The sequence below is a fragment of the Pseudomonas sp. S3_C06 genome (assembly GCF_054667675.1).
Map to the genome: position 1 here is coordinate 2,257,501 of NZ_CP162747.1, position 113,503 is coordinate 2,371,003.

Below are 113,503 nucleotides of genomic sequence, written 5' to 3' on the forward strand. Positions count from 1 at the left end.
CACTTTTCTATCGAAAACACCCGAAAGCCCTTCTATCTATATAGAAGGCGCTACCGCATTGAGAGAAAACAGCTATCGGTAGCCGAAAACCCTATAGATGAGATCGCCCCGTCCACACAACGGATTATCAGGCGGCACAAAATGATCGCGTTATAGAGCGGCTGGAGGCCGGTGAAATCTGGTAACAGAGGGAAGTTCAAACAATAGATGGTGTCCCAGGGCAGGTTCGAACTGCCAACCTTCCCCTTAGGAGGGGGATGCTCTATCCAATTGAGCTACTGAGACACGGGGTTGTCACGAGCAGACGCTGTGTGACGGACGGCCTGCATGTTAACGGCCAAGTCCTGATTTGTCATGTCATCCGTAGCCATATTAAGTGTAGGCATGCACACCGCAATGCTGCGGGAAGTTTTACCGTGCATTTTGCACGCCCTTAAGACGCCACCAATGCAGATTGCAAGCCCTGCAAGCCCAAAAAACCTCTCAAATCCTTGTTTTTAAAGGACTAAACAGCGGTTAGACTGTTGGCACGACGACTGCTTTGCCTGTTCCATAGAAGAACAATCGGAGCGCCGCTCATGAATACCACCCTCTTACTTGCAAACGCCGCTGCATTGGCGATTTTGGCCAGCTTTCACTTTATGCCTGAAAGCGCCACCCAGAAATCGGTAGCCCAACGTATGCCGCATTACCTGCAAGTGCAGAGGCAACCCCAATTGGCAGTTCTAACCGGTAAAGACAGCTTTGCTCCAAGAGCTGTCAGCGCCCGAGAGCAAGCCCTGCCACCCCAAATGATCAACCGTCTGGTTTTTTGAAATATCTTCAGGAGTACAGCATGTCAAAGTCAGCCGCAGGATTTCTGATTCTCGCCGTTATGAGTGGTGTCATGCATTTTTCGCTGTTCGAGGACACCGTTGTCACCCTGCCACTGATTGTTTGCGGCGTGTTTTCGGTATTGTTTGTCCTGGCACTGATCGCCGGTCGAAAAATCAAGTTCGATCCGGTACTGCGTTAAACCGGATCACATCCAGCAATTGACTCACCGCGCCCGCCAAGTCGCCCGAATTGTCGATTACATGTACCGACTCATCGCTTGATCTTCTGTCCTTGAACAGGGTATTGCGGCCAAGTCGAGCCTCTATCTGTTCAAGTGTCTCCCGACCGCGTCGAAGAAGACGCTCTCGCAAAACCTCGTCATCTACCGTCAATAGAACAGGTACCAACGTCGGGTAGCGCTCCAACGCTTGGCGCAGGTTTGCGCGAGAGCCGTTGACCAGCACATGCCGCCCCGCTGCCAACAAATGATTCATTTCAATCGGTATTCCATACGCAAGACCGTTAGCATGCCAAGCCAGCGAAAAATCGCCAGCGAGCTGACGATTCTCGAATTCCTCGGGCGTCACACCCACCGCATCCTCGCCCATCGACTCGGCTGATCGAGTAATAACCCGCCGGATGATCTCGCAGTTCATTGCCTGCAGTGGTTCACGTGCAGCCTCAATCAAACTGTCCTTGCCCGAACCGGACGGCCCCATCAAATAAATAAGCTTGCCATCCATCCTGAAAACGCCCTCCGGCAGGTGTCTGCCACTAGTAAATCGGCAATTTGCCACTATCCTGTACAGATAAGGAGCAAGGATGCAGAACCCGCATAGCATGCACGTTCTGATGCTTGCGGACATCAATTGATGTACCGCCGGAAGCGGCAAAGGATGTGGACAGAGGCGAAGATTTCCAACCAGTCCGCATTTCTGATAATTGGTGCTGGCATTACGCCTTTACCCAGCTCAATATTTGTCACAGAATTGACGCCAATGATCTGGCAATTTTGAGGCATGATGCGGGCCTCTTAACAATTCAGGTTGAACCATTTGGCGCGGATGCTTGTCCTACCACACATCCTGCGGCCAATCCCGAGAACCGCTCCCCTGAACTAACCGGTTAAATATATGCGCCCATTGAAACAGGCAATTTATTCCAGCCGTACGGCTGACAAGTTCGTCGTACGTCTGCCAGACGGAATGCGTGAACGCATTGCCGAGGTGGCTCGCAATCATCATCGCAGCATGAACTCCGAGATCATTGCGCGCCTTGAGCAGAGTCTTATTCAGGAAGGTGCACTGGGCGAAGAGCTGAGCATGCGCCTGGACAGCCCGGAGCTGTCGTTGCACGAGCGCGAGCTGTTGCAACGTTTCCGCCAGCTATCTCATCGTCAGCAAAACGCTTTGGTGTCCTTGATTGCCCATGACGCCGAAATGGCAGCAGACGCGTCCTGAGCCATACCGAACATCTCAAGCCAGCTTAACTGCTGGCTTTTTTTTGCGCGGAATTCGAGATTTCGCAGACAAGAAAAAGCCCGCCAATAGGCGGGCTGTTTCGATGCAACTGATCAGAGCAGGAAGATTGTCGCCAGCCCGAGGAAGATGAAGAAACCACCACTGTCCGTCATCGCAGTGATCATCACGCTCGCCCCCATCGCCGGATCTCGCCCCATCTTCGCCAGGGTCATCGGGATCAATACTCCCATCAACGCCGCCAACAGCAAGTTGAGCGTCATAGCCGCTGTCATCACCACGCCCAACGACCAACTGCCGTAGAGAAGATAAGCAACCACACCAATCACACCGCCCCAGACCAGGCCATTGATCAGGCCTACCGCCAGCTCTTTGCGCATCAGGCGCGAAGTATTGCCGGTGCTTACCTGGTCGAGCGCCATGGCGCGAACGATCATGGTGATCGTCTGGTTACCGGAGTTGCCACCAATACCGGCCACAATCGGCATCAGCGCTGCGAGCGCTACCAGCTTCTCGATCGAGCCTTCGAACAGGCCGATCACTCGAGAGGCGACAAACGCAGTGATCAAGTTGATCGCCAGCCATGCCCAACGGTTGCGTAAAGACTTCCAGACCGAAGCGAAAATGTCTTCCTCTTCACGCAGACCGGCCATGTTGAGAACTTCGTTCTCACTTTCTTCACGAATCAGGTCAACCATTTCGTCAATGGTCAGACGACCAATCAGCTTGCCGTTCTTATCGACCACCGGAGCCGAGATCAAGTCGTAACGTTCGAACGCCTGAGCAGCGTCGTAGGCATCTTCGTCCGGATGGAAACTCACCGGATCGCTGGCCATCACCTCGGCAACCTGCTTGTCCGGATCATTGACCAGCAGGCGCTTGATCGGCAGCACACCTTTGAGCACCCCGTCGTAGTCGACGACGAACAGCTTGTCGGTATGACCCGGCAGCTCTTTGAGGCGACGCAGATAACGCAGAACAACTTCGAGGCTGACATCCTCACGGATGGTTACCATCTCGAAGTCCATCAACGCGCCGACCTGCTCCTCGTCGTAAGACAGGGCCGAACGGACGCGTTCACGTTGCTGGTTATCCAGGCTCTCCATCAACTCATGAACGACGTCTCGCGGCAGCTCGGAAGCCAGGTCAGCAAGTTCGTCGGCGTCCATGTCCTTGGCAGCAGCCAGGAGTTCGTGATCGTCCATGTCGGCGATCAGCGTTTCACGAACGGAGTCGGATACTTCGAGAAGAATGTCGCCGTCGCGATCAGCCTTGACCAATTGCCAGAGCGTCAGACGGTCGTCCAGCGGCAAGGCTTCAAGAATGTAGGCGACGTCGGCGGAGTGCAGATCATCGAGTTTGCGCTGCAGCTCGACTAGATTTTGCCGGTGAACCAGATTTTCGACACGGTCGTGATGCGCGCCTTCCTGGCGATGAGTCAGGTCTTCGACGACCCGCTGACGCTGCAGCAGCTCGACGACCTGAGCCAGGCGATCCTGCAGGCTTTCTTGTGTTTTCTTTACTTCGATTTCAGACATAGGCGAACTCCACTCCCAGCAGCGGGGCACGCCGGAAGGATCAATCAGTCAATTCATGATTGGTGAAACGGGGTACTGAGTAACTACTGGGTAAGTCCATGGAGGTTTTCCATAAGCCCCGGCGGGGCTGACGGGCGCAATGATACACCGCCTGACGGTTTAAAACGTTAAAAAATCACGGTCGAAACAAGCGCTTGCGAAACAAACCTGAGCACTGTCCTGATCCCTGCACATGCGACGACTCATCCTGAAAAGAAAACACACCAACACTCGAAAATGTAGCGTCTACCCTTGAGCGTAGATCGTCATGGAGGACGCCGAATGCCATTGAAACCATCCCACCTCGTACTCACCAGCCTGCTCTGCCTGCCGCCCACCGGGGCCGCCCTCACCCTCCATCGCTGCGAAGCCGCCGATGGCAGCATCACGTTCACCTCGATGAGCTGTGCACAAGGTGAGCAGCGCTCAGCACAGGAAGTCCACCCCTACTCACCCGGATCAGTTGTGGCAGTGATGCCGGAACACAACCATGAAGAAACATCCGGCATGACAACCAAAGGCCGCGAACCGGGCATCATTGGCCACACCGAAGACAAATGCGGAAATCTGATCGACGCCAGGCAACGGCGCGCAGCGATCATCAATCGACGCGTCATTGCCGGCATGAACCAACAAGACGTCGAAAGCGCGCTAGGCAAACCGGACAAGGTGAATACCCGAACATCGACGACCAGCTATCGATACGACCTCAAGCGAGGCCGTAGTGCTCAAATTGATTTTGATGAGAGGGGATGCGTGAAGGCAAAAGCCAAATCCCGGACAGCAAAAAGCCCGCGATAAACGCGGGCTTTTCGGTATATGGTGCACTCGACAGGATTCGAACCTGTGACCGCTCGGTTCGTAGCCGAGTACTCTATCCAGCTGAGCTACGAGTGCATTTTGTGTTTTTAGCCCAGACCACAACTGGATGAAGCCAAGTTACCTGCATTGCTGCAACTAACTCTTAAATGGTGCACTCGACAGGATTCGAACCTGTGACCGCTCGGTTCGTAGCCGAGTACTCTATCCAGCTGAGCTACGAGTGCATTTTGTGTTTTTAGACCAGATCACATCTGGTTGAAGCCAAGTTATTTACATCGCTGTAACTAACTCTTAAATGGTGCACTCGACAGGATTCGAACCTGTGACCGCTCGGTTCGTAGCCGAGTACTCTATCCAGCTGAGCTACGAGTGCATTTGTTGCGCCGCATTATAGCCCGTCTAATCTCTATTCCAACCACTTTTTCTATTAATTTCAACAACTTACAGAAAAAGCCAGATTACGACGTACTAAGCAAATAATGGCGGAGAACGGGGGATTCGAACCCCCGACACCCTTTTGAGGTGTACTCCCTTAGCAGGGGAGCGCCTTCGGCCACTCGGCCAGCTCTCCGCAACACGGGGCGTATCTTAACCAACCTTTTCCCCGTTTGCAAACATAAAAATCGATAAAAATTAATGGCTTGGTTCTTCGTCCTTCTCTTTCTTTATACGCAGGTAAATTTCCTCACGGTGCACAGCAACCTCTTTCGGGGCGTTGACGCCGATACGCACTTGGTTTCCTTTAACGCCGAGCACGGTCACGGTGATTTCGCCATCACCGATAATCAGGCTTTCTGCGCACCGACGAGTCAGAATCAGCATACCTTTCTCCTCACGCAATTCAGTTCAGGGACAACAGTCTGCAAAAAAAAGGCACCCGACCTACAACCGGAGCGATCGTAGCCCTACATGCCTGAGTATTGACCAGCGCGAGCAAAAGAACAGTTCAGGGCTCGCGCCATTCAAAAAATAAAGGGCGCGGTCAGACCGCGCCCTTCAAGAAACGGAATTACTCGCCTTGACGGGCCGGAGCATCCAGTTCGAAAGCCGTGTGCAGGGCGCGCACAGCCAGTTCCAGGTACTTCTCTTCAATCACCACGGAAACCTTGATTTCCGAAGTCGAGATCATCTGGATGTTGATGCTTTCCTTTGCCAGGGATTCGAACATGCGGCTGGCCACGCCTGCGTGGGAACGCATGCCGACGCCGACGATCGAGACCTTGGCAATCTTGGTGTCGCCTACGACTTCACGGGCACCGATCTCGCGAGCGGTGTTTTCCAGCACGGTCTGTGCGGCCTGGTAGTCGTTGCGGTGCACGGTGAAGGTGAAGTCGGTGGTGTTATCGTGCGCGACGTTCTGCACGATCATGTCGACTTCGATGTTCGCGGCACTGATCGGGCCGAGAATCTTGAACGCCACACCCGGGGTGTCTGGGACGCCACGGATGGTCAGCTTGGCTTCATCGCGGTTGAAAGCGATGCCGGAAATGATCGGCTGTTCCATGGTTTCCTCTTCATCAATAGTAATGAGGGTGCCCGGACCCTCCTTGAAGCTGTGCAGTACGCGCAGCGGAACGTTGTACTTGCCGGCGAATTCCACCGCACGGATCTGCAACACCTTGGAACCGAGGCTGGCCATTTCCAGCATCTCTTCGAAGGTGATCTTGTCCAGACGCTGAGCGACCGGCACAACGCGCGGATCGGTGGTGTAAACACCATCAACGTCGGTGTAGATCTGGCACTCGTCAGCCTTCAGCGCAGCAGCCAGTGCCACGCCGGTGGTGTCAGAACCGCCACGACCCAGGGTGGTAATGTTGCCGTGCTCGTCGACGCCCTGGAAACCGGCGACAACTACCACGCGACCCGCTTTCAGATCGCCACGAATCTTCTGGTCATCAATCTGCAAGATACGCGCTTTATTGTGCGCACTGTCGGTCAGGATCCGCACCTGATTACCGGTGTACGACACCGCCGGCACACCGCGCTTGATCAGCGCCATGGCCAACAGGGCAATCGTCACCTGCTCACCGGTGGAAACGATCACGTCCAGTTCACGCGGAACCGGTTGGCCGTCGCCACTGATTTGCTTGGCCAGATCGATCAGACGGTTGGTTTCGCCACTCATTGCAGACAGCACAACCACCAGGTCATCGCCGGCATCGCGGAATTTCTTAACCTTGTCGGCGACCTGCTCGATTCTCTCGACAGTACCGACCGAGGTGCCTCCAAATTTCTGTACGATCAAAGCCATTTCAAAGCCGCCTCTGCCCATGAAGGGCGCCCAATAATCACTCGAACAGCCGCCGGGCCCGCCACTAGACTGCGGGCCCGACGGGCCGTCTTATAAACCCTGCTCGACGAATGGAACGGTCAGCGCCAGTGCGCCATCCAGCGCGCCGGCATCAACACCGCCGCCCTGCGCCATGTCCGGACGACCACCGCCCTTCCCGCCCACTGCCGCAGCAGCCTGTTTCATCAAATCACCGGCTTTGAGTTGGCCAGTCAGGTCTTTGGTTACGCCTGCAACCAGAACGACCTTTTCCTCATGGACACTGCCGAGCAGGATCACTGCGCGGCCGAGTTTGTTCTTCAACTGATCAACCAGCGCCAACAGCGCCTTGGCGTCCTGACCATCCAGACGTGCGGCCAAAACCTTCACGCCTTTGACGTCCAGAGCCGAGGACGACAGATCGTCGCCCGCAGCACTGGCCGCCTTGGCTTGCAACTGCTCGAGCTGCTTCTCCAGTTGGCGATTGCGCTCCAGCACAGCCGACAGCTTGTCGATCAGGTTGTCGCGGCTGCCCTTGACCAGGCTGGCCGCTTCCTTGAGTTGTTCTTCTGCAGCATTCAAGTAGGCCAGTGCCGCAGCACCGGTCACTGCTTCGATACGACGCACGCCCGAGGCCACACCGCCTTCGCTGATGATTTTCAGCAGGCCGATGTCGCCGGTACGGTTGGCGTGGATACCGCCGCACAGCTCGACGGAGAAATCGCCGCCCATGCTCAGCACGCGCACGTTGTCGCCGTACTTCTCGCCGAACAGCGCCATCGCGCCTTTGTTCTTGGCGGTTTCGATGTCGGTTTCTTCGGTTTCAACCGCCGAGTTCTTGCGGATCTCGGCGTTGACGATGTCTTCCAGCGCTTTGATCTGCTCAGGCTTGATCGCTTCAAAGTGGCTGAAGTCGAAACGCAGACGCTGGCTATCCACCAACGAACCTTTCTGCTGAACGTGCTCGCCCAGTACCTGACGCAGTGCCGCGTGGAGCAAGTGGGTGGCCGAGTGGTTCAACGAAGTCGCGTGACGCACTTCGGCATCGACGTGGGTTTCCACTGGCGCGCCGATGGTCAGGCTGCCCGAATCCAGCACGCCGTGGTGCAGGAATGCGCCGCCAGTCTTGGTGGTGTCACGTACGTCGAAACGTGCGCTGCCCGCCTGAAGGAAACCGCAGTCGCCGATCTGGCCGCCGGATTCAGCGTAGAACGGCGTCTGGTTCAGAACGATCACCGCCTCTTCGCCTTCATTCAAGACGTCGACCGACTGGCCATCTTTATAGATAGCGACAATTTTTGCCGAACCGCTGGTGTCTTTGTAGCCGGTGAATTCGGTGGCCACATCAACCTTGACCAAGGTGTTGTAGTCCAGACCGAACGAGCTGGCCGAACGCGCGCGAACACGCTGGGCTTCCATCTCACGTTCGAAACCGGCTTCGTCGACCGTCAGGCTGCGCTCGCGGGCGATGTCGGCGGTCAGGTCCATCGGGAAACCGTAGGTGTCGTAGAGTTTGAACACCACGTCGCCCGGCACCACGGTGCCTTTGAGTTCCAGCAGGTCCTGCTCAAGAATTTTCAGGCCGTGCTCCAGGGTTTTGGAGAACTGCTCTTCTTCGGCCTTGAGCACGCGCTCGATGTTGCTTTGCTGCTTTTTCAGTTCCGGGAAGGCTTCACCCATCTCGGCAACCAGTGCAGCAACGATCTTGTAGAAGAAGCTGCCGGTGGCGCCCAGCTTGTTGCCGTGACGGCAGGCGCGACGGATGATCCGGCGCAGTACATAACCGCGACCCTCGTTGGACGGCAGTACGCCGTCGGCGATCAGGAAGCCGCACGAACGGATGTGGTCGGACACTACTTTCAGCGAAGACTGATCACCGTTTTCGCAACCGATCGCTTCGGCCGAGGCCTTCAGCAGGTTCTTGAACAGATCGATGTCGTAGTTGGAATTGACATGCTGCATCACCGCACTGATCCGCTCCAGGCCCATACCGGTATCGACCGACGGCGCTGGCAACGGATGCAACACGCCGTCGGCGGTGCGGTTGAACTGCATGAACACGTTGTTCCAGATCTCGATGTAACGATCGCCGTCTTCTTCCGGCGAGCCCGGTGGGCCGCCCCAGATGTGGTCGCCGTGATCGTAGAAAATCTCGGTGCATGGACCGCACGGGCCGGTATCGCCCATGGTCCAGAAGTTGTCGGAGGCGTACGGCGCGCCTTTGTTGTCGCCGATGCGGATCATGCGCTCGACCGGCACACCGATTTCTTTGGTCCAGATGTCATACGCTTCGTCGTCGGAGGCGTAGACGGTGACCCAGAGTTTTTCCTTCGGCAGTTGCAGAACGCCGGTCAGGAAGGTCCACGCGTAGGTAATCGCGTCCTTCTTGAAATAGTCACCGAAGCTGAAGTTACCGAGCATTTCGAAGAACGTGTGGTGACGAGCGGTATAACCGACGTTTTCCAGGTCGCTGTTCTTGCCACCGGCACGCACGCATTTCTGGCTGCTGGTCGCACGGGTGTACGCACGTTTTTCCTGGCCCAGGAAGCAGTCCTTGAACTGGTTCATCCCCGCGTTAGTGAACAGCAGGGTTGGGTCGTTGCCCGGAATCAAAGAGCTGGAGGCTACACGGGTGTGGCCTTGCTCTTCGAAGAAGCGAAGGAAGGCTTCACGGATTTCTGCGCTTTTCATTAGGTTCTTCCACGGAGGCTGCGGCCAAAGGCCTGTTCGAAACGTCAACAGACGAAGCGACGGCAAAGGGCCGCATTATATCGGCCCTGCGCGCGGGGTACAGCGTGTTTATACGATAGAAACGGTCAATTGGACGGCTAACGCTGTCACTTGCGCGAAAACTCGACGAATGTCGCGATCACTTGCTCGATTTGCGAACGATTGACGTCCATGTGCGTGACCATACGCAGACGCGCAGCAGCGCTCAATCTGATCCCGCGTTCGCTGGCAAACGCCTTGAGTGCTTCGGCTTTGTCGCACATTTGCACATAAACCATGTTGGTTTGCACGGGTTCGACGATGAAACCTGCTTCACGCAAGCCATCGGCGAGCAATTGCGCGTTGGCGTGGTCGTCGGCCAGACGCTCGACGTTGTGATCCAGCGCATACAGGCCTGCCGCTGCCAGCAGTCCGGCCTGGCGCATGCCGCCGCCGACCATTTTGCGCAAGCGACGAGCTTTGCCGATCAACTGCTCAGAGCCGCACAGCACCGACCCCACCGGGGCACCGAGGCCTTTGGACAGGCACACCGACACCGAATCAAAGTACTGAGTGATTTCCCGTGCATCCACACCAAGTTTCACCGCTGCGTTGTACAGGCGCGCGCCGTCGAGGTGCAGTTGCAAGCCTTTGTCCTGAGTAAAGCGGCGGGCGCGGGCCAGATACTCCAGCGGCAGCACTTTGCCCTGCATGGTGTTTTCCAGCGCCAGCAAACGAGTTCGAGCGAAATGGAAGTCATCCGGCTTGATCGCTGCCGCAACCTGATCGAGATCCAGCGAGCCGTCAGCCTGCACTTCCAGCGGCTGTGGCTGGATCGAACCGAGCACCGCAGCGCCACCACCTTCGTACTTGTAGGTGTGCGCCTGCTGACCAACGATGTACTCGTCGCCGCGCTCACAGTGCGCCATCAACCCCAGCAGATTACTCATGGTGCCGGTCGGCACGAACAAAGCGGCGGCAAAGCCGAGGCGCTTGGCCAGCTCGGCCTCCAGGCGATTGACCGTTGGATCTTCGCCGTAAACGTCATCACCGGTGTCCGCCGCAGTCATCGCGTCGAGCATGGCCGGAGTCGGTTGGGTGACGGTGTCGCTGCGAAGATCGATAACACTCATGAACCTGGCCTCTAATCAGCAGGGGAAATCCCTTTACGAAGTGGAATTACTGCGGTCATCGCGGGGATTAATCAACCCTTGCGCAAGGAAAAGTCATTTCGAGCCGTCAAAAAATTCGATGACAATCATCAGAAAGGCGCAATGCACAGACACACAATCTGTGTTAAAAACGCTGCGCCGCCCGAGAAAGGGCGGCAAAAACGTTCTCAGGGCGGGGTGCAATTCCCCACCGGCGGTAATTGCGCGCAATGCGCATAGCCCGCGAGCGCTTGTCGACGAACACGGCAAAGGCTGTGATCGGCGGCAAGGTCAGCAGACCCGGTGTGATTCCGGGGCCGACGGTCATAGTCCGGATGAAGAGAGAACGGGATTAACGCCAAAGGGCCGTCCGCGTGCATTCGTGCGTGCGCTCGTACCCTTGAATCCCTTTCGATTCATAACGCCCTGTTTTTCACACAAACAGGAGTCAGAACATGCAACCCACCGCTATCGACAGCAAAAGCAAACACCCTCATGGCGAGCGCGTCGCGTTCATCCAAGCCTGCTGGCACAAGGAAATCGTCGACCAGAGCCGTAAAGGCTTCGTTGCCGAAATGATTGCCCTGGGTTATCAGGAATCCGACATCGATATCTTCGAAGTCGGCGGCGCTTTTGAAATGCCGCTGCACGCCAAGTTGCTGGCCAAGACCGGTCGTTATGCCGGCATCGTCGCGGCAGCCCTGGTGGTGGACGGCGGCATCTACCGCCACGAATTCGTCGCCCAATCGGTGGTCAGCGGCCTGATGCAGGTGCAACTGGAAACCGAAGTGCCGGTGTTCTCGGTGTCGCTGACGCCGCATCACTTCCATGCCGGTGACGAGCATCAGAAGTTCTTCTTTGAGCACTTTGTACACAAGGGTCAGGAAGCGGCAAGGACTTGCGCGGATACGCTGCAGAAGGTTCGGGCATTGCGTCGTACAGAGCCGCGTGCTGTAGCCGTCTAAGCCTCGAACGATCGTTCCCACGCTCTGCGTGGGAATGCCTCAATGGACGCTCTGCGTCCGCTTTGGGACGCGGAGCGTCCCGGGCTGCATTCCCACGCGGAGCGTGGGAACGATCATCGGGTCAGGCGAGATTTTCGTCGGTGGTCGGGACGATCAGGATGCCCGCGCGCAAGCCGTTCTTGACCTTCGGATTGGGGAAGATGATCCGCGCGCCCTGCTCTTCGATGATCCAGCGGGTATTGGCCAGATCTTCGGCCAGCACATAACCCACGTCCAACTCTGAAAAGTTTTCGATGTCCTGCGGCAGGTTCAAGCGGAACGCATCACTGTGCTTGATGATTTCCCGGGCGACACTGAACAGCTGCAAACCGTCCAGCCCCTGCTCCGCCATCTCCGGCTCGGTACCTTCGATGATCTGCTTCAGACGAGTTTCCAGCAGCGAGACGTTAACCCCGTCGTTCTGCCCGAACGGCCGCGCCTTGCCCAGTTCCAGCGTGAAAGCCTCGGCACCGAGCTTGTCGTAGGTGTACGAGCTGAACACGATCGACGGTTTGTTCTGCAACAGCACCGCTTCCATGCCCGCAGCGCGCAGACGTGCCAGCTCAAGACGCGAATGCTGGCGACCTTCCTTCCACGGATACAAGGCAAACTGCTCGATCTTCGAACCGCGAATAGCGGTGTGCAGGTCGTAATGCAGACGCTGGCGATCCGGCTTGCTGAAAAAGCTTGCCGCCAAACGCTCCAGCTCACAGGCACGCAGTGCTTCGCTGCCACCGCTTTGTTCATGACGGCCGTTGAACAGCCGATTGACGTCCTGCTCGACGAAACGCTCGCCTTTGCGAATCGCTTCCGGGTTGCCAAACAGGAACAGAATGCGTGCGCGCGGCTTCAGATCGCCGCGGGCGATGTCGTGCAGCAGCCGATCAAGCAACTCGATCGGCGCTGTTTCGTTGCCATGGATGCCTGCCGACAGCAGCAGGTCCAGGCCATTGTCGCGTGCTTCGGGTGGCCGGACTTCCAGCGCACCTTCGCTCAACCAGCGCATACGCACGCCTTCGACAGTCAGTTGAGTCTTCTCCGCCGGTTCGCGGCCGGCGAGGGTCAGTTCAAGCAGTTTGCCGAGGGCGAGCATAGAGCTGTTTCCTTAGTGGTCGTGGTTGCAATCCGGGCCGTGCACGTGGTCTTCGTCGTCGCCGACGTCAGCCGGTTCCATTTCCAGTTGCAGACTTACCAGATTAGTCGCCAATGGGCGCAGCAGCAGGTTGGCGTACTCGGCGTCACCTTCTTCAACGTCCACGCCGATCAGCAGTTGGCCACGGCCGTCCTGCTGGATCCACAGCTCTTTGCCTTGCCACATGACCGCGACGCGGGTGCACGAGGTTTGCAGTTGCGTGCCGTCGGTGTCTTCAAGGATCAGCTGCAGGGAATCGCTCATGTTTTTACTCTCTTGGGGGAGACAAGCCGCGCGCCGCGTTCAGGCGACGCGCCGGCCATCAATTGATCTGGAATGGATAAACCGCGCCCAGTTTAAGGATTTGCGTCAGTTCATCCAGTGCCGTCCGGCATTCAAGCAGCAATTGCGGATCCGCCAGATCGGTTTCGCTCAGGCGGTCGCGGTAGTGCTTTTCAACCCATGCGGTCAACGAACCGTACAACGGTGGCGTCATGATAACCCCTGGGTTGACGGCTGCCAGTTCGGTTTCGTTAAGCGCGACGCGCAGTCGCAGGCACGCCGGGCCACCACCGTTCTGCATGCTTTGCTTGAGATCGAAAACTTTTACTTCGCGGATCAGACCGCCGGAGCTGGTCAGGCTTTGCAGGTAAGCCCAGACGCGCTCGTTGGCCTGGCACTCTTGCGGCACGATCAGCAACATCGAGCCATCAGGAAGCGAGAGCAATTGGCTGTTGAACAGGTACGAGCGCACCGCGTCATCCACGGTCACCGCCGAACGCGGCACGCACACGGACTGGAAGTTGCCGCCGACCTTGGCCAGTTTGCTTTGCAGTTCGGCCAGCATCTGATCGGTCTCGAGGAAGGCGTCCTCGTGATAGAACAGCACCTCGCCATTACCCACTGCGATCACGTCGTTGTGGAACACGCCCTGATCGATCACGTTCGGGTTCTGCTGGGCGTAAACCACGCCTTCGTCACGCAGACCGTGCAGACGCGCAACGGCTTGCGAGGCTTCGAGGGTCTGGCGCGCCGGATATTTCTGTGGCGCCGGGAAACGATTGTCGAAAGCACTGCGACCGAACACGAAGAATTCGACGCCCGCCTCGCCATATTCACGGCAGAAACGCGTGTGGTTGGCCGCGCCTTCGTCACCAAATTGCGCCACTGCCGGCAGAGCAGCGTGATGGGCGAAGTGCTGCTGATTGGCGAACATCGCGCCGAGCACGCGACTGGTGGTCGGATGCTCGATGCTGCGGTGGTACTTGCAGTTGAGGTTGGCGGCGGTGAAATGCACGCGGCCGTCTGCGGTGTCGGCGCTCGGGCTGACCGTGGCGGCGTTGGCCACCCACATGCTCGACGCCGAGCAACTGGCGACCAGCAGCGGCATGGCTTCTTTGGCAGCGCGCTCAATGACTTGCGCGTCAGTGCCGCTGAAGCCCAGACGGCGCAGAGCGGCCACGTCCGGACGTTCCTGCGGTGCCAGCACGCCTTGCTGAAAGCCCATTTCCATCAGCGCTTTCATCTTCGCCAGGCCTTGCAGCGCCGCTTCCTTCGGGTTCGAAGATTGCTGGCTGTTGCTCTGGGACGCAACGTTGCCGTAGGACAGACCACCGTAGTTATGGGTCGGCCCCACTAGACCGTCAAAATTGACTTCATAGGATTTCATCAGCGAGGCTCCACGAGAATCTGTTGTTATAGGCATCAGTAACTATTCTTTTAGACCGAGGCGCGGCCTTCGCGAGCAGGCTCGCTCCCACAGGATTTATGTTGGACACAACATGTGTGAACACCACTGAACCTGTAGGAGTGAGCCTGCTCGCGATGGCCGTTACGCCATTTTCACGCCTGGCGTGAGGGCCGATGGCAACACCAGGCTCGGGGTTTCCAGCGACGCCACCGGGTACGCGCAGTAATCCGCAGCGTAATAGGCGCTGGCGCGGTGGTTACCCGAGGCACCCACACCGCCGAACGGCGCGCTGCTCGCAGCACCGGTCAGTTGTTTGTTCCAGTTGACGATCCCGGCGCGGCTTTCCAGCCAGAACTGCTGATAACGCGCTTCGGAATCGGACAACAAACCAGCGGCCAAACCATAAGCGGTGTCATTGGCTTCAGCGATCGCCGCTTCGAAATCGGTGTAGCGGATCACTTGCAGCAACGGGCCGAACAATTCTTCGTCCGGACGCTCGGCAACAGCGCTCACATCGAGAATGCCCGGAGTCAGCAACGCGGCTTGTGCCTGTGGCTGAGTCATTTCCAGCAACGAAACCGCGCCGTTGGCCAACAGATGCTCTTGAGCGTCCATCAGCGCTTTCGCTGCGCCGAGGGAAATCACCGAGCCCATGAACGGCGCCGGTTGCTGATCGAACGCTCCGACTTCAATGGTCGCGCTGACCTCAACCAGGCGCTTGAGCAGGCTGTCGCCCCACGCGCCTTGCGGCACCAGCAGACGGCGTGCACAGGTGCAACGCTGGCCGGCAGAGATGAACGCCGACTGAATGATCGTGTAAACCGCTGCATCCAGATCCGCGACCTGATCGACCACCAGAGGGTTGTTGCCGCCCATTTCCAACGCGAGAATCTTGTCCGGACGCCCGGCGAATTGCTGGTGCAGATGATTGCCGGTGCGGCTGGAACCGGTGAAGAACAGACCGTCGATGCCCGGGTTCGCCGCCAGTGCGATGCCGGTTTCGCGAGCGCCTTGCAGCAGGTTCAAAACACCCGCTGGCAGACCGGCTTCGATCCAGCACTTGACCGTCAGCTCGGCGACTTTCGGGGTCAGCTCGCTTGGCTTGAACAGCACGCTGTTACCGGCCAACAGCGCCGGAACAATGTGGCCGTTTGGCAGGTGACCGGGGAAGTTGTAAGGGCCGAACACCGCGACCACGCCGTGCGGTTTGTGGCGCAAAACGGCGGTGGCGTCGCCCAACGGGCCGCTCTTCTCGCCGGTACGCTCGCGGTAACTCTGCACCGAGATGGCAATCTTGTTGACCATGCTGGTCACTTCGGTCGCGGCTTCCCACAACGGCTTGCCGGTCTCTTCACCGATGGTGCGAGCCAGTTCGTCAGCGTGGTTTTTCAGCGACGCGGCGAAAGCCTCAAGCACAGTGATACGCTCTTCCAGCGTGCGGCGCGCCCAGCCCGGAAAGGCCTGACGTGCAGCCTGCACGGCCGATTCAACCTGAGCAGCCGTGGCGCCCTCCCCCGACCACAGCACTTGCTGGGTCACCGGGTTCAGCGATTGAAAGGCCTCGCCCTGACCGGCCAGCCACTCACCTGCGATGTATAGCGAATTCATTATTTCGACTCCCGTGCAGCGGACAACGCCACGGCGCGCACTTGATCGCCAGCGTTGAGTTGAAGACGTTTGGCGGTCTGCGGATCGACCACCAGCGTGCCGGCAGCGAGACGCGCCGGCGCAGCGGTGATGCGGCAGTCTTCGCGCTTGCGGTTATGGATGATGAACGGCGTGGCGTCGTCGCCCGGAGTACCGACGGCGAGCACCAGCGCTTCGCTGTCACGCACTGCGCGGATCTTGCCGGTTTCGCATTCGATGGCCGGGCCTGCGTCGAAGATGTCGACGTAACCCTGATAGCTGAAACCTTCGCCCTTGAGCATCGCCAAGGCCGGTTCGGTGTCCGGGTGAACCTGGCCGATTACGCTACGCGCGCCTTCGGACAGGAAGCAGGTGTACAGCGGGAATTTCGGCATCAGTTCAGCGATGAACGCCTTGTTGCCGACACCGGTGAGGTAATCGGCCTGGCTGAATTCCATTTTGAAGAAGTGCCGACCCAGACTTTCCCAGAACGGCGAACGGCCGGCGTCATCGGAGACACCGCGCATCTCGGCGATGATCTTGTTGCCGAACAATTCCGGGAACTCAGCGATGAACAGCATCCGCGCCTTCGACAGCATGCGGCCGTTCAGACCGCTGCGGTAATCGGCGTGCAGGAACAGCGAGCACAGCTCGGAATTACCGGTCAGGTCGTTGGCCAGAAACAGCGTCGGAATCTCGCGATAGATGTTCAGCTCTTGCGAAGCGCTGACAGTGAGGCCGACACGGAAGTTGTACCAAGGCTCACGCATGCCGACAGCGCCAGCAATGGCGGAAATCCCCACCACGCGACCGTCGTCGTCTTCGAGCACGAACAGGTAGTCCGCATCGCCACGGCCGGCTTCACCGCGAAAGGTCTTCTCGGCCCAGCCGACCCGGTGGGCCAGACGTTCTTCGTTGGCCGGCAAAGTGGTCAGGCCGGTGCCGGTGCTGCGGGCCAGGTCGATCAGAGCGGCTAAATCGCTGCTGCGTACGGGACGAACAATCATGCTATCTCCTCAAACGGGCCGCTTTCGCCACCCGTGAAACTCGCTAAGGCGTTAAACCGCCACCAGGCGCACGCTGGCACCTTCACCGACGCCCAGGGCTTCGGCCGCTTCCAGATCCAGAGTCACCGGTTTGCCCGGCGCGTAATCCAGTTCCAGCAGCACCGCGCGGTAATCCTGCAACTGCGCGTTGGCCACCAGATACTGGCGCCCGGCACCTTTCACCGGCTCGCCGATCTTCACCGGCACCACGCGGCTCTGGGCGATCGAACGAATCCCCGAAACGCGCGCATGCAGGGTCGGGCCACCGTCGAAAATGTCGATGTAGTGATCAGTCTCGAAGCCTTCGCGCATCAGGATGTCGAAGGTGATCTGCGCACGTGGATGCACCTGGCCCATCGCCTCTTGGGCGGAATCCGGCAGCAGCGGCACGTAGATCGGATAATGCGGCATCAGCTCGGCCAGGAATGTACGGCTTTTCAGCCCGCACAGACGCTCGGCTTCGGCGTAGTTGAGGTCAAAGAAGTTGCGCCCGATTGCATCCCAGAATGGCGAGTCGCCGTTCTCGTCGCTGTAACCGACGATCTCGGTGACCACCGAATCAGCGAAACGCTCCGGGTGGCTGGCAACGAACAGCAGACGGCCACGGGAGTTGAGCTCGGACCACGGCGAACCGACCAGCTCGCGCTGCACGTAGAAACTGGTCAGCAAGCTGTTGCCGGTCAGGTCATGGCACTGCGAAAGCACGTGGATCTTGTTGTGGATCTTCAGCTCGCGCGAAGCGTGGACGAAGGTCTCGTTGCGGAAGCTGTAGAACGGCTCCGAATAACCGGCCGAGGCGACAATCGCCGAGCAACCGACCAGTTTGCCGGTGGTGGAGTCTTCGAGGACGAAGAAATAGCTCTCTTCACCGTTGAAGCTCACTTCGGCGGCGAACGAAGCTTCGCTCGCGGCGATCTTGTCGCTCAGACGTTCCACGTCATCCGGCAAGGAAGTGACACCAATCGGGCTGTCCGCAGCCAGACGCTGTACCTCGCCCAGATCAGCCATTTGCGCAGGGCGCATCACCAGCATGGTGTCACTCCTTTCTCTTATCAATTCACAGAAAAAATAACCGGGCCTACATGGAGATCAATGTAGGAGTGAGCCTGCTCGCGATTGCGGTCTGTCAGAAACCAATGAGTCGACTGACATACCGCAATCGCGAGCAGGCTCACTCCTACAGTTGATCTGGTCCGGCATAAAATTTTGATCGACGCCTGAAAAACTCCAGGCGCCGAAGGGTCTATCAGGCTTGCGTCAGTGCTGCAGCAGCGCGTTCGAAACGGTCGAGACCGGCATCGATATCGGCGTCTTCCACCACCAGGCTCGGGGCGAAACGGATCACGTCCGGGCCGGCCTGCAGAATCATCAGACCTTCTTTTTCAGCGGCGTTGAAGATGTCTTTGGCTTTGCCTTTCCAGGCATCGCTGAGCACGCAACCGATCAACAGACCGAGACCACGCACCTGTGTGAACAGGCCGTACTTCTCGCCGATCTGCTCAAGGCGCGCCTTGAACTTGTCGTGCTTGGCGTTCACACCGTTCAGCACTTCTGGCGTGTTGATCACGTCGATCACCGCTTCAGCGACCGCGCACGCCAGCGGGTTGCCGCCGTACGTGGTGCCGTGAGTGCCGACAACCAGATGTTTGGCCAGCGCTTCGGTGGTCAGCATTGCCGCGATCGGGAAACCGCCGCCCAGGCTCTTGGCGCTGGTCAGGATGTCCGGGGTCACGCCGTAATGCTGGTAGGCGAACAACTTGCCGCTGCGGCCCATGCCGGTCTGCACTTCGTCGAACACCAGCAGCGCGTTGTTCGCGTCGCACAGTTCGCGGGCACCTTGCAGGTAAGCCAGTTCGGCCGGCAGTACGCCGCCTTCGCCCTGGATCGGTTCCAGCACGACCGCGCAGGTCTTGTCGGAAACGGCAGCTTTGAGCGCTGCCAGATCGTTATAAGGCACGTGGGTGATGCCGGTGATTTTCGGGCCGAAACCGTCGGAGTACTTCGACTGGCCACCGACGTTGACGGTGAACAAAGTACGGCCGTGGAAGCTGTTCAGCGCGGCGATGATTTCGTACTTCTCAGTGCCGAAACGGTCGAACGCCACACGACGGGCCAGCTTGAACGCGGCCTCGTTGGCTTCAGCGCCGGAGTTGCAGAAGAACACGCGCTCGGCGAACGTGGCGTCGATCAGCTTGTGCGCCAGGCGCAGCGCTGGTTCGTTGGTGAACACGTTGGACACGTGCCACAGCTTGTTCGCTTGCTCGGTCAGTGCACCGACCAGCGCCGGGTGCGCGTGGCCCAATACGTTAACGGCAATCCCGCCGGCGAAGTCGATCAGCTCGCGGCCGGCCTGATCCCAGACACGGGAACCGGCGCCACGCACCGGAATAAAAGCGGCAGGCGCGTAGTTGGGAACCATTACCTGGTCGAAATCGGCGCGTTGTACCGCAGCGTGCTCAACGGACATCGGAGTCTCCTGATGAGGGCCACCCGCCTGAAACTGGCGAGCGATGGGGGGATTGTAAGGACAGTTTTCTGCCCGGCCTTGTCGCCAAGCGACAACTTCTTATAGCGCAAACCCCGGATTTTCACGGGTTTACGGCAATGCGACAAATAGCGTCGCAAAGGCGCAGTTTAACTGGCCCTGCCGATTTGCGGCAGGCTGCAGAGAATACCAACTCAACCTCGCAGCAAAGCTATAAATATGTACCGCACCTCGATCGCCATTTGCTGATTTGCTGGGCATTCCTTTCAACGCCCAAGGAATGGCCAATGAACTTGCCCGAAGGACAACAACCGGCATCCCCGCCCGACACCAACGATGCCCAACACCCTGACGATCATTACCTGCCGCTGAAGAACGCCATCCCCGATTGGCTGGGCAGTGCCTCAGTCGCTCGCCGCGAGGCACTCAAGCGTATTTCGCCGCAACGCTCGGCCCCCGTGCAATCTGCGCCCGCCACGCAACACACACAGATGAAAAGCCTCAATGCCGCCCACATGGCCGCTCAAAGTGAGGTCGATAAAAGCCTTGAACACCTGCAAGACGCCAGCGCCTTTGCCGAACCGTTGCTCCAGGCAGAGCTGAAAAAGTGTTTCGATCTGGATCTGGATGTCAGAACCACATTTGTACGCCTGTACATTCCCGCCACCACGCCGTGGTTTCCGATAAGCACAGGCGCGCGCGTCTGGTCCGTCTCGCTGCTGGATGCCGCGCTGCATAACTTCGAGGAAAAGGAAAGCTACGCGGCAGCCTTCGAAGCCGCGTCGACCTACACCACCCGCCCCTCCTCCACAGGCCAGTTCGAAGCCCTGCCGTCGATCAAAGCCAAACTGAGCATTTCGGCGTTCGTCCAGTTGTGCCGACGGCTGGATATCGGCGCGCAGTACAAGAAAAAACTCGAAGACACGCTGGGTTTTACCGATTCGACGGTGAAGTCAGCACTGCGAAAGAAAATAGACGCCAGTGCCAAAGCCTCCATGAAAGCCGCTCTGCAATGGGCGCTAATAAACCGGGACGTATCGCAAAGTTACTCTCGTCTGGTTGAAGCGATGCTTGACGGGTTGGGCGGCCTCTATGTCAAGGACGCGCCAGTACGCAGCCATGACATAACCCTGCTGGGCGCGTCGCTCACCGGAATTGTCGTGTTTGCCCCGGATCTGTACGTGTCTCGCAGCGCCGCACGGGTGGTGGCCTACGTTCCGGATGATCCCGAGCATCCCTTCAAGGAATATGCCTCAGCGGCCGAAATGGTGGTTGAACTGACACGACAACTGCGTTCGAAGGATTACCAGCAATTCTTCAGCCGATTCGTCAACCACGATCAAAGGGGGGCTTTCTTCAGCACGCTGAACAGTCGACTCACGCAGATCAAGTGGCACCCCCACGAGCCAGGCAACGCGCTGCCTACATGGCGTGAAGCGCCGGTCGAGCGCCCCGATCTGCAGTCGGGGCTCGAGCCGTTCGCCGACGATCTGTGGCAGCACCTCTACCAGACCCGACTGAACAAGATCCTCAATGACGCTCAGGTCATTGCCGTTCCCACCGCAGCGGTGGACCAGAAGGCACGCTGGGCCTTCTGGGATTCGGTGGTCAACATCATCACCACGATTGCGCAGACCGCTGCACTGGTCGTCGCGCCATTCGTGCCGGTTCTGGGCGAAGCGATGATGGCGTACATGGCCTATCAGTTTCTCGACGAAGCGTTCGAAGGCATCATCGAATGGGCGCAAGGGCGTAAAACCGAAGCGTTCGAACACCTGATGGGCACAGTCGAGTCACTGGTCCAGCTCGGCACTTTCGCCGTTGGTGGTGCGATTGGCGCTGCCGAGTTTCGCAAGATATTGCCCAAGGAAATTGTCGCGTTCATCGACCGCTTCAAACCTGTGCGACTGGCCAACGAACAAACCCGCTATTGGGACCCGAACCTCGCCCGCTATCAACACACAAGCCTTCCTGATAGCGGCTCAAAGGCCAGTGAGCTTGGCCTGCATCAACATCAGGGCAAGCAACTGCTGCCTCTCGACGACGCACACTTCGCCGTCAACGAAAGCCCGATCCCCGGCCAATACCGTATCGAACACCCGACCCGCGTCGACGCCTATCAACCCGTTGTGCGACACAACGGTGCCGGCGCCTGGCACACCGAACTCGAGCAACCACTGGAGTGGGACGGCGCCACTGCGCTGCAACGCATCGGGCCTTGCGTAGAGTCGTTTTCCCCCGCCGAGCGCGAGACGATTCTGCAAGTCAGCGGCGTCAACGAAGATGCCTTGCGCAAAATGCATGCTGATCAGCAAACCTTGCCGCCACTTCTGGCCGACAGCATCCAGCGCTTCAAGATCGATCAGGAACTGCAACGGCTGAGCGACCAACTCGATAGCAGCGATGCGCAAGAATACCTGCGCGTCGACCCCGTGACGCAGCTGCAACTGTTGACGGACCATGGTCGCTGGCCACGCAGCCAGCGCCTGCGTTTCATCGATCAACAGGGCGAGCTGATCTGGCAGTCCTCCACTGACGAAACCCTGCCACTGACCGAGTTTCACCAAGAGCCCGACGGCGATGTGCTGAAGACACTGCTTGGCGCCCTGGACGAGCAGCAAACCAAAAACCTGCTCGCAGAACCCTTCAGCGGGCCAACGCATTCCGTGCAAGTGCGCAGCCAAACGCTCCGCAAGCAATTGGCCCAGCTCAGCAGACGCCACCGCACCACGCTGTTCGAATCGCGTTATCAGGCACTGCAGCGCATTGACGATCCACTGGCACAACAACTGGATCGACATCAGCCCGGCTTGCCGGCCAGCGTCACCCGCGAACTGCTCGACACGGCCACCGGCGGTGAACTGCGTCAGATCAATGATGGGCAACTGCCGGCGCGCCAGCAGGAGCTCATGCAACTGGCCAGCCAGGAAGTGCGCGTCACCCGGGCGTACGAAGGCCTGCAATTGAAAGCCATCAACAACCCCGATTCCGACTCCCTGGCGTTGCACAGCCTCAAGCTATTGCCTGGCTGGAGCGGCGATGTGCGTATCGAGATCCGCGACGCACATTACGAAGGGGCGGCGCTCGACAGCATCGGACGCGACGCTGCCCCCGCACACAAAGTGCTGGTTCGTCAGCGCGACGGCCGCTATCAACCTTACGATGATCGCGGTCAGGAACTGCATTCGGCCACTGACTTCTACTCCAGCCTGTTGTACGCATTACCGGACGGTGAACGCCAAAACCTGAACCTGCAGATCGGCCAGGCTGATGCGCTGAAAGCGGCGATCCGCGAGCGCACACTGGAACGCAATGAGTTGCGCAGCGTGCTGTTCGATGCACCGATTCGCCAGCCTGGCGTGGACACACTGCGACTGGCCGGCTTCGCCGATCAACGGCCGACACTGCCACGGAGCCGTGACGATGCCGGCTTTTTTGAAGCCGGCGAACTCGGTGTGATCGGCATAGAAAATCAGGACAATCTGGTCACGGCAGGCCAACGAATCATCCGTCCCGAGGAGCGTGTACAGGCACTCTATCGAGGCTTCTCCAACGAAGAAGCGCGAAATTTCGTCGCTGCCTTTCAGAATGATACTGCGGCACTGAACGCGGATCTGGCCCGGCGCCACATCGAGTACAGCAAGCTCAGTGATGACCTGCGCCGATGGGAAATCGACGTACCCGCCAACCATCCGCAAAACGGTCAGCCGCTGACCTACATCGAGCGTCGGGAAGCCCTGCAGAATCGCGCCTTGCTCAGGGATGCACTGCTACGTTGCTGGCGCCGGCAAACCCGCGGCCCCGCCGGAAACATGCTGCAGATTGCGCAACCGATACTGGGCGAGTTGCCCGCACTGGAAGCGGATTTCAGTCACGTCGCCATGCTGTCGATCAATGGCAGCGTGCAAACCGGAGCAGTGGACGCGTTCCTGCAAAGTTTCCCGTCGCTGCTGTACCTGGATGCGCAAAACCTCAACCTGCCGAGCCTGCCCCAGGCTTTCACGGCCATGCCGCAATTGCGCCAGTTGATCTTGCGCAACTGCGGCATCAGCCACTCGACGGCCAACCAGGCAGTGCTTGCATCATTGTCCAACCTTTCATTGCTGGATCTGCGTGGCAATGCACTGGGGACACCTCCCGACGTCAGCGCAATACCGACGCTGCGCTACCTCAATCTATCAAACACGGGTATCGAAACCGTGCCCGCCAATCTGCTTGATCACCCGCAATTGATCACCGGCAGTTTCGATGGCAACCGGATCACGGAAATACCGGATGCCTTTTTCGACCTGGCCAGCTCCCTCAGTGACGGTTACGGTTTTGCCGACAACCCGCTGTCGGCCGCCACGCGGGAGAAAGTAAAAACATTCTATAACCACACGGGCAAGCAGTTCGGGGTACGCCAGGAGCCTGCGGATGTCTTGCGCACCACCACGTTGTTTCCTGAACTAAATGCCGACCAGGCCAGTGAGGTCCTGTACCGGCTCCCCGGCACCTGGGTTGAAGGCCGGGCCCAGCTCGCTCGCTGGGAAACCGAGCTCACCACACTGCAGACCGAACTCAGCGAATGGGTCACTCAAATACCTGCGCTCGACCCTGTGTTCAAACGGCCATTGACGCTGGAAGAACAGCTACTGGAACGCAATGCCAGAGACGCGTTCCGGCAGAGACTTGAACGGTTCTGGCGTTCCAGATCGACGACCGCCAGAGACAGCGAGCTGAGCGCAACACTGGAGTTCATTGGCGATCTGCCGGTGCTCAGCACCAACTTCGACCACGCCACCCGACTGACACTGGTGGGTAATAAAAACATCACTGCCACCCTGCCATTCATCCAGCGCTTTGATCATCTGACCACGCTGGAACTGCACGCCTTCGACCTCGAACCGATCGCGCTTGCACAGATCAGGATGCCTCACCTCAGCACACTGGAGCTCAACGATTGCGGCGTGGTGTTGACCCCGGAAAACCAGGCAACCCTGCTTTCACTCAACCACCTGCGTACGCTGGATTTGAGCAACAACCCCTTGGGCACCTTCCCCGACCTCAACCTCCTCCCGGAGCTGACTTATCTCGATCTGTCCAACTGCGGCATCAATGCAGTGCCCGACGGGGTGGCCAGCCATCTGAATCTGCGTACCGCGATTTTCAGCGATAACCGCATTAGCGAAATCCCCGATGCAGTGTTTGAGCATTCCGCCGATCAGAGTGACGGCTTCGATTTTTCCGGCAATCCCCTGTCGCTCGCCACACGCAACAAGGTCAAAAGCTATTACCGACGCATGGGCCACGACTTCAACGTACGAGCCGACGATGCTGATATTGCCCTGATGCGCCAACTGTTCCCGTCCCTGGACGAGCAAGCGGCCAGCGACGTGATCTACGATTTGCCCGGCACCCTGGCCGACAGCCGCAATCAACTGGTCGCGTGGCGGGCCGAACTCAATCAGTTGAAATCCGACCTGACCTTGTGGGCGCCACAGGTTCCGAGTGTTCACCCCGTCACAGGGCAGATCCTTACGGCGATCGAGCTGTTCGACCAGTACGCAGCCCGATCCGAGTTCGGCCAACAGCTGGAACGGTTCTGGCGCCACAGGTCAGTCGAGTCAGGCATGCGCGCGGACTATTTCGAATCCGACCTGCGATTCTTCGGTGACTTTCCCCGACTGACAGTTGATTTCACTCACGTCTCAGGCTTGAAGCTCAAAGGCAACGCCGCCATTGGTGCGCCGGAAAGGTTCTTCAATTTGTTCCTCAACACCCGTGAACTGGACCTGCAACAGTTTCCCCTGGGCGAAATCCCCCAGGCAGTGGCTCAACTGCCAGCGCTGACAGAGCTGTCGCTGAGGGACTGCGGCGTGACGCTCACCCCGGCTGACGAGCATCTGCTCGCTACGTTGAGTGACCTTGAGCTTCTCGACCTGAGCAATAACCCGCTGGCGGTGATACCCGACCTTGAGCCCCTGCCGGCCCTGCGTGACATTCTGTTGTCCAATAGCGGTATCACGGCAGTGCCCAATGGCGTCGCCAATCACCCGAGCCTGAAAAACGCCTTGTTCAACGATAACCGCATCACCGATCTGCCCGAAGCGTTTTTCAACCTCGACCTGGATCTGGCCGACGGCCTCAACCTGACCAACAACCCACTGTCTCTGGCAGCCCGCGAGCGTATCAAAACCTACTACGTCGAACATGGGCGCAACTTTGACGTTATGCCGGACATCAGCGATCTGGACTGCGCGCAAAGACTGTACCCGTGGATGGACAAGGACGATGCCAGCCACATGATCTATCACCTGCCGGGCACACTGCAGGCTGGCACTGCACAACTGCTGCGCTGGGAAGTGGAGATCAGTCAGATGATCAGCGATTTGAGTGCGTGGTCCGAACGCGCACTGACCCGTAACCCCGCGACCGGCGAGTATTGGGGCGCATCTGAACGAGCCACAGAACTGTTCAAGAAGAGACAGTTCAGTCAGCAACTGGAAGGATTCTGGCGCAGCAGGAACGTCGACAAGACAGAGCTGAGGCTGAACGCGCTTGATATCGAGGCACCTTTTGCCGATGACTTGCCAGCGCTGACGGCCGACTTCAGCCACGTTGCCCGCCTGTCCATCCAGGGCAGTAACGCCTTGAATGCCCCGGACGCCTTCCTCACCTGCTTCAGCGGATTGCAAACGCTGGAACTGCGCAATTTCGCGCTGGGTCGACTCCCTCGTGCACTGACACTTATGCCGAGCCTCGAAACGCTGACTCTGAGCAGTTGCGGGGTTGTATTCGACGCGGCGGGGCAAGCCACGCTGACCGCAATCAGCCGACTGAAGCGCCTGGACCTCTACAACAACCCTTTGGCTACAACGCCGGACGTCAGCTCGTTGCTGGCGTTGACGGAGCTGGAACTCAGCCGGACCGGCATCACCGAGGTGCCTGCCGGTGTCGGCCAATTGCCTCAGCTGCGCGGCGTCTTTCTCAACGAAAACGCCATTGTTGAGCTGCCACAAGACATGAGCGGGTTTGCCGCAAACGGCGTCGTCCTGAGGGCCAATCCGCTATCCGCTGGCGCTCGAGAACGGATAAAAACCTATTACCAGTCCAGCTATCAGAACCTTGGGGTGGCGCCGGACCAGGCGGACATCGAGCTGACTCAGAGCCTGTATCCCGGCATCAGCGAAACGGATGCCGGTCATCTGATCTATGGTCTGCCGGGGACACTGGTCGAAGGACGGACTGAATTGCTGCGTCGCCAGAGCGACCTCGCCACGCTACATGACCAACTCGATGTGTGGGCGAAGGAGGTTCCACGCGATCCGGTGACCGGTGTGAGGCTTGCGGACGAAGTGTTACGCCAGGAAAGTGCCCGGCGCACGGATTTCATGAAGCAACTGGAACAACGCTTGCGCCTGGCGCCGACGCGCATGGCCCCCATAGACGTCACAATCGAAATATCGTTTACCGGCGAGCTGCCAGCCTTAAGCGGTCGCTTCGAACAGGTCAGCAAACTGAAACTGACCAGCACAGCCCAGGTATACCCACGGGTTGAGCGTCTGCTTGAATTGTTTCCAAACCTGAGCGAACTGGCCGTCAGCGACTATCAGCTCAACGAAATTCCCCTGCCGGTGTTGCGCATGAACAACCTTACAAGCCTGACACTGCGCCGTTGCCGTATCGCTCTGACGGAGCAAGGCGCGAATGCGCTGGCCGCCATGACCAACCTTCGCGTCCTGGATTTGAAGCACAACCCGCTGGGGCGTGCGCCGGATCTGAAAAACCTGCAGGCGTGTCATTCACTGCATCTAAGCGACACCGGACTGACTGAACTGCCCACCGGCCTTTTTGATCTGCCGCAGTTGACGTACGCAGATCTTTCCGCAAACGCCATTACCGAACTGCCCGTCCCACTGCCCTTTTCCGCAGAGGGCAGAGCAGTCACCTATGACTTCAGTAACAATCCATTAAGCCCGCAAAGCCAGCAGAGTCTGACAACCTACAACGCGGCCAATGAATTGCGACTGCTCAAGGAGCGAGAAGCGCGGACCCGATTCCACCAGGAACTCGACGACTTTGAGGGTTCAAGCTTTTCCGATGGCGAAGAACAACCCTAAGCACAGTGAGCACTGGCGAGCGTTGGCTAACCAGTACTCAGCCGCGCTCGGGCGGCACTGACGACAATTCGAACGGGCTGCTGCTGCGCCGCTGGTTGCGATCTTCCCGCGGCGTGGCACCGAAGAAATTGCGGTAGGCGCTGGAGAAATGCGGCCCCGAAGAGAAGCCACACGACAGGCCGATCTGGATGATCGACTTGCTGGTCTGCATCAACATCTGCCGGGCCTTGTTCAGGCGCAGTTCCAGGTAGTACTGGCTCGGCACACGGTTGAGGTATTGCTTGAAGATGCGCTCCAGCTGACGACGGGACACGCACACGTGCTGGGCGATTTCGTCGGTGGTCAGTGGCTCTTCGATATTGGCTTCCATCAGCAACACCGCCTGGGTGAGCTTCGGATGACTGGAGCCGAGACGGTTCTGCAAGGGGATGCGCTGACGCTCACCACCCTCGCGGATGCGTTCAACCACCAGTTCTTCCGAGACGGCGCCGGCCAGTTCTGCACCGTGATCACGAGCCAGCACCGCCAGCAACAGATCGAGCACGGACATGCCGCCGCACGCGGTCAGGCGATCGCGATCCCAATCGAACAGGTGACTGGTGGCGATGACTTTCGGGAAACGCTCGGCGAAATCGTCCTGCCAGCGCCAATGCACGGCGGCGCGATAACCATCGAGCAAACCGAGTTGCGCCAACGGATAAACGCCAGCGGAAAAACCGCCGATGACGGTACCCGCACGCACCAGTTGCTTGAGCGCACTGCTGAGTGCCGGGGCCAACGTGGTCGGCGGCTCGTCGGCGAGGAGGAACAGTTTCTGGAAGTTTTCGAGCTTGCCGGTCCAGGGCTCACCGGGCAATTGCCAGGCGCCTTCGGCCCCGGCTCCTGTAACGGCTTCGGCCTGCAAGAACGACAGTTCGTAAACCACGTCCGGGTGCACACGCTGAGCAACACGCAAGGCTTCCTCCGCCAGCGCCAGCGTCAACGCTTTAGTGCTGGGCCAAATCAGGAAACCAATTCGATGGGCAGTCATGGGCGGGCAATCCGAAGCGAAGAACAGTGATGAAGGCATGGGCCAATGCTAGCCCGTAAATGAACACAAATCTTGAAACCAACCGAGATCCAGGCAGAGATCCAACTGTGGGAGCGAGCCTGCTCGCGAAAGCGGTGGATCAGTCGATATCTATGTCGGATGTCACACCGCATTCGCGAGCAGGCTCGCTCCCACAGAGATCGCAGGCCAGCCTTCTGGCTGCGAAGCATGCACTATCACGGTGCGCAACGGCAGCCCTGATTTATTTCAAACTGCCCGAGAGGAATTGCTGCAAACGTTCCGATTGCGGATTCACCAGCACTTCACGCGGGTTGCCGCTTTCTTCCACCACGCCTTTGTGCAGGAACACCAACTGGTTCGACACTTCACGGGCAAAGCCCATTTCGTGCGTGACCACAACCATGGTGCGACCTTCCTGCGCCAGCGCTTGCATCACCTTCAGCACGTCGCCCACCAGTTCCGGGTCGAGCGCCGAAGTCGGTTCGTCGAACAGCATCACTTCCGGTTCCATCGCCAGCGCACGGGCAATCGCCACACGTTGCTGCTCGCCACCGGACATGTGCCCCGGGAACGCGTCTTTACGATGGGCCACACCGACCTTGTTCAGGTAGTACTCGGCTTTTTCGCGGGCTTCGTACTTGGGTACGCCTAGTACGTGAACCGGCGCTTCCATGATGTTTTCAATAGCAGTCATGTGCGACCACAGGTTGAAATGCTGGAACACCATCGACAGGCGCGAACGCATGCGCTGCAGCTGTTTCGGATCAGCGGCTTTCAGCGCGCCGTCCTTGTTCGCTACCAGCTTCAGCTCTTCGTTGTTGAGCAGAATCTTGCCCGCGTGCGGCTGCTCGAGCAGGTTGATGCAGCGCAGGAAAGTACTTTTGCCGGAGCCACTGGAGCCGATGATGCTGATCACATCGCCGGCTGCCGCTTTCAGGGACACGCCCTTGAGCACTTCGTGACTGCCATAGCGTTTATGCAGGTCTTGGACTTCAAGTTTGTACATGCGGTCGGTTCTCACAAAAACAGTCAGTCAGTCGTTGAGCAAGCGCCCGTGACGCAGCGCTTCGCGCCCCGCCACCTTGGCCAGCCAGAAACCGGGTTGGGCATAACGCAGCCGTTCAATGGCAAACAGCACCCCGGAGGTACCAGCACACACCGTGCTGACCCGATCGGACAGAGGATCAATCACTTCAAAAATCTCGTCGCCCGCCTCGACCCATTCGCCGGGCTTGCGCAGAAAACTTACGACGCCCGGATGCGGCGCGAGCAGCAACTCGGTGCCTTCGAACGGCATGCCTTCACACGCTTCATGCGCCGGGTTCGGCCACTCACCGGTGATCAAACCTTGCTCGGCGAGGAACGCGAGAATGCCTTCAGCATACGCGCAGGCTTCGGCGCGACCGGTATCGGCCTGACCGCCCAGCTCAATGGTGGTCGCCAGACACGCCAGTGGAATCTGCGCATCAGGGAACTGCCGCGACAGGCGCAACCACGGCAACGAGCAAGCCTCGTCAAATGAACTGCCGCCGGAATCTTCCGCGAGCAATCCGACCTTCACATTCAGGTGCGCAGCCAGCGAACGCCACTGCGGCCAGTGCTGCGGCAACGCGTACATGTGCAGCGCGGCTTCGGCATCGCAATGCAGATCGAGCACTACATCGGCGGTGCAGGCATGGCTGAGCAATACGCGCTGCATGCCTTGCAACTGGCTGCTCGCCTCCGGCAATGCCGCCAGATGATCGGACATGGCCTGACGGATCAGGCGCACATTGGCGTGCGGATCATCACCGAGACGCTCGGCCAAAGCGGCCGCAACCGGCGCGCTCAGTTCGACGAAATCACGGTTGAAATTCTTGCCGCTGCCCGCCTCGAAACGGCCTTGGTGATTGCCTTGCAGCAATTGCCCGAGACCCAACGGGTTGGCGACTGGCACCAGTTCGACGACACCGTTGAGCAAGCCTTTGGCTTCGAGTTCACCGAGGCGCTTTTTCAGCTCCCAGGCGGTGCGCATGCCCGGCAATTCATCAGCGTGCAGGCTGGCCTGAATGTAGGCCTTGCGCTCGCCATGGCCGAAGCGAAAGACCGAAATCTTGCGCTCGCTGCCCAAATGGCTCCACGGCAATACGTGGTCGATGCGTTCCATATCAGTGCTTCCGCGGGGCCAGGTAGCTCAACCAGCGACGCTCGGCCAGTTTGAACAGTTTGACCAGAATGAACGTCAGGCACAGGTAGAACACGCCGGCGGTGATGTACGCCTCGAACGGCAGATAGAACTGCGCGTTGACGGTGCGCGCCGCGCCAGTGATGTCGATCAACGTCACGATGGAGGCCAGACTGGTGGTCTGCAGCATCATGATCACTTCGTTGCTGTACTGCGGCAGTGCCCGGCGCAGGGCCGATGGCAGCAGGATGCGTTTGTACAGTTTGAAGCGCGACATGCCCATGGCTTTCGCCGCTTCGATCTCACCGTTCGGCGTGGCCTTGAGGCTGCCGGCGATGATCTCGGCGGTGTAAGCGCTCGTGTTGACCGCAAAGGCCAGGCACGCGCAGAACGTTGCGCTGGACAGCCATGGCCACAAGAAGCTTTCGCGGACCGCTTCAAACTGCGCCAGTCCGTAGTAGATCAGGAACAGTTGCACCAGCATCGGCGTGCCACGGATCACGTAGGTGTACAGCCACGCGGCGCCGTTGACGACCGGGTTCTTCGAGACGCGCATCAGCCCCAGCGGCAGGGCCGCGAGCAGACCGAAAAACAGCGACAGCGCGAGCAGTTTGAGGGTGGTCAGCAGGCCGCCGAGGTACAGCGGCATGGCCTCCCAAATGACGTTGTAGTCGAAGATCATAGATCAGCCGCCCTTACGCCTACCGAGTAGCGCTTCTCAAGTTGACGCAGGATCAGCAACGAAACACTGGTAATCACCAGGTACATCGCCGCCACTGCGAGGAAGAAGGTGAAAGGCTCGCGAGTGGCATCTGCCGCCTGCTTGGCCTTGAACATCATGTCTTGCAGACCGACCACGGAAATCAGCGCGGTCGCCTTGGTCAGTACCAGCCAGTTGTTGGTGAAGCCCGGAATCGCCAGACGAATCATCTGCGGCACCATCACCCGGAAGAACACCTGAAAACTGCTCATGCCGTACGCCATGCCGGCTTCGGCCTGACCTTTGGGAATGGCCATGAACGCGCCACGGAAGGTTTCCGACAGGTACGCACCGAAGATGAAACCGAGGGTGCCGATACCGGCGGCCAGCGGATTCAAATCGATGTAGTCGTCATAACCGAGCATCGGTGCGACGCGGTTGAGCAAGTCCTGACCGCCGTAGAAGATCAGCAGGATCAGCACCAGATCGGGAATCCCGCGGATCACCGTGGAATACAGATCGCCCAGCCAGGCCAGCCAGCGCACCGGCGACAGGCGCAACGCGACACCGATCAGCCCGAGAACGATGGCCAGAGCCATGGACGACAAGGCGAGCTGAAGCGTCAGCCATGCGCCATCGAGGATGACAGCCCCGTAGCCTTTCAACATGATTCAGGTCCTCGAAAGTTGGGATGAAAAAATGGCGCAAACCGCAGAGATCCTGTTGCTTGCGCCATTTCGGACTTGTCGCAGAGACGTGTTACTTGCCGTAGATATCGAAGGCGAAGTACTTGTCCTGGATTGCTTTGTATTTGCCGTTTTCGCGGATGGCCGCGATGGCAGCGTTGATCTTGTCTTTCAGGGCGTCGCCCTTGCGCACTGCAATGCCTACGCCGTCGCCGAAGTATTTGACGTCGGTGAACGCCGGGCCTGCAAACGCGAAGCCTTTGCCGGCGTCGGTGTTGAGGAAGCCATCTTGCAGCAGGGTGGCGTCAGCCACGGTACCGTCGAGACGACCGGCGGCCACGTCGAGGTAGATTTCGTTCTGCGAGCCGTACGGCTTGATCTCGGCACCCAGTGGCGCGAGGACTTCGCGGGCGAAACGCTCGTGGATCGAACCACGTTGCACGCCGATGTTCTTGCCCTTCAGCTCAGCCAGACCTTCGCTGACCTGAGTACCGGCCTTCATGACCAGACGTGCCGGGGTGTTGTAGTACTTGTTGGTGAAGTCGACCGACTTCTTGCGGTCTTCAGTGATCGACATCGACGACAGGATCGCGTCGATCTTGCGCACTTTCAGCGCCGGAATCAGACCGTCGAACTCTTGCTCGACCCACACACACTTGACCTGCATCTGCTCGCACAGAGCGTTGCCGATGTCGTAGTCGAAACCGACGATGCTGCCATCCGGTGCTTTCGAGGCGAACGGAGGGTAAGCCGCTTCGATACCGATCTTCAGAGGTTTTTCGTCAGCGAAGGCGTTCATCGACAGCACGGACAGTGCCAGGGCGCCAAGCAGCACAAGTTTCTTCATCTTGGGACTCCATCGGTAAAGGGCAAAAACGGCAGAGTGAGCGACAGCCCAATATGCGAATGGGTGAATCGGGAAATCGGTTGCTGCATCGGTGGGAAATTTCCCATTGAAACCGAAGGAGGTTTCAACGTCAGCCACGATGAGCGAGTGATCGGCATTCTAACGACAGGCCGGAAGCCGATATTTCTTCAATGCGACAACTAATTACAGATGCACAGAGAAAGCGACTTTGGCGCATTGACAGCCCTGCAATTTCATGCAAGAGCGAAAGACAGTGAACCGATCTATGCTGCAAATTGCGGGCCTATTATTCGCAAACCCTTCTAATCCGGCAAGCGCAGCGTTGTGTCTTATTTTTCACTGGGGGTTTAGAGGCTCTAAAACGGGGCGATGCGTTTCCCTTTGCCCCGCTCCGGGGCGGGCGGTTACACATTCGGTTACGTGGAAGGTGTTGGGTAACAGCGGGAAATGTCTTACGGGGGAGATCGATAATTATTGGTTGGGTGAGTCCGCGCTCCGACAGCGGACTACACCAGCGCCTGACAAATTGCCTTCGCGAGCAAGCTCGCTCCCACAGGGATCTGCATTTTGTCTGAAGGTACTCGGTCAAACTGTGGGAGCGAGCTTGCTCGCGAAGAGGCCAGCCCGGTCACCACAAAACCTCCAGACACAAAAAAGCCCCGCCCGGCAAAACCGGACGGGGCTTTCTTCTTCTCAGACCTGCTACTTAAGCAACATTCATGGTCTTGTGCGTATCAATCAAGTGCTGCACCACACCCGGATCTGCCAGGGTCGAGATATCCCCCAACCCGTCATATTCCGCCGTGGCAATCTTGCGCAGAATCCGGCGCATGATCTTGCCCGAGCGCGTCTTAGGCAGCCCCGGTGCCCACTGGATCACGTCCGGCGACGCAATCGGCCCGATCTCCTTGCGCACCCAGTTCTTCAGCTCCAGACGCAGTTGCTCGGTCGGCTCCTCGCCATTCTTCAACGTGACATAGACATAAATGCCCTGCCCCTTGATGTCATGCGGCACACCCACCACCGCCGCCTCAGCGACTTTCGGATGCGCAACCATCGCACTCTCGATCTCGGCCGTACCCATACGGTGGCCGGACACGTTGAGCACGTCATCGACACGCCCGGTGATCCAGTAGTAACCATCGGCATCACGACGCGCGCCGTCACCGGTGAAATACATGCCACGGAAGGTCTTGAAGTAGGTATCAACGAAACGATCGTGATCGCCATACAGCGTGCGCGCCTGACCTGGCCACGAATCGAGAATCACCAGATTGCCTTCAGCCTCGCCCTCGATAATGTTACCGAGGTTGTCGACCAGCGCCGGCACCACACCAAAGAACGGACGCGCCGCCGAACCCGGCTTCAGCGCGTGCGCACCCGGCAACGGGCTCATCATGTTGCCGCCGGTTTCGGTCTGCCACCAGGTATCGACGATCGGGCAACGCGACTTGCCGACATTCTTGTAATACCAGTCCCAGGCTTCCGGGTTGATCGGCTCGCCCACGGAACCGAGCAGACGCAGGCTGCTGCCATCCGCGCCTTCAACGGCGGCCTGACCCGAGGCCATCATCGCGCGGATCGCAGTTGGCGCGGTGTAGAGGATATTGACCTTGTGCTTGTCGACAATCTTCGCCACCCGGGTGATGTCCGGATAGTTCGGCACGCCTTCAAACAGCAGCGTGGTCGCGCCATTGGCCAGCGGGCCGTAGACGATGTAGCTGTGGCCGGTGACCCAGCCGACGTCGGCGGTGCACCAGTAAACTTCGCCCGGACGGTAATCGAACACGCGCTCGTGGGTCATCGCCGCGTACAGCAGATAACCGCCAGTGGTGTGTTGCACGCCCTTCGGCTTGCCGGTCGAACCGGAGGTATAAAGGATGAACAGCGCTTCTTCCGCGCCCATCTCTTTCGGCGCGCAAACGGTGCCCGCCACTTTCATCAGGTCTTCGTACCAGATGTCGCGATGCTGGTTCCACTTGATGTCGCCACCGGTGCGCTTGCAGACGATGACTTTCTGGATGCTGCTGGTTTCCGGATTGGTCAGTGCGTCGTCGACGTTGGCCTTGAGGGAAATCTTCTTGCCGGCACGAATACCTTCGTCAGCGGTGATCACCACTTTCGATTTGCAGTCGATGATGCGACCGGCCAGGGCTTCCGGCGAGAAACCGCCGAACACCACCGAGTGAATCGCACCGATCCGGGTGCAGGCCAGCATGGCGACCACGGCTTCGGGAATCATCGGCATATAAATGGTCACCACATCGCCGCGGTGCACGTCCTGACCACGCAGGGCGTTGGCCAGTTTGCACACTTGTTCGTGCAGTTCGCGGTAGGTGATGTTGCGGCTCTCGGAAGGATCGTCGCCTTCCCAGATGATCGCGACTTGATCGCCGCGCTCGGCCAGATGACGGTCGAGGCAGTTGTAGGAAACGTTCAGGGTGCCGTCGGCAAACCACTTGATGTCGACATGGTGATCGTCGAACGACGTCTGCTTCACCGTGGTGAAAGGCTTGATCCAGTCGAGACGCTTGGCTTGCTCGCGCCAGAAGCCGTCAGGGTTGACGACCGACTGCTGGTACATGGCTTTGTAGGTCGCCTCGTCAGTCAGCGTGTTAGCCAGAACCTCGGGACGAACGGGATACAGAGAAGCCGCACTCATCTTTCCTACCTCGGTGTAATAGTTGTTTTTGTATGACCCTGTTGTAACGGGGCGGGGGCCATAGAACCATTCGACGATGGTAGTAACAAGCCCCTACAAAACATCCAGATACCCGTAACGCGGCCCTTACACCGTTCCTCCAAACATCCCCAATCCCCTGTGGGAGCTTGCCTGCAAGCGAATCAGGCACCTCGGTATCCCAGACAAATCCCCCACTCACCAATCCAGTCACCACCCCATTTCAAGGGATTGTTACCAAATCTGCCAAAGGTGTTTATCAAAACCCGCTCTGTTTACCCCCGCCCCATCTCCCTAAAATTCACCTCGCCGACAAGGCAAACGCGATTAACAACGTTACAGCCCCCACGAAGGCCGTTAATCCAGCTCTCCAAGTAATAACTGCAAACGATGAAGTTACACACGCAACCCCATAAAGGTTGCGTGACCCCACTCGACCTCAAAAAGGTAAATCTGAAATGAAAGCTTTATTGGTTCTGGCCCTCAGCAGTCTGTGCGCAACCGCCATGGCAGATGAGGTCCCGACTGATGTCGCACAGCAACAACCGGTGATCGAGGAATACACTTACTCCACCCACCTGGACATCGCCAACGTCGTATCGATGAGTGAAATCCCGAACGTTTGCGAAGTAGTACCGGCAAAAATGGAGTACGACGACTCCAAAGGTCAGCGCCACATCCTGCGTTACAGCGTCATGGGCAACGGCTGCACCAATTGATGATTCGAGACTGCACCGAATTGGATCTCTTAGCGCTTCATTGAGGGTCGATTCCAGCCCGACTTCGGTCGGGCTCAGTTGTGTTTGAAGTCATCAAAAATGCTTGCAAACCACTAGATGTAGTGAAAACCGCTGTTTTTTGTTCGTTTTTTGAGCAAATTCACAATGGCGAGATTTTTACGAAAAAAAATCTTCCCCCGGCAAAGCCCTGTAAACCCTCACTCTCGTCGAAAAACCACCCTCCTCGACCGCTCCATGCGCGGATTCGCCTCAGCACAGCCGTGTTTTTTTCCCTATAATGCCGCCCCATACGGGTCAGCAATATTCCCTTACAGGGAGCAAAAGCCATTCTGAAGCCCCGCAGCAGCGTTCAACGCTGATTGCGCCCATCAGAGGCTCTCGGAACCCGTCAAAATTTCTGTTTATTTGCCTGCGTGCATCGCTGCAAAAAACGACATCCAACGCGGTCTGTACGACCGTGTGAAAAACCAACCAATCAGGTTTCACACGGGCACAGGCCCTCACGCAGGAGACGACACGTCATGCTGAGCTGGGACGAATTCGACAAAGAAGACAGTGAAGTATCAACCGTGAAAGGCGCCAACGCCGGCCACGCTACTGAAGCCAACATGGACCGCCTCGACAACGCTGGCGGTGCCGCCGCGATCGAAGCTCGCGCCGTGACCGCCGACGACTCCGCCGCTGTCGCCCGCGCCAAGGCTGCACTGAACTCCCTCGACGTCGCCGAAGGCCTCGCCGAACTCGAAGGCGCCTCCGCCCGTGTCGCCGTTGACGAAAAGCGCATGATCAACTGCCGCGCCGACCTCAACCAACTCGTGCCATTCAAGTACGACTGGGCCTGGCAGAAATATCTGGACGGTTGCGCAAACCACTGGATGCCGCAAGAAGTCAACATGACCGCCGACATCGCCCTCTGGAAAGACCCGGAAGGCTTGACCGACGACGAGCGTCGCATCGTCATGCGCAACCTCGGCTTCTTCTCCACCGCCGACTCCCTGGTTGCCAACAACCTGGTCCTGGCCGTGTACCGCCTGATCACCAACCCGGAATGCCGCCAGTACATCCTGCGCCAGGCCTTCGAAGAGGCGATCCACACCCACGCCTACCAGTACTGCATCGAATCGCTGGCCATGGATGAAGGCGAAATCTTCAACATGTACCACGAGATTCCATCGGTCGCGAAAAAAGCCGCCTGGGGCCTGAAGTACACCCGTTCGATCTCCGATCCGAAGTTCGAAACCGGCACCCCGGACACCGACAAAGAGTTGCTGCGCAACCTGATCGCCTACTACTGCGTTCTGGAAGGCATCTTCTTCTACTGCGGCTTCACTCAAATCCTGTCCATGGGCCGCCGCAACAAAATGACCGGCGTCGCCGAGCAGTTCCAATACATCCTGCGCGACGAATCCATGCACCTGAACTTCGGCATCGACGTGATCAACCAGATCAAAATCGAAAACCCGCATTTGTGGGATGCTGAGATGAAAGAAGAAGCGACCCAGATGATTCTGCAGGGTACGCAGCTGGAGATCGAATACGCGCGCGACACCATGCCTCGCGGGGTGTTGGGTATGAACGCGGCGATGATGGAGGACTACCTGAAGTTCATCGCTAACCGTCGTTTGTCGCAGATCGGCCTAAAAGAGGAATACCCAGGGACGACTAACCCGTTCCCTTGGATGAGCGAGATTATGGACTTGAAGAAAGAGAAGAATTTCTTTGAGACTCGCGTGATCGAATACCAAACTGGTGGTGCGTTGAGCTGGGATTGAATTTCAATCCTGGTTTTTCTAGAACTAGCTACTAGAGTAATCAGAAGCCCTGACCTTTGTCAGGGCTTTTTTTATGGAGCCGGAACGTGGGACTCTAAAGCTCGTAAAGACAGGATGGAGCGCTGAGCAGAAATTTCTATCCTGTCTCAAAATTTTGCTTGATGACCAATACTTTTCCGGAAAACCCTGCTAATTTTCATGGAGATGTCGCGAAGGTCCTCTCATTTTATGAGACCTTCCATTAGACGTCTTAGAGTTCGACATCGTTAGGGGGTAGAAGGAAAAATATAGATCCGCGCATGGATTTTTCATAACGGTTTTGCCTAGCGTCCCGGGCGATATGAGGCCACGTGTTTGGATCATATAAAATTCGTGCCATTTACAACGACTTCGTCGTGATCTGAGAGTATTATCTCTTTACATCGATGGTAATTGACACTTTGGTCACCTACTTATGGAGAGCAAAAAACATATAGCATAATAGGCGATCTGTTAGATCTATTTTTCCGGGCGACGGAGAAAAAAACAAGCCGCATCTTTCCAGCGCTGACGCTGAGATCGGGGCACCGCAGTCACTGAGAAGACACATATTAGAGCGGCGCAATTATCTCCCTCCACAACGAAAGACTTGCAGTCCAAACCAAAGAAATACTAACTTTTAGCAAACTACTGAACATTACAAACCACTTACACTCAAGCGAAAAACCAAGGATGAAGCAATGAAAATAGCCTCTCATTTGTATGACTCTCGAATTGAAGCGTCAAACGTACTTGTAGAGATGTCCATCGCGGAATACGAAAACCTCACCAGAAATGTTCTAAGCAATAATATTTTCCAACGCAAACGTGTCAGATCTTCTAAAACAGTGTATGCGCTTCTAAAGCACGATCTTATGCGCGAATGCGTTATCCCCCCGGTTGTACTTGCACTTACATCTGGCGCAGAGGGATACAACAAAGACGCCGAAGAAAACTTAATCTCACAAATTAAGGAAAACTCTGAAAACCTCGTAATACTAGACGGGCTACAACGAACCCATACAATACTGGATCTTCTGGAAGAGTTACGCACAAACAAAGATGAAGCAGGAATAAAAAAACTTGAAAACGCAAAACTTCGCGTTGAAATCTATATTGGGCTAAACCGCCTGGGCATTTTGTACAGAATGCTGACACTTAATACTGGCCAAACACCCATGTCGCTACGCCAACAAATCGAGATACTTTATCTCGACTATTTAGGAACCTCGATCCAGGGAGTTGAACTTGTCAGAGAAGCTGACGGAAAGGCGGCAAACAAACCGAATCAATACAATTTCAAAGATGTCATTGAAGGTTTCAATGCATACCTCGACAGAGATGAACTTCCAATTGACAAAGCCGACATCTTAGAAAACATTAATAGCCTGGAAAAATTATCCAAAGAAAATCAATCTTCAGAACTATTTGAAAAATATCTTCATGCACTTCATCTATTCACCACAAAAGCCATTGAATTATGCGAAGGCACGGAAGTAACCGAGGAATATTTAGAAAAGAACAGTTCACCATTTGGTAAGAGCGCAATCCAGATATTCAAGAAGCCACAAGCAATGTCCGGCTTTGGAGCAGCTGTCGGCAAGCTGATTGACTTCGAAATTATATCTGACATAGATGAAGTTATCGAAGTAATTACAGAATTAGAAGTCGATGACGCCGAGGAGTTCTTGGAGGAAATAAATAACTCGTTAGACTGGCTAAAAAACAACACTAGCAAAATTGGTAACGCACAGAGAACTTTTTTTAGTTTCTATTTTAGAGACATCTTCAATGAAGACACAGACAGCTATAAAAACCTCACAGAAGCAGCCAAGAGCGCACTCAGAAAATACCAATCCCAAAACATGTAAGCGGATGGATAGTCATGACAATAAGGGCGATCAACTCGGGCGAGACCATCGATCTTAAGCTTTCAACCTATAGCGAAGACGGCTTCAAACTTATAGACGCACATGGAATTTATGATGACATCCATTTATCGACACCCTTAACGCTCGACGATTCTTTCGATGAAAAGCAGTTCGATATTTTTTTTCTTGCAAAAAGAAACATCTTAGAAAACGACATATATCAAGTCTATGACGAGATACGAAAAACCAGAATTGGATGGTGCATTCCTATAAATGCACTCGAATCCATTGAACACGATTACGCTGCAAATACTCACTTCCAAAAATATGCCTACGCAGCAATTAAAGGCGCACTGACAAACATCAACGATTCCATCTTCACAAAAACAATAAACATTGAATTAAATGTTAAAATTCGGCTATCAGACATACTCCACTCAAACACCGCCATCCTCATTATAAGTAGAGAAACTTTAGTTACAGATCAGCCATTCAAAATTGAGTGCGCCATGCCCAGTTTAATTAGACATGGTTACATAAAGCTATCCAACCTTCCCCCTGAAGAAATAACCCTGGAAGGCATAAAACCAGATAGCGGAAAAATCCGACTAAAGCTAATTTCAGAAGACCTTAACAATCATCAAGTCATAAACTCTTTGCTTCACTCAGCTTTCGCATATGAAACAAAAGCAATTTTGTGTTTTTTTTATATCTATCAGATTTTCGAATTACTGCTTGACGAAATCTATCAAAATGAGCAATCAAAAATAGTAGAGGAACTAATCGTAGCCGCTGGCGACTCATCTAAAGCTAAAGATGCGCTAGAGAAAGCGCAGAGGATCAGCTCAGAAAAAAAACGAATCGGACTTTTGGCGAAAGAGTACTCAAGCTCACAGGGCAAGCTTGCAAACCTAAGAAATTCTTGCAACACGTTATTAAAAACAATAGGACGTAACGAAGGGCAAAATTTTGAGGAATACTTTTACTCAATTCGAAATTTTATATTCCATCAATACAGAGACTTCCCCATAGACAAAGAGCAACTTTTACACGAAGTTGTCTATGATATTAGAGATTTTCTCCCAGACATGTTAAGCAGTTTTAAGAAACCTGTCACAGCGATAAATTTTGTATGAGCTTCTTGGTGAGTCTCCCCCCAAAACCCAAGCTCACCAAACAAAATCTTGCTGGGGATTTACATCAGCATGAGTAAAGTATAACGCGAACACCCAGCAACGTAATTAAACATCACACCAAACTCTTCAAACGAATATTTCATATTGTATTTTTCAAACAGTTACTCGTGCTTGACCCCGCCGTTAGAAGCTCATATTCTTCCGGCTCCGGCGCCTAAGAAACGCCTCAAGTAGCGGCCTGACCGCTCCCGAAAGATGCGGCTTTTTTGTGCCTATGGATTTCTCGTGGGCGTAAAACACCTCTGCTATGTCGGGAGTGGGCTAATACAAGACCCGAAAGGGGAATATGTCCGGCCTTCTACTTGGGGTTTCTTAACTCCCGGCGCCTTAGCCCTAAGAAAGCTATCAAGTAGAGGTAATGGATATGCCTACGTATTTTCGCTTCTGTATGAAGGAAATCGCCTACAGCTTTGCTGCTGAAATTATGCTTCCTGTTCGGGAGGCTGATCATGTTTGACGCACACACTCCCACAGTATTTACCCGCCATAGCCTTCATCTGCACGGCCTCCTTCTCGAAAACGAACCATGGTTCAGCGCCCGCGACATCGGTCGCTTGATGGGCGTCCATCTCAGTGATCGCATGGTCGCCAAGCTGGACAAAGATCAACATCGTTTTTTGTGGATTGATTATTACCGGCAGCCTGAAAAGCTGTTGATGCTCAGCGAGTCCGGCGTATATGCGCTACTTGTGTATCACTATGTCCCGGAAAATCGGTTGTTGCGTGAGTGGCTTACTCATCTGGTGGTGCCTACGTTGCGCGACGCGGAACGCTCAGTAAGTTCAGATCAGCCGATGTTGAGTTTGCTGAACTGGCCGGAAATGTCGTTGAGCCTGCTGCGTTGGCAGGATGAGAGCTGGATTAGGCTTCGGGATATGCCTTACCTGTTGAACGATCAGTCCCAACGGCGGGCTACGGTAGTGGTGCCTTGGTGGCGAAGGGTTGCGCAGGTGTTTCAGTCTTCGAAGCATTCGATGGGTTAGCGATGTGGTTGTCGGATCTCGAGAGATCCGTCGCTATTTTCTGTAGGAATTTTCCTAGACAGCCGTGATGGCCACTCAGTATCGTCCGAGGGTTTTCAACCCTCGGCGATTTTATGAGCGACAAGAAAAAAGACACTGACTGGACTGTTGCTGAGATTGAGGCAGCGGTTGACACCTATCTCACAATGCTCGATTTAGAGCTCGCGGGTCACAAATTCAACAAGGCACATGAGAATCGCGAACTACGCGCATCAGCCTTGTCGACTCGTACAAAAGGCTCTGTCGAATTCCGAATGCAGAACATTTCCAAAGTCCTGATGACGATGGATCGGAAACCCATTAAGGGTTACAAACCGGCGAAAAACGTTGGTTCGAATGTTGAGCAGTTAATTCGAACAGCTCTCACAAATCGCGGCTTCCAGCCGGGCGACCCTGCTATTCCGACAGCCGACGAAGAAACACTAGAGCGTCGCGCTGCTGCAATTCAGAAGAAGCACATAAAAGAGCCGCCGAAAGGCATAAAGAAACCAAAGAAAGCGTCAAGTACTCGTACGGTTTACGTTCGCGATCCCGTGGTTAGAGCCTGGGTTCGAAATGAAGCTGAGGGGCATTGCGAAGGCTGTGGCGACCCGGCTCCGTTTCAAATGCATGATCTGCCGTTTCTAGAAGTCCATCATGTCAAACCACTTGCAGATAAGGGTTCGGATCAAGTCTCGAACGCTGTAGCACTTTGTCCGAATTGCCATCGTCGTTGTCACCATTCGAATGATCGCGTGGCGTTTACAGCTTCGCTTTATAAAAGGGTGAAAAGGCTGATTCCAGAGGAATAAAACTCTGTGACTAGGGAGCGTTTATGCTGCTGAGTGGGTGTCTGGATTCGGTAATGAGTTGATACCACCAATTCGCCAGCAGGCTGGCTCCCACAGATTCCGCATCACCCTGAAAACAATCAGTGCAACCTACCCCGCCTCCCGCTATTAATACCCCTCCCCCCACTCAAGGATCCGAGCCCCACCATGAAATTCGATCTCGCCTACTGCCTCAGCCTCGACGACAAGTTGTCGATCTATGACGTTCGCGATCTCAATTTCGATGAGACGGTGGCATTCGACTCTGCGAAGGAACACTTCCAGTGCCCCAACGATGCTTGTCGTTCGGCGTTCGAGGCGTCCAACGAGTTGGGTACGTTCAACGCCAAGAACGTGAATTACATGCGCACACCGCACTTCAAGAATCTGCCCACGACGCAGCATGTGGCGGGTTGTCCGTATGTGAGTTTGAAGGCGTCGGCGTCTGGCGTTGAGACTGCGGATGGCGAGGTGGATGACGGGCGTGAGGAACACTTCCCATCAGAGTTGTTGCTGACCCGGCGTGAGTATGTGCGCAAGCCTGTCGCGCCAGCGGGGGCGGTGGATGTGTTGCGCGATGATCCGGTGCGGGTGGCGGCGGACAGTGGTAAAGAGTCGGCGAGTCGTGAGTCGGCGCCGGATAAGACCAGTGTGTTTGCGCATCCAGTGGAGTGTTTTGTTTCCAACTTCGCGGACAAGGAGTTGCTTAAGCGTATGCCGTTGAAGGTCGGTGAGCATACGGCGCCGTACAGTTCGTTCTTCAAGAAGATCGAGTATCTGACGGACAACAAGGGGCTGATTTACTGGGGGCGGATCAAGAAGATCGAGGACTTTCACAGCGGCGCCAGTTTTCGTATCGATTTCGTGGACAAGGTCTGGTTCAAGAAGCCCGAGGACAGCAAGAAGAAGCCGTATCCGGTCAGCGTTTATCTGAACAAGAAGCTGATCGACAACTACCGCAAGCGCAAGGCGTTTCTGGAAGAGATCAAGCACGCGGTGGATAGCGACAAGGCGTTGTTCTGTTTCTTCTATGGGGTGACGCCGGAGTTGAAGCAGGTGCCGGGCAAGAAGAACCCCGAAAAGCCTTTCGAGGTCTTCAATGCCAATATCGAGAACCTGGATCACTTCATTATTCGTGAAGCGCCGGGTCTGGAGTGACGGTTAGCCTTGGGGCAGTTGCAGGTTGACGGCGCCGGGGTGTTGTTTGACGAGTGAGTACGGCAGGATCGACCAGTCGGGTCTATCGCAAGAGCGTTGTACGCGAGCGAAGTAGGCGCCGAGGTACAAGCCCTTCTCGGTGAAGTACCAAGGTGAAGTGCCCCAGATGCTCTCATCCTGGAAGTTGCAGTCGTCATCTCCCGTCGGTTTCTTCATTTCTGTGGGGTACAGGGCGGTGAATTGCTTGATTACCCAAGGTACCAACTCTTTGCTTACGTACTGATAGCGCGCGTTACTTTCGGCCTCGCTCAGCGGTTTGTCGCCCAGGCTGTCGCGCTCGGCATGCAAAATCGGCGTGCCCTTACCTACCCAAAAGACATCTTCGAGTGACAATGGGTGGCCGGTTTTTACATCAATGTTGAGGGGTGAATCGCCAAAATCAGGATGCGCGCCGCCGCAGTAATAGCTGGTCGAGATATTCAGGCTGACCACGGCTGGCGAGATCATTTTCGGTTCTGCCTGCTGCATGAAGTCGACGTTCTCTCCGCCACTCAATTGGCAACTGTGATAACGGATCACTTCAAGCCAGAGCCGCCCCAGCAATTGTTGATTGACCCGCTGCAGATCATCTTTCGGCAAACCGGATTCCACACTGAACAGGGCAATTTTCGAGTCGGGCTCCGTCCACCATTGCAGGGTGTAGCCCATGAAGGTCTCTTTCTTCGTGGCTTTGAGATTGAGCCCCTGCACTCGCAAGTATTCGTACAACTCACCGCTCGGCAGCGCGGCGATGATTGGCAGTGTGTTAGCGGTTGGCGTTGGAGTTTTGGCCTCGGTGAGTTGCACTGACAGTTTCTTGCCCTTCGGACTTTGCCACTCGCCTTGCCAGCCGTCGCCGGTCTCTTCCAGTTTCAGCGTTGGCAGCGGCTTGTCGTCGCCGTAACGATTGTTGCCCTCGGTCAAGGTCAGTGTGCTGTCCTGCAATGCGCCGCTTAGAGGCAAATCGCGATGATACTTCTCGTAGAAGTAACGGCCAATCACTTCGCCCGGCTGCGTGGTATTGAGCTCCACGACAATCGGTGTCTTACCCAGCGTACCGGTAAATACGCGCCGACCATCTTCGGCATGGGCAGTGGAAATCAGTGAAAACAGCACAGCAGCGCAAGTTGCCAGGCGCATCAGTCCCTTGAGCATTGATCGATCCTTGAAAGAGGAGAAGGCCGCGCCTGGGGTTTACAAACCGGCCCGGAGAAAGTCGGGGCGGATTATGGCGAGGCCAAGCCAGAGAATCGAGTGCAACCGTACATTTCGGCTGCACATGGGCGCTTAATGAAAAGCCCTGATTTCTCGCCACGCCTCCAGACGTCGCTTCAAAGCACTCTCGATACCTGCCTCATCAACAACGCAATATTCACGCAACCAGTGAGCGACCATTTCGACATTCGGCCAGTAGGTATCTTTCTGGCCTTTGCTGCTTCTGGGCGTGTCATTCATTGCGGCATCGAAACCAATTTCTTCACGCTCACTCTGTGGTAAACAACCCCACTCGGCTGCATTGCCCTGGAAATACCATGCGATTTCATCAATATGTTTTTGTGCACTGCGATGGCTGCGCCGATAAAACTTATAGTCGCGACAGACTTGATCCATACGCTCCGGCATGATGCCGCCATCGACCCAATCCATAAGACCGTGATTGATCGCATCGCGGATCAATCCTTCACGCCAACGATCAGCAAACCAGGCAACGAAACCTTCTGTGTCAGCCTTTTGCGCATTGGCGAAGACCATGCAGTAACGGGTTTTCACATGGATAACCAACAAAACATGCTTGCGTTGCACAGTGATCGCATGGACTAGCCACTGCTCTACGGAACTGGAGGCTTCGTCATCTTCGATGGCCGGCGACGGCGGTTTGTTGTCCACCGGCGTGATCTTTTTGCCTTTGTGAACACGGCTGAAAAACTTGCTGGCGGCTTCGGTGCAATTGAAGATCAACATCCGGGTTCTCTCGTAGTTGCTGGAGGACGGCGCTCAATTACCGATTTTGATTTCTTCCGCTGTAGCCTGGCAATGGTTCATTTAAGCGAAATGCACAGCAGCACAATAATCAGCAACCCGATATAAACCCAGGCATGCACCCGATCCGGGATCCACCCAATCCATGTCGCAGCCAATCGAATCCCGATGAGCGAACCAACCGTCAGCACCGCAAACGCCAGCAAATCCACATACCCGACAAACCACGCCCCCAATTCAGCCTGACTGAACCCGGCCAACGCCATGTACGTCAGCGTCCCCGCTACTGCCACCGGCACGCTCAGCGGATTGGCCATGGACGTCGCTTGCAACATGCTCAATCCACAACGGCGCAACAGCGGCACGGTCATGACGCTGCCTCCTACACCCAGAAACGTCGCGATGGCGCCGATGCCTACACCGCCTGCGGAAATTTCCATAGCGCCAAGTCGGCGTGGGATGACGTCTGGGTTCTGAGTGAGAAAACCGCGTCGCAGCAGGCAATCAATGATGGTCACGCCGAGATAGCCGATGAACGCGTAGCGAATCACGTCGCCGCTGACCCACACCGCCGCTATTGCACCCACGATTGCGCCCACGCCGATAAACCCTCCCAACGGCCACAGGTAATGACGGATGAGATTGCCGGCACGACGGTGTTTGTCGGTGGCGATCAGGGCGTTGACGATCATCACGCAGGTCGAAGTGGCGACGGCGATGTGCATCGCTGACTGGCCGATCGGGTCGTCGGCGCCGTGGCTCGCGGTGAGCAGGCGATACAGCAGCGGCACCACGACGAAGCCGCCGCCGAAGCCGAACAGGACCGCGGTGATGCCGGTCAGGCAGCCGAAGAGGGTCAGCAGTAAATAGAACATGTCGAGGCGTCCGTGGTGGGAGAGCGGTCGACGATAGAGCGGCAGCGCTTGGCCTGCTTCAGCAAGTCAGCCAATAATGTTTGCGTTTACGCCAATCATCGGAAAACGCCTGATGCGCAATGTTTCGATCAATCTGCTGGATGACACGCCGCGCGCGGTGGTGGCGATCGGTACGGATTATTCCCACGGTCACTTGCTGCCTTTTCACACGCATCGGCGGGCGCAGTTGTTGTACGGCGCGACCGGGGTGATGCAGGTCAGCACCCATGACGGCAACTGGGTGGTGCCGCCGCAGCGAGCGGTGTGGATTCCGCCGGGGGTGGCGCACGAGGTGTTGATGCTTGGGGTCAGCACGCGCAGCTTGTACATCGAACCGGGTGCAGTGGATTTGGGGGAGCGCTGTCAGGTGATCAGCGTGTCGCCGTTGATGCGGCATTTGCTGATGGAGGCGGTGGAAGTACCGCTGACGTATGACCTCAGCGGGCGCGATGGTGTGTTGATTGATCTGTTGCTGCATGAATTGACGCGCAGTGCGCCGCTGCCGTTGCACATTCCGCTGCCGACTGACGGAAAGCTCCTGTCTCTGTGTCAGACCTTTCTGCATCAGCCGTACGCCCACCAATCACCACAGCAGTGGGCCGACCAATTACACATAAGCTTGCGTACCTTCAACAGACTGTTTCGCCACCAAACCGGGCTGAGCTTCAGACAATGGCGGCAGCAGGCTTGCGTGGTCTTGGCGCTGGCACGTTTGGCCTCGGGTGAAGCGGTGACGCGCATCGCGCTGGACTTCGGTTATGAAAGCCCGGCGGCGTTCTCGACGATGTTCCGGCGGATCCTCGGGCAGGCACCGTCCGTCTGGTTGGAGGCGGCGAATTAGCGCAAATCAAAAAATGCGTTTGATCCCGGCCGAAAACAACTGTACAAAAACACAGTAGATTTTCAATCAGCACTCTTGAGCCCGGAGCACACCATGGCCTCTCTTGCGATGAACCACATCCTCGAACGCATTGCCCTTTTCCAGTTCACCCCGACGCACTGCGTCCAGGCCCGAGCGATGCTGGGCTGGAGCGTGGAACAGCTATCACGGGAGGCTGAGGTTTCGGTTGAAGACATTCAACGCTTTGAAGCGCAGCAGGATGTCGCGGATGCGGCGCGACTGGCGTTGGCTTACCGGTTTGAGGCGCAGGGGCTGGTGTTCTTTCCGGGGTTTGCACCGGGGCGTAGTGCGAGTTTTCAGGGCGTGTCGTCGGAAGCGGTGGGACGTGGGGATTTTGCGATGGCTGAGTAAGGATAAAAACATGAGCGAGATCGAAGAAAGCACAGGCAATGTTTATCAAGATTTAGGGCTTGAGCATACAGGCGAGATGCTGCTCAAGTCCGAGTACGTGACAAAATTGATCTCGCTCATCGAGTCCACCGACATAAGCGAATCTGAAGCCGCACAAAGACTGGGAATACCTCTGGAGAATCTCCAGCAAATCCTTCGTGGAAAATTCCGGGAGGTACCCGTTACTACGATGGCCGAATACAACATCAAGATTTCAGGGCTTGGTTCTGGAGCAACCGGTTCGCCCCCTTAGACGCGAACCGTCTCCAACTCATCAGGCGCTCTGCACCACCGCCTCACTCTCCCCTTCAACCGCCAACCACCACGCCTCCCCGCGTTGCGGTTGAGCGATGTTAAACGCCTCGCCCATCTGCGGCGTGGTAATGGAAATACTGCGTTCCCACGCCAATGCCAGGATCCGGTCGAACGGTTCGTGCCAGGCGTGCATGGCCAGGTCGAAGGTGCCGTTGTGGATCGGGAAGAGCCAGCGGCCCTTGAGATCGATGTGCGCTTGCAGGGTTTCTTCGGGCTGCATGTGCACGTGTGGCCATTCGACGTTGTAGGCGCCGGTTTCCATCAGGGTCAGGTCGAACGGGCCGTATTGTTCGCCGATGCGTTTGAAGCCGTCGAAGTAGCCGCTGTCGCCGCTGAAGAAGATCCGCGTGTCGCCGTCGATCATCACCCAGGACGCCCACAGGGAGCTGTTGCCATCGAACAGGCCACGGCCGGAAAAGTGCTGGGACGGTGTGGCGACGAAACGGATGCCGGCAATCTCTGCGCCCTGCCACCAATCGTACTGGCGGACTTTGCTGGCTTCGATGCCCCATTTGATCAGGGTGTCGCCGACGCCCAGCGGAGTCAGGAACAGGTTGGTCTTGGCAGCCAGTCTGAGCACGGCCTGATAATCGAGGTGGTCATAATGGTTGTGCGACAGGATCACCGCTTCGATCGGCGGCAACTGGTCGATGCTGATCGGCGGCTGGTGGAAGCGTTTCGGCCCGGCCCACTGCACCGGCGATGCGCGCTCGGCAAAGACCGGGTCGGTGATGAAGAATTTGTCGCGCAGCTTCAGCAACAGGGTCGAGTGACCGAGGCGATAGACGCTGTGATTGGGCGCTGCCAGCAGTTCTTCCCGGGTCAACGCTTGCACCGGAATCGGCGCGGCGGGTCGGGTGTTGCGCGGTTTGTGGAAAATCATGTTCCACATGATCCGCAGCATTTTGCGTACGCCTTCGCGTTGCACAGGTGCGTGGTTGCGAAACAGCCCCTGATGCTGCCGCGAGGCTTCAGGCGTGGATGTGTTATCCGGGATCGAAACTGGATTGGCCATGACTGAATGACTCCAGAAAAACCGCGCAATTCACGGTTTTTCCACGGTGGGACGATAAATGGCCAAAGCTGCACGCATAGGCCGAACTTCTGTTTTTTAGATTGCGAGGATTAACGCAACATTACACTGCTCGGTGTAGTTTCTAGGTTGCATCAAAGCGGATGACAAGTAAACTGCCAAGTGTAATTTCATCTTTTCTCTGCCGAAGCGTACTTATGACAGCTCCACAGCGCCTCACCGACCGTAAACGCGAAGCCATTATTCAGGCGGCGATTGCCGAATTCCGTGCCCACGGTTTCGAGATCACCAGCATGGACAAAATCGCGGCCACCGCCGGTGTGTCGAAGCGCACGGTGTACAACCATTTCCCCAGCAAAGAGGAGTTGTTCGCGGAAATTCTCAACCAGTTGTGGGCACGAATCAGCGCCGAGCAGTCGGTGACCTACAACCGCGATCAGCCGTTGCGCGAGCAATTACGGCAGATGCTGCAGGCCAAGGTGCAGTTGATGGCTGACGAGAATTTTCTGACCCTGGCACGGGTGGCAATTGCTGCGACCATTCATTCGCCGGAGCGCGCGCAGAACATGATCGAGCGCATGGGCGAGCGCGAGGAAGGTCTGACCGTGTGGATTCGCGCCGCGCAGGCCGACGGCCGATTGAAACCGGTCGACCCGGAATTCGCCGCCCATCAAGTACAAGGCTTGCTCAAGACCTTTGGCTTCTGGCCACAGATTTCGATGGGCCGTGCCGCTCTCGATGCCGACATGCAGACCACCGTCGCCGAATCGGCGCTGGAGATGTTTCTGGCCTGCTATCAGCTCTAAATAGCCGTTCTCCTGCGCGAGCCAGCGATTAAATGGCTCGGAAGGACACTGATTATTCCCGTTGGAATAAATGACAATGTCCGACAATCGACCGACGAACGGTTAGCCTGAGAAAATACTGCAAAGTATTTCAGGATGAATTTCGCGCAGGGCATCATGGAAAACCAACGCGGCAAAGGCTTGTCATTCGCCCGACGCATTTACCTGCCCAGGGCCATCGGTCTGGGGATCGGTTTCTTCAGCGTCGGTGCTGCGTTGTATCCGCTGAACATGCCCGGCTGGGTCTGGGGTCTGTTGTTGTTCAACGGCTTCGCCTGGCCGCATCTGGCTTATCAGATTTCTACTCGCTCGGCGTTCCCGTATCAGGCTGAACGCCGCAACCTGTTGTATGACTCGCTGTGCGGGGGATTCTGGGCGGCGAGTTTTCAGTTCAGTCCGCTGACCACCGTGACCATCCTGTCGATGATGACCATGAACAACGTCGCCGCCGGTGGCTATCGGTTGTTCGTGTTCGGCGCCCTCGCCCAACTCGCCGGCGTATTACTGGGCTGGATGATCTTTGGTGTCAGATTCAGCCTGACGATGACACAGGAGCAAGTCTGGGCCTGCCTGCCGATGCTCACACTCTATCCGCTGGCACTGGGCCTGGTCTGTTATCGCCTGGCGATCAAACTCTCCCAACACAAACGCGCACTGAGCGCCCTCAGCCGTACCGACAGCCTCACCGGCCTGCTCAATCACGGTGCCTGGAAAGACCTGCTGCACCTGAAATTTCAGCAGTGCCGCCAACACAACAGCCAAGCCACGCTGGCGTTGATCGACATCGACCATTTCAAGGAGATCAACGATAGCTTCGGGCACATCGTCGGCGATGCGGTGCTGCGGCAATTGAGTCACGACCTCAAGCACCTGCTCGATCAACACCAGTTGGCCGGGCGCTACGGCGGTGACGAGTTCTGTGTGATCCTGCCGACACGGCCGCTGAACAAGGCTGAAGCGCTGATGGAGCAGTTGCGCGAGGCATTGCAGCAGTACCGTCATCCGCAGGTGCCAGACTTGCGAATGGGTCTGAGTATCGGTCTGGCGCGGTATCAGCCCTTGTACAAGGATGCCCTCGACTGGCTGGACGATGCCGACAAAGCGCTCTACACCGCCAAACACAAGGGCCGCAACACTATCAGCGTGGCCTTGAGCCGTGCCGCTACAGACAACGCCAGCGCCTGAAAAGTTATACAAAATTACAAATAATTAGTTTCTTGTACAACTTTATGAAGTTTTGTATAAGTAGCCATCTGCCAGTTAAGGAATGCTGGCATTGAGCAGTCACCGCCGAATGCCGTCCGCGCATTCGGTCTGCCAGCGCGGAAATAGGGACTGAATCCTCGATCTTCCCCTCTTCCAGAGTACTGCGAGCATGTTCTTCAATCGCCACAAAGCCGTCGTCGACGATCTTCAGCGCACCCTCACCGAACAAGCCGGCCTGCTCGACGCGATCAATCGCTCGATGGCGGTGATCGAATTTGACCTCGATGGTGTGGTGCTGCGCGCCAATGACAACTTTCTCAAGACCATGGGTTACACCGCCGAACAAGCGATCGGCCAACCGCATCGGCGTTTTTGCACACCGGAATTCGGCCGCAGTGCTCAATACACGGATTTGTGGTCACGCCTGAAAAACGGCCAGTTTCAGTCCGGGACATTTGAACGGGTCGATAGCAAGGGCCAGCCGATCTGGCTGGAAGCCAGTTACAACCCGATCAAGGATGCCTCGGGGCGCGTGGTAAAAGTGGTCAAGTACGCCATGGACGTGACCGCCAAGGTGCAGCAGGAAAGTGAGGCCAATGCCAAGTTGCAAGCGATTGACCGGGCAATGGCGGTCATCGAATTCAACCTCGACGGCAGCATTCTTACGGCCAATCAGAATTTTCTGACGCGCATGGGTTACACCCTCGCCGAGCTGAAAGGCAAACATCACCGTTTGTTCTGCACGCCTGCACTGGTCAACAGCAGCGCCTATGAGGATTTCTGGCGGCGCTTGAACCAGGGCGAGCTTTTCCAGGGGCAGTTCGAACGCGTGGATAAACGTGGGCAAACGGTGTGGCTCGAAGCCAACTACAACCCGGTTTACGACGCCGCCGGGCGCTTGTGCAAAGTGGTGAAGTTCGCTTCTGATGTGACCGCCCGAGTCGAACAACACGAGCAGGACGCACGCAGTGCCAGCGCGGCTTATCACATCTCGGTAGCGACGCGAAAAGTCGCCGAGCAAGGCACTCAGGTGATCCAGCAAGCCGCCAGTGAAATGCGCGAAATCGCCGAGGACATTGCCCAATCTTCAACGTTGATTGCGCAACTGGGTGAACGCTCCGAGCAGATCACCGCCATCGTCAACACCATCCGCGCGATTGCCGACCAGACCAATCTGCTGGCGCTCAACGCCGCGATCGAAGCCGCGCGTGCCGGTGAACAAGGTCGCGGATTTGCTGTGGTCGCTGATGAAGTGCGACAACTGGCGGCACGTACCAGCGGCTCGACGGCGGAAATTTCCAGCATGATCGGTTTGATCCAGAGCGAAACCCGGCAAGCCATCAAGAGCATGGAAGGCACCCGGGGGCGCGCGGCTGAAGGGGTCGAGTTGGCGAATCAGGCGGGGACGGTGATCTTGCAGATTCGCGATGGTGCCAGTGAGGCAGTGGATGCGGTGAGCATGTTTGCCAATGAGCGGGTGCCGGGGTAATTGATGCAGAGTCAGTAGACCGAGGCGCGGCCTTCGCGAGCAGGCTCGCTCCCACAGGGAAATGCATTCCAATGTGGGAGCGAGCTTGCTCGCGAAGGGGCCGGTCGCCACAACGCAGGGCTATAGTGACTACACGCCCCACGCCCTGCCGAGTGCACCATGACCACTGAAAAAACCGCAACAACGGAATCAGCTCCCGTCGATCACCTGCGCTTCCACCGCCCCCACGCCCACCTCAACACCACCTTCGGCAACGACACGTTCGCCCTGCGCGCCGAGGCGTTTGCGCGGTTCTTCGGCACGCCGATGTTTCTCGGCGCACAAACCCTGATTGTGCTGTTGTGGGTCTGCCTCAACGTGTTTGGCGTGACCACTTTCGACGTTTACCCGTTCATCCTGTTGAACCTCGCTTTCAGCCTGCAATCGGCCTACGCCGCGCCGCTGATTCTGCTCGCACAAACCCGTCAGGCCGCCCGCGACAAGGCGCAAGCCGATGCCGACGCGCAACACCGTGAAGCGTTGGCACAGGCCAATACCGAGCGTCAGGCCCAAGCCGCGAAAAACACCGCGCAGTTGCTTGAGCTGCTGGAGCAGAACACCCGCCTCACCGAGATGACCAAAAACCTCACCGAACGCATCGCCAGCCTGACCAGCGAGTTGCACGATCACATGCGCCAGAATCCGCAGCGCTGATCACGGCAAACGTAGCGCCCGCCCCAATTCATCGAACAGTGTCACCACCGAGCGCAAGGCCCGGCAATCCGGGCGGGTCAGCAGCCACAGCGCGGTGTCGTAACCGTGCAGCGGCTCGCTTAACGCCTGCAAACCGTCGGTGATCAGAAAGTCCGGCAACGCCGCCACGCCGAGGCCTGCGCGGACCAGTTCGGTGACCGACAACATGCTGTTGCAGCGATAGCGCGGGGTGACGCCGGGTAGATGCTGACGACGCCAGGCGATGGTTGGGTGATCGGGGAGAAAGTCGTCCGGGGCGATCCAGGTCAACGTCGTCAGATCCGAAGCATCGATGTTTTGCAGATAGCGCGGACTGGCGCAGACCCGGTAGGAAATCTTCGCCAGTTGCCGTCCGACCAGATGCTCCGGCGGTGTACGCGTCAGGCGCAGAGCAATGTCGGCGTCGCGCCGACTGAGGTTGGCGAAATCGTTGGAGGTGCTGAGCTCAATGGTCAGTGCCGGGTAATTGGGCATGAACTGCGCCAGCGCCGGCAGCAGCAAGCTCTGCAACACCGAATCGGTACAGGTCAGTCGCACCGTACCGCTGACCACTTCGCCGCCCTGCTCCACGCCGATACGCGCGGCTTCCAGTGCCTGTTCGGCGCGCTCGGCTTGCTCGGCCAGTGTCTGCGCGAGAGTTGTCGGTAAATAGCCGGCACGGCTTTTTTCGAACAGTTGCTGACCGAGTGCGGCTTCGAGACGGCGCACGGCGCGAAACACCGTCGACACGTCGACCTTCAACAGCTGCGAAGCGCGGGCCAGAGAGCCGCCTCGTACCAAGGCCAGAATCAGGGCGAGATCGGGGTAGTCGAGCTGATAGTGCGTCGCTGCATTGATCACTTGGGGAAACGCCCATATTGAGTGCGTGAACGCCAATCTATAGTGAGGGCCATCAATCAACAAGCGCAGGGAACTTCCATGGAAAACAGCGCCATCCGTATCGCCCTGATTGGCGATTACGACCCGCAGGTCACCGCTCACCAAGCCATTCCCGTCGCCCTCGGGCTGGTCGCCGAACCCCTCAACCGCAACGTGCAATTCGAATGGTTGCCCACCGAGCAGATCCACGCCGATACGCCGCTCGAGCGGTTCGACGGTTTCTGGTGCGTCCCCGCCAGTCCTTACAAAAGTGAAGCCGGCGCATTGCGGGCGATCCGTTTTGCCCGCGAACAGCTGCGCCCTTTCCTCGGCACCTGCGGCGGTTTTCAGCATGCGGTGCTGGAGTTTTCCCGCAACGTGTTGGGCTGGGAGGATGCGGAACACGGTGAAACATCGCCCGACGCTGAACGCGCGGTACTCACGCCGTTGACCTGTTCGCTGGTGGAAGCGGTAGACAGCATTCATCTAGTGCCCGACTCGTTGATCGCCAAGGCGTACGAAACGTCGCAAATTCGTGAAGGCTATCGCTGCCGCTTCGGTGTGAATCCGCTGTTCGAACAGCAACTGTTGAACGATCGGCTACATGCTGTCGGTCATGATTCGTCAGGGGATTTACGCGCGATCGAACTCAAGGATCACCGGTTCTTTGTCGCGACGTTGTTTCAACCGGAACGTGCGGCGCTCAAAGGGCAGATGCCGCCGCTGGTGCGCGCGTTTGTTGAAGCATGTGGGGAGTCACGTTGATGGGTTCCTGCTTTGCGGTGATTTTTACCTCGACTCGAACCGAGGGTGACAATGGGTATGCCGAGGCGGCTGAGCGCATGGCTGCGTTGGTCAGTGAGCAGCCGGGGTTTCTTGGGGTGGAGTCGGTTCGAGGAGCGGATGGCGTCGGGATTACGGTGTCGTATTGGCAGAGCGAAGCGGCGATTCTGGCGTGGCGGCAGCATCCTGAGCATCGGGTGATTCAAGCGCGTGGGCGCTCGGAATGGTATTCGGCGTTTCATACGCGGGTGTGCCGGGTTGAGCGTGAGTATCGGTTCAACCAGTAATTGCAGGGCCATGCTTTCGGCCGCCTTCGCGAGCAAGCTCGCTCCCACAGGGGATTTGTGATCGACGCAGATCCAATGTGGGAGCGAGCCTGCTCGCGAAGAGGCCCGCACTGTCACAGATAATCTCAGCCACGCACCAGACTGCGCACCGCCTCAATCTCCGGCACTTCAACCTTGCTCATATATACCCGCAACGGCTCGGTGATGTTGATCCGGTCATCGATATGCTGATCCAGCAACAACTGAATCAACTCGCGTTTAAGCGTCATGGTCTGCGCTGTCGCCGGTGCCCAGACGAATTCGTTCACAGGAATAATGCCGTCATCGGCCACGTCCATACCGAACGAATCTTCGCTGAAGCGCACGATGTACTGACCGGTTTTACGGTTGAGGCCGACAAATCCCTTGAGATCGTCGGCGGCCTGGCAGATGAGTTGGGAGGTGATGCGCATGGTAAACCTCACGAAAGATGATCGATGGTTTACACGCAGGGCAACTGAGCGGCGCGCCCTCTGCCGGAGCGACTGCCGTGGGCAAGCGTACTGCAAACAGCGCCACAAAAGTGCAGGAAAAATCGCTTTTAATACGTTTATGTCGGTCCTGCGATAGCACGCAATCGATTCAGTTGCTAAAAGATACGTCTTTGAAAATGCCCTGCGAAAGGAACTCGAACATGCCCGCTACTTTCACCAAAAGCGCCCTGGTCCTGAGCCTCCTGCTCGGCCTCGGTCAGGCGCACGCCGCCAGCCACAGCGATCCCGATGCGGTCGCTGCCGCCAACGGCATCCCGCACCCGGCGGTGATCGCTCACCGTGGCGCGTCCTTCGATGCGCCGGAATCCACGGCGGCGTCCTACAAACTGGCGCGTGATCTGGGCGCCGATTACCTGGAAATGGACTTGCAGCGCAGCAAGGACGGCGTGCTGTTCGCCCTGCACGACGACAACCTGCAACGCACCACCGACGTCGCCAGCAAGTTTCCGGAGCGCAAGGACGCCTCGGCCACCGCGTTCACCATGGCCGAACTGAAAACCCTCGACGCCGGCAGCTGGTTCAACGCCAAGTACCCGGATCGCGCCCGCCCGTCCTACGCCGGGCTGAAAATTCTGACCCTCGATGAAATCATCGACATCGCCCAGGCCAACCCGCAACACAAGCCGGGCCTGTACATCGAGACCAAAGAGCCGCAGCTGTTTCCCGGGATCGAGAAAGACCTCAAGGAAAAACTCCAGGATCGTGGCTGGCTGAGCCCGGCCGGTTCGAAACTGGCGAAAAGTGCGCTGGGCGTGGGTCAGGGCAAAGGCAAAGTGATCCTGCAGACGTTCGAGAAAAACAGCCTCGAACTGCTGGAAAAAGAAATGCCGCAGGTGCCGAAGATTCTCCTGTTGTGGGTCGGCGAAGGCAGCATCGAGCCGAAATCCAAGGTGACCTTTGCCGAGTCCGGCGAGAAGGACAAAAACGTTTTCTACGGTAAACAAGAACCGAAGTCCGAAGCCGAATTCAAACAATGGGTGGATTACGCCAAGGCCCAGGGTGCAATCGGCACCGGCCCGTCGGCGAAGCTGACCAAGGGCGGCGACCAGAGCTATTCGGATCTGGTGCAACCGTGGATGAACCAGTACACCCACGATCAGGGCCTGCTGGTGCACGTCTACACCGTCGATGAGCCGGTGGACTTCGAGAAAGTCATGGCGGCGGGTGTCGACGGCATCTTCACCAACCGCGCCAGCGAACTGTTGAAGTTCTACAAACGCCCGGCGGCTGGCACTGTTGATCAGGTGTTGAAGAACAACGGCTTCTGATCTGAAATCGAGGCGCCTTTATCGCGGGCAAGCCACGCTCCCACAGGTTCTGTGCAGGTGCGTGGCTTGCCCGTTTTGTTTGGGTGCGGGGTTTTAAGGGTGAGTTAAGTTGCGCTGGTTAACCTGAGGCCACTTAAACGAATCACCCCAAGGAATGAACCGATGAAAACTTTGACTGCCCTGTTTACTGCCGCTGCCCTGACTCTTACCGCTGGCCTGGCCCAGGCTGATGTTCGCGTTGACCAGATTCCGCAACTGGTCAAGGAAGGTAAGATCAAGTCGCTGGAGTCGATGAACGCCGAAGCGCTGAAACTGCATCCGGGTGCGACTATTACTGACACGGACCTGGATAACCACTTCAATGGTTATGAGTATGAAGTTGAGCTGAAGACGGCTGATGGTAAAGAGTTTGATGTGGACTTTGATGCGACCACTGGCAAGGTGCTGAGCAACAAGCAAGACACTTGATACCTCGTATAAAGCAAGCCGCACGATTGAGAGATCGTGCGGCTTTTTTGTGTCTGGTGTTTGGCCTGGTGATGTGTTGTCAGTGAGATTTTCTCCCCCTCACCCCAGCCCTCTCCCCCAAGGGGGCGAGGGGGAAAGGGAGCCGATCGGGGGCTATTTCAAGACCTGAGTTCGACTCGATATTTCAGGTCGGCGCAACTCAAATAATCACCCCGGTCAGTCCCCTCTCCCTCTGGGAGAGGGCTAGGGGGAAAGGGAGCCGATCGGGGGCTATTCAAGGCCTGAGTTCGACTCGATATTTCAGGTCGGCGCAACTCAAATAATCACCCCGGTCAGTCCCCTCTCCCTCTGGGAGAGGGCTAGGGGGGAAAGGGAGCCGATCGGGGGCTATTCAAGGCCTGAGTGCGCCTCGATATTTCAGGTCGGCGTAGCTCAAATAGTCACCGTGGTCAGTCCCCTCTCCCTCTGGGAGAGGGCTAGGGTGAGGGGAAAGGGCATCACGCCGAGGTGCTGACCAGCGAACCCGAGGTGCTCGAGTCGGAATCCTGCAACGCCTGCAACAATGAGGCTGTGGCGGTGGACAGGGAGGCCGAGGTGGCGGTGATCTGCGCTTGGGCGGCAGCCACCTCGGCGACCTTCGCATCAGAATTTTCCTGCTTCGCCTGGGCCGCTTGCAACGCCTGCTGCTCTTCCTGCAATTGCTTCTGCAACTCGGCAATCTGCTTGCGCAGTTCCTTCACCGAATCCGATTCTTCGCTGCTGCTGGAGCTGCTGTCACCCGCCGGAGCGGCCCCACCACCGGCGGCGACTTTACCGGTATCGGCCGTAGCGCCAGTGCTGGCGGCTGCCGTGGTCGAGGAATCGTCACCGACGTCGCTGATTGCGGTTTTGCTCGAAGGTGTGGTGACGGTCTGATTGATCGAAACAGAAGTGATGCTCACCATGGAAAGGCTCCAATGCCGGTTATAGATAACCGGTCATCGACCACGGCCGCAGGTAATTGAGATCGACTGTGTACCGACTCGGTATCCGAACCGGTACACAGTCGATGGCGTCAGGCGCTCAGGCGCGCGGTGACTTCGTTCAGTTGCCCGGACAGACCATGCAAGTTCTGGCTGGCACTTTCGGTGCGTTGCACGTTGTCGAGGTTGGTGCTGGCGATCGAAGTGATCTCGGTGAGATTGCGCGAGATGTCTTCGGCCACCGAGGTCTGCTCTTCCGCAGCAGTAGCGATCTGACGGTTCATGTCGCGGATCGCCTCCACCGCGTGAGTGATACGCTCCAGCATCGCACCAGCCTGGGTCACCTGTTCAACGCTTTCGTCACTGCGCGTCTGGCCGCTATCGATGGCTTGCGCCGCGTCCACCGCACCGGTCTGCACGCTCTGAATGATCTGGTTGATCTCGATGATCGACTCGGCGGTGCGCTGCGCGAGGTTACGCACTTCATCGGCGACCACGGCAAAACCACGCCCGGCCTCACCGGCGCGCGCCGCTTCGATCGCAGCGTTGAGCGCCAGCAGGTTGGTCTGCTCGGCGATGCCGCGAATCACTTCCAGCACTTTGCCGATGCGGCCGCTGTCGGCTTCCAGACGACGGATCACCGTGGCGGTGTTGGCAATTTCACCGCGCATCTGGGTGATCGAGTGAATAGTGCTCTGCATGACCTTTTCACCCTGTTGGGCGGACTGGTCGGCATCGTCGGCAGCACGCGCGGCATCGGCGGCGTGACGCGCCACTTCCTGCGCGGTGGCGGACATTTCGTTCATCGCCGTGGCCACCTGATCGGTGCGGTTGAACTGCTCGTTGGTGCCACCGGCCATGGTCGTGGCAATGGCGTTCAACTCGCCGCTGGCGCTGTCCAGATCACTGGCGCTGCGCTGCAGACGAGTAAAGGTGTCGGCGAGGAAATCACGCAGGGTGTTGGCCGCTGCGGCGAGGTTGCCCAGTTCATCCTGACGGTCGCTGACCACGCGTTCGGCGAGTTTGCCGCGGCTCAACTGCGTGACGTAATCAATGAGTTTGCGAATCGGCTCCACCAGGTTGCGGTTGACCAGCCACAGGCTCAACAAGCCGATCAGCAGACCCGACGCGAGCATCACCAGCAGCCCCAGCCACACGGTGCGATCAGCCTCGGCACTGATCAGCGCCGACTGCGCGGTGCCTTGCTTGCGCAACTCGGCGACCAGCTCGCTCATCTGATCGCTGGCGGCACGGTCAACGCCTTTGACCGCCGCGTCACCCACCGTCGGATCACCACCAGCAGCCACGTAGGCATCACGTCCCTTCTGATAAGCGCTACCCAACTGGCGGTGTTCTTCACGCAAACGTTCAATGCGCGATTTCAGGCTGGGCTCTATGCCTTTCTGGCTGGCCAGTTCACCAAGTATCTTCTGTACATCGCGCTGACGATCTTCGAACTGACCCCAATACTTGGCCAGATCCGCCGGTTGCTTGCCGCGCAGCAGGACGTTTTTCCACTCCTGCACCTGCACCTTGAATTGCAGGTTGGCTTCGTCGATCAGTTGCGAGGTGTGCAGGGGACCGGCGATCAATTGGCTGTAGCTTTGCACGCCGTTGGACAGGAAATGAAAACAGGCCAGCGCAATCAACAGCACCGCCAGCAGGCTGCCGCTCAGCAAGGCGAGAATTTGCGCTCTCAGGGATTTTTGCAGCATCGCAAGATACTCAAGACAGGGATGAGGCACGCCCGGTAAGGCGTGAAATTTTGCCGGACATCCATGTCGGCGAGCCTTGGCTCATGGCAAATGGCGCGCAACCTAACGCACCTGTGATCGGCGCGCCAGAGGGCTTCTTGAAGAAAATCCGACCGTCGGTAAGTCGCTGATTTGACGTCACCTTGCTGTCATATAAATGTCATGTGACATTGCGATGATGCGGCTCAGTGAACCTGCCATTTGCGCGACCGACGCACCCTCCTCGCAGCGAGCCTTCATGAACCACAGCCTCGATATCAGCCATCGCGATCCTGATCTGTTTGGCCTGCTCTACGGCTTTCGTTTCCTGCCCGGCGAACGTGGCCGCGAAGTCGACTCGGCGACAGCGTTGCGCTGTTTGCAGGACGACAACGACACGGGCGAATTCCTCTGGCTGCACCTCAATCTTGCGCATGCGGCGTGCGAACGCTGGATGAAAAGTCATCTGCAATTGCCTGAAGAGTTTTTCGAGGCGCTGCACGAAGGCTCGCGTTCGACGCGTATCGAACATGTCGATTCGGCGTTGCTGGCGGTGGTCAACGATGTGGTGTTCAACCTCAGCAGCATGGTCTCTTCGGACGTGTCGACGCTGTGGGTTTGTGTGCGCAGCAAACTGATCGTCAGTGCGCGTTTGCAACCGCTGCACTCGGTGGACAAATTGCGCTCATCGGTGAAGGCCGGCGAACGCTTTCGTTCGCCCTCGGAGTTGCTTGTGCATCTGCTGCGCGATCAAGGCGAAGTGCTGACGCAGATCGTGCGCAAGACCAGCCTGAGTGTCGATCAGGTCGAGGACGAATTGCTTTCCTCGCGACTGTCGACCAACCGCGCCGAACTGGGTGCCAACCGGCGCGTGCTGGTACGTTTGCAACGGCTGCTGGCGCTGGAACCGGGCTCGTTGTTACGCCTGCTTAATCGGCCGCCGCCATGGTTGCAGAAGGAAGACGTCAAGGAGCTGCGCAAATCCACCGAGGAGTTTGCGCTGATCATCAACGACCTCACGGCCCTCGGTGAGCGGATCAAACTGCTCCAGGAAGAGATCGCCGCCAACCTCAACGAGCAGAGCAACCGCACGTTGTTCACCCTGACCGTGGTCACGGTGCTGGCTCTGCCGATCAATATCATTGCCGGTTTTTTCGGGATGAATGTGGGCGGGGTGCCGTTGTCGCAGGATCCGGAGGGGTTCTGGATATTGGTCGCGCTGGTGGCGACGTTTACCGTGATTGCCGGGCGTTGGGCGTTTCGCAAGCGCGGAGATTACTGACGCCTGAACGCTCGTTCCCACGCTCTGCGTGGGAATGCATCAAGTGACGCTCTGCGTCACAGGGACGCGGAGCGTCCCGGGCGTCATTCCCACGCAGAGCGTGGGAACGAGCAGAAGACCGACGGTTGGGTTAATCAGCCAAACACTGACATGGCGCAGTCTCTCTGTAACATTCTGCAACGATCATGGGCGACATTCCTTCCCTCGCTCAGGATTGTCCTGCCATGGCTACTCCCTCCCTGACCGCCAGCCCCGCGTCCGCCGCCAGCGGCAGGCCAGCCCTCGACAAGAAAACCAGCCCGTTTACCTACGTGATCTTTTTCGCCGTGCTGGCGATGGGGATGCTGTTCACCGCCTACAGCCTGATGCACGACATGCACGAACTCGGCACGGTGGTCACCACCTGGACGCCGTTTCTGCTGCTCGGTGTGGCGTTGCTGATTGCCCTGGGTTTCGAGTTCGTCAACGGTTTCCACGACACCGCCAACGCCGTCGCGACGGTGATTTACACCCACTCGTTGCCGCCGAACGTGGCGGTGGTCTGGTCGGGGTTCTTCAACTTTCTCGGCGTGCTGCTTTCGAGCGGCGCGGTGGCGTTCGGCATCATCGCCTTGCTGCCGGTGGAGTTGATTCTGCAGGTCGGTTCGTCAGCCGGTTTTTCGATGATCTTTGCTCTGCTGATTGCGGCGATCCTGTGGAACCTCGGCACCTGGTGGCTGGGTTTGCCGGCGTCGTCATCGCACACGCTGATAGGCTCGATCATCGGCGTCGGCGTGGCCAACGCCTTGATGCACGGCCGCGACGGCACCAGCGGTGTCGATTGGGCGCAGGCGACCAAGATCGGTTATGCGTTGCTGCTCTCGCCGTTGGTGGGTTTCGGTTGTGCGGCACTGTTGCTGCTGGCGCTGCGCGCCTTCGTGAAGAATCGTTCGCTGTACAAGGCACCTGAAGGCAACACGCCGCCACCGTGGTGGATTCGCGGTTTGCTGATTCTGACCTGCACCGGCGTGTCCTTCGCCCACGGCTCCAACGACGGCCAGAAAGGCATGGGCCTGATCATGTTGATTCTGGTCGGTACGCTGCCAATGGCCTATGCCTTGAACCGCACGATGCCAGAAGAACAATCGTTGCAGTTCGCCGCTGTGGCACAAGTCACCCAGCAAGCGCTGGTGAAAAGTGCGCCGCTGCCGACGCCGGCCGATCCGCGTGCAGTCCTTTCCGATTACGTGCGCAGCAAAGAGCCTACTCCGCAACTGATCCCCGCCCTCGCCGCCCTCACCGGGCACATTGGCGAAGAAGTCAAAGGCTACGGTTCGCTGGCGAAAGTCCCGGCCGAAGCCATGGGCAACGTGCGTAACGACATGTACCTGGCCAGCGAAAGCATTCGCCTGATGGACAAGAACAAGGTCGGCAATTTCGACGCTGATACCAGCAGCAAACTGCAACTGTTCAAACAACAGATCGACAACGCCACGCGATTTATTCCGCTGTGGGTGAAGATCGCCGTGGCCATCGCGCTCGGGTTGGGCACCATGGTTGGCTGGAAGCGGATTGTGGTGACGGTCGGCGAGAAGATCGGCAAGACCCACCTGACCTATGCGCAAGGTGCCTCGGCGGAAACCGTGGCGATGTTGACCATTGGCGCGGCGGACATGTTTGGTTTACCGGTGTCGACCACGCATGTGTTGTCCTCAGGCGTGGCCGGGACCATGGTTGCCAACGGTGGCGGGTTGCAGATGAAGACCATCCGTAATCTGCTGATGGCGTGGGTGCTGACCCTACCGGCGGCGATCCTGCTGTCAGGCAGCCTCTATTGGCTGTTCACCCAGATCTTCTGACCGAAGAAAGTCCCCTGTAGGAGTGAGCCTGCTCGCGATAGCGGTGTATCAGTCAACATTGATTAAACTGACACACCGCTATCGCGAGCAGGCTCACTCCTACAGTTTTGACCGGTGTTCAGGTTTTAGAGCGCGGAGCGGATCAGATCGCCCAGCCAATCCATAAACACTCGCACCCGCAACGGCAAATGCCGCTGCCGCGCATACAACAATGAAATCCCCATCGCCGGCGCCGTGAACTGCGGCAACACGGTCACCAGTTCGCCGTTTTCCAGATGCGGCTGCATGCCGGTTCGCGGTACCTGCGTCAGACCAAAACCGCCGAGGCACGCCGACTCGTAAGCGTCAGTGCTGTTGACCGTAATGCTGCCAGCCATCGGCAAGCGTTTAACCTGACCGCCCTCCTCGTACACGAACCCTTCCGAACGCGAACCCAATACGCCGACGTAATGCACCAGTCGATGCTGCGCGAGATCTTCCAGCGACTCCGGCACGCCGTAGCGCTCGAGGTACGCGGGGCTGGCGCAATTGACCATGGGGAAGTCACCGAGGTGCCGCGCGACCACCGATTGATCCGGCTGCGCGCCAATCCGCACCACGCAATCGAACCCTTCGCTGAGCAAGTCGACGCGGCGGTCGGTGCTGCTGATTTCCAGTTCCAGATTCGGGTGGCGATCCATGAACTGCGGCAAGCGCGGCATGATCAGGCGCCGCGCGAGAATGTTCGGCAGGTCGACACGAATGCGCCCGGTCAGCGACGCCTCGTCCTGGCGGAACAAGCCTTCGATCTCATCCATGTGCGAGAGCAGATCCTTGCTGCGTTCGTACAGCACCAGACCGTCCTGCGTCGCCTGTACTTTGCGTGTGGTGCGTTGCAGCAGGCGCGTGCCGAGCAGCGCTTCGAGCGCTTGCACATGCTCGGAGACGGTCGATCGCGGTAAGCCGAGGTTTTCTCCGGCGAGGGTGAAACTCGACAGTTCGCTGACCCGGACGAAGGTGCGCAGCAGTTCCAGTTTGTTCATGAGGCACCTGTCGATTGTTTGGCTAATCCGATCAGTGATTCCGGTTTAGCTCTGTTTATCACCTCAGGGCGGATAAATAAACTGGGTCCCATCACCACTCACCGCAATCGAGGAAGCTTCCATGAATCGTAAAATCGCATTGATCACCGGCGCCAGCCGTGGCCTGGGCAAGAACGCCGCTCTGCACCTCGCCGCTCAGGGCATCGACATCATCGGCACCTACAACAGCCGCGCCGATGAAGCCCAGGCGCTGGTGCTTGAACTGGAAAAATTCGGCGGCAAAGCCGTGATGCTGCAATTGGATGTCAGCCGCAGCGAGAGTTTTGCCGGTTTCGGTGCGCAGGTTGAGCACGCGTTACAGGAAACCTTCAAACGTCAGCGCTTTGATTTCCTGATCAACAATGCCGGCATTGGCGTGCACGCGCTGTTCGCCGAAACCACGCCGGAGCAGTTCGATCTGCTGATGAACATCCAGTTGAAAGGGCCGTTCTTTCTGACCCAGCAGTTGCTGCCACTGATTAACGACGGCGGACGCATCATCAATATTTCCAGCGGCCTGACCCGTTTCAGCCTGCCGGGTTACGGCGCTTATGCGGCGATGAAAGGCGCGATGGAAGTGCTGACCCGTTATCAGGCCAAGGAGCTGGGTGCGCGGCAGATTGGCGTAAACATTCTTGCTCCGGGCGCCATCGAAACTGACTTCGGTGGTGGCGCAGTACGCGACAACTCGGCGCTGAATGCGATGGTCGCCAGCAACACCGCGCTGGGCCGAGCCGGTCAGCCGGATGATATTGGCGGAGCGTTGGCGCTGCTGCTGTCGCCGGGTGGACAGTGGATCAATGGCCAGCGTGTTGAGGCATCCGGCGGTATGTTCCTCTAACTAACGCTGAAATACTTTCCCTTGTGGGAGCTGCCGAAGGCTGCGATCTTTTGATCTTGCGCTTAAAAATCAAGAGCAAAAGATCGCAGCCTTCGGCAGCTCCTACACGGGGTGGTGTTAGCCTTGGCAGGCGTTGCGGGTCATGAAGCGCTCACGCACTACGTCATAACCCCAGTGATAAACGTAGGTGTACGGCAGGAAAAACAGCAATACGCCGATGTCGAGCAAAAACGCCTGCCACAGGCTGACCGACAGCCACCAGGCAATCAACGGCACGCCCATCACGATCAAACCACCCTCGAACAGCAGCGCGTGCACCGCCCGTACCCAGGCGTTGTGCGCAACGTTCATACGCGCCAGCAGGCGATCGAAGAAGCGGTTGAACACCACGTTCCAACCCAACGCCAGCATGGCAATCAACACCGTCACCGCGCCCATTTCAAGCATCGGTTTTTGCATGATCCACGCCAGCAACGGGGTGCAGATCAGAATCGCCAGCAGTTCGAAACCGATGGCCTGAAAAATACGTTCAGTGATGGATTTATTGGCAGTCATGGCCCGAGTCCTTGAGTGAAGATGGTTGCCATGATCCATCCTAAAACCGATACTTCATAATCAATAACCATCGATCAAGGCGATAGTTGATGATCTCGCAAGAAGTGCTGTTGGCGTTTGTCCAGGCTGCCACGCAAGGTTCGTTTTCGGCAGCGGCGCGCAAGCTCGGGCGCAGTCAATCGACCATCAGCGCGGCGGTGGCCAGCCTGGAGATTGATCTGGATCTGCTGCTGTTCGATCGCAGCAGCCGCAAACCGACGCTGACTCCCGCCGGGCATGTGATGCTGCAACGCGCCGAGGCGATTCTGGCGGCCAGCAGTCGTCTGGAAATGACTGCGCGGCAGTTGTCCCAAGGCGTCGAGCCAAAACTGACGGTGGCAATTTCCGATACCTATCAGTCGGACCGTTTTGAAGCGGCGTTGGTCGGGTTTGAGCAGCGTTATCCGGATCTGGAACTGGAATGTCTGATCGCTGAATGCGATGACCTCGTCGAGTTGGTCCAGCGTGGTCGTGCGCATCTGGCATTCGCCGAAATGCAAGAGAGCTACCCGCCGGATCTGGTCACCTCGACCGTCGCCGAGCGCACCGAAATTGCCTTGTTCGTCAGTCGTGAGCATCCGCTGGCGAAGCTTGATCACATTGATCAGCATGTGCTGGAGCAGCACCGCGAATTGCGTCTGGCGACCATCGTCAATCCGTATGACAGTCGCGGCAAAGGTCGGGTGTGGTCGGCACCGAGTTATCTGATGCTGCTGGAAATGGCCGAAAAAGGTTTTGGCTGGGCGCCGTTGCCGCGTTGGCTGGCGCAGCGCTTTGGCAATGATTTGCTGGTGGAGTTGAAGGTGCGCGGCTGGCCGAAACCGGTGTTTGTCGATGCGTTGTGGTCGCGGCTGTATCCGCCGGGGCCGGCGGGGAGTTGGTTGTTGAGCAAGATGCTGGAATAGCGGCGCTGCCAATCGCTGGCAAGCCTGAAGTCAAAAGCCCCTCACCCCAGCCCTCTCCCGGAGGGAGAGGGGGCCGACCGAGGTGTCTTGCATCAGACATCGACCTGAAAGACCGAGTCGATTATGGATTCATTGCGACCTTAAACCTCAACCAGATTGAGTCGATTCTGGATTCAATACCGATCGTTCACGTCGGTGAACCTCTTTAATATCCCCCAATCAGTCCCCTCTCCCCCTGGGAGAGGGCTAGGGTGAGGGCAATTCCAGCACCATGAGCCGCCCTTGAATAAACCGCCGCTCCGGCTCTTGTCGGGTCAGCTCCAACGCCCGCCAATACGCCGCCCGCGCCTCCTCCACCCTGCCCAACTGCCGACAAAACTCCGCCCGAGCCGAATGCGCCAAGTGGTAATCCTGCAGCTCTCCTCGCGCCAAAATCCCTTCAATCAGATTCAACCCTGCCAACGCCCCGTCGCGCTTGGCCACCGCCACCGCCCGATTCAACTCAATCACCGGCGAAGGCACCGCCCGCAACAGCACGTCATACAAACCAACGATCTGCTCCCAATCCGTCTCCCCAGCCGTCGGCGCCTCGGCATGCACCGCCGCAATCGCCGCCTGCAAACAATACGGTCCAAACCGCCGCGTGGTCAGCGCACGCTCAACCAGCGCACAACCTTCAGCAATCAGCCCGGCATCCCACTGAGATCGATCCTGGTCATCCAGCAGCACCAACTCACCACTCGGCGAAGTGCGCGCCGAGCGTCGCGATTCGTGCAACAGCATCATCGCCAACAGCCCCATCACCTCCGGCTCTGGCAGCAACTCCATCAACAACCGCCCCAGCCTGATCGCCTCACGGGTCAGATCCTCACGCGTCAATTCAGCCCCGCCCGACGCCGAATACCCCTCGTTGAACACCAGATAAATCACCCGCAACACACTGTCGAGGCGTTCGGGCAATTCGCTCAGGCTCGGTACTTGATAAGGGATTTTCGCATCACGGATCTTGGCTTTGGCGCGCACGATGCGCTGGGCAATTGCCGCCGGCGCGGAGAGAAAGGCGCGGGCGATTTCCTCGGTGGTCAGGTCGCAGACTTCACGCAAGGTCAGCGGCACCTGCGCATCCGCCGCCAGTGCCGGGTGGCAGCAGGTGAAGATCAGCCGCAGGCGATCGTCTTCCACGTCTTCACCGCTCCAGTCGGCCTGTTCAAGTTCTTCCAACTGCGCCAACAACAATGGCTGCGAGGCCTTGAACCGTGCGCGGCGGCGTAACACATCAATCGCCTTGAAGCGCCCGGTAGACACCAGCCAGGTGCGCGGATTATCCGGCACGCCGTCGCGCTGCCAGCGCTCGACCGCGACGAAGAACGCCTCGTGCAAGGCTTCTTCGGCGAGGTCAAAATCACCCAGCAGGCGAATCAGCGTCGCCAGAATCCGTCGCGAGTCTTCGCGATAGACCTGCTCGACCCGCGCCCGAACCTCAGACATTCAACTGCCGCACCGGGCGCACTTCAACGCTGCCAACCCGCGCGGCCGGAATGTTGCCGGCGACCTGAAGCGCTTCGTTGAGATCTTTGGCGTCGATCAGGTAGAAGCCGGCCAGTTGCTCCTTGGTTTCGGCAAACGGGCCATCGGTAATCGACAGTTTGCCGTTGCGCATACGCACCGTGGTGGCGGTCTGCACCGACTCCAGCGCTTCGGCGGCAACCATCCGCCCGCTGCCCTGAATCGACTCGGCATAAGCCCAGCACTCGGCGTCTTCCGGGCTGTCGGGCGACGAATGCAGCAGGCGCTCATCGCTGTAGACCAAGCATAGATACTTCATGGCGTTCTCCTGAATCGGACGGTTCAACTATGGCTGAAGATCAGGGAGTCACATCGAACAGGGTCGCGCCGCTCATCGGATCGAACGGCGCCGACCAGTGTTCGTGTGCGATTTTCCACGCCCCGCCGACCTGCCGATAGCAGGCGGTGACGCGCATCCAGCAGCTCTGGGTTTCGCCCTTGTCGTTGGTGCCGCCGCAGTTCGCTACCCAGTGGGCGAAGGCGATGTTGTCGGCGCTTTCGATGGCGATTTCGTGGAATTCGAAAATGTGCGGGCCTGGACACATTTCCATGCACTCGACCCAGTGCGCGCGGTAGGCGGGCTTGCCCTTGAATTGCAGGGCCTTGATCGCGTCGAAGGAGACGATGTCATCGGCATACAACGCCATGACTTTCTCCACGTCCTTGGTCATGACGGCTTCGCGGTAGGTGTTGATCAGGGTCTGGATTTCAGATTGTGCGCTCATGCTGTTCTCCGTGGTTTTTGTTGTGAAGACACCCTTAGTCGTTCGGCGATTGGGCAGATCGACAGAGCAAACAAAAAAATTCTACAGAAGACAAAATCGCTAGAATCCGCGACTTACCTTGTAGGAAAAAGGAAATTCCCGTGTCAGCCCAACTCGTGCCGTACGACAGCCTGAACGCCTTGCAGCGTCAGCAAGTCGAGGCGATTGAAATCCATGCCGAGCAGATCAAGTTCTCCGGCGATATCCACGGTGCCTTGCACACGCTGCTGTCGAAACCCGGCCCCGGCGTGAAAGGTTTCGCGCTGTTGGCGGATGACGTGCCGGTGGCGTTTCTGCTGCTCAAGCGCCCGCCGGTGTTGCCAGCCTGGGCCGATGAACACAGCGCCACCTTGCATGCGTTGCAGGTCGATCGCCGCGCGCAGGGCAAGGGTTTCGGCAAGGCCTGTCTGCAAGCGCTGCCCGAGGTTGCGCGTCAGGCTTGGCCGGAGATCAAGGGGCTGGAATTGTCAGTAGATGCGGATAACGACGCGGCCATCGCCCTGTACGCCAAACACGGCTACGTCGACAGCGGTGAAGCGTACAAGGGCCGGATCGGTTACGAACGGCGCATGGGCCTGGTTTTCTAAGTCATCGAGGGATGCACGATGATCGATTCAATCGAAGCGCTGGAAGCGATTTACGGACTGCCCCACGAGCGGGCGGTGCGCAAGCAGATCGGTTTTCTCAACGAGGATTATCAGGCGATGGTGCGGGTTTCGCCGCTGGTCATCGTCAGCTCGGTGGGCGCCGATGGCCTCGATAATTCGCCGCGCGGGGACAAGCCCGGGTTTGTGCGGATCATTGATGAGCGCACCCTGGCCCTGCCGGATCGCCCGGGCAACAACCGCATCGATACCCTGCGCAATGTGCTGCAGGATTCGCGGGTGTCGTTGTTGTTCATCATTCCGGGCATTGGCGAGACATTGCGGGTCAACGGCACGGCGACGATCAGCGCAGATCCGCAACTGCTGGAAAGCTTTGCGGTGAATGGCAAACCGGCGAAAACGGTGTTGCTGGTGACGGTGGAAGCGGCGTTTTTTCACTGCTCGAAAGCCTTCGTCCGCTCCGACGCATGGAACCCGGAAACCCACCTGCCGCGCTCCGCCCTGCCCTCTGCGGGCGCCTTCCACAAGCGCCTGAACGATGGCGAATTCGACGCCGAAACCTACGACCGAGAAGCCCCGAAAAGAGTAAGTGACACCCTCTACTGATACTCCCGTAAATGATCGTTCCCACGCTCTGCGTGGGAATGCAGCCGGGGACGCTCTGCGTCCCAAAGTCGTGACGCAGAGCGTCACAGGAGGCATTCCCACGCGGAGCGTGGGAACGATCAGTATCAGTGTTGGGTTATAGGGTCAGGATCATCTCGTGCCACGCCATGCCGCCGTGGTCCGACTCCGACGGTTTGATGTAGGCAAAGCCAAACCCGGCATACAGCGGAATATGCTTTTCCTTGCACATCAGGTGAATCGTCGCTTTATCCATCCCGCGCATGCGCTCGATGAACTCGCCCATCAAGCACTTGGCCAATCCCTGCCCCTGATAATCCGGGTGCACCACCACCGACATGATCACCACGTTCGGGCCTTTCGGGTCGTGGCCGATCAACTCTTTGAAGGCCTCGTCCGACATCTGCACATCAAACGCCGCGCCGGAGTTGACGAAACCCGCCACCACGCCATCTACCTCGGCGACGATAAAACCCTCTGGCCAAGTGGCAATGCGCGTAGCGATCTTCTCGAGGGTGGCCGCTTCGTCACCTTCGTAGGCAACGGTTTCGATGGCGTAGCAGCGGTCCAGGTCGGCGGCGGTGACGTTGCGTATGACGGTGTTCATGGCGGCTCGGAAATCAGCAGAAGAAAGTGCCGAAAGCATAAAGGAATAAGGCCTGCATATCGATGCGCACGGACGGCGTAAAGCTTGCGTATAAGCGCTTTTCTTCGTGCAGGCGGCGGGCTATTTCTGAGGTGTGTCTTTGACTACCCTTGGGGGAAACCGCTTATGAGCAGCGTTGAAATCGGCCTGTTGATGGTGTTGGGCATCAGTACATTCGGCTTTATCACCTTGGGCATCGACCTGTTGCGGGCGCGACGGTTGGGCAAAGGCAAGCGGGGTTGAAAACCATGAGGCGGATCACTGATCCACCTCATGCTTGTTGGCTCAGGCCTTGGTATCGACCGGCACGCAGATTTCCAGCTTGCCGGTGTGCAGCTTCGGATTGAAATCGGCGCTGTAACGCTCCAGCTCCGGGGCGTTGAGCTCCACGTAATGAGAGCTCGGCAACCAGGTCTTGTAGATGTATTGCAGGGTTTGCGGCAACTGATCGAGCGGTCCCTTGTGCTCGAACACCGCGTATTGCCGGGGCAGCACTTCCACCCACTGGTAGACCTTTTGGTCGAGGTCATCGAGCTTGCTGATTTCCACCCCGGCGATGTAATCGAAGCCGCCCTTGCCATCGAAGTTGCTGCAGACACCGTAGGTCACTTCGTTCTTTTGCCCCTGGATCTTTCCCAGGTGCGGCAAGAACTTTTCCCACAGCGCCGGAATGTCTTTGGCTGTGTCTTGCGTAAATCGACCGCGAAAGCCTGCAATCAGCAGGAAGTGTCCATGTTCGAAGCGAGGTTCAGCCACTTCGACGCGTGTTTGCTCATCCATGACTCGACTCCTGGAACAAAAAAGGGGTTCGGCTGGGAGTATAGAAAGCCAAACCCAATTCGCACGCTTACAGCGAATGCAACTGCTCGACGGCGCCCGAACCGACAAACTCGTTATAACCGGATACGATCACGTAGACCGCGAAATAGCAGAAGATCGCTGCAGATGCCATATAGGAATAGCGCAACAGCTTGTCGCCCAGCAGTTTGCCGCCGTGGCTCGCCGCGAAGCACAAACCCGCCGACCACAGCAGCCCGGCGCAAAGGAAACCGCCAAGGAACAGCGCCGAACTCAGCGGCCCACCGCCACCGGAGCGGGCAATCAGCGTACCGCCCACCGCGGCAAACCAGAGAATCGCGCTCGGCGACGACATGGCGAGAAAAATCCCCCGGAAGAATTCCTTGCGATGGGAGTTCCGCCCCACTTCCGCCGTCTCGGCCAGCAGCGCTTCGTGATGGATCGCCGAGTAGATCATCTTCGCCGCAAAGTAGATCAGCAGCACCGAACCACCAATCCACAGGACCCAGCGCACGCTTTCGTATTGCAGCAAAACGGTCATCCCGGCCAGCGCCAGCACCGCGTAAATCAGGTCGCCGACGCAGGTGCCAAGGCCCAGCGCAAAACCCTGAAAGTAACCGCGCTGCATCGCCAGCGTGATCATCGCAATATTGGCCACGCCGATATCCAGGCACAGCGAAAGGCTCAGCAAGAAGCCGCTGGTGAATTCCATCAACCGATTTCCTTGGGACAAAATTGTTTACAAACGGGCTGGACAGTATGCCATCACTGACCTTATCTTCCGCCACAGGTCACCGCAGTGACCAGCGTCGCTCGGACGGTTCCGGGCGCTTACGTTATCCGAGGCAACAATGGCTGAACAAGGTTCGCCGCGCCGCTTTGCGCGCATAGATCGACTCCCCCCTTACGTTTTCAACATCACCGCCGAGCTGAAGATGGCCGCGCGGCGTCGTGGTGAAGACATCATCGACTTGAGCATGGGCAACCCCGACGGCGCCACGCCGCCGCACATTGTCGAAAAACTCGTCCAGGTTGCCCAACGCGAAGACACCCACGGTTACTCGACGTCCAAGGGCATTCCGCGCCTGCGCCGGGCGATTTCCAACTGGTACAAGCAACGCTACGAAGTCGATATCGACCCGGAAAGCGAAGCCATTGTCACCATCGGTTCCAAGGAAGGCCTGGCGCATCTGATGCTGGCGACCCTGGATCAGGGCGACACTGTTTTGGTGCCCAACCCGAGCTACCCGATTCACATTTACGGTGCGGTGATTGCCGGCGCCCAGGTGCGTTCGGTGCCGCTGGTGCCGGGCGTGGACTTCTTCGATGAGCTGGAACGGGCCATTCGCGGTTCGATCCCGAAGCCAAAAATGATGATCCTCGGCTTCCCGTCGAACCCGACTGCGCAGTGTGTGGAGCTGGATTTCTTCGAACGGGTGATCGCCCTCGCCAAGCAATACGACGTGCTGGTGATTCACGATCTGGCGTACGCCGACATCGTCTACGACGGCTGGAAAGCCCCGTCGATCATGCAGGTGCCGGGTGCCAAGGACATCGCGGTGGAGTTTTTCACCCTGTCCAAGAGCTACAACATGGCCGGCTGGCGCATCGGCTTCATGGTCGGTAACCCGGAACTGGTCAACGCCTTGGCGCGGATCAAGAGCTACCACGACTACGGCACCTTCACCCCGCTGCAAGTGGCCGCGATTGCTGCGCTGGAAGGTGATCAGCAGTGCGTGCGCGACATTGCCGAGCAGTATCGCCAGCGCCGCAACGTGCTGGTCAAAGGTCTGCATGAACTGGGCTGGATGGTCGAAAATCCGAAAGCGTCGATGTATGTCTGGGCGAAGATTCCCGAGCAGTACGCGCATCTGGGTTCGCTGGAGTTCGCCAAAAAACTGCTGGCCGAGGCCAAGGTGTGCGTCTCGCCGGGGGTGGGGTTTGGCGAGTATGGCGATGACCATGTGCGCTTTGCGCTGATCGAAAACCAGGACCGGATTCGTCAGGCGGTACGCGGGATTCGCGGGATGTTCCGGGCGGATGGCCTGGCCCCGAAAACCACTGCCTGACGCACTGATCGTTCCCACGCTCCGCGTGGGAATGCCTCAATGGACGCTCTGCGTCCGCTTTGGGACGCAGAGCGTCCCGGGCTGAATTCCCACGCAGAGCGTGGGAACGATCACCCACAAAAAAACCGCATCGCTGCGGTTTTTTTGTGTCTGCAAGAAGCGCTTACACGAACAGCGACAACAGCAGGATAAAGCCCAACGCGACGATGGAGAGGATGGTTTCCATCGCTGTCCAGGTCTTGAACGTCTCGGCCACGGTCATGTTGAAGTATTGCTTCACCAGCCAGAAACCCGCGTCGTTCACGTGGGACAGGATCAACGAACCGGCACCGGTAGCCAGCACCAGCAGCTCACGGTTCACACCCGGAATCATCCCCACCACCGGCACCACAATGCCCGCGCCGGTAATGGTTGCCACAGTCGCCGAACCGGTCGCGATACGAATCACCGCCGCAACCAGCCACGCCAACAGGATCGGCGAAATCTGTGCGCTGACCGCCATGTGGCCGATCACGTCGCCCACACCGCTGGTGACCAGCATCTGCTTGAAGCCACCGCCAGCACCGATGATCAGGATGATCGCGGCGGTTGGCGCCAGACTCGCGTCGAGCCACTTGAGCATCTGCTGGGATCCGATGCCCTGCTTGTGCCCGAAGGTGTACAGCGACAGCAGCAACGCCAGCAGCAGCGCCGAGATCGGGTGGCCGATCATGTCCATCCAGGTACGGAAGAAGTGACCGTCCGGCAGCGCCACGTCAGCGAAGGTTTTCAGCAGCATCAGGAACACCGGCAGCAGCACAGTGATCAGGGTGATGCTGAAGCTCGGCAGCGTGGTCGAGTCGTCGTTTTCACGGGCCAGTTGATCGACCAGTTCCTGATTCGGGTGACCCGGAATGTGCTTGGCGATGAACGTACCGAAAATCGGGCCGGCGATGATCGCGGTCGGCAGCGCAACGATCAGACCATAAAGAATGGTCTTGCCGATGTCAGCGCCGAACACACCGATGGCCAGCAGCGGACCCGGGTGCGGTGGCACCAGACCGTGCACCGCGGACAGGCCGGCGAGCAGCGGGATACCGATCTTGATGATCGACACGCCAGTGCGGCGCGCAACGATGAACACCAGCGGAATCAGCAATACGAAGCCGATTTCGAAGAACAGCGGAATGCCCACCAGGAACGCGGCGAACATCATCGCCCACTGGACTTTGTCTTTACCGAACGCCCGGATCAGGGTCTGGGCGATCTGATCCGCCCCGCCCGATTCGGCCATCATTTTGCCGAGCATGGTGCCCAGCGCAAGGATGATGCCGACGAAACCGAGCACGCCACCGAAGCCGTCCTGGAACGCCTTGATGATGGTGCCGATCGGCATGCCCGACGTCAGGCCGAGGAACGCGGCGGCGATGGTCAGGGAAATGAACGGGTGAATCTTGAATTTGGTGATCAGGATAATCAGGCCGATTACCGTGACCACTGCATCGAGCAGCAGGAACGTCTCATGGGACATGCCAAACATTGGGGGTGTCTCCTGGATTGTTGTTGTTATTAAAGCGGGTTAAACAGAAGTCGGGAGGACAGCGCTATCTCTTTCAACACACTCATACCGCCTGCTTCAGACCGTGGGCCTGCCACCAGACATGAGCCTGGGACGCCAGTTCTTCAACGCTGTGGATCGAAGCATTCAGGGCCAAGGTCAACGGCTCGCCCTTGGGCGATTCGAGGGTGGCGAACTGGCTTTCGATCAGCGTGGCCGGCATGAAGTGGCCCGGACGATGGGACACACGCTCAGCGGCAACTTCAGGGGTCAATTCAAGAAACACGAAGCCCAGGCCCGGCAAGGCACTGCGCAACACTTCGCGATAACTGTGTTTAAGGGCCGAGCAGGTCAGCACCGGACGTTTGCCCGATGCATCAACGCGACGCAGTTCATCGCACAGGCTGTCGAGCCAGCCGGCACGGTCGTCGTCGTTCAGGGGGATCCCCGCGCTCATCTTTTCGATGTTCGCGGCCGGATGGAAAGTATCGCCTTCAATGGCAGTGGCGCCGCTCAATTGGCACAAGGCCTCGCTGACGCACGTCTTGCCGCAACCGGCAACGCCCATGATGACCAGGGCGGTGATGGGATGACTCATATAACACCTCAGCGCGCAGACAGCGCTACCTTTGCTAGCTATGACTCTAGTGCACAGGCAGAAGTTGCCGACGCCTTCTTGTCGTTTTTTTGGGTTGCAGCAGGTTTGTTCCCAACACCAAAAAGCGAAGATCAGGCAGGACCTCGCTTACGCATTTACAGCTGCATCAGGACAGCGCTACCTTAGTGCCTTGATTTTTGTTTGGCAAGCCGTCGATGACCACCCCTAAAAACGATAAAAATACCCGCACCACCGGCCGTCCTACCCTGAATGAAGTTGCCCGCCTGGCCGGTGTCAGCCCGATTACCGCTTCTCGCGCCTTGCGTGGGGTCAGCACGGTCGCCACCGAACTGGTGGAAAAAGTGCAGAAAGCCGCCCTCGAGCTCAACTATGTCGTGAACCCCGCTGCCCGCGCGTTGGCCTCGGCGCAGAGCCATTCGGTGGTGGTTCTGGTGCCCTCGTTATCCAACTTGCTGTTCATCGATACGCTGGAAGCCATTCATCGGGTGCTCACGCCCAAAGGCTTCGAAGTGCTGATCGGCAACTTCCACTACTCGCGCGATGAAGAAGAAAACCTGCTGCGCAACTACATGGCCTATCAGCCGCGTGGATTTTTGCTGACCGGGTTTGACCGCACGGAAAGTTCGCGGCGGATGATCGAGGCGAGCAACATTCCCTGCGTGTACATGATGGAACTGGACAGCGCCGCCGGGGTGAATTGCGTCGGCTTCTCGCAGCTCAGTGCCGGTGAAACGGCGGCTGAGCATTTGCTCTCACGTGGACGCAAGCGTCTGGCTTACATTGGCGCACAGCTCGATCAGCGCACCTTGTTGCGTGGTGAAGGTTTTCGCAAAGCGCTGCAGAAGGCCGGGCGTTATGACCCGGATCTGGAAGTGCTGACGCCGCGCTCTTCATCGGTGGGCTTGGGCGGGGAACTGTTTATGCAATTGCTCGCGGCGCATCCGGATGTTGATGCGATCTTCTTTGGTAACGACGATTTGGCGCAGGGAGCGTTGCTGGAAGCACTGCGCCACGGCATCAAGATTCCCGAGCAGGTGGCGATTCTCGGTTTTAACGACTTGCCGATGTCCGAGCACATGGTGCCGCGCCTGAGCAGCATCAACACCCCGCGTGAAGCAATTGGCCGGCGGGCGGCGGAGCAGATGTTGACGTTGATGGCCGGTAACAGCGTGGCGCGCCCGGTGGAAGACATGGGCTTCGAACTGAAGATTCGTGAAAGCACATAACCCCTGAAATCCCTGTGGGAGCTGGCTTCACTGATCGTTCCCACGCTCTGCGTGGGAATGCCTCAACGGACGCTCCGCGTTCGGCTTTTGATGGGACGCAGAGCGTCCCGGGCTGCATTCCCACGCAGAGCGTGGGAACGATCAACCGCCCAACAATTCGACGAGGGCATGCGCGCCCTTCTGCAATGGCTGGCTCTTGAGCCACACCGCGTGCACCGGCATCACCAAACCATTTTCGATGTTGCGGAAATTCAGCCGTTTCAGCCGTCCGCTGTCCAGCCGCGACTGCACCACCGACAGCGGAAAATTGCCCCAACCCAATCCCGCCTCGACCATTTCCATTGCCGTCTCAAGACTGTCGGTGCGCCAATACGACTCTGCCACCAACGGCCGCGTCTCACTGATCGGCAAGTCGCGGCTGGCGACGATGATCTGCCGCACATGCACCAGATCCTCGAGAAACACATCCTGCCCCTGTAACTGCGGACTGTCCGCCGCCAGCGTAGCGATCATCCGTTCGCTGCCGACGAACTGAAAACGCTCCAGCACATTCATGCTCAGCCCGGCGAACGCCAGGCACACGCTGACCCGGCCACTGTGCAGCATCGCCAGCACGTCATCTTGCGGCGCGGTGAGCACTTCGATATCGAGCAGCGGATGACGCTCGGCGATCACCTTGATCGCCGCCAGCAAACGCCGCCGGTCGATGTCCGCGACCACGCCGATCGACAACTTGCTCTCCAGTCCCAACGACAGTTCCACCGCATGCACTTGCAACTGCTTGAGCTGCTCGGCAATAAGCCGCGCATGGGGTACCAGCGACAACGCCATCGCCGTGGGCTGCGGTTCGCGATGGCTGCGGTCGAACAGCAGATAACCGAGCTCGGCCTCGAGGTTGCCAATACCCATGCTGACGGCGGAAGGCACCCGACCTAACGCTCGAGCCGCCGCCGAAAACGAGCCGCGCTCGATCACCGCAAGAAACAGCTCGATGCTGTCGCTGTTGAAATTCACCCTGAACACCTATCAATAGAACTGAAAGTAGCTGACTTTTTCTGTCAGCCCCATTGAAGCTATCTTTCGCCGTCTTCGCCAGTCCCACTGGCCAACAAACGGCAAGAAAGAGGCAAACCCCCATGCAAGGCGTCAAACGCAAACTGGTCTATGTATCGCTCTACGAAGTGATCGGCATGACCTTCTCCGCCCTCGGTCTGGCGCTGTTGTCCGGCACCTCCCCGGGCAGCACCGGGCCGCTGGCAGTGATCATCACCACCATCGCCGTGACCTGGAACTTCATTTACACCTCGTTGTTCGAGCACTGGGAAAGCCGCCAGATTTCACGTACTCGCACAGTTAAACGACGCATCGCCCACGCCGTCGGCTTCCAACTGACGCTGATCGTGTTCCTGATTCCGTTGATCGCGTGGTGGATGAACATCAGTCTGGTACAAGCCTTCCTCCTGGATCTGGCGCTGATCATTTTCATCCCGTGCTACACGTTTGCCTTCAACTGGCTGTTCGACCGGATCTTCGGACTGCCGGCCTCGGCGTTGCCAGATTCGGCGGCTGCGGCATAAATCGTTAATTGGTAAGCAGATATTGCGAGAAATCAGCGGTTTAGCCGGTTAAACCGCCGATATTCACAATCCGTTAACTCCGATAGCAGGCTAAGCTTTTCCATCAATAAAAAATGGATCAGCCCATGACTGCTCACGCCCCCGCCGCCGCGCAAAGCGACGGCATCGACCCGATACGCGCCGCTCAGGTGTCCGCCCGCATTGATCGTCTTCCGGCGGTCGCGACGATCTGGCGGCTGGTGGCGCTGCTGTCGATCGGTGGATTTTTCGAACTCTACGATCTGTTCCAGACCGCCTACATCAGCCCCGGTCTGATCCGCGACGGCATCTTCGCCACCGGCAATCAGGGCGTGTTCGGCTTCTCCGATCAAGCGGCGTTTGCTTCGGCGACATTCCTCGGCCTGTTCCTCGGCGCCAGCCTGCTCAGCCCTTTGGCAGACCGATTCGGCCGCCGCGCGATCTTCACCTTCGCGCTGGTCTGGTACACGGTGGCAACGGTGTTGATGGGTATTCAGAGCTCGGCGCTGGGCATCATCTGCATGCGCTTTCTGGTCGGCATCGGCTTGGGTATCGAACTGGTGACTATCGACGCCTACCTCTCGGAACTGGTGCCCAAACGCATGCGCAGCTCGGCCTTTGCCTTCGCGTTTTTCATACAGTTCCTCTCGGTGCCGGCAGTGGCGCTGATGTCGTGGTGGCTGGTGCCGCAAGCGCCATTCGGCGTGTCCGGCTGGCGCTGGGTGGTGTTGGCCAGCGCGGTGTTTGCGCTGTTCATCTGGTGGTTGCGCAAACGCCTGCCGGAGTCGCCGCGCTGGTTGGCGCAGCATGGCCGCTTTGATGAAGCCAACCGGATTCTCGATGGCATCGAAGCGCGCTGCGAGAAGGATCACGGTAAACCGTTGGATACGCCGGAAACTGTACCCGTCGACGTCGAAGGCAAGGGCCGTTTTGCTGATATCTGGCAGCCACCGTATCGTCGTCGCGCATTGATGCTGATCGTTTTCCACATCTTCCAGGCCATCGGGTTCTTCGGTTTCGGCAACTGGTTGCCGGCGTTACTCTCCGGCCAGGGCGTCAGCGTCACCCACAGTTTGATGTATGCGTTCATCATCACCCTCGCCTACCCGCTCGGGCCGTTGCTGTTCGTCAAGTTCGCCAACCGTTTCGAGAACAAATGGCAAATCGTCGGCTCGGCCCTCGGCGCGATGACCTTCGGCACGTTGTTCGCCCTGCAAACCAGTGCGTTCGGGCTGATCTTCTGCGGAGTGATGATCACTTTCTGCAACGCCTGGCTGAGCTTCAGTTATCACTCGTACCAGAGCGAACTGTTCCCGACCAATATTCGCGCCCGGGCGGTGGGCTTCTGCTATTCGTTCAGTCGTTTGTCGACGGTGTTCAGCAGCTTGTTGATCGGTCTGTTTCTCGACAACTTCGGCACACCCGGGGTGTTGGCATTCATCGTCAGCAGTATGCTGATCGTGATGCTGACCATCGGCCGGTTCGGCCCACGCACGCGCAATCTGGCGCTGGAAAACATCGCTCATCGCTGATGGAACAACGGTCATCCTCTGCCGTTTATCGGCAAGGGATGACCGCTGCGAACACTTGACGGATGATCAACTTGCTGAAATAAAAGAATTTATTCAGAAGGCACGGTAATTGCTCTGGTACACGAGTCAGCAATTACCTACAGGTCCACTCATCATGTTGATCAGTGCCAAACAACAGCAAATCATTCACCTGCCCAAAGCGCTGAATGACGATGCGACATCCACCGCTGCCGCCGGTCTGCAGGGTGGCCTGCACGGCGCCATGCTGCAGACCCTGCAAAACCAGACCCAGGCGCAAACCGCCGAAGCCACCGCCAAGGTGCAGGACTCGGCCACGCAGATCGCCACCCAGCAAGTCAGCGAAGCCACACGCATCAGCGATAACGTCGACGAAGCGTTCGCCAAGACCCGCGTGAACCTGCAATCGACCGACGCCACCAGCGCCTCGGCAAAAACTGCCACCGACGAGTTCAAGGACTACATGAGCAAGACGCCGGAACAGCGTCTGCGCGACAGTATCCTGCAGTCCATGGGGCTGACCGAAGACGACATCAAAGCCATGCCGCCGGAGAAACAACTGGCCATCGGCAAAGAGATCGCCGAACGCTTGCAGGACAAGATGAAGTTGGCGCAGGCAGAAAAAGACAACGATGTGAAGGACAGCGACAAGCAGGCGGACAAGTTTCTCGCAGCGCTGTGATCTCCAGGTCGCCTGAAATCAAATGTGGGAGCGAGCTTGCTCGCGAAGGCGGTGAACCAATCAACTTAGATGTTGAATGTTGCGCCGCCTTCGCGAGCAGGCTCGCTCCCACAGTTTTTTGTGTGTTCAGGAAAGATCAGTTCAGTTGCAGGGTCTCATTGAACTGACTGATCGCGTCCACCACATGCCGCGATCCCTGCTGAATCTCCAGAATCACCTCCCCCGCCTCGTTCGCCAGCTCCACGCCAAGCCCGGTACGACTTAGGCTCGACTGCATACTCGACACCGCACTCAGCGACAGGTCATGGTTCTTGCGCACCACGTCGACAATTTCCAGGGTCGCCTGACTGGTCCGCGCCGCGAGGCTACGCACCTCATCCGCCACTACCGCAAATCCGCGCCCGTGCTCCCCGGCCCGCGCCGCTTCAATCGCAGCGTTGAGCGCCAGCAGGTTGGTCTGGTCGGCAATCCCGCGAATGGTCTGAACGATGGTGCCGATGATGTCCGATTGCTTGCTCACCGCATCGATGCTGACGGCAGCTTCGTTGAGGTCGCGGGAGATGTCCTGAATGATCTGCACGGTTTGCTGCACGACTTGTGAGCCTTTTTGCGCGCAGGCATCGTTTTGTACCGAGGTGCTGTGGGCCGACTCGGCAGCGTTCTGCAAAGTGGTCATCTGATGGGTGATGTCGCTGGCGAACTTGACCACTTTGTACAGGCGGCCCTTGGCGTCGAACAATGGGTTATACGAGGCTTCCAGATAGACCATGTGCCCGGACTTGTTCTTGCGCTCGAAACGATGTGAGTGATATTCGCCGCGGTTGAGCGAAGCCCAGAATGCCTTGTACTGCGAGGATTCCGCTTCACTGCGATGACAGAACATGCTGTGGTGATGGCCGATGATTTCGTTGAGCGAGTACTGCATGGTCTTGAGGAAGTTGTCGTTGGCGGTGATGACATTGCCTTCCGGAGTGAACTCGATCACCGCCATGGAGCGACCAATCGCCGCCAGCATGCTTTCTTCTTCGTGTTCCTTGTTGATCCGCGCGGTGATGTCCGCCGCCACTTTGATCACACTTCTGACTTGCTTGTCCGGGCCATACACCGGCATGTAACTGGCTTCGAGCCAGACTTCCCTGCCGGCCTTGTTCAAACGCAGAAAAGTCCCGCTGATCGGTTCACCACGGGCCAGGTCACGCCACAGCTTTGCGTATTCCTCACTGCGGTAGAACACCTCTTCACAGAACACCCGGTGATGTTTGCCACGCACTTCATCGGCGCTGTAGCCCATGGTCTTGCAGAAGTTTTCATTGGCATCGATAACGATGCCGTCAGGGCTGAACTCGATCATGGCCATCGAACGGCTGATCGCTTCCAGCTTGGCGTTGGCCTCGGTCAAGGCGCAGCTGAAGCGCTCGATTTCCTGCAGGTCAGCCTTGTGATGTAGGTTGAACATGGTTGTATCACCTTCCGCGCGTTCTTTTGATTTGATGAAAGTTCAGGTCTTTCAGAATCCACCACTACGTTCCACAGAACAGGCACACGCATTCCTCCACGGGAGGAAGTTGTCAGGTGATAAATGATGATCAATCGGAGCGTCCATGCAGCGACGCTCTAATCAAGACATCCTTCTCTTGATAGCCCGCACGCGGGCCAGCCCTAACGCGTTGAAGAACTTCCATGTAAGCGACGCTCCTTGTTGGTTCAGTGTCGGTGCCTCGGGTTGCGCACTCTGGCAGCATGAATTCACGGACCAACCCTGTGCATCAGCCATGTTTTGACATGACGGTCGACATAGTTAGTTACGAGAAGCATAGCCAGCGGCAAGCCTTGCGCAAGGCCACTAGTCGGCCAGTATCTGGCACTTTTTGCACAAGAAACGGTTCAGCGCGAGGAGAATTGTTGGCGGGGCAGACGCTTTCGCGAGCAAGCTCGCTCCCACAGGAGCAACGCATTCCAAAATGTGGGAGCGAGCCTGCTCGCGAAGGCGCCATAAGAAGCACTACAAAAACAACAGAAACGACTTACAGACTTCCGCTCACCTTGGTCGCCACCTCAACAGGCACCCAAGGCTTCCAGACCTGCGGCTGATCACGCAAAAACGCTTCCGCCACCAACCTCGGCTGCAAACGTTTTTCACTCATCCCCGCCAAAGTCTGGTTCAACAGATCAATCGGCAAATCGACTTTCTCGAAGAACGCCACCAACTCCGGATACTGCGCCTTGAACGGCGCCGACACGCCAATCGCCAGGCTTGCCGGCATCGAACGGGTGCCCTTGGGGTTGGGATTGTTGGCATCGGCCAGGGTCTTCCAGGCTTCGGCATCGAACGGCGGTTCTTCCAGTTTTACCAGTTTGAACCGACCGAGCAGCGGTGTCGGTGACCAGTAGTAGAACAGCACCGGTTTGCCCCGCTTGATCGACGATGCCACCTCGGCATCCAGTGCCGCGCCGGAACCGGTGCGGAAATTCACGAAGCTGTCGTTCAGCGCATAGGCCTTGAGCTTCTGACTGTTGACGATCTCCGAAGTCCAACCGGTCGGGCTGTTGAGGAAACGCCCGCGAGTCGGATCTTCCGGGTCGCGGAACACGTCTTTGTAGCGCGGCAGATCGGCCACCGATTTCAACTCGGGTGCCAACGCTTTGATGCCGCGTTCAGGGTCGCCCTTGATCACATACTCCGGCACCCACCAGCCTTCAGTCGCGCCTTTTACCGTATCTCCCAAACCAAATACCTTGCCCTCGGCGGCCGCCTTGACCCACGCCGGACTGCGCCCGGCCCATTCCTCGCCGATCACCTGAATGTCATTTTTCGCCAGCGCGGCCTCCAGGCTGACCGTGCTGCCGGGCAAGGTGTCGGTCGGGTAACCGTAGCCTTTCTCAACGATCAGGCGCAGCACTTCGGTGATGAAACTGCCGCTTTCCCAAGTGATGTCACCGAAGTGAATCGGCGCGGTTTTCTCCGCCGCCGAGACAGCGCCGACGCTAAGGCTGAGGGCCAGCAGCGACGTGCCGAGCAGGGTTTTGATCGATCTCATGCAGACCTCTTGTCTTCCAGAAATTGGTTGGCGCTATGGCGATCGCATAGCGCTTGGGAACGGCTCATGTACTCGCTGACCGAACGCTGGGAGATGCCCAGCTCGGCAGCAATTTGCGGGTAGGTCAGGCCGTCGATGCGGGCGAGCAGAAACGCTGTGCGAACCTTGCCGGGCAAGCGTTGCAAGCTGTGATCGAGGCGGTTGAGGGTTTGCGATAGCTGGACGATTTCTTCAGCCGATGCGGCGTAATCGACATCGATCTGCTGGCGATATCCGCGCTCCAGATCTGCGCGTCGCCAGCGCTGATAAAGCAGGCGTTGGGCGACGGTCGTCAGCAACGCGCGGGGTTCGCGAATGGCCCGCAGCGTCGGTGCTTCAAGTAACTGCACGAAGGTCTCGGAAGCAATATCTTCAATACTGGCGGCGTCATGCAGATGACGGCGCAGATAGGCACAGAGCCAGCGATAGTGAGCGCGGAACAGGTCGTCCACGGTGTGACGATGGGAAATGGCGGCGCCGGACATAGGGGCTCCTGGGTTAGGGGTCGCTGAATGTCCGGTGTTCCGGTGGCGCGATCGTAGCAAGGCGCCTTATTCGTTTAAAATACTTAAAACGAATCTTTATATTCCATTTAAAACTAAAAAATCAAAAGATCGCAGCCTTCGGCAGCTCCTGCACCGATCTCCTGTAGCAGCTGCCGAAGGCTGCGATCTTTAGCGCAAGCGGCCATAGCCAAGTCCTTCAGCCTCACGCTGATAGTCGAGCAGGATTTGATAATCGCGCTCACTGGCCGCAACCACCTCAGGCAATCCCAAGGTCTGTGCGACATCAGGGAGTTCGCGCAAGGTTTCATTCATTACCTGTCGGAGCTGCTCGATCTGCTCATCCGTAGCGCTACCTACCGTAATGAACGGCAAGGTCGGACTCCACGCACTGCGCGCAATCACCTGCAAGGCACTGACTTCTTGCGGCGCATGTTGCGCCAGATAGGCGTAGGTGACGCTGTCGATGGCGGCCAGATCGGCACGGTGTTCGCGCAACCAGCGCAGGCTCTCTCGATGGCCGCCGCTGATGCCGACCGAGGCGAAAAATTGTCCGTCCTGATTCAGCGGCGCCAAGCGCTGACGCAACAGGTTCATGCCGCTGTTGGAGTCCTCACTATTGATCACCCCCCGACTGTTGTGAAAATCCGTCAGGGTTTTGCGTGGGTCATCAGCGCGGCCGAGGATCAGGCTGCAATGATTGCCGGCGCTGGCGTCAGGCAGTTCGTAGCGAGGACGTCCGACGATCCGCACTTGTCCGCGCAAAGCGGTCATCAGCGGGTAGCCGCAGGTTTGCGTGAGCAGCAGATCGGGGGATAACCAGAGTTCGGGCAATGACAGGCCTTCAGCACTCAGGCGGGTGTGGCCAAGTTGCTCGAGAATGCGCGCAATCCAGCGCTCATTCGCCGCGCGGATGGGCTCGGGGGCGACGTACATCAGGAGTTCGGTGTGGTGTTGGGTCATACACATTTTTCCCGAGTTACAAATATCCAATGTGGGAGCGAGCCTGCTCGCGAAAGCGCTGGGTCAGACAACAGATTCATCAACTGACACGACGCCTTCGCGAGCAGGCTCGCTCCTACAGGGTTTTGTGGTGTTCTTGGGTCAGTGGAACGGATGCTCGGGACTGTCGATCGGCCTAAAGACATTGCGCCGCCAGAACTCGCCATACCCGCGCACCAGAAACCCGCCACTGCGCGCGATCCACTGCTCGCGATGCATCCGGTAAACCGTCGGCAAGTCGTACCACGCAAGCTTCGGCAAGTCGTGATGCACCAGATGAAAATTCAGATTAAGGAACAACCAGCGCCATGGCCAACCGGCCTCATTGAGCACCGTGCGCTGTTCCGGTTGCGCATGCGGGCGGTGTTCATAGTAGGAGCGGATCATCGCGATCGACAGCGCCGGCACGCTGATCAGCAACAGGTAATGCCAGACCGGCAGCACGCTGTATCGAGCGACGAACCCCAGCATCAGCAGGGTAAACGCGCCGTGGGTCAGCCACATCAGCCACGCCTGGCGTTCGCCATTCTTCAGCCGCCGCAGTTCTTCGCCAGCGAGCGCCAACAACGCCAGGGGGGCGCCCGTTGCGAAACGGCCGAGCACGGTTTTGTTCAACCAGTGCAGGCTGCGTTCGAACAACGAACTGCGCTGCCAGCCAGCGCGGGTCAGGTAACGGCTCTCCGGATCGACGCCGGGCACAGTCAGATCCTCATCGCGGTGATGCAACAAATGGCTGTCGCGATACAGCGTGTACGGATACCACACCGCGAATGGCGCGTAGCCGAGGATTTTGTTGAGCAAGGTCCAGCGGGTCGGATGCCCGTGGAGCAATTCGTGCTGTACCGATAACCACAGCACCAGAAGCGGGATCATCAGCAACGTGCTCAAACCACGACCGAGCCACTGACTATTGAGCACAATGGCAAACCAGCCGCCATAGACGCCGATCAGCAACAGCCAGGTCGGCCATTCGGTGCGGGCGGTGAAGCGTTGGCGCAGGGTTTCGATCTGCTGGCGATGGGCGGCGTCGAAGTAATGGGACATGGCGTTGCTCAAAACGGGATTCTTTCCCTTCTGTGCAACGACGCGGCGCAATCTTGCAGATTATTTTCGGGTTAGGCAGGAGCCCGAGAACCGGGCTCCGGAAAGACGTGATCAATGGCCGAATATGTCGACTTTCTTGGCTTTCTTCTCTGCGCGTTTTTCAATCGCGGTCTTGGCCGGTTTCTTCTTCGCGGCTTTCTTTGAATCCATACCTTTGGACATGATGCGTACTCCACTCACAGGGGATGTGAGGTCAGGTATACACCTATCCAGAGCCGTGCGTTCTTTTATAATCGCCGCTTTGCCCACCGACAGTCCGATCCCATGCCCGACACCCGATACAGCCTGCTCGACGAGTCGTTATGGCCGTTGATGAACAAGTTTTACCGCAGCCATCAATCATCGATGAAAGCTGTTCGCGATGCGCAATTGTGGGTCGCGCGACGGGGAGAGATTGTGGGCGCGTTGTGCTTGCGGCCAGTGTCCGGCGGGCAATGGTTGACCGGGCTGTTTGTGGATCCGGGGTGTCGTGAACAGGGCGTTGCCGCACAGTTGATCGCAGCAGCGGTGCAGGATGTGAGCGAGCCGGTGTGGCTGTTCTGTCATCCTGATTTGCGTGAGTTTTATGAGCGACGCGGGTTCACGTTCGATCCGGCGCTGCCGCAAGCGATGGCAGAGCGGTTGAGCCGGTATGCGCGGAGCAAGCCGATGATTGCGATGGAGCTGATTCCTGCTCAATCCTGATATGCAATGCGCCCCCCCTGTGGGAGCGAGCCTGCTCGCGAAAGCGGTGTGCCAGTCACAGATCTGTCACTGATATTGCGCATTCGCGAGCAGGCTCGCTCCCACAGGGGTATGTGCTGGGTCTTGGATCAGTCGTCGGCGGTGGGATCGAGATCCGGGAACATCACCTCGGTATAACCGAACTTAGTGAAGTCGGTGATGCGCGATGGGTACAACCGGCCGATCAGGTGATCGCATTCATGCTGCACAACGCGTGCATGGAAACCTGACGCGATACGGACAATCGGCTCACCCTTCGGATCAAACCCTTCATAACGAATCTGCTGATAACGCTCCACCGCACCACGCAAACCGGGCACCGACAGACAACCTTCAAAGCCCTCTTCCGTCAACGGACTCAGCGGCGTGATCAGCGGATTGATCAGGATTGTCTGCGGCACGGCTTCAGCGTCCGGGTAACGTTCGCTGTGTTCGAAACCAAAGATCACCAATTGCAGATCGACACCGATCTGCGGCGCGGCCAGGCCAACGCCGCCGACGCTTTCCATGGTCTGGAACATATCGTCGATCAGTTGCCACAGCTCGGGGCTGTCGAACATCTCGGCCGGCACTGGCGGGGCGATGCGCAGCAGGCGCTCGTCGCCCATTTTCAGAATTTCACGGATCATGATCAGACTTCGTCAGTGTCCGGCTTGAGCGAATGATCGCGGCCCAGGCCCGAGACGTGTTGTTTGGGATGTTCATCGAGTTCGCCGGGGACTTTCTCACCCGCATCCTTGCCCTCGCTGGACATGTGCTCGATCACCGCGTTCATCTCGGCGCCGAGCAACAGCACCGCAGCGGAAATGTAGAAGTACAGCAACAGCACGATGATCGCCCCGATGCTGCCATACATCGCGTTGTAGTTGGCGAAGGTTTTTACGTAGAAGGCGAACCCCAACGAAGCGATGATCCACACCACCACGGCCAACACAGAACCGGGTGTGATGAAACGGAATTCCTGTTTGACGTCCGGCATGACGTAGTAGATCAGTGCCACGGCGACCATCATCAGAATCACGATCACCGGCCAGCGCGCGATGGTCCACACGGTGACGATGAAGTCTTCCAGTCCCACCTGCGCGGCGATCCAGCCCATCACCTGCGGCCCGAGCACCATCAGCGCGGCGGCCACCAGCAGCATGCCGGCGATGCCGACGGTGTAGAAAATCGACAGTGGGAAACGCTTCCAGATCGGCCGGCCTTCAACCACGTCGTACGCGGCGTTCATCGCGCTCATCATCAAGCGCACACCGGCGGAGGCGGTGTACAGGGCGATCACGATACCGACGGAAAGCAGGCCACCCTTTGACTGCTGTAACTGGTCAATCACCGGATTGACCTGCTCCAGCGCCTGCGGCGGCAGGACCAGTTCCGATTGCAGGCGCAGCCAGGAGAAGAAGTCCGGCAGGTGCAGGAAACCGATCAGGGCGATCAGAAACAGAATGAACGGGAACAGCGAGAACAGCATCTGGTAAGCCAGTGCCGAGGCGTAGGTCGACATTTCGTCGTCCACGAATTCAGTGACCGTGCGCATCATCACCCGATGCAGGGGCAGACCTTTCATGTCTGGAAATATCATTCGCGTCTCCTTTCGCCGCAATACAGGTTGAAGTCGTGGCGACTCAGGGGCCGTTTTTTACATCACGGTAGCCTGTTTGGCTAACCTAGTGAGGTTGCCGCAGGTTTTTGACACAAAAACGGCCATCCTTGGATGGCCGTTCATGTATTTCGTTCAAGGCTGGATTACGCCTTGTCGACGCCTTTTTTGACCGCGTCCTTGGCTTTGCCGACCGCTTGCTGGGCTTCGCCTTTTTTCTCTTGAATCTTGCCTTCGGCTTGCAGCTTGGTGTTGTCGGTGGCTTTACCGACGCCTTGCTTGACGTTGCCGACCGCTTCGTTGGCCATGCCTTTTACTTTATCGCCTGTGCTACTCATGGTGTTTCTCCTTGGTGCATTTAGGGGGAAAAGTCAGTACGTAATGATTGACTGGCCGGGTTTGCGCCAAGTTTCATTTATTTTCGGGGGTTCATTTCGTCGTGGCGTGCAGGTTGGGCTTTATGTTTGCGTGCGAAGCCCCGAGAATGCGCAACATATGGGCGCCGTGCGCCAATGAACCGATCCCGCAGGAATGTTATGAAACTCGATAAAACGCAGGCCATCGCCCGACGCAACAAGGAACTGGGCGGTGCCGTGCTCGGCACCAACAACTGCCACTTCGCCGAACTGAACCGTAACCGCAACATCTGGTGGTTCGACCTGCCGGTGTCGCGTCTGGCCATCGGTCAGTACGAGTGGATTCACTTGCTGATGCACACGCCGGCCACTGACGAACTGCTGCACCTGAAAGTGCCGACGGTGTTCCTGCGTGAAAAGCTTGAAGGGCTGGTGATTCGCAATGAAGGCAAGCGCAAAGCGGCATTGAGCCTGGAATTGAGTGCGGACAAGGATTCGTATCTGCAGGACATGCGTCCGGCGGGGACCAACGTGAATTTCGCGCCGTTCCGTCAATAGCCCTCACCCTAACCCTCTCCCAGAGGGAGAGGGGACTGACCGAGTTGGCTGGACACGCTACACCGACCTGAAATATCGAGTCGAACTCAGGTTCTGAACAGCATCCGATCGGCTCCCACCCCTCCTCGCCCATTGGGAAAAGGAACTGACCGAGGTATTCGGGCGAGATACACCGACCTGAGATTCCTGAATTGAACTCAGATTCTGAACAGCCCCCCGATCGGCTCCCTTCCCCCTCGCCCCCCTGGGGGAGAGGGTTGGGGTGAGGGGGTAGGATTTACCGGACACTGCAAACTCCCCCGCATACACCAACAAAAAGCCCCGCATCTGCGGGGCTTCGTGTTTTTAAGCGGCGGACTTGGCCTTGATCTTCTTCAGTTCTTCATCGCGCAGCTCACGACGCAGAATCTTGCCGACGTTGGTGGTCGGCAGCGCATCGCGAAACTCCACCGAACGCGGCACCTTGTAGCCCGTGACGTTGGCGCGCATATGGTCCATCACCTGCTCTTTGGTCAGGGTCACACCCGGTTTGGCAACGATGAAAATCTTGATCGCCTCACCCGACTTCTCGTCGGGCACACCAATGGCCGCGCACTGCAACACGCCCGGCAGGGTCGCCAGCACATCTTCCAGTTCGTTCGGATAAACGTTGAAACCGGAGACCAGAATCATGTCTTTCTTGCGATCGACAATGCGCATGTAGCCGTCCGGCTGGATCAGCGCGATATCACCGGTCTTCAGCCAGCCTTCGCTGTCGAGCATTTCATCGGTGGCTTCCTGACGCTGCCAGTAGCCCTTCATCACTTGCGGGCCCTTGACGCACAGTTCGCCGATTTCACCCAGCGGCTGCTCGACACCGGCATCGTCGATGACTTTGCACAGCGTCGATGGCACCGGAATACCGATGGTGCCGATCTGGATGTGCTGGATCGGGTTGACCGTGGCCACCGGGCTGGTTTCGGTCATGCCGTAACCTTCGCAGATGGCGCAACCGGTGACCGCTTTCCAGCGCTCGGCAGCGGCCAGTTGCAGGGCCATGCCGCCGGACAAGGTGACTTTCAGCGCCGAGAAATCCAGCTTGCGGAAACCTTCGTTGTTGCACAGCGCCACGAACAGCGTGTTGAGACCAACAAAACCGCTGAACTTCCACTTCGACAGTTCCTTGACCATCGCCGGCAGGTCGCGCGGGTTGCTGATCAGGATGTTGTGGTTGCCGATCAGCATCATCGCCATGCAATGAAAGGTGAACGCATAGATGTGGTACAGCGGCAGCGGCGTGATCAGGATCTCGCAACCTTCGTTGAGGTTGGAACCCATCAGCGCTTTGCACTGCAGCATGTTGGCGACGAGGTTGCGATGGGTCAGCATCGCGCCCTTGGCCACGCCCGTGGTCCCGCCGGTGTATTGCAGCACCGCCACGTCGCCGCTGTGCGGATTGGCTTCGGCCACCGGCTGGCCCTGGCCCTTGCTCAGCACGTCGTTGAACTTGACGGCTTTGGGCAGGTGATAGGCCGGGACCATTTTCTTCACGTACTTGATGACGCTGTTGATCAGCAGGCGCTTGATCGGCGGCAGCAGGTCGGCGACTTCGGTGACGATAACGTGTTTGACGCTGGTTTTCGGCACTACGGCTTCGGCCAGATGCGCCATGTTCGCCAGGCAAACCAGGGCTTTGGCACCGGAGTCATTGAATTGGTGTTCCATTTCCCGCGCGGTGTACAGCGGGTTGGTGTTGACCACGATCAGCCCGGCGCGAATCGCACCGAAGACGGCCACCGGGTACTGCAGAACGTTGGGCAGTTGCACGGCGATTCGATCACCGGGCTGCAAATCGGTATGCTGTTGCAGATACGCGGCAAACGCACCGGACAATTCGTACAATTCACCGTAGGTGATTGTCTTGCCCAGGTTGCTGAAAGCCGGTTTGTTGGCGAAGCGTTGGCAGGATTGCTTCAACACTGCCTGAATGTTCGGATACTCGTCCGGATTGATGTCGGCAGCAATTCCAGCCGGGTATTTATCCTTCCAAAAGTCTTCGATCATGGAAGCCCACTCCTCAGCAACGCGAATTCTTCACCGCATTTGATGCGATTATTATTGGTGTGTGTTTGGTATTGGTGAATCTGGCTTTTATATAGGCCGAGAAGTCACAAAGCGCGCCGAGAGTAGCAGCTTTGCCAAGGGTCGACTAGAGCCAAAAGCGGCCCCTGCAGTCACTATGATGACTCAAGACTACCTAGCAGTCATTTTAGAGCAAAAATCCTAGAACACCTTTGAAGCCCCGGTTTTTGGGGACCTAAAGCAAAAGATCGCAGCCTTCGGCAACTCCTGCAGGAAATGCATTCCAAGTAGGAGCTGCCGAAGGCTGCGATCTTTGTGTTTTTGACTTTTACGCGATATCGCGCAACTCACGCCGCAGAATTTTCCCGACAGGCGTCATCGGCAATGACTCACGCAATACGATGTGTTTCGGCACCTTATACGCGGTGAAATTCTCTTTGCAGTAGGCCTTGAGCTCTTCAAGGCTGACCCCGGTTTCCCGCGCCACCACGAACAGCTTCACCGCCTCGCCCGAACGCTCGTCCGGCACGCCGATCACCGCGCAGTTGGCGACTTTCGGATGGGCCATCACCACGTCTTCGATTTCATTCGGATAAACGTTGAAACCGGAGACGATGATCATGTCCTTCTTGCGATCGACGATGCGCACGAAACCGTCCGGATCGATCACCGCAATATCGCCGGACTTGAACCAGCCCTCGGCATCCAGCACTTCGGCCGTGGCTTCCGGTTTGTGCCAGTAGCCCTTCATGATCTGCGGGCCCTTGATGCACAACTCGCCACGCTCGCCCATCGGCTGTTCGACACCGTCATCGTTGATGATTTTCAGCAACGTGCCCGGCACCGGCAAGCCGACCGTGCCCAGCCGCGATTGGTCGCCGTACGGGTTGGTGCAGGCCACCGGCGAGGTTTCGGTGAGACCGTAACCTTCAGTGATGCGGCACCCGGTCATCTGCTCCCAACGCTCGGCGGTGGCCTTGACCAGCGCGGTGCCGCCAGAGTTGGTGAGCTTCAGGCTGGAGAAATCGAGGGTCTTGAAATCCGCGTGATCCATCAGCGCCACGAACAACGTGTTCAAGCCCAGCAGCGCCGAGAAGCGCCAGTTTTTGAGCTCCTTGATGAAGCCGGTAATGTCGCGCGGGTTGGTGATCAGCACGTTGTGGTTGCCGGAAACCATCATGCACATGCAGTTCGCGGTGAAGGCATAGATGTGGTACAGCGGCAACGGCGCGATCATCACTTCCTGGCCTTCGCGCAGCAGCGGCTGGCCGTCAGGGCCGAGTTGGGCGAGACAGGCGCGCACTTGTTGCATGTTCGCCACCAGATTGCCGTGAGTGAGCATCGCACCTTTGGCCAGGCCGGTGGTGCCACCGGTGTATTGCAGCACGGCGATGTCGTCGAGGCTGGCTTTCAGCGGCTTGATGCCCAGACCTCGGCCCATGCGCAGTGCGCTTTTGAAGGAGATCGCCTGCGGCAGCGAATACGCCGGGACCATTTTCTTCACTTTGCTGACCACGGTATTCACCAGCCAGCCCTTGGCGGCGGGCATCAGGTCGCCCATCTTCGCTTCGATCAGGTATTGAATGTCGGTGTCGGGCAGCACTTCCTGGACTTTCTGGCCGAACATGTTCAGGTACACCAGCGCCCGCGCGCCGGAATCCTTGAACTGGTGGCGCATCTCCCGCGCGGTGTACAACGGGTTGGTGTTGACCACGATCAACCCGGCGCGCAAGGCACCGAACACGGCTATCGGATAGTGCAGGACATTGGGCATCTGCACCGCGATGCGATCACCCGGCACCAGATCGGTATGCGCTTGCAGGTAACCGGCGAACGCAGCGCTCTGGCGTTCGAGTTCGGCATAAGTCAGGGTGATGCCCATGTTGCTGAATGCCGGGCGGTCGGCGAACTTCTTGCAGGAACGCTCGAATACCTCGATCACCGACTTGAACTCACCCATGTCGATGTCCAGCGGTACGCCGGCCGGGCGTTTGTCGTTCCAGAAATCAGGTTGCATTGTTCTTGTCCTCTTTACCTGAGCCGATCCGGGGCCGCTTTCTGTCATTTCTGAAAAAGCGGAGCTTCACGGACACTAGCAGTTATGGCCATTGAGGCAAATATGGACAAAGCCGTCATTGATCGTGTGAATCTTCCTGCCGTGGCGTGGGCTGATCAGACGCGCTATACAATGTTCCGACTCTGAGCAAAGGAACCGCCATGATCCACGACACCCTATGGCTGGATGCGAGTGACCGCAGCCGCCTCTTCGTTAATCAATGGCTGCCGGCAGCGCCGTTGAAAGCGGTGATCCTGCTGGCCCATGGCATGGCCGAACACAGCGGCCGCTATGCGCGACTGGCCGAAACGTTTTGCGACAAAGGATATGGCGTGTATGCCCCGGATTTGCGCGGACATGGCAAAACCGCCAATTACGGCACCCTTGGCCACTTCGCCGATGACGATGGCTGGTGCAAAGTGCTCGGCGATCTGGCCAGCCTCAATCAACACATCGGCCAGCAACACCCCGGTGTACCGATCATCCTGCTGGGGCACAGCATGGGCAGCTACCTCGCCCAAGGTTATCTGCTGCACCACAGCGCCAGCCTGAACGGGGCGATTCTCAGTGGTTCAAACTTTCAGCCCGTTGCGCTGTACGGCGCCGCGCGGCAGATCGCCCGCCTGGAAAAACTGCGTCAGGGTGGCAAGGGCCGTAGCCCGCTGATCGAATGGCTGTCGTTCGGCTCGTTCAACAACAAATTCAAACCGGCGCGCACAGCGTTCGACTGGCTGAGTCGCGACCCGGCCGAGGTTGACCTGTACGCCAACGATCCACTGTGTGGCTTTCGCTGCACCAATCAACTGTGGATCGACCTGCTCGGCGGCTTGCAGCAGATCAGCAAAGCGTCCAATCTCGCGCAGATCGATCCGGGCTTGCCGCTGCTGGTAATCGGCGGCGAATGTGATCCGGTGAGTGAAGGCAAGCGTCTGACAGATCTGGCCAATGCCTTGCGCACGGCCGGCAGCCAGAACCTGCAACTGCAGATCTACCCGCAGGCGCGGCACGAATTGTTCAACGAAACCAACCGCGATGAAGTGATCGCTGATGTGCTGGCCTGGATCGATCAGGCCTTGAGCCATCCGCGCCCTCATCGCAGCGAGTAATTTTTTGTGGATTCATTGAATCCGTTACAGGAATCGAGACCGATGACCCAGGTTACCAACATCCCTTACGAAGCCCTCGAAGTCGGCCAGACTGCCAGCTACAGCAAGATCGTCGAAGAGCGCGACATCCAACTGTTTGCCGCGATGTCGGGCGACCACAACCCGGTGCACCTGGACGCCGAGTTTGCCGCCGCGAGCATGTTCAAGGAGCGTATCGCTCACGGCATGTTCAGCGGTGCTTTGATCAGTGCAGCGGTGGCCTGTGAACTGCCTGGGCCGGGCACTATTTATATTGGCCAGCAGATGAGTTTTCAGAAACCGGTGAAGATCGGTGACACGCTGACCGTGCGTCTGGAAATTCTCGAGAAACTGCCGAAGTTTCGTGTGCGCATTGCCACTCGTGTGTTCAACCAGCGTGATGAGTTGGTGGTGGATGGCGAGGCGGAGATTCTGGCGCCGCGTAAGCAGCAGACGGTGACGTTGCCGACTTTGCCGGCGATCAGCATTGGCTGATTGATTTGTGGTGTGTCAGTGAGAGCTTTCCCCCTCACCCCAGCCCTCTCCCCCAAGGGGGCGAGGGGGAAGGGAGCCGATCTCCGCTGTTTTCAGGTTTTGAGTTCGACTGGATATTTCAGGTCGATGTAGCTCGAAAAAACACCTCGGTCAGTCCCCTCTCCCTCCGGGAGAGGGCTAGGGTGAGGGGCTCTTGCTTTGGCTTTCCCCAGACATAAAAAAACGCCAGACTCGCTGGCGTTTTTTGTACCCGGCGAACGCTTAAGAGCGAGCGCGAGCCTGGTTACGCAGGGCTTTCACCTGATCGTGGTTACGTTGTACGCCGTGATACTGGCGTTCAACCAGATCACGAATACCCACCAGGTTGTGCTTGCTGATTTTCTCGAGGGCTTCTTTGTAAGCCTTCAATGCGTGGTCTTCACCGCGCTCGGCTTCGTTCAGCACAGCCTCTTCGTCCTTGCCGGTGAACATGGCTTTGACGTCGACCCAGCGACGGTGCAGGTCACCGCTGACGCTGGTGGAAGTTTCCGGATCGCCGCCCAGCTTGCGAACTTCAGCTTGCAGCTCAGCTGCAGCAGTGGCGCAATCGGCAGAACGAGTGACGAACAGGGTTTTCAGTTCTGGATGCTTGATGTCTTCAGCGCAAGTCTTGAACCCTTCCTGACCGTCCTTGCTGGTTTCAATCAGGTCATTGAGTACAGAGATGGCTTCTTTATTCATATCGGTCATTTTTCAATTCCTTGCGATTGGTTGAAGATGCAAGGGATATTGCAGTGTGCGTGCCAGCTTTTTTATTGATAAAAAATCGTTATTTATCAACAAGTTAAATATAAGTGAACTATCTGTATCACGGTTATTTGCATGATCTGTCATTTGGCCTGCATGCAGAATGCCTGTATTTTCCAAGCTGATTTGAAGCCAGACGATCTCACTGATGAATCCCGAAAAACTCGAACTGCTGATAACCCGCGAAATGCCCTTCGGCAAGTACAAGGGCCGGATCATTGCCGACCTGCCGGGGCCGTACCTGAACTGGTTTGCCCGCGAAGGTTTTCCGCACGGCGAACTCGGTGGCTTGCTCGCGCTGATGCAGGAGATCGACCATAACGGCCTCTCGGACCTGCTCGAACCACTGCGCGCCAAACACGGCAAACCTGCCCCGCGCCACTGAAGCGCCCTCCTCTCTCAGAGTCAGCCGACCATGCCCGATAACACCCGCCGCGCCCGTGACGAAGCCTTTTGGCAAACGTTCGCCGACCGTTACGACGTTCAACCCGGCCCCGTGAACCTGGAAAACGGTTACTTCGGGCGCATGTCGCGCACGGTGATCGAGGAGTACCAGCGCAATATCGAGCTGATCAACACCAGCAATTCGGTATACGTGCGCCAGCGTTTCGAGCAGCACGATAACCTCGATATCCGTGCGCAACTGGCCGAGCTGATCGGCGTGCGCGCGCAGAGCGTAGCCTTCACCCGTAACGCCACCGAAGGCCTGCAATCGCTGATCCGCAACTACAACCGCCTGCAACCGGGCGATCAGGTGCTGATCAGTGATCTGGAATACGACACGGTCAAAGGCGCCATGCGCTGGCTGGCCAGACATCGCGGTGCTGAGGTGATCGAGATTGCCCATACGCACCCGGCAAGTTACGACAGTCTGCTGGAGACTTACCGCGAAACGTTCATCGGCCAACCGAAGATCAAGCTGATGGCCCTGACTCACGTCACTCACCGCACCGGCCTGGTCATGCCCGTGCAGGCCATCGCTGCGCTCGCCAAGGAACACGGGGTCGATGTCATCCTCGACGGCGCCCACGCGCTCGGTCAGATCGACTTCAATCTTGAAGCGCTGGGCATTGCCTTCGCCGGCTACAACCTGCACAAGTGGATCGGCGCACCGCTCACCCTCGGCTTCCTGTATATCTCGCCGCAACGCTTGGCCGACATCGATCCGGACATGGGGGAAATGCATTACCCGGTAAATGACATCCGTGCGCGCACCTCCTACAGCACGCCCAACATTCCGGCGCTGATGACCTTGCCGCTGGTGTTCGAAGAGCATCGCTCCCTCGGCGGCGCAGCGGCCAAAGGCGCTCGCGTCAATTATCTGCGCAATCTGTGGGTCAGCTCGGTGCGACACTTGCCGGGTATCGAGGTGATGACGCCAGACGATCCACGGCTGTATTGCGGCATCACATCGCTGCGCTTCACCCGGCACGACGATCAACAGGCGATGGCTGAGCGTCTGCTCAACGACTACAACCTGTTCACCGTGGTGCGCAACGGTGCCGCCAGCGGGCCGAGCATCCGTATCACTCCGGGGCTGACCACCACCGCTGCCGACATGCAGTTGCTGGTGCGCGCGCTGAACGAACTGCGCTAAAACACTGTGATCAGGTATTTGTCGTAGCCCGCCACGCCGATCTGCGATGACACCGCAAAGGTGTCGACGCCGATCGTCAGGCTACCGAAGTAGCCGTCCTCCAGACCTTCCCCGCCAATCGGTCGCAACACCAGCCGCGAGGCATCATCCCCTGCGGCTTCACAGTTACAGGCATTGGGAAGATGCAGCCGTCCTGCCCAGGCCTCCTGATGTGACTGCGGACGTTGATCATCACTGGCGATGCACACGGTCATGGCGATGCATGACGCACCGGCAGACTGCTGATCCGGGTAAATACTGGTAAACCGCACGATGCCTTGGCTGTCGGTCGACTGGGTGCCGCAGAGGCTGTCGGCGCCAATGTTCTGTTCGATCCGAACCTGGGCGTCAACCACTGGTTCACCGGTCATGGCGTCGACCAGGGCCAGACGCAATACCAGTGGCAGGCCTTCGACGCCGCGGCTGATGTTGCGCACCTTTTCTTCGGTTTCGCGCCAATCGATGCTGCCAACGATTGGCGGTTGCCGTTGATGCAAAGGTGGGTGTTTGAAGGCTACAGATTGATGGTCGTCCATGAGGCGTTCTCTCTTCCGTAAGATGAACGCAGATTAGCGCCACGCAAACGCAGTTGTGCGGTAACTATGTATCGCGTGATGTCCTGACACTTTCTTCGAGGCAAAAAAAAACGGTGCACCGACCAAGCGCACCGTAAAGCCGTAGAACACACAACGAAGTGTCTGGTAACAATCAGTCCAGCAGCGCCAACGCCTCGGCGGTGCATTCCTGAATGCGCGCCCAGTCGCCGTTCTTGATCCACTCCGGATCAAGCATCCAGCTACCGCCCACGCACATGACGTTTTTCAGCGCCATGTAGCTCTTGATGTTGGCCGGGCCGACGCCGCCAGTCGGGCAGAATTTCACTTCGCCGAACGGGCCGCCAAGGGCCTTGATTGCCGCCACGCCACCGCTGACTTCAGCCGGGAACAGCTTGAAGCGGCGATAACCCAGACCGTAGCCTTCCATGATGCCGGAAGCGTTGCTGATGCCCGGCAACAGCGGAATCGGGCTGTCGACGCTGGCTTCCAGCAAATCACGGGTGATGCCCGGGGTGACGATGAACTGCGAACCGGCAGCTTCGGCAGCCGCGAGCATGTTGCGATCGAGCACGGTGCCGGCACCGGTCATCAGCTCCGGACGCTGGTCGCGCAGGATCTGAATGGCCTTGAGGCCGAACTGCGAACGCAGGGTCACTTCCAGCGCGGTCAGACCACCGGCGGCCAGAGCGTCGGCCAGCGGCAGCACGTCCTGTTCGCGAGCGATGGTGATCACCGGCAGGATTCGCGCCTTGGCGCAGAGGCTGTCGATCAGGGCAACTTTGTCCGCCATGGAAACGGTCGGGGATGGGGTTGTCATAGCGGCTGTTCCTTGGCTCATGGGCACCAGTAAATCTCTAACGTAGGTTGCAGAAACGCGCGCACCGGCATGGCGGCGACGTCATCGGATGCCAGTGCGGCATTCAGGGTGGTCAGTTTCGACTGACCGGAAATCGACAGAATCTTGTGACGGGCCGAGGCCAGCAGCGCACGGCTCATGGTCAGACGCTGACGCGGCACGCTTGGCGCCAGCATCGGCCAGCAACGGCGTGTGCCATCAGCTTGCAGAGCTTCGGCAAGGTTCGGGCTGTCGGGGAACAGCGACGCGGTGTGGCCGTCATCGCCCATGCCCAGCACCAGCACGTCAATCGGCGGCAATTCGGCGAGCAAGCGGTCAGCCTGTTCAGCAGCCTGCTCTACGTTGGCCGCCGCGCTATACAGGCTGAGGAACTGCGCCTTGGCCGCCGGGCCTTTGAGCAAGTATTGCTTGAGCAAACCGGCATTGCTGTCAGCGTGTTCAACCGGTACCCAGCGCTCGTCGGCGAGGGTCACGACGACCTTCGACCAGTCCAGATCCTGCTTCGCCAGGTGCTGGAAAAACGCCACCGGGCTACGACCGCCCGACACCACCAGCACCGCGTTGCCGCGCGCCGCAATGGCCTCGCTCAATTGCTTCGCGACGTTCAGCGCCAGACCTTCGGCCAACAGCACCGGGCTCTTGAATTCGTGAGCGTTCACGCCCGCAGGCAGTTGCACATCAGATATCGCCATACCACGACCTCCCGTCCCGCGTGATCAATGCAATGGAGCTCATCGGCCCCCACGACCCGGCCGCATACGGCTTGGGCGCGTCACCGGATTTTTTCCACCCGGCGATCAGCTGGTCACACCACTTCCACGCGGCTTCAATTTCATCTTTACGGACAAACAGGTTCTGATTGCCGTTCATCACTTCCAGCAACAACCGCTCGTAGGCATCGGGGATCCGCGCGCTACGCCAGGTGTCGGAGAAATTCAGTTGCAGCGGGCCGCTGCGCAGTTGCATGCCTTTGTCCAGGCCCTGCTCTTTGGTCATCACGCGCAAGGAAATGCCTTCGTCCGGTTGCAGGCGGATGATCAGTTTGTTGCTGATCTGCAAGCGCTGCTCCGGGGCGAAGATGTAGTGCGACGGTTCCTTGAAGTGGATGACGATCTGCGACAGCTTCTGCGGCATGCGCTTGCCGGTACGCAGGTAGAACGGCACGCCGGCCCAGCGCCAGTTGCGGATGTCGGCACGCAGGGCGACGAAGGTTTCGGTGTCGCTCTGGGTATTGGAATTCGGTTCTTCGAGGTAACCCGGTACGGATTTGCCTTCGCTGTGACCGGCGATGTACTGGCCGCGCACCACTTGGGTGGTCAGGCCTTCCGGGCTGATCGGCGCCAGCGCCTTGAGTACTTTTACCTTTTCGTCGCGGATGCTGTCGGCGGACAGATCAGCCGGCGGGTCCATGGCGATCAGGCAGAGCAGCTGCAACAGGTGATTCTGGATCATGTCGCGCAGTTGGCCGGCCTTGTCGAAGTAACCCCAACGGCCTTCGATGCCGACCTTTTCGGCCACGGTGATTTCCACGTGGGAGATGTAATTCTGGTTCCACTGGGTTTCGAACAGGCTGTTGGCGAAACGCAGGGCGATCAGGTTCTGAACGGTTTCTTTGCCCAGGTAATGGTCGATGCGGTAGGTGCGGTTCTCCGGGAAGAACTGCGCTACCGCGTCGTTCACCTTGCGCGACGATTCGAGGTCGGAGCCGATCGGTTTTTCCAGTACCACACGGGTGTTTTCTGCCAGACCGACTTTCGCCAGGTTCTCGCAGATCGCGCCGTACACTGCTGCCGGCGTGGCGAAGTAGGCAATCATGCGCTGCGTGCTGCCGGCCAGTTCGGCCAGCGCCACATAGTCTTCAGCCTTGAGGAAGTCGACGTGCAGGTAGGTCAGGCGTGCGAGAAAACGCTCGGCGACGGCCTCGTCCAGCTCTTTGCCGACGTAGCGGCGCAGTTCGGCGGCGATGAACGCCATGTGCTGCTGCTGGGAACCTTCTTCACGGGCCAGCGCGATGATCCGCGTGTCCTCATGCAGCAGGTCGGCGCCATCGAGGTGATAAAGGGCAGGAAACAGCTTGCGCAGGGCCAGATCGCCAAGCGCGCCGAACAAGGCAAAGGTGCACGGTTCAACCGTAATCGAAGGCATGATGTTTGTTCTTTTATCAAGTTAAGCTACAAATACCTTTTTTCAAGGCATCACTCAAGGGAAAATGTAGTAATAACCACAACATTTTCGCAAAATACAGATTCCGTGTGGTGGTCGGTCGGAGCCATCAGTAGGATAGGCCACCGTTACGGGCCATATCAAAGGCCCAATTTGCATAGCCCGGCGCACCTTTGCGCAGGTGAATTAGGAATTCCATATGGACCGCGTGCGAAATTTACTGGAACAGATCCAGAGTCGCCTTGAAGACCTGAACAAGGCCGAACGCAAAGTCGCCGAGGTGATCCTGCTCAACCCGCAGCAGGCCACCCGCTTCAGCATCGCCGCCCTCGCCCAGGCAGCCTCGGTGAGCGAACCGACGGTGAACCGTTTCTGCCGTTCGTTCGGTGTCAGCGGCTACCCCGAGCTCAAGCTGCAACTGGCGCAGAGCCTGGCCAGTGGCGCGGCGTATGTCAGCCGCGCGGTCGAGGCCGACGACAATCCCGAGGCCTACACGCAGAAGATTTTCGGCAGTGCGATCGCGTCGCTGGACAGCGCTTGCCAGGCGCTCGATCCGAACCTGATCAGCCGCGCCGTCGACCTGTTGATTCAGGCGCGGCAGATCCACTTCTTCGGGCTTGGCGCTTCGGCACCGGTGGCGCTCGATGCGCAGCACAAGTTCTTCCGCTTCAACCTCGCCGTTACCGCGCACGCCGATGTGCTGATGCAGCGGATGATTGCCTCGGTGGCGCACACCGGCGAGTTGTTCGTGATCATTTCCTACACCGGCCGTACCCGTGAGCTGGTGGAAGTGGCGCGTATTGCTCGCGAGAACGGCGCTTCGGTGTTGGGTTTGACAGCGGAGAATTCGCCGCTGGCCAAGGCCAGTACCTTGAGCCTGAACATTCCGCTGCCGGAAGACACCGACATTTATATGCCGATGACTTCGCGGATCATTCAGTTGACCGTGCTGGATGTGTTGGCGACGGGGATGACGCTGCGTCGTGGCGTGGATTTCCAGCCGCATTTGCGCAAGATCAAAGAGAGCTTGAATGCGAGCCGGTATCCGGTTGGAGATGAATTCAACTAAAGATCAAAAGCCCTCACCCCAGCCCTCTCCCGGAGGGAGAGGGGGCCGACCGAGGTGTCTTGCGCGGTACATCGACCTGAAATATCCAGTCGATTATGGATTCAGAACTGCACTTTCACGTCGGCGTAATTCTTCAGCATCCCCCATTCGGTCCCCTCTCCCTCCGGGAGAGGGCTAGGGTGAGGAGCTACGATGTGACTGACACACTCAAGCCGCCGCCCACGCCTGCAAACTCAAATGCGCCTTCTCCCCCGGCGCCAGATGCAGACTGTCCGTCCCGCCCGCCGCCGCTTCCACACAGACAAACTCGGAAATCTCATCCCACGTCACGCCCAACAACGGCCGCGCGCCCGGATGCCAGACCACTGTGTCGGCACTGTCACCGGTATCAATACACAACTCACGCTGCCAGGCGTGATCTTTCAGCTGCAATTCGCCGTCATGCTGGAACACCCGCTGACACCCGCCATCCACCCGCAACTCGCCTTCCTGCTGGCAAGACTGGCGACTCAACTGGTCATAACCCTGCGCCCCTTCGAGCCCAGACAGCGCTATCTCGCCGACATCGCCAATACGCCAGTAAGCGTGCAAAGCCTGGCTCAACTGGCACGGCATGTCGTCCTGATGCTCGGTGCTCAGGCGTAATTCCATGCGTTCACCCAGATGTGCGTGCAGGTCAACCTGCCAGTCGCACAGCTGCAATTGCCAGTGCAGGCGCACGCCATCTTCGGCGCTGCTGCTGTCGAGCAACTTCCAGTCGAGCAAGCGCGCCCAACCATGCGATGGCCAGGCGTTTTCGCTCGGATGACGGCCATACCACGGCCAGCACACCGGCACACCACCGCGAATGGCACCGACATGCGGCCACTTCGCCGCACACCACAACCACGGCTTTTGCCCGCGCGGCTGAAAGTGCAGCAACTGCGCACCCTGACGACTGAACACCGCCTGACACAGCGGATGATCGATCACCAACACGTCGCGCATCTGATAGCGCTCCCAGGCGAACACCGGTTGTTCACGCAGGGATTTGAAGAAGCGTTGTAGCGGATGCTCATGCATTGGCCACGGTTCCGAATTCATCTGTGACGGGCTGCGCCTGCCCCCAAAAAAAAGCGGACAGCCTTGGCTGTCCGCAAATATGCGCACATAGAGAGGAGCTTATCGCAGACGCGTTAGAACGTAGACTGAATTTTCAGGCCAGCGACCAATGCGTTATCGACTTCATCCACACCACCCGGGTGAGTGATGTACTGCAGGTTAGGACGTACGGTCAGCCAGTTGGTGACGTGGAAGCCGTAGTTGATCTCGTAGTTGTATTCGGTTTCACGAATCGGCGAGAACACCGGATTGTCGTAGTCCGACACACCGTTGGAAACGTTCAGCAGCTCGGCGTTTTTCTTCACGTCGTCGTTGACGTGGATACGCGCCGCGCCGATACCGACGTCATCCTTCGGACGCGCGTCAAACGGGCCTTTGTAGACAAACATCACCGACTGGTAGTTGTCGATGAAGTTGGTGTCCTTGTCGTGGAACGTGGCGTTGGCGGCGATGTTCAGACCGCGAGTCGCATCACCGTTATGGCTGGTGAGTTGCTGTTGCGCGACGAACCAGTAACCGCTTTTGCTGTTGTGAGACTTGTAGGCGTCGCCAGTGGTAGCCGCGTCGAAACCGTTGACGTCTTCACGTACGTCATCGGCATCGGCCGTGCTCTTGTAGTAACCGACGCGGTATTCGCCCGGCAGGCTGTTGACCTTCGGCGACCAGACCAGCTCGACCGGCAACACAGTACCTTTGGTGCCGCTGCCGCTGAGCTTGAAGCCGTTGCCGTGTTCCAGCTGCGACGGGTTCTGGTTGTACGCACCGATTTGCGCGTAGAGCTCGTCGTTGATGTTGTACTTCACACGGATCGCGGCCTGGCTGACGGGCCAGTTGTACCAGATGTTGGTCGCCCAGTTACCCACTTGGGAGCCGCAGAACGCGAGGTTCTGGAAGTCGCACGGGAAGGTGTTGAAGTCTTCGCCTTCACCGAAGTAACCGGCCTTGACGTCGAGCTTGTTGTCGAAGAACTGGTGCTGAATCCACAACTGGGTCAGACGCACCATGTGGCCACGACCGTAAACTTCTTGCGAGGAGCTCAAAGTGCCGGCACGCGGATCGCCAACGCGGTCGTTGGAGATGTTGTAGCCGTTACGGTTGGTCAGCTGGATCTTCGCCTGGGTGTTATCCCAGCCCCAGAGCTTTTGCAGATCGAGTGCCACGCCCAGACCGAACTGGTCGCTGTAACGTCCGGTCTTGTCATCGTTGTAGCCGCCGTGCAGATTGGCGCCCATTTCCCCAACGTAGTCAGCCTTGATGTCGATACCCTGCTCGATCAGCTTGGTCCGCTCGCCACCCCAGTCGCCGGTCATCCATTTCGAGTCGGAGCTGAAGGCATCCGCCGCCATGGCGTTACCGGCCAGCACCAATGCCGCCGCAGCTGACACTTGGCAGATCAACCGGGCATTGACGTGTTTCTTTTTCATCCCTACATCCTCGTCTTTATTGTTATTAACTGTTTTTATCTAACGCGGTTTACATAAATTGCGATGGATTACAGGCAATCCACCGCGTGCTCCTTTGTGGGAGCGAGCCTGCTCGCGAATGCGGTGTATCAGGCGACATCAATGCTGGATGTCAGACCGCTTTCGCGAGCAGGCTCGCTCCCACATTTGTTCTTCAGCGGCCTTTGAATTGCGCCACGTTGGCAGACCGCGCATCGGTCTGTGGTTGCCCGGCAGTGCCGAGGCGCTCGCCGGTGTTGGCATCGAACAACAACACTTTCGACGGATCGAATTGCAGCGTCAGGTTCTCGCCCACCTGCGGTGCCACGTCCGGCGCCAGACGGCAGCAGACTTTGGTGTCATTCAGATTGACGAACACCAGGGTGTCCGGGCCAGTCGGCTCGGTGACTTGCACTTCGGCACGAATGCTCGGCAGGCCATTGCCCTCGCCGTTCGCCAGCACGATTTGCTCTGGGCGCAGGCCGAGGATCACTTCGCGATCTTCAAGGCCGGCGTCCTGCATGCTCATCGGCAACTCGCAACGCGCCTGACCGCTGTCGAGCAGCGCCAGCAGACGACCGTCCTTGCGTTGCAGACGCAGCGGGATGAAGTTCATCGGCGGCGAACCGATGAAGCTCGCCACAAAGAGGTTGGCCGGGTCGTTGTAGATCTCTTTTGGCGTGCCGAACTGCTGGATGATGCCGTCCTTCATCACCGCCACCTTGTCGCCCAGGGTCATTGCTTCGATCTGGTCGTGGGTCACGTAGACCGTGGTGGTTTTCAGGCGCTGGTGCATCAGTTTCATTTCAGTGCGCATCTCGACGCGCAGCTTGGCGTCGAGGTTGGACAGCGGTTCGTCGAACAGATAAATCTTTGGTCGACGCGCCAGTGCACGGCCCATCGCCACACGCTGTTGCTGACCACCGGAGAGCTGACCCGGCTTGCGATTGAGCAAGTGTTCGATCTGCAGCAATTTGGCGACGCGAGCGACTTCTTCGTCGATCGCCGACTGCGGCATCTTGCGGATCTTCAAGCCGAACTCGATGTTCTCGCGCACGCTCATAGTCGGGTACAGCGCGTAGGACTGGAACACCATGGCGATGTCGCGATCCTTCGGGCTCATGCCGCTGACGTCCTGATCACCGATCATGATCGCGCCGCCGGTGATGGTTTCCAGACCGGCGATGCAGTTCATCAGAGTCGACTTGCCGCAGCCCGACGGGCCGACGAGGATCAGGAACTCACCGTCCTTGATCGACAGTTCGATGTTCTTCAGGGTGTCCGGCAGGCCGGCACCGTAAGTCTTGTTGACGTTGCGAAGTTCGAGCGTTGCCATGATTACCCCTTGACTGCGCCGGCCGTCAGCCCGCGCACGAAATACTTGCCTGCGACCACATAGACCAGCAGGGTCGGCAGGCCGGCGATCATCGCCGCTGCCATATCAACGTTGTATTCCTTGGCGCCGGTGCTGGTGTTGACCAGGTTGTTCAACGCCACCGTGATCGGTTGCGAATCACCGCTAGAGAACACCACACCGAACAGGAAGTCGTTCCATATCTGAGTGAACTGCCAGATCAGGCAGACCATGATGATCGGCGTCGACATCGGCAGAATGATGCGGCGGAAAATCGTGAAGAAACCCGCGCCGTCGAGGCGTGCGGCTTTCACCAGCGCATCCGGAATGCTCACGTAGTAGTTACGGAAGAACAGCGTGGTGAACGCCAGGCCGTAAACCACGTGGATAAACACCAGACCGGTGGTGGTGCTCGCCAGGCCCATCTTGCCGAGGGTGAACGAGGCCGGCAGCAGCACGGTCTGGAACGGCAGGAAGCAGCCGAATAACAGCAGGCCGAAGAACAACTGCGAACCGCGGAAGCGCCAGAACGACAGCACGTAACCGTTCAACGCACCGATGGCGGTGGAGATAATTACCGCCGGAACGGTGATCTTGATCGAGTTCCAGAAGTAGCCGTCAACCGTGGCCCAGGCCTTGACCCAGCCGATGCCGCTGACCACGGTCGGCCAGCTCAGCAGATTGCCGGTGCTGATGTCTTCCGGGGTCTTGAAGCTGGTCAGCAACATGACCACCAGCGGCACCAGATAAAGCAGTACAGCGATGATCAGCACTGCGTAGATCGCGATGCGACTCAGGCTGATAGCAGGTTTGGCAGCGAGACTAGTCATTGCGCTTGGTCCTCAGCTCGGAATACAGGTAAGGCACGATGATCGCGAGGATCGCACCGAGCATCAGAATCGCACTGGCCGAGCCCATGCCCATCTGGCCGCGACTGAAGGTGAAGGAATACATGAACATCGCGGGCAGGTCGGAGGAATAACCCGGGCCACCGGCAGTCATCGCCGCGACCAGGTCGAAGCTCTTGATCGCGATGTGCGCCAGAATCATCACCGCACTGAAGAACACCGGACGCAGGCTTGGCAGCACCACTTTCCAGTAGATCGTCGGCATGCTCGCGCCGTCGATCTGCGCGGCACGGATGATCGATTGATCAACGCCACGCAGGCCAGCGAGGAACATCGCCATGATGAAGCCCGAGGCTTGCCAGACAGCGGCGATCACCAGGCAATAGACCACGCGATCCGGGTCGATCAGCCAGTCGAGACGGAAGCCTTCCCAGCCCCAGTCACGCAACAATTTGTCCAGGCCCATGCCCGGGTTGAGCAGCCACTTCCACGCGGTACCGGTGACGATCATCGAGAGCGCCATCGGGTACAGGTAAATAGTGCGGATAAAGCCTTCACGACGGATGCGCTGATCGAGGAACACCGCCAGCAACACGCCAATCACCAAGGTGATGCCGATGAACATGCCGCCGAACACCGCGAGGTTTTTGCTCGCGACCCACCAGCGGTCGTTGTCGAACAACCGCGCGTATTGCGCCAGACCGGCCCACTTGTAGTTGGGCAGGAAGGTCGAGGTGGTGAACGACAGCACGAATGTCCACAGGATGTAGCCATAGAAGCCCACCAGCACGATGAACATGCTCGGCGCCAGCACCAGTTTTGGTAGCCAGCGCTGCAATGCATCGAACGGCGAGGCCTTGCTGAACACAGCAACAGAACTCATGGGGAAATCCAGTACAGGGAATAAAAACTACAGTGAGATCCCTTGTGGGAGCGAGCCTGCTCGCGAATGCGGTGTGTCAGTCGACGGATGGAGCAACTGACACAACGCCTTCGCGAGCAGGCTCGCTCCCACAGGAGAAGCCTGTGCTACCGACGCTTATTTGGACGACTTGATCGCAGCACCAAGTTTCTTGGCGGTGTCGGCCGGGTCGGCTTTCGGGTCGTTGATGTAGTTGGTCACGACATCAAAGAACGCGCCTTGCACCGCCAGCGTGGTCGCCATGTTGTGCGCCATGCTTGGTTGCAGGCCACCGGATTTGGCGTCCGCCAGGAAGTCCTTGGCAGCAGTCTGGGCGCAGGAGTCGAAGCCGAGTTTCTCCATGTCGTTCAACATGTCGTTGCGCACCGGGATCGAGCCTTTGTTGATGCTGAAGACTTTCTGGAAGTTTTCACCCAGCACGACTTTGGCGATGTCCTGCTGACCGGCCGCAGTGCCTGCGTCCTTCTGCTTGAACACGGCCAGCGAGTCGATGTTGTAGGTGAACGCTTTGTCGGTGCCCGGGAAGGCTACGCACTCGTAGTCCTTGCCAGCGACTTTCTTGGCCGCGGTCCATTCGGACTTGGCCCAGTCACCCATGATCTGCATGCCGGCCTTGCCGTTGATGACTTTGGCCGCTTCGAGGTTCCAGTCTTGACCTTTGCCGTCGGCGTCCATGTAGGTCGCGACTTTCTTCAGTTCGGTCAGCGCCTTGACCATTTCCGGGCCGGTCAGCGCGGCGTTGTCCAGGTCAACCAGGGCTTTCTTGTAACCATCGACACCCATGACCGAAAGCACCACGGCTTCGAACACGGTGCTGTCCTGCCAAGGCTGACCGCCGTGAGCCAGCGGAATGAAGCCCGCAGCTTTCAGCTTGTCGCCAGCGGCATAGAATTCTTCGAGGGTAGTCGGGTTCTTGGTGATCCCGGCTTTCTTGAACACTTGCGGGTTGATCCACAGCCAGTTCACGCGGTGAATGTTCACCGGCACGGCCACGTAATCACCGTCGTACTTCACGGTATCGGAGACTTTCTTGTCGAGCAGGCTGTCCCACTTTTCCGACTTGGCGACGTCTTTCAGCACGTCGGTGTCGAGCAGGCCAGTGGATGCCCACTCCTGAATGTCCGGGCCTTTGATCTGGGCTACGCCAGGCGGGTTGCCGGCAACGGCACGGCTTTTCAGCACGGTCATGGCAGTCGCACCGCCACCGCCGGCGACAGCGCCGTCTTTCCAGGTGAAACCGTCTTTTTCGACTTGCGCCTTGAGCACATCAACAGCGGCTTTTTCGCCACCGGACGTCCACCAGTGCACGACTTCGACCGAACCTTTGGATTCGGCAGCGGAAACACTGAGAGGCAGAATTGCGAGCGGGAACAGGGAGGCGACAGAAATGACAGTAGCGAGGCGAGAAATCGCATTCATCTGAGATGTACCTTTCTTGTTGTTATGCATTGCAAGTCTGGTGCTTGCGCTGCACAGGAGTTTAAACAGGACGTTTCCCCTCGCAGGTAACGAAGGGACGCGCGAATGTCACCATATGGTTACACAGGACTGCTCTGGGATAACTGTGCCAGCGCAGTCGCCATACTGGGTGACAAGGGTAGACGAGGGATCAGCACCGCCTGCCAGGCGTGATACAGATCGGGTTTGCCCGGCCAGATGTCGGCGCTCGGGATGTTCTGCGGGTTGAGTTCGTGGTGCCAGCTGCCGTCGCAACGGTCGATGAAATTGACTTCGCAAAATTCCCAGAACAGTCGGTACCAGCTTTCGTATTGCGCATCGCCGCTGCGTTTAAGCAAGGCGCTCGCAGCGGCGCTGGCTTCGGCGTGCGTCCAGTGCAAACGATGACGGACCACGGCTTTGTTGTCCCAGTCGAGGGTGTAGACGATGCCCGGCAAACCATCGACGTTCCAGCCGTTGCGGCAGTTGTTCTCGAACAGTTTCTGCGCGTCGGTCGCCAGCCAGCCGGGCGTGAGCATGCCGGCCTGAACCCGCGCGGCTTCGAGGTGCAGCAACAGCCGCGCCCACTCGAAACCGTGGCCCGGTGTGGTGCCGTAAGGGCGGAAACCGTCAGCGGGATTGTCGTGGTTGTATTCACGCAGCGGCTGCCAGTCACGGTCGAAGTGCTCGATGACCATGTAACCGTTGCCGGCAGCGTGACCGTGGATCACCCGCTCGACGATGCGCTGCGCACGCACCAGCCAGCGCGGATCTTCAGTGACATCGGCCAGTGCGAGGAACGCTTCGGTGGCGTGCATGTTGCTGTTGGCGCCGCGATAGGCTTCTTCTTCGCTCCAGTCGCGGTTGAAGAATTCACGCATGGCGCCCTCTTCTTCGCTCCAGAAATAGGTGTCGATGATGTCGATGGCGTCATCCAGCAAGGCTTGCGCGCCGGGACGCTGCGCAACCACCGCAGAGCTGGCCGCCAGTGCGACAAACGCATGCAGGTAGGCGTTCTTGCCGGTGTTGTCGTCGCGGTGTTCGGCGACGGCAAACCAGCCACCGTGCAAGGCATCGCGCAATGGCCCGCGCAGGGCGGCGATGCCGTGATCGACCAGTTCGGCAAAACCCGGCAGGCCCTGAATGTGGGCCATGGCGAAACTGTGGGTCATGCGCGCGGTGTTCATGGTTTCGGCTTGCGCGCTCGCGGGCAGACGGCCGCGTTCGTCGAGGTTGCCGAAACCTTGAGGAAGTTTTGCTGCCTTGGCGAAATCCAGCAGGCGCAGGCCTTCGGCGGCGAGCCATTGCTGGTGGGCAGGGGCGTTCAGCCAACTGCTGAAGCCTGGGCGGAAGAGATCCATGGGTGGCCTTTTTTGTTGTTATGACTGCGGGGAGTCTAAACAACGGGCCGGGGTGGGCTTGTAACGAAGGGGGCGGGGTTTGTCACTAATCGGTGACAAAGAGCGACCCTCACCCCAGCCCTCTCCCGGAGGGAGAGGGGGCCGACCGCGGGGTATTGAAGAGTTACGCCGACCTGAAAGTTTTCCAGCGAATCCATAATCGACACGGTGTTTCAGGTCGATGTATGACGCAAGACAACTCGGTCAGTCCCCTCTCCCTCCGGGAGAGGGCTAGGGTGAGGGGCTCTTTTGATCTAATCCGCCGAACGCGGCAATTGCAGGGTCACCCGCAACCCACCCTCACGCAGATTCTGCAACGTCACTTCCCCACCATGGCTGTGGGCAATATTGCGCGCGATGCCCAACCCCAAGCCATACCCCTGCTGCTGCCCCGCCAGCCTGAAGTGCGGCTCGAACACCTGCTCCAAGCGCTGCTCCGGCACGCCCGGCCCTTCATCATCAACGTGCAACACAAACGCGCTGTCATCGTCATCAATGTGCAGATGCGCGTTCTGCCCATACTTCAACGCATTGTCGATCAGATTGCCGATGCAGCGCTTCAAAGCCAAAGGCTTACCCGGATACGCCGCCAACGCGCGACCATGCTGAGTCACACGACCGTTACCGTTCGGCGCCAGATAGGGCTCGACCAGACAATCCAGCACATGGTTGAGATCCACCGGTTCGATGTTCTCGTGGATGTCGGTGTCTTTCACACACTGCAGCGCACCTTTGACCAGCAGTTCCAGCTCATCCAGATCACGGCCGAACTTGGCTTGCAGCTTTTCGTCTTCGAGCAATTCGACACGCAAACGCAAACGGGTAATCGGCGTGCGCAGATCATGGGAAATCGCGCTGAACAACTGGCTGCGTTCAGTCAGGTAACGGCTGATGCGCTCGCGCATGGTGTTGAACGCACGCCCCACTTCGACCACCTCACTGCCGCCGCCCTCGGCCACCGGCTCGACGTCAGCGCCCAGCGACAAATCACGCGCTGCCCGCGCCAGACGCTTGAGCGGCCGGCTCTGCCAGTGCACCAGCAGACCGATGAACAGCAGCAGGAATCCGCTAGTGAGAACGATGAACCACACCT

The 113,503-nt window shown here is 58.0% G+C and carries 103 protein-coding genes, 5 tRNA genes, 3 pseudogenes and 1 riboswitch (1 of these 112 cut by a window edge); of the genes and pseudogenes, 43 read left to right on the forward strand and 68 right to left on the reverse strand.

Features of this window, described 5'->3' with window-relative positions; all coding sequences use genetic code 11:
* Positions 1–208: 208 nt before the first annotated feature.
* A tRNA-Arg gene (locus tag AB4N44_RS09865) sits at positions 209–285 on the reverse strand.
* A 293-nt stretch (positions 286–578) separates the two neighbouring features.
* Between AB4N44_RS09865 and AB4N44_RS09870 the strand changes: the two genes are divergently transcribed.
* Both AB4N44_RS09870 and AB4N44_RS09875 read left to right on the forward strand, forming a co-directional pair.
* Positions 579–815 carry a hypothetical protein gene (locus tag AB4N44_RS09870; protein WP_150776406.1) on the forward strand — a complete coding sequence of 79 codons (237 nt, stop codon included), beginning with the start codon at positions 579–581 and terminating at the stop codon, positions 813–815.
* A 20-nt stretch (positions 816–835) separates the two neighbouring features.
* Positions 836–1,015 (forward strand): PA3371 family protein, encoded by a 180-nt coding sequence (locus AB4N44_RS09875; RefSeq protein WP_150776407.1) that lies wholly within the window; start codon positions 836–838, stop codon positions 1,013–1,015.
* On the opposite strand, the gene phnN is transcribed toward AB4N44_RS09875, so the two are convergent.
* Positions 990–1,559, reverse strand: a complete 570-nt coding sequence (phnN, locus tag AB4N44_RS09880; RefSeq protein WP_460109103.1) for a phosphonate metabolism protein/1,5-bisphosphokinase (PRPP-forming) PhnN — start codon at positions 1,557–1,559, stop codon at positions 990–992. The genes AB4N44_RS09875 and phnN overlap by 26 nt on opposite strands.
* A 390-nt stretch (positions 1,560–1,949) precedes the next feature.
* On the opposite strand from phnN, the gene AB4N44_RS09885 reads away from it, so the two are divergent.
* Complete coding sequence (locus AB4N44_RS09885) at positions 1,950–2,276, forward strand: Arc family DNA-binding protein (RefSeq protein WP_003178899.1); 327 nt, start codon at positions 1,950–1,952, stop codon at positions 2,274–2,276.
* Positions 2,277–2,389: 113 nt separating this feature from the next.
* Here the strand turns inward: AB4N44_RS09885 and mgtE are convergent, their stop codons facing one another.
* Positions 2,390–3,832: a magnesium transporter gene (gene mgtE / locus AB4N44_RS09890; protein WP_007919330.1), complete on the reverse strand. Its 1,443-nt coding sequence runs from the start codon at positions 3,830–3,832 to the stop codon at positions 2,390–2,392.
* A gap of 321 nt (positions 3,833–4,153) precedes the next feature.
* On the opposite strand from mgtE, the gene AB4N44_RS09895 reads away from it, so the two are divergent.
* The gene (locus tag AB4N44_RS09895; RefSeq protein ID WP_150776410.1) at positions 4,154–4,672 is read left to right on the forward strand and encodes a cell envelope protein SmpA; all 519 of its coding nucleotides are present in this window, start codon (positions 4,154–4,156) and stop codon (positions 4,670–4,672) included.
* A 19-nt stretch (positions 4,673–4,691) separates the two neighbouring features.
* Here AB4N44_RS09895 and AB4N44_RS09900 read toward each other — a convergent pair.
* The 8 genes from AB4N44_RS09900 to ltaE all read right to left on the reverse strand — a co-directional run bounded on the left by AB4N44_RS09900 (position 4,692) and on the right by ltaE (position 10,804).
* Positions 4,692–4,768 (reverse strand) — tRNA-Arg (locus AB4N44_RS09900).
* A 72-nt stretch (positions 4,769–4,840) separates the two neighbouring features.
* Positions 4,841–4,917: transfer RNA gene (locus tag AB4N44_RS09905), tRNA-Arg, on the reverse strand.
* Between the two features lie 72 nt (positions 4,918–4,989).
* Positions 4,990–5,066, reverse strand: a tRNA-Arg gene (locus AB4N44_RS09910).
* A 107-nt stretch (positions 5,067–5,173) separates the two neighbouring features.
* Positions 5,174–5,264, reverse strand: a tRNA-Ser gene (locus tag AB4N44_RS09915).
* Positions 5,265–5,326: 62 nt separating this feature from the next.
* The gene (gene csrA / locus AB4N44_RS09920; protein ID WP_002554426.1) at positions 5,327–5,515 is read right to left on the reverse strand and encodes a carbon storage regulator CsrA; all 189 of its coding nucleotides are present in this window, start codon (positions 5,513–5,515) and stop codon (positions 5,327–5,329) included.
* Positions 5,516–5,702: 187 nt separating this feature from the next.
* Complete coding sequence (locus tag AB4N44_RS09925) at positions 5,703–6,944, reverse strand: aspartate kinase (RefSeq protein ID WP_008086083.1); 1,242 nt, start codon at positions 6,942–6,944, stop codon at positions 5,703–5,705.
* A gap of 90 nt (positions 6,945–7,034) precedes the next feature.
* A complete protein-coding gene (gene alaS, locus AB4N44_RS09930; protein WP_150750296.1) occupies positions 7,035–9,653 on the reverse strand; it encodes an alanine--tRNA ligase in 2,619 nt (872 codons plus the stop codon).
* A gap of 146 nt (positions 9,654–9,799) precedes the next feature.
* On the reverse strand, positions 9,800–10,804 hold the full coding sequence (ltaE, locus tag AB4N44_RS09935) for a low-specificity L-threonine aldolase (RefSeq protein WP_460109099.1): 1,005 nt from the start codon (positions 10,802–10,804) through the stop codon (positions 9,800–9,802).
* 198 nt (positions 10,805–11,002) lie between these two features.
* Positions 11,003–11,174: riboswitch (FMN riboswitch) on the forward strand.
* A gap of 103 nt (positions 11,175–11,277) precedes the next feature.
* On the opposite strand from ltaE, the gene AB4N44_RS09940 reads away from it, so the two are divergent.
* Positions 11,278–11,787, forward strand: coding sequence for a 6,7-dimethyl-8-ribityllumazine synthase (locus AB4N44_RS09940; RefSeq protein ID WP_016983960.1), 510 nt, complete (start codon positions 11,278–11,280; stop codon positions 11,785–11,787).
* 121 nt (positions 11,788–11,908) lie between these two features.
* Here the strand turns inward: AB4N44_RS09940 and astE are convergent, their stop codons facing one another.
* The 7 genes from astE to AB4N44_RS09975 form a co-directional block, all read right to left on the reverse strand.
* Positions 11,909–12,919, reverse strand: a complete 1,011-nt coding sequence (gene astE / locus AB4N44_RS09945) for a succinylglutamate desuccinylase (protein ID WP_460109096.1) — start codon at positions 12,917–12,919, stop codon at positions 11,909–11,911.
* A 12-nt stretch (positions 12,920–12,931) separates the two neighbouring features.
* Positions 12,932–13,222, reverse strand: a complete 291-nt coding sequence (locus tag AB4N44_RS09950; protein ID WP_016983958.1) for a hypothetical protein — start codon at positions 13,220–13,222, stop codon at positions 12,932–12,934.
* Positions 13,223–13,280: 58 nt separating this feature from the next.
* Positions 13,281–14,627, reverse strand: a complete 1,347-nt coding sequence (gene astB / locus AB4N44_RS09955; protein WP_460109093.1) for an N-succinylarginine dihydrolase — start codon at positions 14,625–14,627, stop codon at positions 13,281–13,283.
* A gap of 162 nt (positions 14,628–14,789) precedes the next feature.
* Positions 14,790–16,259: a succinylglutamate-semialdehyde dehydrogenase gene (gene astD / locus AB4N44_RS09960; protein ID WP_460111715.1), complete on the reverse strand. Its 1,470-nt coding sequence runs from the start codon at positions 16,257–16,259 to the stop codon at positions 14,790–14,792.
* Entirely contained in the window at positions 16,256–17,281 is a 1,026-nt protein-coding gene (astA, locus tag AB4N44_RS09965) for an arginine N-succinyltransferase (RefSeq protein WP_008077921.1), read from the reverse strand. The genes astD and astA overlap by 4 nt, the downstream gene beginning before the upstream one ends.
* 51 nt (positions 17,282–17,332) lie before the next feature.
* Complete coding sequence (aruF, locus tag AB4N44_RS09970; RefSeq protein ID WP_007919353.1) at positions 17,333–18,352, reverse strand: arginine/ornithine succinyltransferase subunit alpha; 1,020 nt, start codon at positions 18,350–18,352, stop codon at positions 17,333–17,335.
* A 214-nt stretch (positions 18,353–18,566) separates the two neighbouring features.
* Positions 18,567–19,787, reverse strand: coding sequence for an aspartate aminotransferase family protein (locus AB4N44_RS09975; RefSeq protein ID WP_008077923.1), 1,221 nt, complete (start codon positions 19,785–19,787; stop codon positions 18,567–18,569).
* Positions 19,788–20,092: 305 nt separating this feature from the next.
* Between AB4N44_RS09975 and AB4N44_RS09980 the strand changes: the two genes are divergently transcribed.
* Positions 20,093–27,907 carry a dermonecrotic toxin domain-containing protein gene (locus AB4N44_RS09980; protein WP_460158208.1) on the forward strand — a complete coding sequence of 2,605 codons (7,815 nt, stop codon included), beginning with the start codon at positions 20,093–20,095 and terminating at the stop codon, positions 27,905–27,907.
* Between the two features lie 37 nt (positions 27,908–27,944).
* On the opposite strand, the gene AB4N44_RS09985 is transcribed toward AB4N44_RS09980, so the two are convergent.
* From AB4N44_RS09985 to acs, 7 genes are all read right to left on the reverse strand, one after another.
* Positions 27,945–28,937, reverse strand: a complete 993-nt coding sequence (locus AB4N44_RS09985) for a GlxA family transcriptional regulator (RefSeq protein ID WP_460109087.1) — start codon at positions 28,935–28,937, stop codon at positions 27,945–27,947.
* A gap of 262 nt (positions 28,938–29,199) precedes the next feature.
* Positions 29,200–29,964: an ABC transporter ATP-binding protein gene (locus AB4N44_RS09990; protein WP_007912705.1), complete on the reverse strand. Its 765-nt coding sequence runs from the start codon at positions 29,962–29,964 to the stop codon at positions 29,200–29,202.
* 27 nt (positions 29,965–29,991) lie between these two features.
* Positions 29,992–31,104 carry a M14 family metallopeptidase gene (locus tag AB4N44_RS09995; protein ID WP_460109085.1) on the reverse strand — a complete coding sequence of 371 codons (1,113 nt, stop codon included), beginning with the start codon at positions 31,102–31,104 and terminating at the stop codon, positions 29,992–29,994.
* Position 31,105: 1 nt separating this feature from the next.
* Positions 31,106–31,804, reverse strand: coding sequence for an ABC transporter permease (locus AB4N44_RS10000; protein ID WP_007912703.1), 699 nt, complete (start codon positions 31,802–31,804; stop codon positions 31,106–31,108).
* Positions 31,801–32,490 carry an ABC transporter permease gene (locus AB4N44_RS10005; protein ID WP_007912702.1) on the reverse strand — a complete coding sequence of 230 codons (690 nt, stop codon included), beginning with the start codon at positions 32,488–32,490 and terminating at the stop codon, positions 31,801–31,803. The genes AB4N44_RS10000 and AB4N44_RS10005 overlap by 4 nt, the downstream gene beginning before the upstream one ends.
* 91 nt (positions 32,491–32,581) lie before the next feature.
* A complete protein-coding gene (locus tag AB4N44_RS10010; protein ID WP_038366516.1) occupies positions 32,582–33,355 on the reverse strand; it encodes an ABC transporter substrate-binding protein in 774 nt (257 codons plus the stop codon).
* Between the two features lie 727 nt (positions 33,356–34,082).
* Positions 34,083–36,038: an acetate--CoA ligase gene (acs, locus tag AB4N44_RS10015; protein WP_007912698.1), complete on the reverse strand. Its 1,956-nt coding sequence runs from the start codon at positions 36,036–36,038 to the stop codon at positions 34,083–34,085.
* Between the two features lie 476 nt (positions 36,039–36,514).
* On the opposite strand from acs, the gene AB4N44_RS10020 reads away from it, so the two are divergent.
* From AB4N44_RS10020 to AB4N44_RS10050, 7 genes are all read left to right on the forward strand, one after another.
* Positions 36,515–36,775 carry a DUF2790 domain-containing protein gene (locus tag AB4N44_RS10020; protein WP_008084846.1) on the forward strand — a complete coding sequence of 87 codons (261 nt, stop codon included), beginning with the start codon at positions 36,515–36,517 and terminating at the stop codon, positions 36,773–36,775.
* Positions 36,776–37,317: 542 nt separating this feature from the next.
* Entirely contained in the window at positions 37,318–38,568 is a 1,251-nt protein-coding gene (locus AB4N44_RS10025; RefSeq protein ID WP_460109082.1) for a ribonucleotide-diphosphate reductase subunit beta, read from the forward strand.
* A gap of 719 nt (positions 38,569–39,287) precedes the next feature.
* A complete protein-coding gene (locus tag AB4N44_RS10030) occupies positions 39,288–40,457 on the forward strand; it encodes a hypothetical protein (RefSeq protein ID WP_460109079.1) in 1,170 nt (389 codons plus the stop codon).
* 14 nt (positions 40,458–40,471) lie between these two features.
* On the forward strand, positions 40,472–41,593 hold the full coding sequence (locus tag AB4N44_RS10035) for a hypothetical protein (RefSeq protein WP_460158209.1): 1,122 nt from the start codon (positions 40,472–40,474) through the stop codon (positions 41,591–41,593).
* Between the two features lie 509 nt (positions 41,594–42,102).
* Complete coding sequence (locus AB4N44_RS10040; protein ID WP_460109075.1) at positions 42,103–42,636, forward strand: BRO-N domain-containing protein; 534 nt, start codon at positions 42,103–42,105, stop codon at positions 42,634–42,636.
* 113 nt (positions 42,637–42,749) lie between these two features.
* The gene (locus AB4N44_RS10045; RefSeq protein ID WP_460109073.1) at positions 42,750–43,466 is read left to right on the forward strand and encodes an HNH endonuclease; all 717 of its coding nucleotides are present in this window, start codon (positions 42,750–42,752) and stop codon (positions 43,464–43,466) included.
* 186 nt (positions 43,467–43,652) lie between these two features.
* Entirely contained in the window at positions 43,653–44,642 is a 990-nt protein-coding gene (locus AB4N44_RS10050) for a hypothetical protein (protein ID WP_460109071.1), read from the forward strand.
* A gap of 3 nt (positions 44,643–44,645) precedes the next feature.
* Here the strand turns inward: AB4N44_RS10050 and AB4N44_RS10055 are convergent, their stop codons facing one another.
* The 3 genes from AB4N44_RS10055 to AB4N44_RS10065 form a co-directional block, all read right to left on the reverse strand.
* Positions 44,646–45,836, reverse strand: coding sequence for a hypothetical protein (locus AB4N44_RS10055; protein WP_460109069.1), 1,191 nt, complete (start codon positions 45,834–45,836; stop codon positions 44,646–44,648).
* A gap of 132 nt (positions 45,837–45,968) precedes the next feature.
* The gene (locus tag AB4N44_RS10060) at positions 45,969–46,643 is read right to left on the reverse strand and encodes a DUF6933 domain-containing protein (RefSeq protein WP_141126173.1); all 675 of its coding nucleotides are present in this window, start codon (positions 46,641–46,643) and stop codon (positions 45,969–45,971) included.
* 77 nt (positions 46,644–46,720) lie between these two features.
* Entirely contained in the window at positions 46,721–47,536 is an 816-nt protein-coding gene (locus tag AB4N44_RS10065) for a sulfite exporter TauE/SafE family protein (protein WP_460109066.1), read from the reverse strand.
* 112 nt (positions 47,537–47,648) lie between these two features.
* Here AB4N44_RS10065 and AB4N44_RS10070 point away from each other — a divergent pair, with 112 nt between their 5' ends.
* The 3 genes from AB4N44_RS10070 (at position 47,649) to AB4N44_RS10080 (ending at position 49,119) form a co-directional block, all read left to right on the forward strand.
* On the forward strand, positions 47,649–48,416 hold the full coding sequence (locus tag AB4N44_RS10070; RefSeq protein ID WP_460109063.1) for an AraC family transcriptional regulator: 768 nt from the start codon (positions 47,649–47,651) through the stop codon (positions 48,414–48,416).
* 93 nt (positions 48,417–48,509) lie between these two features.
* Positions 48,510–48,827 (forward strand): helix-turn-helix domain-containing protein, encoded by a 318-nt coding sequence (locus AB4N44_RS10075; protein WP_460109060.1) that lies wholly within the window; start codon positions 48,510–48,512, stop codon positions 48,825–48,827.
* 10 nt (positions 48,828–48,837) lie between these two features.
* Entirely contained in the window at positions 48,838–49,119 is a 282-nt protein-coding gene (locus AB4N44_RS10080) for an XRE family transcriptional regulator (protein WP_460109057.1), read from the forward strand.
* Positions 49,120–49,140: 21 nt separating this feature from the next.
* On the opposite strand, the gene AB4N44_RS10085 is transcribed toward AB4N44_RS10080, so the two are convergent.
* A complete protein-coding gene (locus tag AB4N44_RS10085) occupies positions 49,141–50,196 on the reverse strand; it encodes an MBL fold metallo-hydrolase (RefSeq protein WP_460109055.1) in 1,056 nt (351 codons plus the stop codon).
* Between the two features lie 215 nt (positions 50,197–50,411).
* On the opposite strand from AB4N44_RS10085, the gene AB4N44_RS10090 reads away from it, so the two are divergent.
* The 5 genes and pseudogenes from AB4N44_RS10090 to AB4N44_RS10110 all read left to right on the forward strand — a co-directional run bounded on the left by AB4N44_RS10090 (position 50,412) and on the right by AB4N44_RS10110 (position 54,447).
* On the forward strand, positions 50,412–51,020 hold the full coding sequence (locus tag AB4N44_RS10090) for a TetR/AcrR family transcriptional regulator (protein WP_460109053.1): 609 nt from the start codon (positions 50,412–50,414) through the stop codon (positions 51,018–51,020).
* A gap of 156 nt (positions 51,021–51,176) precedes the next feature.
* On the forward strand, positions 51,177–52,244 hold the full coding sequence (locus tag AB4N44_RS10095; protein ID WP_460111713.1) for a diguanylate cyclase: 1,068 nt from the start codon (positions 51,177–51,179) through the stop codon (positions 52,242–52,244).
* A 280-nt stretch (positions 52,245–52,524) separates the two neighbouring features.
* Positions 52,525–53,208 (forward strand): annotated as a pseudogene (locus AB4N44_RS10100) (PAS domain-containing protein); the annotation flags it as partial.
* A gap of 108 nt (positions 53,209–53,316) precedes the next feature.
* Positions 53,317–53,754: pseudogene (locus AB4N44_RS10105) on the forward strand (methyl-accepting chemotaxis protein); the annotation flags it as partial.
* A gap of 159 nt (positions 53,755–53,913) precedes the next feature.
* A complete protein-coding gene (locus tag AB4N44_RS10110; RefSeq protein WP_150750318.1) occupies positions 53,914–54,447 on the forward strand; it encodes a DUF1003 domain-containing protein in 534 nt (177 codons plus the stop codon).
* Here the strand turns inward: AB4N44_RS10110 and AB4N44_RS10115 are convergent, their stop codons facing one another.
* The gene (locus AB4N44_RS10115; protein ID WP_460109049.1) at positions 54,448–55,389 is read right to left on the reverse strand and encodes a LysR family transcriptional regulator; all 942 of its coding nucleotides are present in this window, start codon (positions 55,387–55,389) and stop codon (positions 54,448–54,450) included.
* Positions 55,390–55,404: 15 nt separating this feature from the next.
* Here AB4N44_RS10115 and AB4N44_RS10120 point away from each other — a divergent pair, with 15 nt between their 5' ends.
* Both AB4N44_RS10120 and AB4N44_RS10125 read left to right on the forward strand, forming a co-directional pair.
* Positions 55,405–56,109: a CTP synthase C-terminal region-related (seleno)protein gene (locus tag AB4N44_RS10120; protein WP_460109046.1), complete on the forward strand. Its 705-nt coding sequence runs from the start codon at positions 55,405–55,407 to the stop codon at positions 56,107–56,109.
* A complete protein-coding gene (locus AB4N44_RS10125) occupies positions 56,109–56,414 on the forward strand; it encodes an antibiotic biosynthesis monooxygenase family protein (protein ID WP_460109043.1) in 306 nt (101 codons plus the stop codon). Before AB4N44_RS10120 ends, AB4N44_RS10125 begins: the two co-directional genes overlap by 1 nt.
* 125 nt (positions 56,415–56,539) lie before the next feature.
* Here AB4N44_RS10125 and AB4N44_RS10130 read toward each other — a convergent pair whose 3' ends face one another.
* Positions 56,540–56,866 (reverse strand): DUF2025 family protein, encoded by a 327-nt coding sequence (locus tag AB4N44_RS10130; RefSeq protein ID WP_150652097.1) that lies wholly within the window; start codon positions 56,864–56,866, stop codon positions 56,540–56,542.
* Positions 56,867–57,087: 221 nt separating this feature from the next.
* On the opposite strand from AB4N44_RS10130, the gene AB4N44_RS10135 reads away from it, so the two are divergent.
* Positions 57,088–58,215, forward strand: coding sequence for a glycerophosphodiester phosphodiesterase (locus AB4N44_RS10135; RefSeq protein ID WP_460109040.1), 1,128 nt, complete (start codon positions 57,088–57,090; stop codon positions 58,213–58,215).
* A 162-nt stretch (positions 58,216–58,377) separates the two neighbouring features.
* Positions 58,378–58,683, forward strand: coding sequence for a PepSY domain-containing protein (locus AB4N44_RS10140; protein WP_007963131.1), 306 nt, complete (start codon positions 58,378–58,380; stop codon positions 58,681–58,683).
* Between the two features lie 497 nt (positions 58,684–59,180).
* Here the strand turns inward: AB4N44_RS10140 and AB4N44_RS10145 are convergent, their stop codons facing one another.
* Complete coding sequence (locus tag AB4N44_RS10145; RefSeq protein ID WP_460109037.1) at positions 59,181–59,627, reverse strand: hypothetical protein; 447 nt, start codon at positions 59,625–59,627, stop codon at positions 59,181–59,183.
* A 110-nt stretch (positions 59,628–59,737) separates the two neighbouring features.
* The gene (locus tag AB4N44_RS10150) at positions 59,738–61,360 is read right to left on the reverse strand and encodes a methyl-accepting chemotaxis protein (RefSeq protein WP_460109035.1); all 1,623 of its coding nucleotides are present in this window, start codon (positions 61,358–61,360) and stop codon (positions 59,738–59,740) included.
* Positions 61,361–61,637: 277 nt separating this feature from the next.
* Here AB4N44_RS10150 and AB4N44_RS10155 point away from each other — a divergent pair, with 277 nt between their 5' ends.
* Together AB4N44_RS10155 and AB4N44_RS10160 are read left to right on the forward strand one after the other, a co-directional pair.
* Complete coding sequence (locus tag AB4N44_RS10155; protein WP_077574218.1) at positions 61,638–62,660, forward strand: transporter; 1,023 nt, start codon at positions 61,638–61,640, stop codon at positions 62,658–62,660.
* A gap of 224 nt (positions 62,661–62,884) precedes the next feature.
* The gene (locus AB4N44_RS10160; RefSeq protein ID WP_137219010.1) at positions 62,885–64,498 is read left to right on the forward strand and encodes an inorganic phosphate transporter; all 1,614 of its coding nucleotides are present in this window, start codon (positions 62,885–62,887) and stop codon (positions 64,496–64,498) included.
* Between the two features lie 125 nt (positions 64,499–64,623).
* Here the strand turns inward: AB4N44_RS10160 and AB4N44_RS10165 are convergent, their stop codons facing one another.
* Positions 64,624–65,520: a LysR family transcriptional regulator gene (locus AB4N44_RS10165; RefSeq protein ID WP_123596133.1), complete on the reverse strand. Its 897-nt coding sequence runs from the start codon at positions 65,518–65,520 to the stop codon at positions 64,624–64,626.
* A gap of 121 nt (positions 65,521–65,641) precedes the next feature.
* Here AB4N44_RS10165 and AB4N44_RS10170 point away from each other — a divergent pair, with 121 nt between their 5' ends.
* Complete coding sequence (locus AB4N44_RS10170; protein WP_316916956.1) at positions 65,642–66,400, forward strand: SDR family NAD(P)-dependent oxidoreductase; 759 nt, start codon at positions 65,642–65,644, stop codon at positions 66,398–66,400.
* A gap of 117 nt (positions 66,401–66,517) precedes the next feature.
* On the opposite strand, the gene AB4N44_RS10175 is transcribed toward AB4N44_RS10170, so the two are convergent.
* Positions 66,518–66,955, reverse strand: coding sequence for a multidrug/biocide efflux PACE transporter (locus AB4N44_RS10175; protein WP_460109031.1), 438 nt, complete (start codon positions 66,953–66,955; stop codon positions 66,518–66,520).
* Between the two features lie 89 nt (positions 66,956–67,044).
* Here AB4N44_RS10175 and AB4N44_RS10180 point away from each other — a divergent pair, with 89 nt between their 5' ends.
* A complete protein-coding gene (locus tag AB4N44_RS10180; RefSeq protein ID WP_460109028.1) occupies positions 67,045–67,899 on the forward strand; it encodes a LysR family transcriptional regulator in 855 nt (284 codons plus the stop codon).
* 246 nt (positions 67,900–68,145) lie between these two features.
* Here the strand turns inward: AB4N44_RS10180 and AB4N44_RS10185 are convergent, their stop codons facing one another.
* From AB4N44_RS10185 to AB4N44_RS10195, 3 genes are read right to left on the reverse strand one after another with little or no spacing between them, the layout of a single operon-like run.
* Positions 68,146–69,387 carry an RNA polymerase sigma factor gene (locus tag AB4N44_RS10185; RefSeq protein ID WP_460109025.1) on the reverse strand — a complete coding sequence of 414 codons (1,242 nt, stop codon included), beginning with the start codon at positions 69,385–69,387 and terminating at the stop codon, positions 68,146–68,148.
* Positions 69,380–69,724 carry a YciI family protein gene (locus AB4N44_RS10190; RefSeq protein WP_077574226.1) on the reverse strand — a complete coding sequence of 115 codons (345 nt, stop codon included), beginning with the start codon at positions 69,722–69,724 and terminating at the stop codon, positions 69,380–69,382. Before AB4N44_RS10190 ends, AB4N44_RS10185 begins: the two co-directional genes overlap by 8 nt.
* A gap of 40 nt (positions 69,725–69,764) precedes the next feature.
* Positions 69,765–70,190 carry a YybH family protein gene (locus AB4N44_RS10195; RefSeq protein ID WP_127929466.1) on the reverse strand — a complete coding sequence of 142 codons (426 nt, stop codon included), beginning with the start codon at positions 70,188–70,190 and terminating at the stop codon, positions 69,765–69,767.
* Between the two features lie 140 nt (positions 70,191–70,330).
* On the opposite strand from AB4N44_RS10195, the gene AB4N44_RS10200 reads away from it, so the two are divergent.
* Both AB4N44_RS10200 and AB4N44_RS10205 read left to right on the forward strand, forming a co-directional pair.
* A complete protein-coding gene (locus AB4N44_RS10200) occupies positions 70,331–70,816 on the forward strand; it encodes a GNAT family N-acetyltransferase (RefSeq protein ID WP_223027469.1) in 486 nt (161 codons plus the stop codon).
* Positions 70,817–70,834: 18 nt separating this feature from the next.
* Positions 70,835–71,440: a pyridoxamine 5'-phosphate oxidase family protein gene (locus AB4N44_RS10205; RefSeq protein WP_160041527.1), complete on the forward strand. Its 606-nt coding sequence runs from the start codon at positions 70,835–70,837 to the stop codon at positions 71,438–71,440.
* A gap of 136 nt (positions 71,441–71,576) precedes the next feature.
* Here AB4N44_RS10205 and AB4N44_RS10210 read toward each other — a convergent pair whose 3' ends face one another.
* From AB4N44_RS10210 to AB4N44_RS10220, 3 genes are all read right to left on the reverse strand, one after another.
* Positions 71,577–72,065: a GNAT family N-acetyltransferase gene (locus tag AB4N44_RS10210; RefSeq protein ID WP_316916959.1), complete on the reverse strand. Its 489-nt coding sequence runs from the start codon at positions 72,063–72,065 to the stop codon at positions 71,577–71,579.
* 324 nt (positions 72,066–72,389) lie between these two features.
* Positions 72,390–72,884, reverse strand: coding sequence for a GyrI-like domain-containing protein (locus AB4N44_RS10215; protein WP_122598741.1), 495 nt, complete (start codon positions 72,882–72,884; stop codon positions 72,390–72,392).
* Between the two features lie 67 nt (positions 72,885–72,951).
* Positions 72,952–73,614, reverse strand: coding sequence for a LysE family translocator (locus tag AB4N44_RS10220; protein ID WP_460109021.1), 663 nt, complete (start codon positions 73,612–73,614; stop codon positions 72,952–72,954).
* A 139-nt stretch (positions 73,615–73,753) separates the two neighbouring features.
* On the opposite strand from AB4N44_RS10220, the gene alaC reads away from it, so the two are divergent.
* Entirely contained in the window at positions 73,754–74,971 is a 1,218-nt protein-coding gene (gene alaC / locus AB4N44_RS10225) for an alanine transaminase (RefSeq protein ID WP_007917802.1), read from the forward strand.
* 163 nt (positions 74,972–75,134) lie between these two features.
* Here alaC and AB4N44_RS10230 read toward each other — a convergent pair whose 3' ends face one another.
* Both AB4N44_RS10230 and AB4N44_RS10235 read right to left on the reverse strand, forming a co-directional pair.
* A complete protein-coding gene (locus tag AB4N44_RS10230; RefSeq protein WP_038362591.1) occupies positions 75,135–76,490 on the reverse strand; it encodes a GntP family permease in 1,356 nt (451 codons plus the stop codon).
* An 82-nt stretch (positions 76,491–76,572) separates the two neighbouring features.
* A complete protein-coding gene (locus tag AB4N44_RS10235) occupies positions 76,573–77,106 on the reverse strand; it encodes a gluconokinase (protein ID WP_007917804.1) in 534 nt (177 codons plus the stop codon).
* A gap of 215 nt (positions 77,107–77,321) precedes the next feature.
* On the opposite strand from AB4N44_RS10235, the gene gntR reads away from it, so the two are divergent.
* The gene (gene gntR, locus AB4N44_RS10240) at positions 77,322–78,353 is read left to right on the forward strand and encodes an HTH-type transcriptional regulator GntR (RefSeq protein WP_127929472.1); all 1,032 of its coding nucleotides are present in this window, start codon (positions 77,322–77,324) and stop codon (positions 78,351–78,353) included.
* A 141-nt stretch (positions 78,354–78,494) separates the two neighbouring features.
* Here the strand turns inward: gntR and AB4N44_RS10245 are convergent, their stop codons facing one another.
* Complete coding sequence (locus tag AB4N44_RS10245) at positions 78,495–79,367, reverse strand: LysR family transcriptional regulator (RefSeq protein WP_150750332.1); 873 nt, start codon at positions 79,365–79,367, stop codon at positions 78,495–78,497.
* Positions 79,368–79,489: 122 nt separating this feature from the next.
* Between AB4N44_RS10245 and AB4N44_RS10250 the strand changes: the two genes are divergently transcribed.
* From AB4N44_RS10250 to AB4N44_RS10260, 3 genes are all read left to right on the forward strand, one after another.
* A complete protein-coding gene (locus AB4N44_RS10250) occupies positions 79,490–79,930 on the forward strand; it encodes a PACE efflux transporter (protein ID WP_038362598.1) in 441 nt (146 codons plus the stop codon).
* 125 nt (positions 79,931–80,055) lie between these two features.
* Positions 80,056–81,480, forward strand: coding sequence for an MFS transporter (locus AB4N44_RS10255; protein ID WP_460109018.1), 1,425 nt, complete (start codon positions 80,056–80,058; stop codon positions 81,478–81,480).
* Positions 81,481–81,634: 154 nt separating this feature from the next.
* On the forward strand, positions 81,635–82,180 hold the full coding sequence (locus AB4N44_RS10260; RefSeq protein WP_127929476.1) for a hypothetical protein: 546 nt from the start codon (positions 81,635–81,637) through the stop codon (positions 82,178–82,180).
* A 136-nt stretch (positions 82,181–82,316) separates the two neighbouring features.
* Here AB4N44_RS10260 and AB4N44_RS10265 read toward each other — a convergent pair whose 3' ends face one another.
* From AB4N44_RS10265 to AB4N44_RS10290, 6 genes and pseudogenes are all read right to left on the reverse strand, one after another.
* Positions 82,317–82,856: a methyl-accepting chemotaxis protein gene (locus AB4N44_RS10265; RefSeq protein WP_223259141.1), complete on the reverse strand. Its 540-nt coding sequence runs from the start codon at positions 82,854–82,856 to the stop codon at positions 82,317–82,319.
* A gap of 51 nt (positions 82,857–82,907) precedes the next feature.
* A pseudogene (locus AB4N44_RS10270) lies at positions 82,908–83,636 on the reverse strand (PAS domain-containing protein); the annotation flags it as partial.
* Positions 83,637–84,204: 568 nt separating this feature from the next.
* The gene (locus AB4N44_RS10275; RefSeq protein ID WP_150750334.1) at positions 84,205–85,218 is read right to left on the reverse strand and encodes an ABC transporter substrate-binding protein; all 1,014 of its coding nucleotides are present in this window, start codon (positions 85,216–85,218) and stop codon (positions 84,205–84,207) included.
* Positions 85,215–85,742, reverse strand: coding sequence for a sigma-70 family RNA polymerase sigma factor (locus AB4N44_RS10280; RefSeq protein WP_127929479.1), 528 nt, complete (start codon positions 85,740–85,742; stop codon positions 85,215–85,217). The genes AB4N44_RS10275 and AB4N44_RS10280 overlap by 4 nt, the downstream gene beginning before the upstream one ends.
* A 189-nt stretch (positions 85,743–85,931) precedes the next feature.
* Positions 85,932–86,723, reverse strand: a complete 792-nt coding sequence (locus AB4N44_RS10285) for a phosphate/phosphite/phosphonate ABC transporter substrate-binding protein (RefSeq protein WP_150750335.1) — start codon at positions 86,721–86,723, stop codon at positions 85,932–85,934.
* 141 nt (positions 86,724–86,864) lie between these two features.
* Positions 86,865–87,806, reverse strand: coding sequence for a fatty acid desaturase (locus AB4N44_RS10290; protein WP_460158210.1), 942 nt, complete (start codon positions 87,804–87,806; stop codon positions 86,865–86,867).
* Between the two features lie 324 nt (positions 87,807–88,130).
* Here AB4N44_RS10290 and AB4N44_RS10295 point away from each other — a divergent pair, with 324 nt between their 5' ends.
* Positions 88,131–88,550, forward strand: coding sequence for a GNAT family N-acetyltransferase (locus AB4N44_RS10295; RefSeq protein ID WP_460109016.1), 420 nt, complete (start codon positions 88,131–88,133; stop codon positions 88,548–88,550).
* 128 nt (positions 88,551–88,678) lie between these two features.
* Here the strand turns inward: AB4N44_RS10295 and def are convergent, their stop codons facing one another.
* The 3 genes from def to AB4N44_RS10310 all read right to left on the reverse strand — a co-directional run bounded on the left by def (position 88,679) and on the right by AB4N44_RS10310 (position 90,527).
* Entirely contained in the window at positions 88,679–89,218 is a 540-nt protein-coding gene (gene def / locus AB4N44_RS10300; protein WP_460109014.1) for a peptide deformylase, read from the reverse strand.
* 2 nt (positions 89,219–89,220) lie between these two features.
* A complete protein-coding gene (locus AB4N44_RS10305; RefSeq protein ID WP_127929484.1) occupies positions 89,221–90,171 on the reverse strand; it encodes a YihY/virulence factor BrkB family protein in 951 nt (316 codons plus the stop codon).
* 164 nt (positions 90,172–90,335) lie between these two features.
* The gene (locus AB4N44_RS10310) at positions 90,336–90,527 is read right to left on the reverse strand and encodes a CsbD family protein (protein WP_008082339.1); all 192 of its coding nucleotides are present in this window, start codon (positions 90,525–90,527) and stop codon (positions 90,336–90,338) included.
* A gap of 198 nt (positions 90,528–90,725) precedes the next feature.
* Here AB4N44_RS10310 and AB4N44_RS10315 point away from each other — a divergent pair, with 198 nt between their 5' ends.
* Positions 90,726–91,103: a hypothetical protein gene (locus AB4N44_RS10315; RefSeq protein ID WP_007917843.1), complete on the forward strand. Its 378-nt coding sequence runs from the start codon at positions 90,726–90,728 to the stop codon at positions 91,101–91,103.
* 345 nt (positions 91,104–91,448) lie between these two features.
* Here AB4N44_RS10315 and fadD1 read toward each other — a convergent pair whose 3' ends face one another.
* On the reverse strand, positions 91,449–93,146 hold the full coding sequence (fadD1, locus tag AB4N44_RS10320) for a long-chain-fatty-acid--CoA ligase FadD1 (RefSeq protein ID WP_460109012.1): 1,698 nt from the start codon (positions 93,144–93,146) through the stop codon (positions 91,449–91,451).
* 346 nt (positions 93,147–93,492) lie between these two features.
* Positions 93,493–95,181: a long-chain-fatty-acid--CoA ligase FadD2 gene (fadD2, locus tag AB4N44_RS10325; RefSeq protein ID WP_460109010.1), complete on the reverse strand. Its 1,689-nt coding sequence runs from the start codon at positions 95,179–95,181 to the stop codon at positions 93,493–93,495.
* A 200-nt stretch (positions 95,182–95,381) separates the two neighbouring features.
* Between fadD2 and AB4N44_RS10330 the strand changes: the two genes are divergently transcribed.
* On the forward strand, positions 95,382–96,326 hold the full coding sequence (locus AB4N44_RS10330) for an alpha/beta hydrolase (RefSeq protein WP_460158211.1): 945 nt from the start codon (positions 95,382–95,384) through the stop codon (positions 96,324–96,326).
* Positions 96,327–96,368: 42 nt separating this feature from the next.
* Positions 96,369–96,839 carry a MaoC family dehydratase gene (locus AB4N44_RS10335; protein WP_460109009.1) on the forward strand — a complete coding sequence of 157 codons (471 nt, stop codon included), beginning with the start codon at positions 96,369–96,371 and terminating at the stop codon, positions 96,837–96,839.
* Positions 96,840–97,100: 261 nt separating this feature from the next.
* Here AB4N44_RS10335 and AB4N44_RS10340 read toward each other — a convergent pair whose 3' ends face one another.
* Positions 97,101–97,568 (reverse strand): ferritin-like domain-containing protein, encoded by a 468-nt coding sequence (locus AB4N44_RS10340; protein ID WP_016983691.1) that lies wholly within the window; start codon positions 97,566–97,568, stop codon positions 97,101–97,103.
* Between the two features lie 205 nt (positions 97,569–97,773).
* Here AB4N44_RS10340 and AB4N44_RS10345 point away from each other — a divergent pair, with 205 nt between their 5' ends.
* Both AB4N44_RS10345 and AB4N44_RS10350 read left to right on the forward strand, forming a co-directional pair.
* A complete protein-coding gene (locus AB4N44_RS10345) occupies positions 97,774–98,010 on the forward strand; it encodes a DUF3820 family protein (protein WP_003227425.1) in 237 nt (78 codons plus the stop codon).
* A 30-nt stretch (positions 98,011–98,040) separates the two neighbouring features.
* Positions 98,041–99,222: an aminotransferase class V-fold PLP-dependent enzyme gene (locus AB4N44_RS10350; protein WP_127929488.1), complete on the forward strand. Its 1,182-nt coding sequence runs from the start codon at positions 98,041–98,043 to the stop codon at positions 99,220–99,222.
* Here AB4N44_RS10350 and AB4N44_RS10355 read toward each other — a convergent pair.
* From AB4N44_RS10355 to zwf, 4 genes are all read right to left on the reverse strand, one after another.
* Positions 99,219–99,797, reverse strand: a complete 579-nt coding sequence (locus AB4N44_RS10355; RefSeq protein ID WP_127929489.1) for a peptidase associated/transthyretin-like domain-containing protein — start codon at positions 99,795–99,797, stop codon at positions 99,219–99,221. The genes AB4N44_RS10350 and AB4N44_RS10355 overlap by 4 nt on opposite strands.
* Positions 99,798–99,969: 172 nt before the next feature.
* Positions 99,970–100,635, reverse strand: coding sequence for a bifunctional 4-hydroxy-2-oxoglutarate aldolase/2-dehydro-3-deoxy-phosphogluconate aldolase (locus tag AB4N44_RS10360; protein WP_008082815.1), 666 nt, complete (start codon positions 100,633–100,635; stop codon positions 99,970–99,972).
* 17 nt (positions 100,636–100,652) lie between these two features.
* Complete coding sequence (gene pgl, locus AB4N44_RS10365; RefSeq protein ID WP_127929490.1) at positions 100,653–101,366, reverse strand: 6-phosphogluconolactonase; 714 nt, start codon at positions 101,364–101,366, stop codon at positions 100,653–100,655.
* Positions 101,353–102,819 carry a glucose-6-phosphate dehydrogenase gene (zwf, locus tag AB4N44_RS10370; RefSeq protein ID WP_160041539.1) on the reverse strand — a complete coding sequence of 489 codons (1,467 nt, stop codon included), beginning with the start codon at positions 102,817–102,819 and terminating at the stop codon, positions 101,353–101,355. The genes pgl and zwf overlap by 14 nt, the downstream gene beginning before the upstream one ends.
* A 226-nt stretch (positions 102,820–103,045) precedes the next feature.
* Here zwf and AB4N44_RS10375 point away from each other — a divergent pair, with 226 nt between their 5' ends.
* Positions 103,046–103,906 (forward strand): MurR/RpiR family transcriptional regulator, encoded by an 861-nt coding sequence (locus AB4N44_RS10375; protein WP_171057240.1) that lies wholly within the window; start codon positions 103,046–103,048, stop codon positions 103,904–103,906.
* Between the two features lie 207 nt (positions 103,907–104,113).
* Here AB4N44_RS10375 and AB4N44_RS10380 read toward each other — a convergent pair whose 3' ends face one another.
* From AB4N44_RS10380 to AB4N44_RS10415, 8 genes are all read right to left on the reverse strand, one after another.
* Positions 104,114–104,968, reverse strand: a complete 855-nt coding sequence (locus AB4N44_RS10380; RefSeq protein ID WP_150730543.1) for a D-hexose-6-phosphate mutarotase — start codon at positions 104,966–104,968, stop codon at positions 104,114–104,116.
* Between the two features lie 113 nt (positions 104,969–105,081).
* Entirely contained in the window at positions 105,082–106,431 is a 1,350-nt protein-coding gene (locus AB4N44_RS10385) for a carbohydrate porin (protein WP_122606625.1), read from the reverse strand.
* Between the two features lie 193 nt (positions 106,432–106,624).
* Positions 106,625–107,785, reverse strand: coding sequence for an ABC transporter ATP-binding protein (locus tag AB4N44_RS10390; protein ID WP_038369188.1), 1,161 nt, complete (start codon positions 107,783–107,785; stop codon positions 106,625–106,627).
* A 2-nt stretch (positions 107,786–107,787) separates the two neighbouring features.
* The gene (locus tag AB4N44_RS10395) at positions 107,788–108,633 is read right to left on the reverse strand and encodes a carbohydrate ABC transporter permease (RefSeq protein ID WP_093430462.1); all 846 of its coding nucleotides are present in this window, start codon (positions 108,631–108,633) and stop codon (positions 107,788–107,790) included.
* The gene (locus AB4N44_RS10400; RefSeq protein WP_007917874.1) at positions 108,626–109,534 is read right to left on the reverse strand and encodes a carbohydrate ABC transporter permease; all 909 of its coding nucleotides are present in this window, start codon (positions 109,532–109,534) and stop codon (positions 108,626–108,628) included. Before AB4N44_RS10400 ends, AB4N44_RS10395 begins: the two co-directional genes overlap by 8 nt.
* Positions 109,535–109,690: 156 nt before the next feature.
* Entirely contained in the window at positions 109,691–110,992 is a 1,302-nt protein-coding gene (locus AB4N44_RS10405; protein ID WP_127929495.1) for an ABC transporter substrate-binding protein, read from the reverse strand.
* Between the two features lie 119 nt (positions 110,993–111,111).
* Entirely contained in the window at positions 111,112–112,371 is a 1,260-nt protein-coding gene (locus AB4N44_RS10410; RefSeq protein WP_460109005.1) for a D-mannose isomerase, read from the reverse strand.
* Between the two features lie 293 nt (positions 112,372–112,664).
* Positions 112,665–113,503: the 3' portion of an ATP-binding protein gene (locus AB4N44_RS10415; protein ID WP_095121285.1), read on the reverse strand. 631 nt of this gene lie beyond the right edge of the window; the window shows 839 of its 1,470 coding nt (coding positions 632–1,470); its start codon lies off the right edge, out of view — the gene reads right to left on this strand; it ends in the stop codon at positions 112,665–112,667.

What these genes read in the sequence shown, in the direction of transcription:
- AB4N44_RS09870 (WP_150776406.1), top strand. Translation starts at nt 579, where the DNA reads ATGAATACCACCCTCTTACTTGCAAACGCCGCTGCATTGGCGATTTTG.
- AB4N44_RS09875 (WP_150776407.1), top strand. Translation starts at nt 836, where the DNA reads ATGTCAAAGTCAGCCGCAGGATTTCTGATTCTCGCCGTTATGAGTGGT.
- phnN (WP_460109103.1), bottom strand. Translation starts at nt 1,559, where the DNA reads ATGGATGGCAAGCTTATTTATTTGATGGGGCCGTCCGGTTCGGGCAAG.
- AB4N44_RS09885 (WP_003178899.1), top strand. Translation starts at nt 1,950, where the DNA reads ATGCGCCCATTGAAACAGGCAATTTATTCCAGCCGTACGGCTGACAAG.
- mgtE (WP_007919330.1), bottom strand. Translation starts at nt 3,832, where the DNA reads ATGTCTGAAATCGAAGTAAAGAAAACACAAGAAAGCCTGCAGGATCGC.
- AB4N44_RS09895 (WP_150776410.1), top strand. Translation starts at nt 4,154, where the DNA reads ATGCCATTGAAACCATCCCACCTCGTACTCACCAGCCTGCTCTGCCTG.
- csrA (WP_002554426.1), bottom strand. Translation starts at nt 5,515, where the DNA reads ATGCTGATTCTGACTCGTCGGTGCGCAGAAAGCCTGATTATCGGTGAT.
- AB4N44_RS09925 (WP_008086083.1), bottom strand. Translation starts at nt 6,944, where the DNA reads ATGGCTTTGATCGTACAGAAATTTGGAGGCACCTCGGTCGGTACTGTC.
- alaS (WP_150750296.1), bottom strand. Translation starts at nt 9,653, where the DNA reads ATGAAAAGCGCAGAAATCCGTGAAGCCTTCCTTCGCTTCTTCGAAGAG.
- ltaE (WP_460109099.1), bottom strand. Translation starts at nt 10,804, where the DNA reads ATGAGTGTTATCGATCTTCGCAGCGACACCGTCACCCAACCGACTCCG.
- AB4N44_RS09940 (WP_016983960.1), top strand. Translation starts at nt 11,278, where the DNA reads ATGCAACCCACCGCTATCGACAGCAAAAGCAAACACCCTCATGGCGAG.
- astE (WP_460109096.1), bottom strand. Translation starts at nt 12,919, where the DNA reads ATGCTCGCCCTCGGCAAACTGCTTGAACTGACCCTCGCCGGCCGCGAA.
- AB4N44_RS09950 (WP_016983958.1), bottom strand. Translation starts at nt 13,222, where the DNA reads ATGAGCGATTCCCTGCAGCTGATCCTTGAAGACACCGACGGCACGCAA.
- astB (WP_460109093.1), bottom strand. Translation starts at nt 14,627, where the DNA reads ATGAAATCCTATGAAGTCAATTTTGACGGTCTAGTGGGGCCGACCCAT.
- astA (WP_008077921.1), bottom strand. Translation starts at nt 17,281, where the DNA reads ATGATTGTTCGTCCCGTACGCAGCAGCGATTTAGCCGCTCTGATCGAC.
- aruF (WP_007919353.1), bottom strand. Translation starts at nt 18,352, where the DNA reads ATGCTGGTGATGCGCCCTGCGCAAATGGCTGATCTGGGCGAGGTACAG.
- AB4N44_RS09975 (WP_008077923.1), bottom strand. Translation starts at nt 19,787, where the DNA reads ATGTCCGTTGAGCACGCTGCGGTACAACGCGCCGATTTCGACCAGGTA.
- AB4N44_RS09980 (WP_460158208.1), top strand. Translation starts at nt 20,093, where the DNA reads ATGAACTTGCCCGAAGGACAACAACCGGCATCCCCGCCCGACACCAAC.
- AB4N44_RS09985 (WP_460109087.1), bottom strand. Translation starts at nt 28,937, where the DNA reads ATGACTGCCCATCGAATTGGTTTCCTGATTTGGCCCAGCACTAAAGCG.
- AB4N44_RS09990 (WP_007912705.1), bottom strand. Translation starts at nt 29,964, where the DNA reads ATGTACAAACTTGAAGTCCAAGACCTGCATAAACGCTATGGCAGTCAC.
- AB4N44_RS09995 (WP_460109085.1), bottom strand. Translation starts at nt 31,104, where the DNA reads ATGGAACGCATCGACCACGTATTGCCGTGGAGCCATTTGGGCAGCGAG.
- AB4N44_RS10000 (WP_007912703.1), bottom strand. Translation starts at nt 31,804, where the DNA reads ATGATCTTCGACTACAACGTCATTTGGGAGGCCATGCCGCTGTACCTC.
- AB4N44_RS10005 (WP_007912702.1), bottom strand. Translation starts at nt 32,490, where the DNA reads ATGTTGAAAGGCTACGGGGCTGTCATCCTCGATGGCGCATGGCTGACG.
- AB4N44_RS10010 (WP_038366516.1), bottom strand. Translation starts at nt 33,355, where the DNA reads ATGAAGAAACTTGTGCTGCTTGGCGCCCTGGCACTGTCCGTGCTGTCG.
- acs (WP_007912698.1), bottom strand. Translation starts at nt 36,038, where the DNA reads ATGAGTGCGGCTTCTCTGTATCCCGTTCGTCCCGAGGTTCTGGCTAAC.
- AB4N44_RS10020 (WP_008084846.1), top strand. Translation starts at nt 36,515, where the DNA reads ATGAAAGCTTTATTGGTTCTGGCCCTCAGCAGTCTGTGCGCAACCGCC.
- AB4N44_RS10025 (WP_460109082.1), top strand. Translation starts at nt 37,318, where the DNA reads ATGCTGAGCTGGGACGAATTCGACAAAGAAGACAGTGAAGTATCAACC.
- AB4N44_RS10030 (WP_460109079.1), top strand. Translation starts at nt 39,288, where the DNA reads ATGAAAATAGCCTCTCATTTGTATGACTCTCGAATTGAAGCGTCAAAC.
- AB4N44_RS10035 (WP_460158209.1), top strand. Translation starts at nt 40,472, where the DNA reads ATGACAATAAGGGCGATCAACTCGGGCGAGACCATCGATCTTAAGCTT.
- AB4N44_RS10040 (WP_460109075.1), top strand. Translation starts at nt 42,103, where the DNA reads ATGTTTGACGCACACACTCCCACAGTATTTACCCGCCATAGCCTTCAT.
- AB4N44_RS10045 (WP_460109073.1), top strand. Translation starts at nt 42,750, where the DNA reads ATGAGCGACAAGAAAAAAGACACTGACTGGACTGTTGCTGAGATTGAG.
- AB4N44_RS10050 (WP_460109071.1), top strand. Translation starts at nt 43,653, where the DNA reads ATGAAATTCGATCTCGCCTACTGCCTCAGCCTCGACGACAAGTTGTCG.
- AB4N44_RS10055 (WP_460109069.1), bottom strand. Translation starts at nt 45,836, where the DNA reads ATGCTCAAGGGACTGATGCGCCTGGCAACTTGCGCTGCTGTGCTGTTT.
- AB4N44_RS10060 (WP_141126173.1), bottom strand. Translation starts at nt 46,643, where the DNA reads ATGTTGATCTTCAATTGCACCGAAGCCGCCAGCAAGTTTTTCAGCCGT.
- AB4N44_RS10065 (WP_460109066.1), bottom strand. Translation starts at nt 47,536, where the DNA reads ATGTTCTATTTACTGCTGACCCTCTTCGGCTGCCTGACCGGCATCACC.
- AB4N44_RS10070 (WP_460109063.1), top strand. Translation starts at nt 47,649, where the DNA reads ATGCGCAATGTTTCGATCAATCTGCTGGATGACACGCCGCGCGCGGTG.
- AB4N44_RS10075 (WP_460109060.1), top strand. Translation starts at nt 48,510, where the DNA reads ATGGCCTCTCTTGCGATGAACCACATCCTCGAACGCATTGCCCTTTTC.
- AB4N44_RS10080 (WP_460109057.1), top strand. Translation starts at nt 48,838, where the DNA reads ATGAGCGAGATCGAAGAAAGCACAGGCAATGTTTATCAAGATTTAGGG.
- AB4N44_RS10085 (WP_460109055.1), bottom strand. Translation starts at nt 50,196, where the DNA reads ATGGCCAATCCAGTTTCGATCCCGGATAACACATCCACGCCTGAAGCC.
- AB4N44_RS10090 (WP_460109053.1), top strand. Translation starts at nt 50,412, where the DNA reads ATGACAGCTCCACAGCGCCTCACCGACCGTAAACGCGAAGCCATTATT.
- AB4N44_RS10095 (WP_460111713.1), top strand. Translation starts at nt 51,177, where the DNA reads ATGGAAAACCAACGCGGCAAAGGCTTGTCATTCGCCCGACGCATTTAC.
- AB4N44_RS10110 (WP_150750318.1), top strand. Translation starts at nt 53,914, where the DNA reads ATGACCACTGAAAAAACCGCAACAACGGAATCAGCTCCCGTCGATCAC.
- AB4N44_RS10120 (WP_460109046.1), top strand. Translation starts at nt 55,405, where the DNA reads ATGGAAAACAGCGCCATCCGTATCGCCCTGATTGGCGATTACGACCCG.
- AB4N44_RS10125 (WP_460109043.1), top strand. Translation starts at nt 56,109, where the DNA reads ATGGGTTCCTGCTTTGCGGTGATTTTTACCTCGACTCGAACCGAGGGT.
- AB4N44_RS10130 (WP_150652097.1), bottom strand. Translation starts at nt 56,866, where the DNA reads ATGCGCATCACCTCCCAACTCATCTGCCAGGCCGCCGACGATCTCAAG.
- AB4N44_RS10135 (WP_460109040.1), top strand. Translation starts at nt 57,088, where the DNA reads ATGCCCGCTACTTTCACCAAAAGCGCCCTGGTCCTGAGCCTCCTGCTC.
- AB4N44_RS10140 (WP_007963131.1), top strand. Translation starts at nt 58,378, where the DNA reads ATGAAAACTTTGACTGCCCTGTTTACTGCCGCTGCCCTGACTCTTACC.
- AB4N44_RS10145 (WP_460109037.1), bottom strand. Translation starts at nt 59,627, where the DNA reads ATGGTGAGCATCACTTCTGTTTCGATCAATCAGACCGTCACCACACCT.
- AB4N44_RS10150 (WP_460109035.1), bottom strand. Translation starts at nt 61,360, where the DNA reads ATGCTGCAAAAATCCCTGAGAGCGCAAATTCTCGCCTTGCTGAGCGGC.
- AB4N44_RS10155 (WP_077574218.1), top strand. Translation starts at nt 61,638, where the DNA reads ATGAACCACAGCCTCGATATCAGCCATCGCGATCCTGATCTGTTTGGC.
- AB4N44_RS10160 (WP_137219010.1), top strand. Translation starts at nt 62,885, where the DNA reads ATGGCTACTCCCTCCCTGACCGCCAGCCCCGCGTCCGCCGCCAGCGGC.
- AB4N44_RS10165 (WP_123596133.1), bottom strand. Translation starts at nt 65,520, where the DNA reads ATGAACAAACTGGAACTGCTGCGCACCTTCGTCCGGGTCAGCGAACTG.
- AB4N44_RS10170 (WP_316916956.1), top strand. Translation starts at nt 65,642, where the DNA reads ATGAATCGTAAAATCGCATTGATCACCGGCGCCAGCCGTGGCCTGGGC.
- AB4N44_RS10175 (WP_460109031.1), bottom strand. Translation starts at nt 66,955, where the DNA reads ATGACTGCCAATAAATCCATCACTGAACGTATTTTTCAGGCCATCGGT.
- AB4N44_RS10180 (WP_460109028.1), top strand. Translation starts at nt 67,045, where the DNA reads ATGATCTCGCAAGAAGTGCTGTTGGCGTTTGTCCAGGCTGCCACGCAA.
- AB4N44_RS10185 (WP_460109025.1), bottom strand. Translation starts at nt 69,387, where the DNA reads ATGTCTGAGGTTCGGGCGCGGGTCGAGCAGGTCTATCGCGAAGACTCG.
- AB4N44_RS10190 (WP_077574226.1), bottom strand. Translation starts at nt 69,724, where the DNA reads ATGAAGTATCTATGCTTGGTCTACAGCGATGAGCGCCTGCTGCATTCG.
- AB4N44_RS10195 (WP_127929466.1), bottom strand. Translation starts at nt 70,190, where the DNA reads ATGAGCGCACAATCTGAAATCCAGACCCTGATCAACACCTACCGCGAA.
- AB4N44_RS10205 (WP_160041527.1), top strand. Translation starts at nt 70,835, where the DNA reads ATGATCGATTCAATCGAAGCGCTGGAAGCGATTTACGGACTGCCCCAC.
- AB4N44_RS10210 (WP_316916959.1), bottom strand. Translation starts at nt 72,065, where the DNA reads ATGAACACCGTCATACGCAACGTCACCGCCGCCGACCTGGACCGCTGC.
- AB4N44_RS10215 (WP_122598741.1), bottom strand. Translation starts at nt 72,884, where the DNA reads ATGGATGAGCAAACACGCGTCGAAGTGGCTGAACCTCGCTTCGAACAT.
- AB4N44_RS10220 (WP_460109021.1), bottom strand. Translation starts at nt 73,614, where the DNA reads ATGGAATTCACCAGCGGCTTCTTGCTGAGCCTTTCGCTGTGCCTGGAT.
- alaC (WP_007917802.1), top strand. Translation starts at nt 73,754, where the DNA reads ATGGCTGAACAAGGTTCGCCGCGCCGCTTTGCGCGCATAGATCGACTC.
- AB4N44_RS10230 (WP_038362591.1), bottom strand. Translation starts at nt 76,490, where the DNA reads ATGTTTGGCATGTCCCATGAGACGTTCCTGCTGCTCGATGCAGTGGTC.
- AB4N44_RS10235 (WP_007917804.1), bottom strand. Translation starts at nt 77,106, where the DNA reads ATGAGTCATCCCATCACCGCCCTGGTCATCATGGGCGTTGCCGGTTGC.
- gntR (WP_127929472.1), top strand. Translation starts at nt 77,322, where the DNA reads ATGACCACCCCTAAAAACGATAAAAATACCCGCACCACCGGCCGTCCT.
- AB4N44_RS10250 (WP_038362598.1), top strand. Translation starts at nt 79,490, where the DNA reads ATGCAAGGCGTCAAACGCAAACTGGTCTATGTATCGCTCTACGAAGTG.
- AB4N44_RS10255 (WP_460109018.1), top strand. Translation starts at nt 80,056, where the DNA reads ATGACTGCTCACGCCCCCGCCGCCGCGCAAAGCGACGGCATCGACCCG.
- AB4N44_RS10260 (WP_127929476.1), top strand. Translation starts at nt 81,635, where the DNA reads ATGTTGATCAGTGCCAAACAACAGCAAATCATTCACCTGCCCAAAGCG.
- AB4N44_RS10265 (WP_223259141.1), bottom strand. Translation starts at nt 82,856, where the DNA reads ATGACCACTTTGCAGAACGCTGCCGAGTCGGCCCACAGCACCTCGGTA.
- AB4N44_RS10275 (WP_150750334.1), bottom strand. Translation starts at nt 85,218, where the DNA reads ATGAGATCGATCAAAACCCTGCTCGGCACGTCGCTGCTGGCCCTCAGC.
- AB4N44_RS10280 (WP_127929479.1), bottom strand. Translation starts at nt 85,742, where the DNA reads ATGTCCGGCGCCGCCATTTCCCATCGTCACACCGTGGACGACCTGTTC.
- AB4N44_RS10285 (WP_150750335.1), bottom strand. Translation starts at nt 86,723, where the DNA reads ATGACCCAACACCACACCGAACTCCTGATGTACGTCGCCCCCGAGCCC.
- AB4N44_RS10290 (WP_460158210.1), bottom strand. Translation starts at nt 87,806, where the DNA reads ATGTCCCATTACTTCGACGCCGCCCATCGCCAGCAGATCGAAACCCTG.
- AB4N44_RS10295 (WP_460109016.1), top strand. Translation starts at nt 88,131, where the DNA reads ATGCCCGACACCCGATACAGCCTGCTCGACGAGTCGTTATGGCCGTTG.
- def (WP_460109014.1), bottom strand. Translation starts at nt 89,218, where the DNA reads ATGATCCGTGAAATTCTGAAAATGGGCGACGAGCGCCTGCTGCGCATC.
- AB4N44_RS10305 (WP_127929484.1), bottom strand. Translation starts at nt 90,171, where the DNA reads ATGATATTTCCAGACATGAAAGGTCTGCCCCTGCATCGGGTGATGATG.
- AB4N44_RS10310 (WP_008082339.1), bottom strand. Translation starts at nt 90,527, where the DNA reads ATGAGTAGCACAGGCGATAAAGTAAAAGGCATGGCCAACGAAGCGGTC.
- AB4N44_RS10315 (WP_007917843.1), top strand. Translation starts at nt 90,726, where the DNA reads ATGAAACTCGATAAAACGCAGGCCATCGCCCGACGCAACAAGGAACTG.
- fadD1 (WP_460109012.1), bottom strand. Translation starts at nt 93,146, where the DNA reads ATGATCGAAGACTTTTGGAAGGATAAATACCCGGCTGGAATTGCTGCC.
- fadD2 (WP_460109010.1), bottom strand. Translation starts at nt 95,181, where the DNA reads ATGCAACCTGATTTCTGGAACGACAAACGCCCGGCCGGCGTACCGCTG.
- AB4N44_RS10330 (WP_460158211.1), top strand. Translation starts at nt 95,382, where the DNA reads ATGATCCACGACACCCTATGGCTGGATGCGAGTGACCGCAGCCGCCTC.
- AB4N44_RS10335 (WP_460109009.1), top strand. Translation starts at nt 96,369, where the DNA reads ATGACCCAGGTTACCAACATCCCTTACGAAGCCCTCGAAGTCGGCCAG.
- AB4N44_RS10340 (WP_016983691.1), bottom strand. Translation starts at nt 97,568, where the DNA reads ATGACCGATATGAATAAAGAAGCCATCTCTGTACTCAATGACCTGATT.
- AB4N44_RS10345 (WP_003227425.1), top strand. Translation starts at nt 97,774, where the DNA reads ATGAATCCCGAAAAACTCGAACTGCTGATAACCCGCGAAATGCCCTTC.
- AB4N44_RS10350 (WP_127929488.1), top strand. Translation starts at nt 98,041, where the DNA reads ATGCCCGATAACACCCGCCGCGCCCGTGACGAAGCCTTTTGGCAAACG.
- AB4N44_RS10355 (WP_127929489.1), bottom strand. Translation starts at nt 99,797, where the DNA reads ATGGACGACCATCAATCTGTAGCCTTCAAACACCCACCTTTGCATCAA.
- AB4N44_RS10360 (WP_008082815.1), bottom strand. Translation starts at nt 100,635, where the DNA reads ATGACAACCCCATCCCCGACCGTTTCCATGGCGGACAAAGTTGCCCTG.
- pgl (WP_127929490.1), bottom strand. Translation starts at nt 101,366, where the DNA reads ATGGCGATATCTGATGTGCAACTGCCTGCGGGCGTGAACGCTCACGAA.
- zwf (WP_160041539.1), bottom strand. Translation starts at nt 102,819, where the DNA reads ATGCCTTCGATTACGGTTGAACCGTGCACCTTTGCCTTGTTCGGCGCG.
- AB4N44_RS10380 (WP_150730543.1), bottom strand. Translation starts at nt 104,968, where the DNA reads ATGCATGAGCATCCGCTACAACGCTTCTTCAAATCCCTGCGTGAACAA.
- AB4N44_RS10385 (WP_122606625.1), bottom strand. Translation starts at nt 106,431, where the DNA reads ATGAAAAAGAAACACGTCAATGCCCGGTTGATCTGCCAAGTGTCAGCT.
- AB4N44_RS10390 (WP_038369188.1), bottom strand. Translation starts at nt 107,785, where the DNA reads ATGGCAACGCTCGAACTTCGCAACGTCAACAAGACTTACGGTGCCGGC.
- AB4N44_RS10395 (WP_093430462.1), bottom strand. Translation starts at nt 108,633, where the DNA reads ATGACTAGTCTCGCTGCCAAACCTGCTATCAGCCTGAGTCGCATCGCG.
- AB4N44_RS10400 (WP_007917874.1), bottom strand. Translation starts at nt 109,534, where the DNA reads ATGAGTTCTGTTGCTGTGTTCAGCAAGGCCTCGCCGTTCGATGCATTG.
- AB4N44_RS10405 (WP_127929495.1), bottom strand. Translation starts at nt 110,992, where the DNA reads ATGAATGCGATTTCTCGCCTCGCTACTGTCATTTCTGTCGCCTCCCTG.
- AB4N44_RS10410 (WP_460109005.1), bottom strand. Translation starts at nt 112,371, where the DNA reads ATGGATCTCTTCCGCCCAGGCTTCAGCAGTTGGCTGAACGCCCCTGCC.